The sequence below is a fragment of the Pseudomonas sp. FYR_5 genome (assembly GCF_043106315.1).
In the GTDB taxonomy this organism is placed as follows: Bacteria; Pseudomonadota; Gammaproteobacteria; order Pseudomonadales; family Pseudomonadaceae; genus Aquipseudomonas; species Aquipseudomonas putida_Y.
Map to the genome: position 1 here is coordinate 1 of NZ_JBICMK010000047.1, position 113,423 is coordinate 113,423.

Consider the following 113,423-nt stretch of genomic DNA (forward strand, 5'->3'; position numbering starts at 1 on the left):
CGCGACGCAAGGCCGCTCCCACAGGGATCGCGCCAGCTTTTAGAAATTGAGCAAGACAGTTGCTCCCAAAGGTCGCGTCCTGGTCCAGATTGCGCTTGGCGAACGGCAGCGGCGGGCGGTGGTGGCGCAGTTGCTCAACGCTCGGTACTTGCGCGGTTCCTTGTGGGAGCGGGCGAGCCCGCGAAGCAGGAACCGCGTTGCAGGGCACCGGCATTGCCGGTGTTCGCGGGCATGCCCGCGCCCACAGGGGTCATCTACTGATCCAGCTTGCGCTCGCCGGTTACACCATCGCCAACCGCTGCTTGTGCGTCGGCGCAGGGAACGCCCGGTCGATCGCCCCCAGGTCTTCGCTGGTCAAGGTCAGCGCTCCCGCTGCTGCATTGAGCTGCACGTGCTCGGGCGCCACCGCCTTGGGGATGGCGATCACGCCGTCATCGCGGGTCACCCAGGCCAGGCTGACCTGGGCCGGTGTGGCGCCATGGCGCTCGGCGATTTCCGCCAGTACCGGGTGCTGCAACAAGCGCCCGGCCTGAGCCAGCGGGCAGTAGGCCATGGTCGGCAAGCCACGTTTTTCGCACCACGGTAGCAAGTCGAATTCGATGCCACGCTGGGCCGGGTTGTACAACACCTGGTTGGTTGCGCAATCAGGGTTGTGCAGCTCGCGCAGGTCGTCGACGTCGAAGTTGGACACGCCCCAGCGCTTGATCTTGCCTTGCTCGCGCAAACGCTCGAAGCCTTCGACGGTTTCCTCCAGCGGGTGCTGGCCACGCCAGTGCAGCAGGTACAAGTCGATGCAGTCGGTGTCCAGCCGGGTGAGGCTGCGTTCGCAGGCAGCCGCCATGCCGCGCAGGCTGGCATTGTGCGGGTAGACCTTGCTGACCAGAAATACCTGGTCGCGGCGCCCGGCAATGGCTTGACCTACGACCTCTTCTGCCCCCCCTTCGGCATACATCTCGGCGGTGTCGATCAGGTTCAGGCCCAGCTCGATGCCCTGTTGCAGCGCCGCGACTTCGGCAGCCTTGCGACCTGGGTCTTCGCCCATGTACCAAGTGCCTTGGCCGATGGCTGGAACACTCGTGCCTGCCAGATTTACGTATCGCATGTCACCTCCGGGATCCGGGTATTGGAAAGAAGCACCTCAAGCAGTGCTTGCGCTGCAGTGGAAAGCTTGTGCTCGCTGAGGGCAATCACGCCGATGCGCCGCTCGACAGTGGGCTCGACCAAGGTGACGCAGCGGGCACCCAGTTCCTGCATCTGGTTGATGCACAGCGCCGGCACGGCACTGACCCCCAGGCCGCTGGCAACCATGCGGCCGATGGTCGTCAGCTGGTGGCTTTCGAACGCGACTGCCAGCTTGCCGTGGCGGGCCGCCACATTCTGCTCCATCAGCAGGCGCACCGCCGAAGGGCGCTGCAGGGCCACGAAATCTTCGGCCATCAGCTGTGCCCAGCTGACCTGGGGCAGCAGCGCCAAGGGCGAGTCGGCGGCCACTACGGCAACGAAGCGGTCCATGTACAACGGGTGGAAGTCCAGCCCATCGATGTTATCCGGCTCGAAGCCGATGCCCAGTTCGACGCGGCGATGGCGTACCAGTTCCTGTACCTGTTCGTTGATCACGTCGTGCACCGTGACGTTGACCTTGGGGTAGCGCTGGCGAAACACCTTGAGCGAGTGGGGCAACAGGTTGCCGGCAAAAGCCGGCATGGCCGCCACCGACACACGGCCCAATTGCAGGGTAAAGCGCTGGCGCAGCATCTCTTCGGTGTCGTCCCAGTCGGCCAGCAGGCGGCGTGCCAGTGGCAGCAGCACTTCGCCTTCGGCAGTCAGGCTGACGCTGCGCGTGGTGCGGCTGAGCAGGGCGCCGCCGAGGTTTTCTTCCAGCGCCTTGATGGTCAGGCTCAGTGCCGGTTGCGAAACGTGCAGGTGTTCACCGGCCTGGGCGAAGCTCTGGTACTTGGCCACGGCGACAAAGGCGCGCAGTTGTTTGACGTTCATGTCGGGCCTATCGTTTGTTTTGTAAAAATTATCAATCGATGACGAAAACAAAATTAACAAATCAGTCGCTTGCGGTGAAGATGTCTGCACACGCTCACCGACAGCCTCGTCGGTTAAACAACTACAAAAGGCGGATCAGCATGGCCGGACTGGACAAGCGCGTTGCAACCTATGAACAGGCCCTCGAAGGCCTGAGCGACAACATGACGGTACTGGCCGGTGGTTTCGGCCTGTGCGGCATCCCGGAAAACCTTATCAGCGAAATCAAGCGGCGTGGCGTCAAGGGCCTGACCGTGGTCTCCAACAACTGCGGTGTGGACGGTTTTGGTCTGGGCGTGCTGCTGGAAGACCGGCAAATTCGCAAGATGATCGCCTCCTACGTAGGCGAAAACGCCGAGTTCGAACGCCAGTTGCTCAGTGGCGAGCTGGAAGTGGAACTGACCCCACAGGGCACCCTCGCCGAGAAAATGCGCGCAGGTGGTGCCGGCATCCCGGCGTTCTACACCGCTACCGGCTATGGCACCCCGGTTGCCGACGGCAAGGAAGTCCGCGAGTTCAAGGGCCGCAAGTACATCCTGGAAGAATCCATCACCGGTGACTTCGCCATCGTCAAGGGCTGGAAGGCCGACCACTACGGCAATGTGGTGTACCGCAACACTGCGCAAAACTTCAACCCGCTGGCGGCCACCGCCGGCAAGATCACCGTGGTCGAAGTGGAAGAAATCGTCGAGCCCGGCGTGCTGCTGCCAAGCGAAATCCACACCCCGGGCATCTACGTGGACCGTGTCATCGTCGGCACCTTCGAAAAGCGTATCGAAAAGCGCACCGTCAAGGCCTGAGCGCCATCCACCCGAACAATAAAGAGATCCTGACCATGGCATTGACCCGCGAACAGATGGCGCAACGCGTTGCCCGTGAACTGAAGGATGGTTACTACGTCAATCTGGGCATCGGCATCCCCACCTTGGTGGCCAACTATGTACCCGCCGACATGGATGTGATGCTGCAATCGGAAAACGGCCTGCTCGGCATGGGCGAATTCCCCACCGAAAGCACCCTCGATGCCGACATGATCAACGCCGGCAAGCAAACTGTCACTGCCCGCCGCGGCGCCTCGATCTTCGATTCGGCACAATCGTTCGCCATGATCCGTGGCGGCCACGTCGACCTGACCGTACTGGGTGCTTTCGAGGTGGACGTGCAGGGCAACATCGCCTCGTGGATGATTCCTGGCAAGTTGGTCAAGGGCATGGGTGGGGCCATGGACCTGGTGGCCGGCGCCGACAACATCATCGTCACCATGACCCACGCCTCCAAGGACGGCGAGTCCAAGTTGCTGCCGCAGTGCAGCCTGCCGCTGACCGGTGCGGGCTGCATCCGCAAGGTGCTGACCGACCTGGCCTACCTGGAAATCGAAGACGGCGCCTTCATCCTGCGCGAGACCGCACCCGGGGTCAGCGTCGAGGAAATCATCGAGAAAACCGCCGGCAAGCTGATCGTGCCGGATGATGTGAAGGAAATGACATTCTGATTGCCCGCTACAGACTGCCCCTTGTAGGCACAGCTTTGTGCTGCGAAGGGGCCTGTTATGGGGTGGCCAACTTGCCACCCCTATAGCGCGAAGCTTTGCCTTACTGCCAGTGATGCCTTGATTCAAGGCCTCTGCAGGCTTGGCGTCAGCTTTCAGACGCGTATCATGGCTGCCTCAGCCTGGGAAACCCGCGTCACATGTCTATCCGATTGAAACTGCTGCGTAAGAAACTGGGGATGACCCTGGAAATGCTGGCCGAAAAGACTGGCATGACCAAAAGCTACCTGTCCAAGGTCGAGCGCGGCCTCAACACGCCCTCGATCGCCGCGGCGCTGAAACTGGCGAGAGCGCTGAACGTCAACGTCGAAGAGCTGTTCGCCGAAGAACAGGTTGGGCAGAGCCGCTACAGCCTGGTGCGCCATACCGAGCGCCAGGCTCTGGTTGGCGATGGGCAAGGGCCGGGGTACGCGGCCCTCACCAGTCAGGTTGGTCAGCGCAGCCTGCTGCCGTTTCTGATTCAGCCGCCGTCCGAGTTCAGCGACCCCACGTTCAAGGAACACCAGGGCGAAGAGTTCCTGTTTGTTCACGCAGGCCAGGTGGAAGTGGACTTCATGAGTGAGCGGGTGCTGCTGGAGCAGGGCGACGCCCTTCATTTCAACGCCCAGACGCCGCACCGGCTGCGCTCGGTAGGTGTCTCACCGGCGCAATTACTGGTCGTGGTTCACCACGCAGACGAGTGAAACATCAGGGGGGCAGGTATGCCCCTTGTTCTCAGCTGTGAAACGCCAGATCCATCGCACCAGCCCTCCCTTGCATAATCTGCATGTCGTTTTTTTGACGAATGAACCCATCGCCCATTGAATTTTATTATGGTGTCGGATCATTGACGTAGTGTCATTGTGCCCATAAGCTCAAATCAACAACGAAACAACTCCCGCAACACCGCGCCAATAACTAATTGATTTTCCTGTTTTTAGGAGGGGAGTATGCGCTCGACTCTGATAATCAAATCGATGTTCTTGCTGGTGATGCTAAGTGGTGCTGCCCGCGCGGCAGATTCGTATATAAATCAAAACAGTATCATTCCTGTTTCAACTGCAGGCTGGTTCTTTGCCTTTGCTGTCGTCGGTTTTGTTGCTGTTGCCAACCGCAGAAAGATCTGAACCGGATACCTTGTACCTGAAGTGACTGCCCATTGCCGCGAGTCCACTGGCATGGCTTGTGAATTCTCCAACCGTTGCTATATTCCCAGTAGCCCGTAGGGCCAATGTTTACAGGGCGTTGCAGCCGCGCTTGCAGCGTCAAGGCAAGGGCCTCCAGGAAGGTCGAGGCCATCGCGGCAGCTGTGCGCCGTGAAGCGGAGCGAGAGTTGGTGTGTTGTTCTCATTCAGTGCTCTTTGTCGGGCCATTTGGCCGGAGGGACCCTCATGGTGCGTTCAATGTTTGCCGCTTTGTGCATGCTGACGGTGTGGTCCGGCGCCGCTAACGCCGACCAGAGCAGTGCTCCCTACCTGCTCAGCCCCGGCGATGTGGTGATGGTTTCGGTGTGGCAGGAAGACAGCCTGCGTCAAGAAGCCACCGTACTTCCCGATGGCAGTATCACCTTCCCCCTGGCCGGGCGCATCAATGTGGCCGGGCTGGACGTGACAGCGGTCGAAAAGCAGGTCGCTGCCAAACTCGAAAAATACCTCCCCGACCCTAACGTCAGCGTTGTCGTCAAAAGCATTGCCGGCAACATGGTCTATGTGCAAGGCAAAGTGATCAAGCCCGGGCCGGTGCAAATGGCGGGCCCCACTGCGGTATTGCAGGCGTTGAGCATGTCGGGTGGTCTGGACAAGTTTGCGGATGAAAGCGAAATCAAGGTGGTCCGCGGCACGGGTGCTTCCCAAAAAATCCTGCCCGTGCGATATAAGGACCTGGTGTCTGGGCGGGACATGTCCACCAACATCCAACTTCAGGCTGGCGATACGCTGGTCGTCCCTTGATCTTGCCTTTAATAAGAACATTTAATGCCTCTTCTTAGAACAACTCGCATTGCAACGGCAATCTTGGTCTTGCCGTTTACGGACGCGGTACTGGCGGCAAATTGGCAGTCTACGGTGGTGGTACCGACATCCGTCGAATACGACAGCAACCCATTGCTGCTGACCTCGGGGGAAAAGGGCATAACGCGCACGATCATCGCGCCGGATTACACCCTGATCGGCACTTTTGACCGTGACGAATTGAGGTTGGGGCTTGGCATGCATGTGCTGCGCTCGTCCGATACGGATATCGTCGATGACCGTGAAGACCCTGATATAAGCCTGGGCTGGCAGCGCACTACCGAGCGGGGGCGTTTCGGCCTGGTGGCGCGCTACAACGAAAGCTCGACGTTGTCGGGGACAGTACTGGATACCGGGGTGATTACCACCGACGGTACACAAAAGCTTTACACCTTGACTGGCAACTGGAGCCAGGCGGTGACCGAGCGCAGTACCTTGAGCAACGAAACCACCTACAACCGTGCCCGTTACGACATCAGTACGCTGACGGGCTACGACGAACTGGCGAACGTCTTTACCTGGACTTACGCCTGGAGCGAGCGGGCTGATCTGTATAGCCGTTTTGGTGCCCGGCGCTATGAGCCCGAAGAGGACCTTACCGCGACCGCTTCCAACAGCTACACCCCGGCAGTCGGCATCAAATACCAGCTTGCCGAGGGCTTTAGCGCCGACGCCCATGTTGGCGTCAACCAAGTGTCAGGTGACGATGGCGGCCGACGCGGGGAGGGTGGGGTTGCGTTGCTGTACACCGGCCCGCGTGCCGTTGCCAGCCTCAGCGCCGAGCGCAGCACGGTGGCAAGCGCCGAAGGCGGTTTCGCTGAGCTGGACCAGGTGCGTGGTGTGTGGAGCTATGCGCTGACCGAGTTGTCCCGGGTGGGCGCGGACGCCGCGTGGCAAGACAGCAAGGGGCAGTCGCCCAACACGCTGCAGACTTACAGCGTATGGGCCAGCCGCCAGTTTTCGCCTTACTGGGACCTGCGCCTGTCGCTGATGTACAAGGAGCGGCAGCAGGACCATGTACCGGATGCAACCGCTACGATCGTTGGTTTGACGTTGACGTACAGGTACCCCGACATCTGAACTTCAGGCAGGTGGCCCTATGAAGTCTGACTACGAGCTCTCCCTCAGAGATTACATCGCCATTATCAAGGACAGAGCCCTGGTGTTAGGGGTGAGTGCCGCAGTCATTCTCGCCGCGACCGTGGCCGTCGCGTTGATGGTGCCGCCGATCTACCAGTCGACCGGCACCATTCTGGTTGAGTCACAGCAGATTTCGCCCGAGCTGGTGTCGACCAACAACACCAGTTTTGCCGATGAGCGCATCGAGGTGATCCGTCAACGGGTGATGACCCGCGAAAACCTGTTGCGCATCATTGGCAAGTACGACCTGTTCGCCGACAAGCGCTTCAGCGAAAGCGACAAGATCGACCAGATGCGCAACGCGATCGTGGTCGAAACCCTTACCACCTACGTGCGCGGTCGTGGTGAAGCGACCGTGGCGTTCAATGTGTCGTTCGAGCACAAGCAGGCACAAGTGGCCAAGGAAGTCGCCGACGAACTGGTGACGCTGTTCCTCAACGAAAACCTCAAGCAGCGCACCGAGCGGGCCAATGAAACCACCGAGTTCCTCACCCAGGAAGCCAACAAGCTGGGCGCCGAGCTGGCCAGCCTGGAGAACCAGCTGGCCGATTTCAAGCAGGCTCACGCCAACGCCTTGCCCGAGCACCAGACCCTGCGCATGAACATGTTGTCGCGTGCGGAGCTGGAGTTCCGTGAGGTCGACCGTGACTACAAGGCTGCCCAGGAAGAGCTGCGCTACCTGGAACTGGAGCTGTCTGCGGCCAATGCGGGCCTTGCCACCAAGGTTGCCGAAGGCTCCCGGTCAACCCGTGCTGACCCGCCCGAGGACCTGCCAAGCCTGAAAGCTGAATACGCGCGGCTGATGAGCCGCTACAAGGACGCCCACCCGGATGTGGTGGCGGTCAAACGCAAGATCCAGGCGCTCGAAGCCAGCGGTGGCCGCACTGCTGCAGCTTCTACGGTCAGCCTCGACGTGGCCCGTGTCCGCGCCAAAATGAGCGCCGCCCAGGTACGTATTGCCTCGCTGGCAGAGCAAAAGCGCGAGCTGACCCGGAAAATGGAAGGCTACGAAGCGGAGATCCTCGAGGCACCGCAGGTCGAGCGCGGCCTGGTGACTTTGATGCGTGACCACGACAACGCACGCAAGAAATACGAAGAGATTCGTGCCAAGGAAATGGGCGCAAAGATTACCGAAAGCCTCGAGCAGGAAAACAAGGCTGAACGCTTCGTACTGCTCGAACCCCCCCTGTTGCCTGAGAAGCCGATCAAGCCTAACCGCAAGAAGATCGCTGCGCTGGGCCTGGTGTTGGCACCGGCCGGTGGCGGTGCGCTGGTGATGCTGCTGGAGATGCTCAATCAGCGTGTGCGCGGCGTTGGTGCCCTGGAAAGCCTGCTGGGCAAACGGGTGCTGATGGCACTGCCCTATATCGATACCCGGGCCGACGTGGCCCGACGCAGGCGCTGGCGCAATCGCCTGATCCTGGCGGCACTGGCGCTGGCAGCTATCATGATAGGGCTGGTGCACGTGTTCTACATGCCACTGGATGTGCTGTTGTACAAAGTCATGTCTCGGTTTGTATAGGGAAAGCAGTGATGGACAGGATCAAGCCGGCTGTTGGCAACAATATTCATCAGGTTACCCCGGGTACCCCCCAGGCACTGTCTCCCGCCCCCGGTACGGCGCTGGCAGAAGTGCCGGGGCAGTTCGATTACGTGAACACCAAAGTGGTACCACTGCGTCCAGACCACCTGGAGCGTAACCGCATCGTCGCGTACAACAAGAACTCCAACATGAACGGGCCGATCGACCTGTTGCGTACGCAGGTGCTCAGGGCCATGGACGAGAACGGCTGGCGTACCTTGGCCATCACCTCGCCAACGCCGGAAGCGGGCAAGACAATGTTGGCGATCAACCTGGCCATGAGCATTGCCCACCACACCACTAAGACTGCGTTACTGGTGGACTTCGACCTGCGCCGGCCCAAGGTCGGCAGCTACCTGGGCCTGCCCATGGAGCAGGCACTGAACGAGCTTCTGGCGGACAAGGCCGAGTTGCAGGACTGCCTGGTCAACCCCACCTTGCCGCGCTTTGTGGTGCTGCCGACGCGGGTACCCGTGCCCCTGTCGACCGAGATGCTGTCCTCGCCCAAGGTAAACAACCTGATTGGCGAGTTGCGCAACCGCTACGAGTCGCGCATCTGCATTTTCGATTTGCCACCGCTGCTCAGCTCGGACGATGCGATCACCGTCATGCCCAAGTTCGACTGTGTGTTGCTGGTGGTGGCCAACGGGATGAACAACAAGAAGGAAATCGAGGATTGCCTGCATCACCTGGCCACGGTGAACCTGATCGGGACAGTGTTGAACAAGGCTGACGAACAGCCGCGTACCTATTACTGAGCCTTCTGGCCGTCCGCCTGTAGGTGCGGCCTTGTGCTGCGCCTACAGGGAACGAGCCCACTCAGCGCTCCCAGGGATACTGCAACTCCCACTGCCACGCATGCCGCACAATCTCCTCCAGCGAAGCGAACGCCGGGCGCCAGCCCAGCACGTGCATGGCTTTGCTCGCATCCGCCACCAGCCGTGGCGGGTCGCCGGCGCGGCGCGGTGCGTCAAGGGCATTGATCTGCCGCCCGGTCACTGCCCGGGCCGTATCGATCACCTCCTGCACCGAAAAGCCCAGGCCATTGCCCAGGTTGAACGCGGCACGCTCGCCACCGGCCCGTAAATAATCCACCGCCAGTGCATGGGCCGCCGCCAGGTCTGCAACATGCACGTAGTCGCGAATGCAGGTGCCATCCGGTGTGTCGTAGTCACGACCGAACACTGTCACCGCCTCGCGCCGGCCAGATGCAGCCTGCAGGATCAAGGGGATCAGATGGGTTTCCGGGTCGTGACGTTCCCCGAGCTGACCTTCCGGGTCAGCGCCCGCTGCATTGAAATAGCGTAGGCATACCGACTTCAAACCATAGGCCCGGTCGAAGTCCTCAAGAATCTGCTCGACCATCCATTTGCTCAATCCGTACGGGTTGATCGGCACCTTGGTGTGCGCTTCATCGATCGGCACGTACTGCGGGTTGCCGTAAACGGCGGCGCTCGAAGAAAACACCAGGTGCCTGATGCCGGCATTGACCATGGCCTGCAGCAGGGCAAGGGTGGCTGCGACGTTGTTCTGGTAGTACTTGCCGGGCGCGCTGACCGACTCGCCCACTTGAATGAACGAGGCGAAATGAAACACAGCATCGAAGCGGCACACGCCAAACAGCACGTCCAGTGCGGCTTCGTCGGCGATGTCGAGCCTGGCCCACTGGATACCGGGGCCAGGTGAGACCAGGTCCGCGACCAGCACTTCATGGCCGGCGGCGAGCAGGTGCTTGACCATGTGCGAACCAATGTAGCCCGCACCACCCACAACCAGATATTTCATCCCCACCTCCTGGAATCTGCTGTTTACAGACGCAGTGAACACTCCCTGACACGTGCAGGTGGGATGATCATCTACAGGTGACCTGAGCGTAGATGGCCCTATGCTCTATTTCAAGAATAGCCAGTTGGACATGTAGGTGCCGTCGAAGGTAATGGTGTATTGCCCCTCCTTGTAGGCCACCGGCAGCGGTTTCAACTGCACCTGTGCATCGCGGGCGAACAGTTTCAGGCCGGCGGGTGCCTTGATGTTCAGGCTGCCTTCAAGGGGCTCCACATTGAACGGCGTCTTGTCATCGGCCTTGGGCATCGCACGGGTGCCCAGAGACAGCAGAAGCTCGCGCGACTGACCCAGTGGCTTGCCGTCCAGGCTCTGGACCACCACGCTGGCGTAAGGCGTTTTCGTATGTATCTGAATGGCACCCAGGTTGATCGGGCGGCCGCCCAGCCAGCCGCTGGCGGCCTGGGTCAATGGCGTGTCGATGGTGTAGATGCCTTGTTGCCAGTTGCGCCTGAGTTCGCCAGTGTCGGTCACCGACTCGGTGGCATCGGCGGCCAGCAGCGCTTGCCCCGGGTCGTGCAGCACCTGCGCGTCTGCCGGGATGGGTGCGGGTTTCAGCCAAGGCAATTCCGGCGTGTGTGGCAGGGCGATCTGCAACTGGCCCTTTTCCATGGCCGTGCGCAGCAGCGGTGAGTTACGCGGGGTGATCTCCTGGTTATACAGGGTGGCAGGTGTCGGTGCGAACACGTAGCGAGTGGTGGCTGGTTTTACGTCCGCACGGCGATAGAGCAGGGCAGCGGCGGGCAGGGTGGCGATCATCGCCGGGTCGTTGTACGCGTGCCAGTTGTCCGCCGTGCGCCAGCCTGGGTTGAACGCCTGTTGGCTGTAGGCGTATTGCAGCATGGCGTCCCAGCCTTGGTGGCTGGCGGTGCCGGCGATGTAAATCGGCAGCGAGTGACGGTCAGGCAGCGGGAAGGGCTCGGCGTTCCACTCGGTGACGGTCAGCGGTTTGCCGACGACCTGGGCGGCAGCAATCCAGTCGATCATGCCGTCGCTGGTCAGTGGGTTCTTCTCCAGTTGGCCTGTGTCGCCGTAGCTGTGGGCGTCGATGACATCGCCAACGCTCAGTGCCGGCAGTGCGCTAAGCCCATTGCCGCCCCAGGTGCTGGTGGTAGCAATGGGGACTTTCACGCCCACGCTGCGCAAGTGGGCGATCATGTCGGCATTGAAGCGTTGTTCCAGTTCGTTGAGCAACAGCTTCGACGGCCCATGCTCCCAGGCCCGCCAGGTCAGGTCGGCGGGCAGGTCAAACTGTTTGGCAAAGGCCTTGGCCGCCGTCATGTAGCGTGCGCTGTGGCGCGGTACATCCTTGTTCGGCATCAGGGCGTTGCCGTAATGCTGGGTCAGGTCATTCTCGTTGGTGATCAGCACGGCGGCGATGGCCGGGTCGTCCTTGTAGGCCAGGCCCGTGTATTCGTTCACATGGGTCAGGTACTGCTCGGCGAAGCGTTTCATCGCTTGCCGCATGCTGTCGTTCACGTAGGCGTAGCCCTTCAGGTCGACGCGGCCGTCCTTTTCAGGCAGCTCCCTGATGTCTTCAATATTGTCGTTGGCGGTAAACCCACGCTGCACATGCATGTCCAGCCAGATGTAGATGCCTTCGTCCTTGAGTGACTTGATCCACAGGTCGAGCTTGCGCAGCGATTCGGCGCTGAGCTGCTGGGTATCGCGCACCAAGGTGCCGTCGCCAAATACGTTGGGGCTGACCCAGGGCGAGTCGTGGTGATGCAGACGCACCAGGTTGAAGCCCAGTGCCGAAAGGCGTTTGGCCTGTTGACGTATTTCGTCGTCGGGGCTTTTGAACAGCGAGTAGGCCGACAGGTTGGTGCCCCAGAAGCGTACCGGGGTGTTGTCGGCGAACATCAACTGGTCGCCAACCGCCTTGATGAAGCCACGCTTGCCGGCGGGTTTTTCTGCTGCGTTGAGGAACGACAGGTCCACCGGCGAGGTGCGCCAGTCCAGCTGGTCATCAGGCCAGTTGGCAGGGTCTGCCAGGCCGAAGCGCTCGCTGGGGGTAGGGCCGAGTTCGATGTCGCCAGTCACGTTGAGCACGGCCTTGAGCTGTTGGCGGCCGGCGCTGATCGGGTCCTTGTAGAGGAATGCGCGCAGCTCGGACGGGTTGCCGCGCTCGAAATAGACCTTGGCCAGTGGCGGGTCGAAACGCATTTCGATGCGTCGCCCCTGGTCGGCCTTGCCCCACGTCCAGCCGCGGTTGTCGGGCAGCAACTGCGGGGCTCCCATGTCGCCGGCGATTTGCGCCGGGTCGAACTGGAACACCATGCCGCCTCCCATGACACCGCTCTGGCGGCTGTGGGCGTCGAGGTCGAAGGCCCAGCTCAGGGTTTGCGCTTGTTCCTTACGGATGTCAGCCTGCAGGTCGAAGTCCAGTTCCTTGTTCTTGCCCTGCAGCGTGTAGTGGTATGGGCCATTGACCTTGAAGTCGGTATGGAAACCGGTCCAGCTCCAGTTGGCAGCCCAGAAATCGAATTTGGCCTTCATGACTGGGCCACCGCCGTGTGTCACGATAGGCAAGCCATTTTGCTCATCGACACTGACCTGCCAGTCTGAAGCCCAGCTGGCCAGCGGCAGCAGGGCCAGGCCGGCAATGGCCGAAAGGCGCACATAATGACGCAGGGACAGCCTGTTCATGCACTTTACCTGAGTTGTAGGTCGGGTTCTGCCAGTTCCATGACCTGGCTGTTGTGCAGCCGGCGAACCATCTGGATGTAGGCCACGCCCAGGCCAGCAATAGACCAGTACACCACCGGGATGAAGGTGATGCTGCTGACCGTGAAGATGATGACCAGAATGCCGATCAGCGTTGCCAGCAACACCCGGCCGAGCTGTCGTCGCTCGTCGTCCTTGTCGGCGAAGCTGAGCATGGCTCTACGGATACCCAGCAGCACCACGGCAAAGAACGCCACGAACAGGCCTAGCCCGATCAGGCCGACCCGCAGCGCGAGGTTGATGTAGGTGTTGACAATGTCGATGATGCCATCGCCCTGGATCATCGCCTGCATTTCGGGTGTGTTGCGGAAGTCGAAGGAGCCGAACAACGGATTGCGCTGGATGACGATCCAGGAGTTGTCCATCAGCCGTTCGCGGTAGGTGATGTTCTCTTTCTCGAGGTTGCCGATGAACGGCAGCAGGTCCAGCACCTTGTCGCCACCGGGCACCACGGTCAGCAAGGGCAACGCCAGCATGCCAGCCGCACCTAGTAGCGCCAGGCGCTTGAAGGCACCTTTGCCCAAGGCGATGAACACCACCACGATGACCAAGGTGCCGACCCACGGGCCGCGTGACAATGGCGCGAACAGCCCGGCGGCCAACAGCAGGGCACCCATGGCCCTGTGCAGTGGGCGTTGCACATAGCCCTGCACGAACAGGAACAGGCCGATGGCCACGCTCATCACGTAACCCAATACAATCGCCTGGCCGGTGGTGACGCTCGCCCGCAACGCACCGCCACGGCTGAGGTAGCCGGACATGCTCCAGGGTACGCCCATGGCGTCGACCAGGGCGCTGTACAGCAGCCAGTGGCGCACATACTCGGCCACGGCGATCAGTGCCATGACGAAAGAGGCGAGCACGAAGGCCAGCAGGGTGTCCTTGAAGTCGCTGATCTGGCGCAGGCCACGGCTGGCCACGTAATACGGCAGGAGTACGTCGACATACAGGTACAGCGCCTGGCGCAGCGTGTCGGTAAGGGTGGTTTCGCGCAAATAGAGCACGCTCATCAGCAGCAGGCCGGCCGCCAGCAATTTATCGGCCCAGGTGCGGCCAAAGCGCTGGGTGTCACTTTGCCGGCGCAGGTGCAGCGCGGCCGGCAGCAGCACGCAGAGGGTCAACAGGCGAATATGGTTCAGGTCGACCAGATAGTTGACCACGCCAAACCCGGGCACCTGTACCGAGGCTGGCGGTATCAGGAACAGCAGCATGTAGAACAGCGCCAAGGGGTTGTGCTCGCGGCGCCCGGCTAGCCACAGGACGACCGCGCCCACACCCAGGTACAGCCAGAAGCTGTGCGAGAAAAAAGCCAGCAGCGTCAGCAGGAACCACAGATTGCGCCGGCGCTTGTAGTCGCTGAGCGGAATCAGGTCGGTGGCAGGCCGCCGCGCCATCAGGAAGACCACGCTCGCCAAAAACAGGATGACGATCAACGCACGAAAATGTTCAGGCATTGGCTATGTACACCTTTCCCTTGGTGGGCAACGGCTAGCATCATGGCTAATTGAAACTATAGTGACTTTTAGCCAATCAGTCAGAGATTGAAGTCATGCCGTCGATTGATGTGTCAGCCGCCGCGAGCCTGCGCAAGCGGGCCCTGAGAGCCGGGTCGTGGAACCTGGTCTCGCAGGTGGCTTCACAGGTGATGCGCCTGGGCGGCAATCTGATCATGGCCCGCTTGCTGCTGCCGGAAATGTTCGGGGTGATGGTCATTGCCACCACTGTTTCGATACTGCTGCATTTGCTTTCCGATGTCGGCCTGCGCCAGAACATCATCCAGAGCCACCGTGGTGACGATCCGGATTTTCTCAATACCGCCTGGACCGTGCAGATCATCCGCGGTTTCCTGCTGTTTGCCCTTACCCTGCTGCTGGCCCTGGGGGCTTGGTTGGCGCAACTGGCCGAGCTGTGGCCGGCCGACTCCACCTATGCCGCTCCCGTACTGCCGATGGTGCTGGCAGTAACCGGCTTGTCGGCGGCCATCTGGGGTTTCCAGTCCACCAAGATAGATGTGGCGGTACGAACTTTCCAACAAAAGCGCGTGGTGCTGGTCGACCTTGGCTCGCAGGTGGCCGGCCTGGTGGTCATGCTGGTGCTGGGCTTGCTGACCCATTCGATCTGGGCGCTGGTGTTATCAGGCCTGGTTTCGGCGGTGGTCTGGACCGTGCTGGGGCATACCGCCCTGGAGGGGCCCACCAACCACCTGCGCTGGGACCGTTCGGCGCTGACCGAACTGATCGTGTTTGGCCGCTGGATCCTGTTGTCGTCGATGGTCGGCGTGCTGGCGATGTACGGCGACCGCATGTGGTTTGGTGCCAGCATGTCGGCGGCGCAGCTGGGTGTGTATTCGATCGCCGTGCTGATCCTGGGTGCGGTGCAGACCGCGCTCATGAAAATTGTCGGCGCGGTGGCGCTGCCTGCTTTCAGCGAAGCGGCCCGGGCCGACGACAAGCAGCGCCTGAAAGCGCTGTATTTCCGCTTTCGGCTGCTGGTCGACCTGCTGGTGCTGTTCATTTGTGGCGGGTTCCTGACCGCCAGCCCATTGCTGATTGGCTGGATGTATGACGATCGCTACCGCGAAGCAGGGCCGATGCTGGCGATTCTTTCGCTATCGTTCATCGTATTGCGCTATACCTTGGCTCATCAGGTGTGGATTGCCTTGGGCCTGACCAAGTACCAGGCCATGGACAACATCATCCGCCTGGTCTCGTTGTGGGGACTGTTGCCGCTGCTGCTGGCGATTGGCGGGGTGGAGTGGGCTATCTGGGGGGTTGCCCTGCATGCTGTGCCAACGCTGGTGCTGGTTGTGTACGTGAACTGCAAACTGGATATCTTCAGCCTCAAACGTGAGCTGGTGGTACTGCCGATGTTGCTGGTCGGGGCGCTGTGCGGGGCACTGCTGACGGCCTTTTTCAACTGGCTGTAGCGCAGTTTGCCGGGTGTAACTTTCATGGCTACAGGTCACGGGATCATGGGGAAGCTCACTTTTTGTACTGCGCAGTTGGGTCGTAGAGGCTTTCTCCAGAGCTGTGTCTTGCTCGGCGTGGGGGGCGCAGTGTTCGGCGCCTCGGCGGCCGTTGCTGGCAAGACCGTCGAAAAGCCCGGGTTCGTGGTAATCAACGGCTGGGTATTACCGTCCCGTTACTTCCGGAACGCGTCAGCATGATCAAGGACTTTCAGCAGCAGAAGGCGCTGCGCGACCACTACGATTTCGGCATCATCGGGGCCGGCCCGGCGGGTATAACCCTGGGCTTGCGCCTGGCAGCCGCCGGCTGGAGCGTAATGATCGCCGAAGGCGGGGGCCGCGAATATGCGGCGTACTCGCAAGACTTGTACGCGTGCTCATCCACCGGCCTGGAGCTGTATGCCGAGGAATCCCGCCTGCGTTACCTGGGAGGCACCTCCAATCACTGGGCTGGCCGGTGCCGGCCATTCACGCCTTCGGATTTTGCCGTTGCCCCGCCAGGCGACTTGCCGGGTTGGCCAATTCCCTACTCGGAGATCGAAGGCTTTCTGCCGGCAGCGATGGAGATTGTCGACCTGGTGCCTGGCGCGGAATTTCGCGCGATGAATACCGGCCTCGATGGCGGTGACTTCGAGGCGGACTGCTTTCTGCTCAGCACACCGACCCGTTTTGCGCAAAAGTACGCTACAGCACTGGAACAGACCCCAGGTCTGGACGTATTCATCCACTGTAATTGCGTTGACCTGGAGTTCGACAAGGCTTCCGGCCACTTGGCTGCGGTGGTTTTGTCCGACTATGAGCGCAATCGTCAACGCCTGGTGGCAAGCAACTTCATTCTGGCCGCAGGCGCCATCGAGAATGCTCGGCAACTGTTGAACAGCGAGACCCTGGTGGCCGCAGGCGTGGTGAGCAAGGAAGGGCTGGTCGGCGGGTGTTTCATGGAACACCTGAACATCGAAATGGGCACTTTCATCCTCAAGTCCGGGCAGAGCCCGGAACCGCGCCAGTACTACACCACCGATGCTTTCGTCGACGAGTACAAGGCCGGTAAAGGCAATGTCACCGCCTCCTTGCTGGCTGATGTGCGAACCTATGGCCGCACTGCCGAGGTCAAGTATTTTCTCGAGAGCCTGGCCTGCGACATGGGGTTTGCCAGCAAGGTCGCCTTCGTCGCCAAGTTCAGCTGCCCCGGTGACGGCGTGATCGGCACCATGATCGAGCAGTTCCCCAACCTGCACAGCCGCATCTCGCTGCTGGACGAGAAGGATGCGCTGGGCGTGGCCAAGGTCAATGTCAATTGGGTGCTTAGCGCCGAAGACCGGCACACCATCAAGTGCATTGGCAGCGAACTGGCCAAGCAGTTCGCCGACATGGACCTGGGTTTCGTCAAGCTCAACGATTTCGTCTACGACACCTCGATACCGCTGAGAATGGCACCCCATGCCCATCACATGGGCACCACGCGTATGGCCGCCTCGCCGCAGTTCGGTGTGGTCGATGCCAACTGCAAGGTGTTCGGTACCGAAAACCTGTATGTCGCCGGCAGCAGCATTTTTGCCAAGGGCGGCGCCTCCAACCCGACCATGCCGCTGTTGCAATTTGCCTTGCGGCTGGCCGATCACCTCGATAACAAGATGAAAGCGGCCGGCAGCGCCGCAGCGTGATGCAGGTTGTACACGGGTGAGAGCGATGCGGTCAGCACCTAGAAGAACGAGACCGGAACGCCTCAGGACACTCCAGATTGTTCAGATCGCGAGGCCAGGCAGTATGAAGGGATGGATACGCAAGGCAGTGGCGCATTACGCCCATGCAACCGGGCGAGGTGGCAAATTCTACAGGAGGTTCTGCAACCCCTCTGGTCTTGAATGGGGGGCCTATCTGGCCCGATGGGGCAACTTTCATTCGGTCGGCAGCAATTTCTACGTCAATACAGGCTGCAAGTTTCTCGACCCGTCGCTGGTACGTATCGGTAACAGCGTGGGCTTGTCCGACTGCACGTTGATCGGTCACGACGGGGTGGTATTGCTGATCGAGCATCGCTTTGGCAAGCACCTGGATTCGGTCGGCTTCATCGACATCAAGGACAACTGCTTCATCGGCCATGGTGCGATCGTGATGCCTCGCGTGACCATCGGGCCTGAATCCATCGTGGCCGCAGGGGCGGTGGTGACCAAGGACGTGCCGCCAGGCACTGTCTATGGTGGTAACCCGGCTGTGTTCATCTGTACCACCGAGCAGCTGATCCAACGGGTCGAGGCACGTTGCGAAGCCTACCCATGGATCGATCTGGTGAAGGAGCGCAACGGTGCCTACGACCCGGAAGTGGAACCGCTGCTGATGGCGCAAAGACGTCAGTATTTCTTCGGGGACAGCTGAAATGGCTAGCAAACCTGTGGATGTCATGGTGGTCAACTTCAATACCGCTGGACTGCTGCAGCCGATGTTCGATGCGCTGCGCCGGGCCGACAGCGAGCGGCTGGCCAGTTACCTGGTGGTGGACAATGCCTCGCGCGATGATTCGGTGCAGCGCATGGCCCAGGTGTGCCCCGAGGCACTGCTGCTGAGCAACAAGCAGAACGTGGGTTTCGGCCGGGCCAACAACCAGTTGTTGGCGCACCTCAAGGGCAAGTACGCCTTGCTGCTCAATACCGATGCCTTCGTTGCCACCGACTCGCTGCAGAAAACGCTCGACTACATGGACGCCCACCCGGAGTGCGGCGTACTGGGGGTGCGCCTGGAGGGGCGCGATGGCGACCTGCAGCCCAGTTGTCGCTACTTCCCCACGCCGCTCAATGTGTTCGTCGGGCGCACCGGGCTGGGGCGGTTCTTCCCAGGGCTGAAGATGGTCGACGACATGAACTGGGACCACGCTTCGGTGCGCGAATGTGACTGGTTGCCCGGCTGCTTCTACCTGGTGCGCCGCGAAGTGCTCGACAAGGTGGGGTTGTTCGACCCGCGCTACTTCCTTTATTACGAAGAGGTGGACCACTGCAAGCGGGTGAAGGAGGCGGGCTGGAAAGTGGTGTACTACCCGCATACCACGGTGGTGCACATCGGTGGCGAAAGTTCCAAGTCGGTGGCGGAGCTGGAGGCCGCCAGCCGGCAGATCTCGTCCTACCAGATCGAAAGCGAGCTGCTGTACTTCCGCAAGCATCATGGGGTGGCGGGGCTGGCCCTGCACATGCTGCTGGTCACGCTGGGCGACCTGGTGCTGGCACTCAAGGCGCTGTTGAAACGACGCGGCTGGGGCGCCATCCAAGCCTGCTGGCGTCATTGCCGGGCAACCTGGTCATTGCTGTTCAAGACCCGGTACGCCAGCCAACCGACAAGGTAGGTGGAGCCATGTTCGAGAATATTCGCGCCGACCTGCGTGCCCATGGCGGGGACTGGGGCGCCCAGGGCTTCTGGGTATTGCTGGTGTACCGCTTTGGCCGCTGGCGTTATACGCTGCGCCCGGCACTGCTGCGCAAACTGTGCTCGCTCATCTACAAGGTGCTGTTCAAGTTCGTCCAGATCATCACCGGTATCGAACTGCCTTGCGAGGTGGTGATCGGGCGCAACTTCGTCATCGATCATTTTGGCGGCATCGTTGTCAGCGGCTATGCCCGCTTCGGCGATGACTGCCGTATCCGCAACGGCGTGGTGGTGGGCCTGAAGAATGTCGACGAGCCGATTGCCCCGGTGTTCGGCAATAACGTCGACATTGGTACCGGGGCCAAGGTGCTGGGCAGTATTCGCATCGGCAACAACGTGATCATCGGCGCCAATGCCGTCGTGCTGGTAGATGTGCCTGACAATTCACTGGCAGTGGGGGTGCCGGCCATCATCAAGGCCCGGCAACCGGCCGCCATGGCATCGGTCGAGTGAGGCCTATGGCAACGGTGATCGGCGTGGTGGTGATCGGCCGCAATGAGGGCCAGCGTCTCGAGCGCTGCCTTGTTTCGCTGGCGCAGGGGGCGGACAAGGTCATGTACGTCGACTCGGGGTCCACCGATGGTTCGCTGCAATTGGCCGCCAACCTTGGCGTGGCAGTGCTGGCGCTGGACATGAGTATCCCGTTCACTGCCGCACGCGCCCGCAATGAAGGTTTTGCCGCCTTGCAGCGCCTGTTGCCATCGATGCAACTGGTACAGTTCGTCGATGGCGACTGCGAGGTGAATGCCACCTGGCTGCCCACTGCGCAGGCTTTTCTTGAGCAGCACCCCACAGTGGCAGTGGTGTGTGGTCGCCGGCGTGAGCGCTTCCCGCAGCGCTCGGTGTACAACTTGCTGTGCGACCTGGAATGGGATACCCCGGTCGGTGAGGCCAAGGCCTGTGGCGGCGATGCGCTGATGCGGGCAGACGCCTTTGCTGCCGTGGGTGGCTTCCGTCCTGACCTGATCGCCGGAGAAGAGCCGGAACTGTGCGTGCGTTTGCGGGCCAACGGCTGGAAAGTCTGGCGACTGGCTGCCGAGATGACGCTGCACGATGCCGACATGACCCGTTTCAGCCAGTGGTGGCGGCGTAGCCTGCGCGCTGGGCATGCCTATGCCGAGGGCGCCTACTTGCATGGCCAGCCACCCGAGCGGCACTGGCTGCGCGAGTCACGTCGGGCCTGGTTGTGGGGCCTGGGCATACCTTTGGTGATCGCGCTGGCCTGCCTGCTGCTGGGCGGCTGGGGCCTGCTCTTGCTGTTGATCTACCCACTGCAGGCCGTGCGCCTGGCCCGCCGCGGCGGCAAGTCGACGCGCGAGAACTGGCTGCAGGCTGTGTTCCTGGTGTTGGGCAAGTTTCCGGAAATGCTCGGCCAGCTGAAGTTCCTGCGCCACCGTCTTGCGGCTGGCAAATCGGCTTTGATCGAGTACAAGTGAGAGAAACCCATGAAGCTCGGCACCCTCGTGAAAAGCGTGTTTATCTTGCAACCGGGATACTCGTTGCGGGCGTTGCACAACAAGTACAAGTTGGCGCGGCAGATCGCCAGGCAGTGGCCTGAGCTGAACGGGTTCATGCAGCGCATGACGGCGGCGCTGGGCCCGCATGGTCTGCAGCGTCTGGGTGTGGATTGTATCGGTGTCGTGCAATGGCCTTACATCAGCCGATGCTGGGAGGCGCCACAGCGTCTGGATGTGGTGGCTTCACACTTTGAACGGGTGGCGGGGCAATTCCCGGCGTTGCTATTGCTGGGCCGCGACGAAAACCTGAGGCTGTGTGACCTGTCCAGCCATTCGCCGGGCTGCTGCCTGGTACTGGACCGGCCAATCTGGTTCAAGCGCGAAGGCGAACTGGTGCTTAACTTGTTCCAGGCCGACCTGCGTGTGGCATCCCTGGCCTTCACCCTAGGCCGCAGCCAGGGTGAGACAAGTCTGTTCATCGGTGCGGTGCAGGGCATCCACAAAGGCGTCGACAGCGAAACCTCGCTGGCCATCTACCGTGACCTGACCAAGGACTTCGAAGGGCTGCGGCCACGCAGCCTGTTGCTCGAAGCGTTGAAATGCCTGGGCAGGACCCTGGGTGTGACGCAGCTGTATGCCGTCAGCGACGCCTGCCGGCACCATCGCCATCCCTATTTTGGCAGCGACAAGGGCCAGGACCTGGCGGCCAACTACGACGTGATCTGGCAAGAACACGGTGCCACAGCGTCTGACCGTGAGGATTTTTTCAGCCTGCCATTAGCGCCGGCGCAACGGGCGGAAACTGACATCCCGGCCAAGAAACGGGCGATGTACCGCCGCCGCCAGGCATTGCTCGACGATGTTTTCACCCGTTTGCAGGCAGCATTGCCAAGCAGCAATCACAACCTTGGACTACAAGGAAAACAGGGGGATGCATTTGCTGTGAGTGCATCGGCAGTAGACGGACCGCCCGTAGTCGACAGCCTGAAGTAAAGGTTGCCAGGGAAGGTTGGTCATCAAGCGGGTTTGGATCTGGATTCGTATGCGCATTGCTTACTTCATCAATCAGTACCCGAAAGTCAGCCACAGTTTCATCCGTCGCGAAATTCTGGCGCTGGAGCGCCAAGGGGTCGAGGTGCAACGTATAGCCCTGCGTGGGTGGGACGCCGAAGTGCAGGATGCCGAGGACACAACCGAACGGGGCAAGACCCGCTACGTATTGCAAGGTGGGCTCAAGGGGTTGTTGGCACCGACTTGGCAGGTACTGCGTACGCAGCCGCGGCGGTTTTTCCAGGCGCTGTGGCTGGCCATGCGCCTCGGCTTGCGGGCCGACCGTGCCTGGCCCTACCACCTGGTCTACCTGGCCGAGGCCTGCCAGGTGCTGCAGTGGTTGCAGGCAGGGGAGGCGACACATGTGCACGCGCATTTCGGCACCAACTCTACTGAAGTGGTCATGCTGGCCAACGCCCTGGGCGGGCCGGCATACAGCTTTACCGTGCACGGCCCTGAAGAATTCGACAAACCACAGTTCCTGCACTTGGGTGAGAAAGTACGGCGCGCCGCCTTTGTCGCGGCGGTGAGCTCGTACGGGCGCAGCCAGCTGTACCGTTGGGTGGCGCACGAGCAGTGGGGCAAGGTGAAGGTGGTGCATTGCGGCCTGGAGCGTGGGTTTCATGAGGTGGCGCCGGTCAATGTGCCGCCGGCACCAAGGCTGGTGTGTGTCGGGCGCCTGTGCGAACAGAAGGGCCAGCTGCTGTTGCTGGAAGCGGCGCGCTGTCTCGCTGCCCAGTCGATCGCCTTCGAGCTGGTGCTGGCGGGTGACGGTGAAATGCGCGAGCAGATCGAGGCCTTGATTGCCCGGCACGGCTTGCAGCAGCAAGTGCGTATCACCGGTTGGATCAGCAGTGCGCAGGTACGCGAGGAAATCCTGGCCGCCCGTGCGCTGGTGCTACCCAGCTTCGCCGAGGGCTTGCCCGTGGTCATCATGGAGGCCATGGCCTTGCGCCGGCCCGTGCTGACCACCTACGTAGCGGGTATCCCCGAGCTGGTGCGGCCTGGCGAAAACGGCTGGTTGTTCCCTGCCGGTGCCGTGGACGAGCTGGCAACAGCCATGGCCGACTGCCTGGCGCAACCGGCCGAGGTACTGCAGCGCATGGGCGAGGTGGCCTACCAGCGTGTAGTGCAACGGCATGACATCGACACCGAGGCGGCCAGGCTGGCCGGCTATTTCAAGGCATACGCATGATAAGTGTATTGGGTTGGTTACTGGGCCTGTTGGCGATCATCGTCCTGGTGCCGGTGTTGGTCCTGGTGTTGCAAGTGTTGCTGGCTTGCCTGCCGGCGCGGTCAAGGCCCGAGGGCATTGGCGAGCGCCCGCGAGTGGCGGTGTTGGTGCCCGCCCACGATGAGGCGTTGGTCATTCGTGCGATGCTGGCCAGCGTTACGCCGCAGCTGCTGGACGGCGACCGCTTGCTGGTCGTGGCAGACAACTGTTCGGATGACACGGCCCGGTTGGCACGCGCGTCCGGCGCCGAAGTGGTAGAGCGCCGCGATACGCGCTTGCGCGGCAAAGGTTACGCATTGGATTTCGGCGTGCGCCACCTGGCTCAGCGGCCGCCCGAGGTGGTCATCGTGGTGGATGCCGACTGTCAGGTGGGCGAGGGGGCGATCGACTGCCTGGCGCGCCGCTGCCTCGAACTTGGGCGCCCGGTACAGTCGCTGTACCTGATGCGTGCACCGGCAGGTGCCGGGTTGAGAGTGCAGGTTGCCGAGTTTGCCTGGCGGGTCAAGAACCTGGTGCGGCCACGCGGCTGGGCGCGCCTGGGCCTGCCATGCCAGTTGATGGGCGCGGGCATGGCGTTCGGCTGGCACGATCTGAGCCTGATCAACCTGGCCAATGGTCATCTGGTCGAGGATGTGAAGCTGGGCCTGGACCTTTGCCAGCAGGGTAAGCCCCCGGCTTTCTGCCCCGAGGCACTGGTCACGAGCCAGTTCCCGCTCAGTCAGCAAGGCCTCAACAGCCAACGCACCCGCTGGGAACATGGCCATCTGGGCTTGATGCTCGCCGACGCACCCAAACGGGCGAAGGCTGCAATCACCCAGCGTAACGCTAGCCTGGCGGCCTTGACCCTGGACCTGCTGGTACCGCCCCTGGCGTTGCTGGTGCTGGCCTTGCTCGGGCTTAACCTGGTGACCTGGCTGGCGTACCTGCTGTTCGGCCTGGCGCTGCCCGCGTGGCTCGCCTTGGCCGGTTTGGCCTTGCTGGCCTTTGCCGTGGTGTTGGCCTGGGCGCGCTTCTGTCGTGAAGTGATACCGTTTTCGGTGTTGTTGTACGCGCCGTTCTACGCGGCCAGGAAAATTCCCTTGTACCTGAGCTTCCTGATCAAGCGCCAGGTTGAATGGGTGCGTTCAAAACGGGATGACGACTGATGGCTCAGTGGCAGAATCGCTGGAAGCGAGTGATCGACCAACTGGACGTGATCGCTGATGACGCCGCCGTGCAGCATCTGCTCGACCGCCTGGCCACGCCGGACACGGGCACCGTGCTGGGTTTCGTCAACGCCCATGCGATGAACCTGGTGGTGCGCGATGGTGGCTACAGCCAGGCACTGTCGGCCGCAGATGTGCTGCTGCGCGATGGCGCCGGCATGGCGATCCTGTATCGCGGCCTGGGCCTGGAGCCCGGGCTCAACATGAATGGCACTGACTTCATTCCCAGGCTCATGGCTGCTTACCGAGGGCGCAAGGTCGCCTTCTGGGGCACCCGGCAACCCTACCTGGACCAGGCTGCGCAGCGCTGTAAAGCCGAGTTTGGCATCGTGCCAGTGTCGGTTCACGATGGCTTTGCCAGCGTTGAAACCTATCTGCAGTTGGCCCGCAAGCAGCAGCCCGAGCTGATCGTGCTGGGCATGGGCATGCCCAAGCAGGAGGCGGTGGCAGCGGAGTTGGCAGCCACTGGTGGGGCATGCCTGATCGTGTGCGGTGGGGCGATCCTGGATTTTCTCGGCGGCAAGGTCAGCCGTGCCCCCGAATGGCTGCGGCGTTTGGGGGGCGAGTGGCTGTACCGCCTGCTGCGCGAGCCCAAGCGCCTGTTCATGCGTTATGTGGTGGGCAATCCGCTATTCCTGTTGCGCACCCTGTTGTACCGGAGGGCGGCGGTTTCGGCCAGACGGGCCCTGTGAATCGGTCAAAATTCGCACAAGCCATGATTCCGGATACGCCACTAGCGGGTGGCTGCTACAGTGATATCAATGGCTTGAAGGCTCCACGAACCTGCTGCACTGGCTTTGCATAAGTCTGTTTTCAAGACTTGCTGTTTGATGGAAGGCACTTGCTACGCTCATTTTGATGAGGTCTGAAATGGTTTTCGAACCCAGAAGCAGTCGTTCCTTACTCCAGAGAAGAAGCAGTGTCAGTAACGCCATCCAGGCCGGCCTCGATGGTATTGCCGTCACCGGTATTGCCTGGTACCTGATCTACGACCAGTTCGGCTATATCACATCCGATTACGTGATCATGCTGCTGTTGCTGATTGGCGCACTGGCAGTCATTTATGATCATTACGCGATCTACCGCACCAATGTCGGGCTTTCGATCAAGGCGTTCCGCCTGTTCAAGGCCTGGTCGGCAACGTTTTGCTTCCTGGTCGTCATGGCGTTCCTGACCAAACAGAGCGAAACCTATTCACGGCTATTGGTGGTGCAACTGTTCGTCATTGGTTATTTTGCCCAGTTATTCTTGCATTTTGCCGTGCGCGAACTGCAAAAGCGCTTTAGCGCGCATGCGCGCCTGGACAATGCCCTCATCATCGGCAACGGTGACCTGGCCAACTTCCTGTATCAGAAAATCAGCAACAACCCGTGGTTCGGCGAGCGGGTGCTGGGGTGCGTGCTACTCGACAAAGGCGACGGGCAGGGGCTGGAGAGTGCCGAGGGCAAGCAGCGCCTGCCGGTGCTGGGGCATATTGGCGACCTCGACGAACTGGTGGCCCAGCACGGCATTCGTACGGTGTATCTGGTGACGCCACTGGGTGGCTCCGAGGTCATCAACGACGTGTATTTCAAGTTGCTCGACAAGTGCATTGCGGTGAACTGGGTGCCGGATATCTTCTCGTTGCGCCTGATCAACCACAGCGTGCGGGAAATTGCCGGCATTCCGGTGCTGACCTTGTCGGAGACACCCTTGACGGGCATGAGCCTGTTCTTGAAAAACCTTGAGGACCGGGTGCTGGCCGCGTTGATTTTGCTGTTTGCATCACCCGTGCTGCTGGCTGTTGCGCTGGCCATCAAGATCGATAGCCGCGGGCCGGTGTTCTTCCGCCAGGAACGTACCGGCTGGACAGGCGAATCGTTCCGTATCTGGAAGTTTCGCAGCATGCATGTTCACCAACCGGAAGAAGGGGTGGTCAAGCAGGCGCAGAAGAATGACCCACGGTTGACCCGGGTCGGTGCCTTCATCCGGCGTACAAGCCTTGATGAACTGCCACAATTGTTCAATGTACTGACCGGGGAAATGTCCCTGGTAGGGCCGCGGCCACACGCCTTGCAACATGACACCCTGTATTCGCAGGATATCGTCGACTACTTTGCCCGCCACAATATCAAGCCAGGCATGACGGGTTTGGCGCAGGTGCGCGGGTTCAGGGGGGAGACCAAGGATATCGAGCAAATGATCCAGCGGGTCGACTCGGACATCGAGTACATCAACAACTGGTCGTTGTGGCTGGACTTTGTGATTCTGGTGCGCACGCTTAATGCCTTTACGGGTAAGCAGGCTTATTGAGCAACGCCCGCCCGCATCGACCGTGTACCGCCAGTTAGTCCTTGTTCAACGGATGCAACTCCCTGAACCCCCGCGCTTCTTCCACCAGCCAGTCATGCACTGCCCGCGCACCCGGCTGGTTCAAGCCGCCTGGCGGGTAATGCACCACATAACGCTTGTGGTTGGCGATCGGTACACCAAACGGCACGATCAGTGCCCCGCGTTCCAGTTCATCATTGAGCAGCGTGCGCCGGGCAATCGCCACGCCGATCCCGGCAATCGCCGCCTCGATGGTCAGGTGGTTGCGGTTGAAGGTGTGCCCGCGCCGTACATCCAGGCCGGCGGCGCCGATGCCTTCCAGGTAGAACTCCCACTCGGCATATTCCGAACTGCCACGCCAGGCGGTGATGTCATGCAGCAGCGGGTAGTGCGCCAGGTCAGCCGGGCCGTGCAGCGGCGGGCGCCCGCGCAGCAGGGCAGGTGAGCACACCGGGAAGATCTGCTCGTCCAGCAGCGGCGTCGAGAGCATGCCTGGGTAACTGCCATCGTTCAGGTCGATGGCCAGGTCGAAGTCGCCCGGCGTCAGCGCCTGAGCACTGTCCTCAGCCACCAGGCGCAACTCGATGTCCGGGTAACGTTGTTGAAAACGCGGCAAGCGCGGCGTGAGCCATTTGGCCAGGAACGACGGGATCGAACGCACACGCAACGTGCCGCGGATTTCTCCCGCGTCCAGCCGCAGCAGTTCGGCCTCGATATTGCCGTAGGCCTCGGCCACCGTCTGGGCCAGGCGTTGCCCCTCGGCGCTCAGCTCCACGCCGCGCGCCCGGCGCAGGAACAGCCGGTAGCCCAGGCGCTCTTCCAGTTGGCGCATCTGCTGGCTGACCGCGCCCGGGGTGATATGCAGCTCTTCGGCACAGCGGGTGAAGGACAAGTGCCGGGCTGCGCAGGCAAATACATGCAGCCAGACGAACATCTGACCATTGAGTTGTCGTCGCATCGTTTAGTACCACTAAAGGCTTGCTTAGGAAGTTTCGTTGGTCATCCGTGAGCCATCGCGTCAGTATCGCGCAAAATCGCAACAACGCTCAATTTCTCCAGACAACTCTATCTTGGATGCATATCAGGGTAGGGTCAGGCATTAGCATGGCTATCAGTGTTTTCGACCTTTTCAAAATTGGCATCGGGCCTTCCAGCTCCCACACCGTCGGCCCGATGCGGGCGGCGGCTACCTTTGCCCAGGCCCTGCGTGAGCAGGGGCTGCTGGCCCGGGTAACGCGCGTGGAAGTGCGGCTGTATGGCTCGCTGTCGGCGACCGGGGTTGGCCATGCCACCGACCGCGCGTGCCTGCTAGGCTTGATGGGCCAGTGGCCGGACCGTATCGACCCGGCCACCATCGAGTCGCGCATTGGCCAGGTGCTGCAGGAAGACTGCCTGATGCTCGACGGTAGCCATCCGCTGGCCTTCGACTATGGCCGTGACATGCTGCTGCTCGACGAGAGCCTGCCTTATCACCCCAATGCCATGAGCCTGGAAGCCATGGACGGGCAGCACAGCCTGTTGAGCCAGACCTATTTTTCGGTAGGCGGCGGCTTCATCGTCGAGCAAGCCGAGATCGATGCGCCGGCAAGCGAAGCGAATGCCGTGATGCTGCCTTATGAGTTTGACAGTGGTGCCCAACTGCTGGCGTTGTGCAAGGCCCACAACCTGAGCGTGGCGCAACTGATGATGGCCAACGAATGCGCCTGGCGCCCGGAGGCCGAGGTGCGCGAAGGCTTGTTGCGCATCTGGGCGGCCATGCGTGAGTGCGTGGCGAACGGCCTGCGCAACGAGGGCGTCCTGCCAGGCGGCTTGCACGTCAAGCGCCGCGCTGCGCGGTTGCACCGCAGCCTGCAGGAGTTGGGCAAGCCCAACGTGATCGGCTCAACCCTCAGCGCCATGGAGTGGGTGAACCTGTTCGCCTTGGCGGTCAATGAGGAGAACGCCGCGGGCGGGCGCATGGTTACCGCGCCCACCAACGGTGCCGCTGGCATTATCCCGGCTGTGCTGCATTACTACATGAAGTTCAACCCGACCGTTTGCGATGCCGATGTCGTCGATTTCCTGCTGGCGGCTGCGGCGGTCGGTATTTTGTGCAAGAAAAATGCGTCGATCTCGGGGGCAGAGGTAGGCTGCCAGGGCGAGGTGGGTTCGGCCTGTTCGATGGCTGCCGCCGGCTTGGCCCAGGTGCTGGGGGCGACGCCGCCGCAGCTGGAAAACGCGGCCGAGATTGCCCTGGAGCACAACCTCGGGCTCACTTGCGACCCCGTGGGTGGCCTGGTGCAGGTGCCCTGTATCGAGCGCAATGCAATTGCTGCAGTAAAAGCGATCAATGCCGTGCAGATGGCGCTGCGGGGGGATGGCGAGCACTTCATCTCGCTCGATCGGGTGATCCGCACCATGCGTGATACCGGGGCGGACATGCATGCCAACTACAAGGAAACCTCGCGCGGCGGTTTGGCGGTCGCTTTTGTCGAGTGCTGAGTTTCAACGCGGTCAACTGGAGCGGCCTTGTGTCTCGATGGGCCGCTCCTGAACCAGATTGCGTTGACCGGTTGGGTCAGAACTGAATCAGCGGCCTTTCTGCTTCGCTGCCAGGAAGCTCGCACGCATGTCCTTGGCCCAGCCATCCAGCACCGGCTTGACGTCGTTCAAGGTCAGCTTCTGGGTATCGTTTTCCAGCTCCTGGCCCGCGCCCTTGCGTACCACCTGGGCCAGCACCTTCTGGCTGGCGCCGTCCAGGAACGCTGCCTCCACACCGACATCCACGTCCTGGTCGCGGCCACCCATGGCGGTATTCACTCCCGCCGCGATAAGCGCGATAGGGATCACCTCGTAAGGCCTGAGGCCCTCGTTACTGGTGGACACTGCCGTGATCGCCGGGCGTATCACGATCACGCCCGGGCCAGGCCCCTTGGCCAGAGGCATCACGCTGCTCATTTCCCTGCGCAGGGCCTCGTTGAAGTAGCGGGTGATTTCCTGCAGCGTCTGCTGCGAGATAACCGCTGTTGGCTGCGGTTTGGGGTAGAACTGGCTTGGCTCGACGAACACCTGGCTGTACTGGTTGATATTGACCTTGGGGTCGATCCAGCGCATCACCGGGTCACCCGACGGGCTCTTGGCCTCTTGCAGCCGGCTGTAATCCTTGAGGAAGCCGGAGTAATCCTTGGGGTCCACGCGGTTGCTGGAGCAGGCGGCCACGGCAAGCAGCGCGGCGCACAACAGGGTAATGCGAGTCAATGATTTCATGATGAAAAGGCATCCATGAGAGGTCGGCCTCAACAACGCTAGCAGGTGCGAGGCAGTTGGCCAGTGGACGGGGCAATCCTCTTTGAAAAGTACAGAATGCGTGACCGGGACGCGCTCGCCCTGAGTGGCGCTGCAAACGTTGTTGCCCACTCAACCCAGGGCCTCACGCAAGCGGTACCACAACATGCCCAGCGCCAGCAGGGGGGAGCGCAGGGCCTTGCCGCCGGGGAAGGTCAGGTGCGGCACGGCACTGAACACATCCAGGCCCTGGCTATGGCCGAGGGCGATGCTTTCGGCCAGCAGTTTCGCCGTCCAGTGCGTCACGTTCAGCCCGTGCCCGGAATAGCCTTGGGCGTAATACACGTTGGGGTGCTGGCCAAGGCGCCCGACCTGGGGGAACCGGTTGGCGGTGATGCCGATCATGCCACCCCACTGGTAGTCGATGCGCACGTTGGCCAGTTGCGGGAACACCTTCAATACCTTCGGCCGCATGTACGCGCCGATGTCTTTAGGGTCGCGCCCGGAATAGTGGCAGGCGCCACCGAACAGCAGGCGGCGGTCTGCAGTGAGACGGTAGTAGTCCAGGCCGACCTTCTGGTCGCACAGCGCCATGTTCTGCGGGATCAGGCTGCTGGCCAGCGCTTCGGGCAAGGGTTCGGTGGCCACCACATAGCTGCCGGCCGGGAGCACCTTGCCACTCAGGCGCGGTTCCAGTTCATCGAGGTGAGCGTTGCAGCCCAGCACCAGGCTGTTTGCGCGCACCTTGCCGCGCGCCGTGTGCAGCGTCAACCTGGGCCCGTGCTCAATGCGCAGGACCGGGCTTTGCTCGAAAATGCGCACGCCCAGGCTGTGAGCCGCGCGGGCTTCGCCCTGTACCAGATCCAGCGGGTGCAGGTGGCCCGAGCCCATGTCTACCAGGCCGCCAGCGTACTGGTCGCTGGCGACGATCTCGTTCAACTGCCCGGCGCCGACCAGGCGTGTTTCATGGCGATAGCCCAGGGCGGCCAGGTCGTCCTGTTCATCCTTGAAAGCGGCGAACTGCGCATCGGTGTTGGCCAGTTCGCAGAAGCCCCAGCGCAGATCGCAGTCAATGCCGTAGCGGGCGATACGGTCGGCCACCAGTTCCACTGAATCGATGCCGGCCTGTTTCAGGTAGCGCACACCGTCCTGCCCGACATGCCGGGCAAAGCCGCTGACATCATGGCCGATACCGCGAATCAGTTGGCCGCCATTGCGCCCACTGGCGCCCCAGCCGATGCGCCGGGCCTCCAGCAGCACCACCGAGAGGCCGCGCTCGGCCAGCTCCAGGGCGGTATTGACCCCGGTCAGCCCGCCGCCGATCACGCATACGTCGGCCGTCAGTTCACTGTCCAGGCTGGGGTAGGGTGCCGCGTCGCGCGCTGTGGCGGCGTAGTACGAGGCGGTGTGTTGGGTATTGAAAGACATGAGCGTTCTCGACTCAGCGGTTGGACTTGATCTTGCTCCAGGAGCGGGTCATGACGCGCATGATTTTTGGGCTCGGGGTGCTGGAGATGTACAGCTTGTCCAGCACCTCCTGGGGTGGGTAGATCTCGGGATTGTTCACCAGCGATGCATCCATGTAGGCCTTGGCGTCCGGGTTGGCATTGGCATAGCCGACCGTGGCGCTGACCTTGGCGATCACTTTGGGGTCGAGCAGGTAGTTGATGAACGCCAGGGCCTGCTCGGGGTTGTTGGCGTCCTTGGGGATGGCCAGCAGGTCGAACCACAGGTTGCTGCCTTCCTTGGGAATGCTGTAGGCGACCTTCACGCCGTTCTTCGCTTCTACGGCGCGGTTGGCAGCCTGGAACACGTCGCCGGAGTAGCCGAACGCTACGCAGACATTACCGTTCGCCAGGTCCGAGACGTACTTGGAGGAGTGGAAGTAGGTGATGTAGGGGCGCAGTTCGAGTAGCCGGGCCTCGGCCTTGGCGTAATCGCCCGGTTTTTCGCTGCGCGGGTCCAGGCCCAGGTAGTTGAGCACGGCCGGGAACAGTTCGTCGGGCGAGTCCATGAATGCCACGCCGCACTGCTTGAGCTTTTTCAGGTTCTCGGGCTCGAACAGCACCGCCCACGAGTCGATATGGTCCACACCCAGTGCCGCCTTGACCTTGTCGACGTTGTAGCCGATGCCATTGGTGCCCCACAGGTAAGGCACGGCGTACTGGTTGCCGGGGTCGTTCTGTTCAAGTTGCTTGAGCAGTTTGGGGTCCAGGTGCTGCCAGTTCGGCAACTTGCTGCGGTCCAACGGCAGGAAGGCCCCGGCCTGGGCCTGGCGGGCGAGGAAGTGGTTGGACGGTACCACCACGTCATAACCTGTGCGCCCGGCCAACAGCTTGCCTTCGAGGGTTTCGTTGGAGTCGAACACGTCATAGACCACCTTGATTCCGCTGCTGGCCTGGAAATCGGCCAAGGTGGTGTCACCGATGTAGTCGGTCCAGTTGTACACACTGACCGTGGGCGTGGCCTGGGTGGTGGTGGCGAACAGCAGGGTGAATGCAGCGGGGATCAGGGCTTGCAGATGACGCATGGGAACACCTCGTTGGTCTTGTTCTTCGAGTTCGGAGCAGGCTTGCCTGTGCATGGGGGGCAAAGCACCCCCGCAGTGGATCAGACACTCAGCATCAGGAATTCACGCTCCCACGAGCTGATGACGCGCTTGTAGTTCTCGTGTTCGGCGCGCTTGACCGCCACGTAGCCCTGGACGAATTGCTTGCCCAGGTACTGCTGCACGGTTTCGCAGTCTTCCATGTGCTGCAGCGCATCTTCGATGGTGATCGGCAGGCGCAGGTTGCGTCGTTCATAGGCACGGCCCTGCACTGCTGCGCTAGGGTCGATCTGCTCGACCATGCCCAGGTAGCCGCACAGCAGGCTGGCAGCGATGGCCAGGTACGGGTTGGCATCGGCGCCCGGCAGGCGGTTTTCCACCCGCATCGCCTCCGGGCTGGACGTAGGCACGCGCAAGCCGGCGGTGCGGTTTTCTACACCCCACTCGACGTTGACCGGTGCCGAAGTATCCGGCAGGAAGCGGCGGAACGAGTTGACGTTGGGCGCGAACATCGGCAGCAGCTTGGGGATGTACTTCTGCAAGCCGCCGATGTGATGCAGGAACAGCGGGCTCATGCTGCCGTCTTCGTTGGCGAAGATCGGTTTGCCCGTGGCGATGTCGACCACGCTCTGGTGCAGGTGCATGGCACTGCCGGGTTCGTCGGTGATCGGCTTGGCCATGAACGTGGCGGCCACGTTGTGCTTGAGCGCTGCCTCGCGCATGGTGCGCTTGAACACGGTGATCTGGTCGGCCAGGTCCAGCGCATCGCCGTGGCGGAAGTTGATTTCCATCTGCGCCGGGCCGTCTTCGTGGATCAGCGTATCCAGGTCCAGGCCCTGGATCTCGCACCAGTCGTAGACGTCTTCGAACAGTGGGTCGAATTCGTTGGCGGCATCGATCGAGAACGATTGACGGCCACTTTCAGCACGGCCGGAACGCCCCAGTGGCACCTGCAGTGGCAAGTCCGGGTCTTCGCAGCGCTTGGTCAGGTAGAACTCCATCTCGGGTGCGACGATTGGCTGCCAGCCCTTGTCGGCGTACAGCTTGAGCACCTTCTTCAGCACGTTGCGTGGCGAAAGCTCGATGGGGTTGCCTTGCTTGTCGAAGGTGTCGTGGATCACGATCGCGGTTGGCTCGATCGCCCACGGGATCTGGTAAACGGCAGTGGGGTCAGGGCGGCAGACCATGTCGATGTCGGCGGCGTCGAGCAGGTTGTAATAGATGTCATCATCGACGTAGTCGCCGGTGACCGTCTGCAGCAGCACGCTTTCTGGCAGGCGCATGCCTCGCTCATGGAGGAACTTGGCGGTGGGCGCGATCTTGCCGCGGGCGATGCCGGTCAAGTCGCTGATCACGCATTCGACTTCGGTGATCCGGTGTTCTTTCAGCCAGGTGGACAGCTGATCGAAGGGGGCGTTCATACAGACCTCTTGGTTGGGTTTTGGTGTGGGAGCGTGGACGCCTGCGAAAACCGTTCAACAGTTGCGAAGGCGTTACGCTTCCCAGGTGACGCGCTGGAGACTATCTTGGGCGCAGCCCCCCGGGGCGATCTATCCACTTTCTTCAGTATCGAATGCACCAAAAGAGTGCATACAGGATGATGTGTGACAACCGCCAATGCGTTGAAGGTCCAGGCTTTCCATACCACTGACGTCACCGAGCAAGTGCGCGCCACCCCTGGCTGGCAGCAGCAGTACCGGCAGATGTCACCCGGGTACTTCAGCGGTGAGCTGCGTTGTCTGGGGCTGGATGGCGTGGAGGTGTACGAAGAGCGCCTGAACACCCGTGTGGAGCAGTTTTTTCGCGCGCCAAGCGGCGCGTTGGCGTTTTGCTTCGACCGCAGCGAGAACAGCCTGTACCTGCTGAACGAACAAAGCCGCAATATCTGGATCACGCCGGAGAACTACCACGAGGTGGCGGTCGTGTTCGACCAGGCCTTCCTGGCCCGTCATGGGCTGGACCCGCAGCGCCTGGAGGGGTTGTTCATGGTGCCATTGGGCAGCGGCCAGAATGCCTTGTTCGGCAGTTGGCTGAGCGCCACCCTGACGCGCCTGGCCGAGGCCGGTAGCCCGCTGCAGGGGCCGGCCCTGGCAGAGCAACTGCTGGAGGACTGCCTGTTCATACTCGACAACGCCTGCCAGCGCTTGCAGGGTGTGGCCCTGGGGCGACGTGACGAGGAGCGGGCGATCATGCGCCGGGTCAGCGAATGGGCGGCCGACTGCCCGGAAGAAACGCTGAACCTGGTGGAGTTGGCGGAGGTTGCCGGGGTTTCATTGCGTCAGTTGCAACAGGCGTTCAAAGCGTTCACCGGCATGCCGCCTGCGCACTGGTTACGGCTGCGCCGTTTGAACGGCGCGCGGCGCGATCTTTTGCGGGGAGGAGGGGTGACCGTCGCCGAGGTGGCGATGCGTTGGTCGTTCTGGCATTTGGGAAGGTTTTCAGAGAGTTATCGGCAGTTGTTCAAGGAGTTTCCGAGCGAGACGTTGCGGCGGGGCAGAGGTTGAAGGGGGCACGCCAAAACTGAACCCAGCATCCCGTGCCGAAAGTTGCTATCGTGCCGCCCTGATTTCACCCGAGGTGCCGATGTTCTACCTGCCTTTGCCCAGCGACCAGGCTGACCGCCTCGCCAGCGCGGCTGTAACCGAATTCTTCACCACTGCCAGTGTGCTCGATGCCGCCGCCGTGCTGTTCGTGCAAAACCTGCCACGCCAACCTGCCACCGCCTCGGCCGACGCGCAGGAGCGTCGTTTCGCCGAAATCGTGCGCATCGCCAACCAAGTCGAAGGTGTCGCCCCCGGGCGTTTCCAGGGCCAGGTAGCGCAGCACTTCGATCGCGAAGCGTTCGCCATGGGCCTGGGCATGCTGGGCGAAAATGGCATTGCACTGCTGTCGGCCGAAGTGGAGTACCAGGCGGACGAGTTGCTGGATGACGAAGGCCAGTGGAACTTCCAGTTCGCCGACCGCTACCGCCAACGGGCCACGCCGCTGCACCCTGTGTACCTGCCATCGCTGGCCAGCGACTTGATGCTCAGCGACCAGCAAAACCGCCTGCTGCGTGAATTCCTCAGTGGCGTCGACGAGTCTGTGGCTGTGCAAGGTTTCGCCGGCACCGGCAAGACCTTCCTGATTCACCAGTTCGCCCGGCTGCTGGAGCCACAGCGCACATTGCTGCTGGCCTTGACCGAAGGGCAGTTGCGCGCACTGCAGGCGCGGGTCAAGGACGCTGCCGCCTATACCGCGCTGACCTTCGGCCAACTGGCTGACGAACTGCTCAACCGCGACCTCACCAGCAACGGCTGGCGACTGCGCGATCCGTATCGCACCAAGCTGTCCTGGCGCCCCCAGGAAGCGCAAGTGGTGCGCTGGTTGGCCATCCCTGATATCGGCCCGCTCGCAGCGCGTGACGTGGTTGCCTTGTGCATCCGCGCCGTGCGCACGTTCTGCCACAGTGCCGATACCCAACTTCAGCTGCACCACTTGCCCTGGGCCGGGCCGGGCACTTCGCCGCTGGATCAGGAGGTGCTGCTGGAGAAGGCACGCCTGTACTGGCAAGAGCTGATTCGTCCGTCGGCGCGGGACATTCAGCTGCCTGTGCGTGACTACCACCGGGTCAAGCTGCTGTCGCTGACCGAGCATGTAATCGACAGCCGTTACACCCATGTCATCGTCGACGAGGCCCACGAACTGTCGGCACCGATGCTGGCGGTACTCGATCGCAGTCCACAGTCGATCATTACCCTGGGTGACGAACTGCAAAACCTCAATGGCCTCAGCCCGCACCATGGCAGCTTCATCCGGCAACGCTGCATCGACCATTCACTTCGCGCCGGGCCGGCAATGGACAATGTGCTCAACCCGTTGATCCAGGCGCACCCGGCCACGATCCAGGCGGCCTTCAGTGGCAACGCCGAGCACTACACCCGGGTCAGTTTCTTCGATACGGTGGTGGTGCCGGAACAGCCCACGGCGCTTATCGTCGATGATGAATGGGGGCTGTTTGGCTGGTTCCAGCGCCTGACGCATCAGGGTGTGCCGTTCTTGTTGCTGAAAAGCGCTCGCAAGGACTTTGAACTGTTCGTCGAGGACTGCATCGAGCTGTACCGCTACGGCACGCGGCCGCGCCACCCGATGCTGTTCCGCTATGCCAGCTGGCAGGCGCTGGAGCAGGACAAGGGCGATGACAAAGCGTTCGTCGCCGTGGCCAACATGCTGCGCAAGGGCTACACGCCGGAGCACTTTGCCAAGGCCAAGAGCCGTTACCGCTGGGACAAGGCGCCGAAGTTGTTCCTGGGGCGTGTACGGGATGTGAAGAACATGGAGTTTGCCCGGGTGATGGTGTCGCCGGAGCTGATGGTGGCGCCACAGGTGGCGGGTAACCGCAATGAACGGGCGCGTATGCTGGCGGGGTTGTATACCGCCTGTTCGCGGGCGCGGCATGAACTGATCGTGCCGGGGGGGATGCTGGACTGGGTCAAGGACCAGGTTCGGGATTGACACAGATGGGGCTGCAAAGCAGCCCCAGGGTCATGAATCAGTTACGGTCCAGCCACACCGTCTGGGCATTGGTGAACTCGCGCACCCCAAAGTGCGACAGCTCACGGCCGAAACCGCTCTTCTTCACGCCACCAAACGCAACACGGGGGTCGGAAGCGCAGTAGCCGTTGATGAACACGCCACCGGTATCCAGTGCGGCGGTCATGCGTTCGGCCAGCGCATAGTCGGCTGTGTAGATGGTCGAGGCCAGGCCGAACTCGCTGTCGTTGGCCAGTTCCACGGCATGGTCGGCATCGCGTGCCGTGATGATCGCCGCTACCGGGCCGAACAGCTCCTGCTTGAACGCGGTCATGTCCGGGGTGACATTGGCGAACACGGTCGGCGCGTAGAAGTTGGCCACGCCTTCGACCTTGTTGCCGCCCAGCAGCAACGTGGCGCCTTCGGCCAACGTCGCCTGAACCTGGCCGTCCAACTCGTCGCGCAGGTCGTAGCGGGCCATCGGGCCGATATAGGTGTCGTCCTCCAGCGGGCTGCCGATTTTCAGCTGGCGCGTGGCTTCAACGAACTTGTGGGTGAACGCGTCGACGATGCTGGCTTCCACGATCAGGCGCTTGGCGGCGGCACACACCTGGCCGGTGTTCTGGTAGCGGCCTATCACCGCAGCCTGAACGGCGGCATCCAGGTCGGCGTCAGCCAGCACGATGAACGGGTCGGAGCCACCCAGTTCCAACACGCACTTCTTCAGTGCGGCACCGGCCTGTGCACCAATCGCCATGCCGGCACGCACGCTGCCGGTCAGGGTCACGGCGGCGATGCGCGGATCGTTGATGGCGCGGGTAACGCCATCCGGGGTCACGTTCAGTACTTCGAACACGCCTTCCGGCAGGCCGGCATCCTTGAACAGCTCACCCATCAGGTAGGCGCTGCCCATCACGTTCGGTGCGTGCTTGAGCACGTAGGTGTTACCCGCCAGAATCGCCGGCACGGCGCCGCGCAGCACCTGCCAGACCGGGAAGTTCCACGGCATCACGGCCAGGATCGGGCCTAGCGGGCGGTATTCGATACGGGCTTTTTCGACCTGGGTCGGCTCGGCGGCGAGCATGGCCGGGCCGTGCTCGGCGTACCAGCGGCAAAGGCCCACGCACTTGCTGACTTCGCCGCGAGCCTGGGCGATCGGCTTGCCAATTTCGCGGCTGATCATGTGCGCGAAGGCTTCGGCCTTGGTTTCGAGGGTGCCGGCCAGGGCCAGCAGGTACTCGCTGCGCTGACCCAGCGACACCTGGCGCCACTGGCGGTAGCCAACCTTGGCACGTTGCAGCGCCGCTTCCAGTGCGGCGTCGCTGTCGAACGGGTAGGCGCCGATCTGCTCGCCGCTGTACGGGTCGAGGGAGATGGCGTGGGTCAGGCTGCTGATCGCGCTCATGGCGGGACACTCTCGTTGTTGTTAATCAGTGAGGCCAGACTAGTGGGCTATGGCTTTAATGAAAACTGAATAATAATGAGCGAAACATTCACGTTTGGAGAATGGCTGTGGACCTGGTGCAACTGGAGATCTTCAAGGCCGTGGCAGAGCAGGGCAGCATCAGCGCCGCCGCGCAGCACATCCATCGGGTGCCGTCGAACCTGACCACGCGCATCAAGCAACTGGAGGAGGACTTGGGGGTAGAGCTGTTCATTCGTGAGAAGAGCCGCCTGCGCCTGTCGCCTGCGGGTTGGAACTTCCTCGAATATACCCGGCGCATCCTCGACCTGGTCCATGAGGCGCGGCTGACCGTGGCGGGTGAAGACCCGCAGGGCACCTTTGCCCTAGGATCACTGGAAAGCACGGCGGCGGTGCGCATCCCCGCGTTGCTGGCGGCCTATAACCAGCGCTACCCCAAGGTTGACCTTGACCTGTCCACCGGGCCCTCCGGGACCATGCTCGAAGGCGTGCTGTCTGGCCGCCTGGTGGCCGCGTTCGTCGACGGCCCGGTGCTGCACCCGACGCTGGAGGGCATACCGGTGTTCGAGGAAGAGATGATGGTCATTGCGCCACTCAACCATACACCGGTGACCCGCGCCCAGGACGTGAACGGTGAAAGCATCTATGCCTTCCGCGCCAACTGTTCGTACCGCCATCACTTCGAAAACTGGTTCGTACAGGACCAGGCGGTACCGGGCAAGATCCACGAAATGGAGTCCTATCACGGCATGTTGGCCTGCGTCAGTGCGGGCGCCGGTCTGGCCATGCTGCCGCGCAGCATGCTCGACAATATGCCCGGGTGCAGCACCGTCAGCGCCTGGCCAATGTCAGAGGACTTCCGCTACCTGAAAACCTGGCTGGTATGGCGACGGGGTACGGTCTCGCGCAGTTTGAGCATGTTCGTGAAGTTGCTTGAAGAAGGACGCGCAAGCTGATGTTTTTTCTCGATAACAGTCGATATCCAGAATGCTCAGGGCCAGCCCGTGCTCAGCGTCAGCGATGCCGGGCCACTGCTGTATGTGCAGCTGCCTCCCGGCAAAGCACAGCGTTTCCAAGTGATTTAGCCAATAGTGGCAATACACTTCCAACTTTCTGATTATCTGGACAATAATCAGAAAAGTATTACTTCGTATGACCGGTTTGGATGCACCGGTCAGCGCATAACATCGAGGGGCCCAAGCCCCCGCTTGCCGTGTAGACCATCAGGAGAGTCGTTGATGAAAACCCGTCTAGCAGCTTCGCTGGCCGTTGCAGTGCTGGCCTTTGCCGGAGCCGATCTGGTCCAGGCTGCGCAGATATCAGGCGCCGTGGGCGCCACTGGCCAAGGTGACATGACCTACCGTATCGGCATGTCGTTCGACTGGGACAAGAAATGGCTGCAAAGCAGTGCCGGTCATGTGAGCGGTTACTGGGATGCGGCCTACACCTATTGGGAAGGTGGCGATGCCAGTGGTGCGCATTCGCTGTCGTTCAGCCCGGTGTTCACGTATGAGTTCAGCGGCTTTACCTACACGCCTTACATCGAGGCAGGTATTGGCCTGGCAGCGTTTTCAAAGACCGACGTGGGCGACCAGCGACTGGGGTCGTCGGTCAACTTCGAAGACCGTATCGGCTTTGGCCTGAAGTTGCCGGGAGAACAGAAGGTAGGCATCCGTGCCATGCACTACTCCAACGCCGGGATAAAGCAGCCAAACGACGGCATCGAGTCGTACTCGCTGTTCTATAGCAGAGCTTTCTGACATTACGGGGCCGCTGCGCGGCCCCGGCAATTCAGAACGTATAGGAAACGCCGGCCTGCACCGTGCGCGGTGCGCCGGGGTATACGTAGCTGTTGAACGCCCCCTCGTCATACCCCTTGTTGAACACGTTCTTCACGTCCAGATTCAACCGCACGTGTTCGTTAACCTTGTAGAACGTCAGCAGGTCAACCACGGTGTACTGGTCCATGTTGTAGGTGACCGCCTCGGTCTGGCCATTGCGGTCATCCACATACTTCAACCCAAGCCCTAGCCCCAAACCTTTGGCAAAACCGTCCTGGAACTCATAAGTGTTGAGCAGGCTGAAGCTGTTGCGCGGGATGTTGGCCAGTCGCGTACCCGTCGGCAGGCGGTTGTCCTTGGTAACTTCGGCATCGACATAGGCGTAGCCACCGATTACCCGCCACTCAGGCGTGATATTGCCGGCGATGTTGATATCCAGCCCGCGGCTGCGTACTTCCCCGGCGGCCAAGCTGTAGTTGGTATTCACCGGGTCGCGCGTCAGGACGTTCTCCTTGACGATGTGGTAGATCGCTGCGTCGACACTCAACTGGCGATCAAGTGACTCCCATTTCACACCCAGCTCGTAGGATTTGCCCTTCTCCGGGTCGAAACCACCGCCACTGGCCGGCGTGCCCGTATTGGGTTTGAACGAACGTGCGGTGTTGGCGTAGACCGCCAGGGTATCGGTCAGGTCGTAGATCAAGCCAAGGCGGGGTGTAACGCCGTTTTCGCCCTTGCTGAAATCGCCGGCATTGTTCAGCTTGTTGTCATAGTCATGCTCGAAACGCTCGAAGCGCACACCCGCCAGCGCCTTCAATCGCTCGGTCAGCGCTACCTGGTCCTGAATGAAGAACGCCCACGTCTGCAGGTTTTCCTTGTCCCAGGTGGTGGTGCGGTCCAGTGCCGGGCGCGGCTGGCCCAGTACCGGGTTGTAGATGTCGATCGGGTAGGCTGCCGAGGAACGCTGGATGATCGAGTTGTAGTCGTAGTTCTCGTATTCGACCCCGGTCAACAAGGTATGGCTGAAATTGCCGGTGTCAAAATGACCGGTCAGGTTCAGCTGCCAGTCGCGGTCGGTCCACTCCAGCTTGCGGTAGTTGAAGTTGCGCTGCAGCGTGCGTCCATCTGCCGGTGCGCCGTCGGCTTCGACAGCGTTGCCTTTGAGCGAGCCATCGAGGAACTGGAACCCGCCAGCCAGCGTCCAGTTGTCATTGAGCAGGTGCTCGAAACGCAGCTGCGCCATGTTGTTGTCGTTGTGCAGCAGGTTGTCGCTGCCTTTTTCCCAGATATAGGTATCGCGCGAGGCGCTGCCGGTCTGGGTGGGGTAGCGGGTCAGGCCGCGATCGAGGGGGTGGTTGTTGCGCATGAAATCGCCTTCGAAGGTGATCTTCGTGGCGTCATTGACCTGCCAGCTGATGACCGGGGCGACATCGTAGCGTTCGCTTTCGACATCGTCGCGGAAGCTGTCGCCACCTTCACCCAGTATGTTCAGACGGTAGGCCAGCGAGCCGTCCTGGCTCAGCGGCCCGGTGGCATCAAGGGTGGCACGGTGCATGCCCTGGTCGTCGAACTGGCTGCCAAGGGTGACCTTGGACTCGGGCAACGGCTGCTTGCTGACCACGTTGAACGTACCGCCAGGGTCGCCACGGCCGTACAGGCTGCTGGCCGGGCCACGGATGACCTCCAGGCGCTCGACGGTGTTGGCATCCGGGGCATTGGGGTAGCCGCGGTTGATCGGAAAGCCGTTGCGGTAGAACTCACCGGTCGTGAAGCCACGCACGGTGAAGGTTGTGAGGCCCTGGCCACCGAAGTTGTTGGCGCGGCCGACACCACCGGCGTAGTCCAGGCCATCCTGCAGGCGCGTGGCGCCCGTGTCTACCAGCACATCCTTGGGTACCACGCTGACCGATTGCGGGGTTTCGTGCAGCGCCGTGTCGGTGCGGGTGGCACTGGCCGAGCGGGTGGCCTTGTAGCCTTCGACCGGGCCGTCGGCGCGTTCGCTGTCGGCAGTACTGGTGATGCTCAGGGCCTGGAGTTCGATCTGGTTAGGGTCGCTGAGCGGTTCAGGCTCGGCAAAGGCCAGCGGGGAGACAGCATGAAGCACACAAAGCGAAACGAACGTGCGGCGCATCGACGGTACGGTCCTTGAATAGGGCGCTAAGAGGCTGGGTCGGGAGATGCCGCGAACATACTACGAATCATTATCAAATGCATTAGTTTTGAGTGGCACTGGTGTACCAGAAACCAAGGGGGAAGAAGTTACGGTCACAGTAGTGCCTGCAGGAGCAACCTTGTGCTGCGAAGGGACCGATAGGTCAGGAGCTGCTCTGTGGGTGGAATTGCCTCTTCGCAGTACAAGGTCGTCCTAGCCTGGCCCCTGGTCAGGCTGATGAAGCTCAGCGAATCGCCTTGATCGCCAACACATTGCACAGCGGGTGTTCCAGCACATGCGCCGTTGTCCCGCCCAGGAATGTCTGCATGGCGTCATGCCGATGGCTGCCCATGACTATCACGTCCACCCGGTTGTGGCCGACGAACTGGGCAATTGCCCTGGTCGCAGCCCCTTCGAGGAAGTGCCGGCGCTCCAGCGGAATCTGGTGATGGTCGCCCAGGCGGTTGAACGCCGCCCGCTGCGCGGTACGCACGCTGCCATCGAAGCCGGGCATGGTGACCGCACCGGCACCGAAGTCGGCGATGTGGGTCTTGGCCGCATCGCACACATGCAGCAGGTGCAGCTCGGCGTTGCACTGCAGGGCCAGGTCATGGGCGCAGTGGATGACTTGCTCGTCCAGGTGTTCACCAGCGCCGTGGCTGTTCAGGTCCACCGCGGCAGCGATCTGCCGTGGCAGGGGCAGGCGAATGTCGCTGACCAGATGCACGGCGACCGGGCTGTCCTTGAGCAATTGCCAGTCCAGCGGCGTGACCAGCAGGCGTTTGAGTACGGGTTCGTGCTGTACGTCCTTGACCAGCAGATCGCAGCCCAGCCGTTCGACCCGCTCTAGTACGCTGCCCAGCGGGTCGCGGGTCAACAACAGCTCGGTGGACACGTCCAGGCCGGCATCGCTCAGCTGTTCGGCCTCATCCGCCAGCCATTGGCGGTTGTCGCTGAGCAGCCGCTCACGCTCACGGCCATCGCTCATCAAGCCAAAGGTGTCGACGTCGTCGACGAACACATTGATATCCAGCAGGGCACCGCTGGATTCCGCCAACGCCGCAGCGCGTTGCAGCGCAGGCGTATGACGCATTTGCGGGCCGAGCATGACGAACAGACGTTTGAACTGGCTCATCGCACACCTCCACGTGTGGCAGCCCCCCGGTGATCTGGTCATGTTCAGTCTAGACTGCCGCAACGTACACCGGGGCGATGTGTCGGGTATGATGCGTGCCCCATCATTGTCACGAGGCCCGCCCCATGTCCCTGAGTGCTGAACAGATCGTTGAGTATCGCGCCTTTGCCGAGCAATTGGCCGATGCTGCCGCTGCAGCGATCGCGCCGTACTTCCGCGCCAGCCTGGATGTCGAGGACAAGGGCGGGCGCCTGTACGACCCGGTGACCGTGGCCGACAAGGCCGCCGAGGATGCCATGCGTGAGTTGATCCAGGCTCGGTATCCCGAACATGGCATTCTCGGTGAAGAGGCTGGCGTTGCAGTGGGCAGCAGCCCGCTGACCTGGGTGCTGGACCCGATCGACGGCACCCGGGCGTTCATTACGGGCCTGCCACTGTGGGGCACCCTGATTGCCCTGAATGACGGCACCCGCCCGGTGCTGGGCGTGATGAACCAGCCGTTCACCGGCGAACGTTTCGTGGGTACCCCGGCAGGCGCCTGGCGCAGTGGCACGCCGCTGAAGACGCGTGCCTGCACCGACCTGGCTGCCGCCACGCTGATGTGCACCACGCCGGACATGTTCGACACCGCCGAGCGCAAGGCGGCATTCGAAGCGGTCGCCGGCAAGGCGCGGTTGATGCGTTATGGCGGTGATTGCTATGCCTACTGCATGCTGGCGTCGGGTTTTGTTGACGTGATTGTCGAAGCGAGCCTTCAGCCGTATGACGTACAGGCGCTGATGCCGATCATCGAAGGGGCGGGTGGCGTCATCACGGCGTGGGATGGCAGTTCGGCGCAGGATGGCGGCTGCGTGGTGGCCTGTGGGGACCCTGCGCTGCATGCGCAGGTGGTGGAGATGTTGCGCCACGCCATGTGATCCGGGTTCGTCGCGCCTAGCCTCTTCGCGGGCGAGTCCCTTCTTGTGGGAGCGGGTTCACCCGCGAAGAGGCCGCCACAGGTTTCCATTCTCTCCAGCCACCGCACTTTTTCCCATTTTCGGGCTCTATGCTTGGCCAGGCCGCGCTGACTCCCGGCGCAGCCGCCGAATATCGACCCGGTGCCGATGGTTGCAAGCTACCCGAATTTCCTCCCCCGCCTGCTACTGACAGGTGCCCTGGCATGCCTGTGCGCCTGCACGCAGCAGCAGGGCCGTGACATGGTCAACCAGCTCGGCAACGGCAAACCCAGCGAGCTGTTCCAGACCAGCGTCGACCGCCTGGCCACGCTGTCGATGCGCGACAACCTGCAAAGCCTGTACCTGCTGATGAACAAGCTGTACCTGCGCAACCCCAGCCAGTGGAAAGTGTCTGGCTACCTTGACGCCGCCACCGCCGAGCGACAGATCCGCATCGCCATCGAACAGCGCCGGCCGCTGCCGCAACTGGGCAACCGCCGTGACCTTGCAGCCTTGAGCTACGCCCTGAGCCCCGAGTTTCGCGGGGACCGCGTCGGAGCCTTCATCTACGCCATTGGCAGCATGCTGATCACCGCGCACGGTGGGCGTACCGAGTTCTACATGACCGATACCATCGACCCGCTGTTCGTCAACAACGCCGCGCGCAATATCGAGAAGGCAACATGGATGCTCAGCCAGCGGCAAGATGCCAATGGGGTGTTGCTGCTGTTCTCGAACGAGATCTCGGAGGAGGGCACCAACCTGAGTTTTGCCGTGGAGTTCGGCAAGATCGTCGCGCGGCTGGACTTGCTGGCCGAGTTGCTGGATGAGCGTTATCGGCGCATAGGCTTGAATTACGCGCAGAGCCTGTTGCTGATGAACTTCCTGCCGGTGCAGTGAATGACGGTCGTTGCAGGAGCGCTTTGGACGGACGCCATGTGCAGGCCACGCGAGTACCTAAAGTACTGTTCGATAAACGAACACGCATGGCGCCGGACCTGTCCGCTATCCGCCCAGCCAATCCCATCGTTGCATTGCCCAACCCCCGCCTTTTTGCTGTAGTGTCCCCTATCCGCCGGCTGTCGCCTGCCCCTGCGACGCGCTGCCAGCCCGATAGAATGACCGTGATGACCGCAACCACAGCCGACAAGGCGGTAGGGCGCGGCGACCAGAACAATAACGATACCGAGTGCCTTGCCTATGGAAAGCCGCCTGCTGAGCGAGCGCAGTAGCGTGTTTCACCACGCCGACCCTTATGCTGTGTCCGATTATGTGAACCAGCATGTAGGCCAGCATTGCATCGGTCTGTCCCGCACCACCCACCCCCAGGCCAGCCTCAGCCATCGCAAGTTCGCCGAGCTCGACCTGTGCCGTATCAGCTATGGCGGCAGTGTTCGCGTGACGTCGCCCGCGCTGGAAACCATCTACCACCTGCAAGTCTTGCTCAATGGCAACTGCCTGTGGCGCGGGCACAAGCGCGAGCAGCACCTGGTGCCGGGCGAGCTGCTGCTGATCAACCCGGACGACCCGGTTGACCTCACCTATTCAGAAGACTGCGAGAAGTTCATCCTCAAGGTGCCAACCCGGCTGCTGGATTCGATCTGCGATGAACAGCGCTGGCAGCGGCCTGATGGGGGCGTGCGGTTCTTGCGCAATCATTACCGGCTGGATGAGCTGGATGGCTTCGTGAACCTGCTGGCCATGGTTTGTCATGAGGCGGAAGTCAGCGATTCGCTGCCCAGGGTGCAAGGCCATTACAGCCAGATTGTCGCCAGCAAGCTGCTGACCCTGATGAGCACCAACATCCGCCGCGAGAGCCTCAGCTCAGCGGGTGCAAGCCTGGAGCGGATCATCGACTACATCGACCGCAACCTTAAGTCCGAGCTGACAGCGGAGACGCTGGCGGAGCAGGCATGCATGAGCCTGCGCTCGTTGTATGCGTTGTTCGATCGGCACCTGCAGACCACACCCAAGCAGTACGTGCGACAACGCAAGCTGGAACAGGTGCGTGCCTGCCTGGGCGATGTCAGTTGCTCGGTACGCAGCGTGACCGAACTGGCCATGGATTATGGCTTTCTGCACCTCGGGCGTTTTTCCGAGGTGTATCGGCAGCAGTTTGGCGAATTGCCGTCCGAAACCTTGCGCAACCGGCGATGAACCGTACTGGTCTCTCGCGGGTACGCCCGCGAAGAGACGCTTGAACCTGTTACCTCAACCTGCACAAAACGGATAGCACCCCGCACAAACCGGATATTGCGACCCAATCCCAGCCTCTAACCTGACCAGGTCTAAACAATAACAAGGGAGACCCTGGCCATGTCCCTGGGATTCGACTACCTCGATGCCATGCTCGAGGACGACCGTGAAAAGGGCATCTACCGCTGCAAGCGGGAGATGTTCACCGACCCACGCCTGTTCGACCTGGAGATGAAGCACATCTTCGAGGGCAACTGGATCTACCTGGCCCACGAAAGCCAGATCCCCGAGAAGAATGACTTCCTCACCCTGACCATGGGGCGCCAGCCGATTTTCATCGCGCGCAACAAGGACGGTGAGCTCAATGCCTTCCTCAACGCCTGCAGCCACCGCGGTGCCATGCTGTGCCGGCACAAGCGCGGCAACCGTTCCAGCTATACCTGCCCGTTCCACGGCTGGACGTTCAACAACAGCGGCAAACTGCTGAAGGTGAAAGACCCCAGCAACGCCGGCTACCCCGACAGCTTCAACTGCGACGGCTCCCACGACCTGACCAAGGTGGCACGCTTCGAGTCGTACCGGGGCTTCTTGTTCGGCAGCCTGAACGCCGATGTGAAGCCGCTGGTCGAGCACTTGGGCGAGTCGGCGAAGATCATCGACATGATCGTCGATCAGTCGCCTGAAGGCCTGGAAGTGCTGCGCGGTGCCAGCTCGTACATCTACGAAGGCAACTGGAAACTCACCGCCGAAAACGGTGCTGACGGCTACCACGTAAGCTCCGTGCACTGGAACTACGCTGCCACCCAGAACCAGCGCAAGCAGCGCGAGGCGGGTGACGAGATCAAGACCATGAGCGCTGGTGCCTGGGCCAAACAGGGCGGCGGTTTCTATTCCTTCGACCACGGCCACCTGCTGCTGTGGACGCGCTGGGCCAACCCCGAAGACCGCCCGGCCTACGAGCGCCGCTTGCAGCTGGCGGCCGATTTCGGCCAGGCGCGCGCCGACTGGATGATCGAAAATTCGCGCAACCTGTGCCTGTACCCCAACGTGTACCTGATGGACCAGTTCAGCTCGCAGATCCGCGTCGCCCGGCCGATTTCGGTGAACAAGACCGAAATCACCATCTACTGCATCGCGCCGAAAGGCGAGAGCGCCGATGCCCGTGCCAAGCGTATTCGCCAGTACGAAGACTTCTTCAACGTCAGCGGCATGGCCACCCCGGACGACCTGGAAGAATTCCGCTCGTGCCAGACCGGCTACGGCGGCGGTACCGGCTGGAACGACATGTCTCGCGGCGCCAAACACTGGGTCGAAGGTGCCGATGAGGCGGCCAGGGAGATTGAACTCGAACCCCTGCTGTCGGGCGTGCGCACCGAGGACGAAGGCCTGTTCGTGCTGCAGCACAAGTACTGGCAGGACACCATGATTCAGGCCCTCAAGGACGAACAGCAGCTGATCCCCGTGGAGGCCGTGCAATGAGCCTGTATGAAACCGTGCGCGACTTTCTCTACCGCGAAGCGCGCTATCTGGACGATGCCCAGTGGGACCAGTGGCTGGAACTGTACGCCAGCGATGCCAGCTTCTGGATGCCGAGCTGGGACGATGACGATACCCTCACCGAAGACCCACAAAGCGAAATCTCGCTGATCTGGTACGGCAACCGTGGCGGCCTGGAAGACCGCGTGTTCCGCATCAAGACTGAGCGCTCCAGTGCGACCGTGCCCGACACCCGCACTTCGCACAACATCAGCAACATCGAGATCGTCGAGCAGGGCGAGGGCAGCTGCCAGGTGCGCTTCAACTGGCACACCCTGAGCTTTCGCTACAAGACCACCGACAGTTACTTCGGCACCAGCTTCTACACCCTCGACCTGCGCGGCGAGCAGCCGCTGATCAAGGCCAAGAAGGTGGTGCTGAAAAACGACTACGTCCGCCAGGTCATCGACATCTACCACATCTGATACTGGGTTTTGCGAGCATTGCCCGGTGCGTCTTGTGACGCGCCGTGGCCTGGCTCGCCCGCGAGGTGCAACATGAGCTACCAGATCGCACTGAATTTCGAAGACGGGGTTACCCGTTTCATTGAAGCCACCGGTCAGGAAACCGTGGCCGACGCCGCTTACCGCCAGGGTATGAACATCCCTCTGGACTGCCGCGACGGTGCTTGCGGTACCTGCAAGTGCAAGGCTGAGTCCGGTCGTTATGACCTTGGCGACAACTTCATCGAAGACGCCTTGAGCGAAGATGAAATCGCCGAAGGCTACGTGCTGACGTGCCAGATGCGCGCCGAAAGCGACTGCGTCATCCGCATCCCGGCTTCGTCGCAGCTGTGCAAGACCGAGCAGGCCACTTTCGAGGCCGCCATCAGCGATGTGCGCCAACTCTCGGTCAGCACCATTGCCCTGTCGATCAAGGGTGAGGCCCTGAGCCGTCTGGCCTTCCTGCCGGGGCAGTACGTCAACCTCAAGGTGCCAGGCAGCGAGCAGAGCCGGGCCTACTCGTTCAGCTCGCTGCAGAAGGACGGTGAAGTCAGCTTCCTGATCCGCAACGTACCGGGTGGGCTGATGAGCAGCTTCCTGACCAACCTTGCCAAAGCCGGCGACAGCCTGAGCCTGGCCGGGCCGTTGGGCAGCTTCTACCTGCGGCCGATCCAGCGCCCGCTGTTGCTGTTGGCCGGTGGTACCGGGCTGGCGCCGTTCACTGCGATGCTGGAGAAGATCGCCGAGCAGGGCAGTGAGCATCCGCTGCACCTGATCTATGGCGTGACCAACGACTTCGACCTGGTCGAACTCGACCGCCTGCAAGCGCTGGCGGCACGCATCCCCAACTTCACCTACAGCGCCTGCGTCGCCAACCCGGACAGCCAGTACCCGCAGAAGGGCTATGTCACCCAGCACATCGAGCCACGCCACCTCAATGACGGCGATGTGGACGTATACCTGTGCGGCCCGCCACCCATGGTGGAAGCGGTCAGCCAGTACGTGCGCGAACAAGGCATTACCCCGGCCAACTTCTACTACGAGAAGTTTGCGGCTGCGGCCTGACAGCCCCTCTGATTCAAAGCAATACGCCGACCCTGTGGGAGCGGGCGAGCCCGCGAAGCAGGTTGCGCGGTGGATGGCACGGGCTTCGCCCGTGTTCGCGGGCAAGCCCGCTCCCACAGTGATCGCGCAGCCTTTCAGGCTTTGAGCAAGACAGTTGCAGCCACAGGGTCTCTCGCGAACTGGAGATTTGCATATGAACAACAGATTCCAAGGCAAGGTCGCCCTGGTCACCGGCGCTGCACAAGGCATCGGCCGTGGCGTGTGCTGGCGGCTGAAGGCCGAAGGTGCGCAAGTGGTGGCCGTAGACCGTTCCGAACTGGTCCACGAGCTGGCGGGTGAAGGCATGCTTACCCTCACCGCCGATCTGGAGCAACACACCGACTGCGCCCGGGTCATGGCCAGCGCGGTGGACGCCTTTGGGCGCCTCGACATTCTGGTCAACAACGTAGGTGGGACCATTTGGGCCAAGCCCTTCGAGCACTACGATGTCGAGCAGATCGAGGCCGAAGTGCGCCGTTCGCTGTTCCCCACCCTGTGGTGCTGCCACGCCGCGCTGCCGTACATGCTCGAACGTGGCAGTGGCGCCATCGTCAATGTCTCCTCCATCGCTACCCGCGGCGTCAACCGTGTGCCTTACGGCGCAGCCAAGGGAGGCGTCAACGCGCTCACTGCCTGCCTGGCCTTCGAAACCGCCGGCCGGGGCATCCGTGTCAACGCCACCGCGCCAGGCGGCACTGAAGCGCCGCCCCGGCGGGTACCGCGCAACAGTGCCGAGCAAACCGAGCAGGAGAAGCGCTGGTACCAGCAGATCGTCGACCAGACCCTGGGCAGCAGCCTGATGCACCGTTACGGCAGCATCGACGAGCAGGTGGGGGCCATTCTGTTCCTCGCTTCCGACGAAGCCTCGTACATCACCGGCGTGACCCTCCCGGTAGGGGGCGGCGACCTCGGCTGAACTGCAACCTCAAGGCAAAAGCTTTCTTCCACAACAAAAACAAGAGCGACAGATGCCATGCGAACACTTGACGTACACCCGATCATCGACAATGCGCGCTTTACCTCGTTTCACTGGATGGTCATGGCCTGGTGCGGCCTGCTGCTGATTTTCGACGGCTATGACCTGTTCATCTACGGTGTGGTACTGCCGGTCATCATGAAAGAGTGGGGCCTGACCCCGTTGCAGGCCGGCGCGTTGGGCAGCTATGCGCTGTTCGGCATGATGTTCGGCGCCCTGGTCTTCGGCAGCCTGGCCGACCGCATCGGGCGCAAGAAGGGCATTGCCATCTGTTTTGCCTTGTTCTCGGGGGCGACCATCCTCAATGGCTTCGCCAGCAGCCCGAGCGAGTTTGGCATCTACCGCTTCATCGCCGGCCTGGGCTGTGGCGGCCTGATGCCCAACGCCGTGGCACTGATGAACGAATACGCGCCCAAGCGCCTGCGCAGCACGCTGGTGGCGATCATGTTCAGTGGCTATTCGCTGGGCGGCATGCTGTCGGCAGGTGTCGGCATCTTCATGCTGCCGCGTTTTGGCTGGGAGTCGATGTTCTTCGCCGCAGCGGTGCCACTGCTGCTGTTACCGGTGATTCTCTACTACCTGCCTGAATCCATCGGCTTCCTGGTGCGCCAAGGCCGTGTCGAGGAAGCACGCACGCTGCTCAAACGGCTGGACCCGGACTGCGATGTCCAGGCCGATGACATGCTTCAGGCAACCGACCGCAAAGGCAGCGGCGCTTCGGTGCTGGAACTGTTCCGCAATGGCCTGGCGATTCGCACCCTGGCACTGTGGGTTGCGTTCTTCTGCTGCCTGCTGATGGTCTACGCACTGAGTTCCTGGCTGCCAAAACTGATGGCCAACGCCGGCTACAGCCTGGGCTCAAGCCTGTCTTTCCTGCTGGCACTGAACTTTGGCGGCATGGCCGGGGCGATCCTCGGCGGCTGGCTGGGTGACCGCTACAACCTGGTCAAGGTGAAGGTGGCGTTCTTCATTGCCGCCGCACTGTCGATCAGCCTGCTGGGGGTGAACAGCCCGATGCCGGTGCTGTACCTGCTGATCTTCATCGCCGGCGCCACCACCATTGGTACGCAGATTCTGCTGTATGCCGGCGCTGCCCAGATGTACGGCCTGTCGGTGCGCTCTACCGGCCTGGGCTGGGCCTCGGGCGTCGGCCGTAATGGCGCCATCGTCGGCCCGCTGCTGGGTGGTGCGCTGATGGGCATCAACCTGCCACTTCAACTCAATTTCATCGCCTTCGCCATTCCTGGCGCTATCGCCGCGCTGGCCATGGCCGTGCACCTGGCCAGTGGTCGGCGCCACGCCCAGACCCTTGCCGCGCAGGCCTGAACCGAACAGAACAAGACGAGGTAACCCCCATGACGGTGAACATTTCCCATACTGCCGAGGTACAGCAGTTCTTCGAGGAGGCTGCAGGTTTTGGTAATGCGGCCGGCAACCCACGCCTCAAACGCATTGTGCAGCGCCTGCTACAGGATACCGCGCGACTGATCGAAGACCTGGACATCAGCGAAGACGAGTTCTGGCACGCCGTCGATTACCTCAACCGCCTGGGCGGTCGCGGCGAAGCCGGGCTGCTGGTGGCGGGGCTGGGCATCGAGCACTTCCTCGACCTGCTGCAGGATGCCAAGGACCAGGCGGCAGGACGCGTTGGCGGTACCCCACGCACCATCGAAGGCCCGTTGTACGTGGCTGGCGCACCGATTGCCCAAGGTGAAGTGCGCATGGACGACGGCAGCGAGGAGGGCGTCGCCACGGTGATGTTCCTGGAAGGCCAGGTGCTGGACCCGCACGGACACCCGCTGGCGGGTGCCACGGTCGACCTGTGGCATGCCAATACCCGTGGTACCTATTCGTTCTTCGACCAAAGCCAGTCGGCGTACAACCTGCGTCGGCGCATCGTTACCGATGCCCAGGGGCGCTACCGCGCGCGCTCCATCGTGCCATCGGGCTATGGCTGCGACCCGCAGGGGCCAACCCAGGAATGCCTGGACCTGCTGGGCCGTCATGGCCAGCGCCCGGCGCATGTGCACTTCTTTATCTCGGCGCCAGGGTACCGGCATCTGACCACGCAGATAAACCTGTCGGGGGACAAGTACCTGTGGGATGACTTTGCCTATGCCACACGGGACGGGTTGGTCGGGGAGGTGGTGTTCGTCGAAGGGCCGGATGGTCGGCATGCCGAATTGACCTTCGACTTCCGGTTGCAGCAGGCCCAGGGCGGTACCGATGAGCAGCGCAGCGGGCGGCCGCGGGCTTTGCAGGAGGCCTGATCCACCGCGTGGGCTGTTTCGCGGGCATGCCCGCTCCCACAGGTGAAGCCTGTGCAGTCGTTGTTGGAGCGGGCATGCCCGCGAAGCAGACAACCCCCAAACAAGAGCCCGCCACAAAGGCCGGCCGCTGCCTTGCGAGACGCTTCATGAAAACGCTGATCAAGGACTGCTCTGTGTCGGCCATTGTCGCCGGCTGCATTGCCACGACGATCTCCTACGCCGGCCCGTTGGTGATCATTTTCCACGCCGCCGAAGCGGCCGGCCTGTCGCACCAGCAGTTGTCGTCCTGGGTTTGGGCCGTGTCCATGGGCGGTGCGGTGCTCGGTGCGCTGCTCAGCCTGCGCTACCGCGTGCCGGTAGTGATCGCCTGGTCGATCCCGGGGTCGGCGCTGTTGGTCACTGCCTTGCCGCAACTGGGCCTGGAGCAGGCCGTGGGTGCCTACCTGGTGGCCAACCTGGTTCTGCTGCTGATCGGCATCAGCGGGGCCTTCGACCGCATCATCGCGCGCCTGCCGGGCTCTATCGCTGCCGGCATGCAGGCCGGGATCCTGTTCAGCTTTGGCATCGAGGTGTTCCGCGCCTTGCCTGTGCAACCGCTGCTGGTACTGGCGATGTTCGTCACCTACGTGCTGATGCGCCGGGTGCAGCCGCGCTATGCAGTGGCTGCGGTGCTGGGCGTGGGCATGCTGGTGACCGTGGCCAGCGGTACGTTGCGCAGCGAGGCACTGGTGCTGGAACTGGCCTCACCCCAGTGGATCACCCCCCAGTTCAGCCTGCCGGCAGTGTTCAGCCTGGCGTTGCCGATGGTGCTGGTGGCGCTGACCGGGCAGTTCATGCCGGGTATGGCAGTACTGCGCAACGCTGGCTACGTCACGCCGGCCAGCCCGCTGATCAGCGCCAGTGCCCTGGCTGGGGCGCTACTGGCGCCGTTCGGTTGCCACGGGCTGAACCTGGCGGCGGTTACCGCCAGCCTGTGCACCGGCCAGGAAGCCCATGAAAACCCGCAACGGCGTTATGTGGCAGCGGTGGCTGGCAGTGTGTTGTACCTGCTACTGGGCATTGCCGGGGCCACCTTGATGTCGCTGTTCGCCGCCTTTCCCGCCGTACTGATCGCTGCCCTGGCCGGTTTGGCCCTGTATGGCGCCATCAGCGAAGCCTTGGTCCGCAGCCTGGCAGAGCCGGCCGAGCGCGATGCCGGGCTGTTCACCTTCCTGGTCACCGCTTCGGGGGTGGCTTTCCTGGGCCTGTCGGCAGCGTTCTGGGGGCTGCTGTTCGGCCTGCTGGCCCACGCGCTGCTGAGGCTGCGCCAACCAAGTGCCCGGGAGGTGCTGCGCCGTACACCATGAACTGTCGTGTTTCCAACGCTTTACCCATAAAAACAAGATCAAGAGAGCTTCGAAATGAACCACACCCCTTGCGTTGCCCTGGGCCTGACATTGCTCAGCCAGCCACTGCTGGCTGCCGAAGGCGGCTTCTTCGAGGATTCGAAGGCCAGCCTGAGTGCCCGTAACTACTACTTCAGCCGCGATTTTTCCGACATTGTGGGGGCCAACAAACAGTCCAAGGCCGAGGAGTGGGCCCAGGGTTTCATCCTCGACTTCAAAAGTGGCTACACCCCGGGCCCGGTCGGCTTTGGCGTAGACGCCCTGGGCTTGCTGGGGATCAAGCTGGACAGCAGTCCAGACCGCGCCAATACCGGCCTGTTGCCGGTGCATGGCGACGGCCGTGCTGCCGATGAGTACAGCCGCCTGGCGCCGACCTTCAAGGCCCGGATATCAAAAACCGAACTGCGTGCAGGTGAACTGCAACCGAACCTGCCGGTGCTGACCTTCAGTGATATTCGCCTGTTGCCACCCACCTATCAGGGCGTGAGTTTGAGTTCGTCGGAAATCGACGGGCTGACCGTGCAGGCCGGGCACTTGAAAAGCACCCATCTGCGCAACGAAGGCGGCGACGGCAAGATGAACGCGATGCTCGGCCATGTGCCGATGCGGCAGGCCGAAAGCGGCGCGTTCAACTATGTGGGTGGGGACTATGCGTTCAATGCCAACCAGAGCAGCCTCAGCCTTTGGTACGGCCAGCTGGAGGACATCTACCAACAGGGCTTTGTTGGCCTGAAACACAGCAAACCGGTCGGGGACTGGGTACTCAGCGCCAACCTGGGTTATTTCACCGCGCGCGAGGAAGGCGATGCGCTGCTGGGCAACATCGACAACCAGGCGTTCTTCTCGCTGTTCACTGCCCGGCATGGCGGGCACAGCTTCCATGCCGGCTACCAGGGCATTTATGGCGATAGCCCGTTCCCACGGGTATTCGCCAACATCTCGCCGCTGGGCAACGAAGTGCCGACCTATGAGTTTGCCTACACCGACGAACGCTCGTACCAGGTGCGTTACGACTACAACTTCGCCGCCATGGGCGTGCCGGGCCTGACAGCGACCGTGCGCTACATAACCGGTAACAATGTCGATACCGGGCTGGGTTACGAAGGGCGTGATCGCGAGCGTGATCTGGATATCGGCTATGCGGTGCAGAGCGGGGCACTGAAAGGCTTGGGGATACGGGTGAGAAACGCCATGGCGCGCTCCAACTACCGCAGTGATATCGACGAGAACCGCCTGACGCTGGTGTACACCTGGCAGCTGTTCTAAGCCATCCAGGAGAATTGCGCACCGGGGGTGTATGAGGGTAGCTTGCGGAAACGACTCTTTCAGGAATCCCCCCTTGGACTCCATCACCCAAGCCGTACTCGGCGCGGCGCTGCAAGGGACCGTGCTCGGGCGCATCCAGGGCCGCCGCTCGCTGCTGTATGGTGCAGCACTGGGCACGTTGCCGGACCTGGATGTGATCATTCGCTACGCCGACCCGGTGTCGCAGATGACCTACCACCGTGGTTTTTCCCACTCGCTGTTCGTGCTAACGGGGCTGGCCTTGCTGCTGGCCTGGCTGGTCAACAAATGCTGGCCTGGCAAGGGCTATACCTTGCCACGGCTGTTCCTCGCATTCTGGCTGGTACTGGTTACCCACCCGCTGCTGGACGCCTTTACGGTCTACGGCACGCAGCTGTTCTGGCCACTGCAAGGCACCCCGCAAAGCTGGGCGGCGGTGTTCATCATCGACCCGGTCTATACCGTGCCACTGCTGCTGGCGGTCATCTACGGCATCGCCAAGGGCGTGACTGCCAGGGCTAAACGCCTATTGACCCTGGCGCTGGTATTCAGTACCGCTTACCTGGGGTTTGGCCTTGCCGGGCGCATGGCGGCCGAGCAGCGCTTCGAGGCGGCGCTGCACCAGCGCGGTATCGCTACCAACGAGGTCCGCGCCGTGCCGATCGCGTTCAACAGCCTGGTCTGGCGGGTGCTGGCCAAGACTGCGGAAGGGGATTACTACGAAGGCATCAGCAGTGCATTCGACCGGCAAGCGCCCGAGATGCAACGCTTGTCACGTAACCTGCAGCTTGCCCAAGCGCTGAGCGATGATCCCCTGCACCAGCGGTTGCGCTGGTTCACCGATGACTGGCTGCGATACGACCAGATCGGTGATGCGCTGGTGGTCACCGACCTGCGTATGGGTATTCCAGGCAACTACACCTTCCGTTTCAACATGGCCCACCGTGACAACCAGGGGCGCTGGATTGTCGATGTGCCTTCGATGTTCCAGGGCGCTGGCCCAGGTTCGATGTTCAGTGGTGCAGACCTGGCGTTGATCTGGCGGCGCATTATCGAACAGCAACCACCCTTGCCTCTGGCAGTGTGGACCGAACGCTACCTGGGCGTCAGCCCCGTAGAGCGCGAGCACTAGCGCTTGCGCTCGGCCGGGCTGGATCTGGTCAAATGGACGGCGATGTTGACCATGGTCGTCGATCACTTGCGTTTTCTGTGGCCCGAGGCCGATAGCCTGTTCGTGTTGGGGCGGCTGGCGTTTCCGCTGTTCTGCCTGGCGATTGCAGTGAATGTGGAACGAGCCCGTGCGGGGGCGTTGTATACCCGTGGCAACCTGCGCTACCTGGCGCTGATGCTGATGTTCGCGGTGCTGTCCGAGCCTGCGTATCGTTGGCTGGACAGTGGCTCGCAGACATTCAGCGTGATGCCGACCTTGTTATTGGGGTTGGTGGTTGCCTGGGGTGTGCATCACCCCTTGATATCGGCACGCGTGCTCGGCATCGCCGGCCTGCTGGCGGGTTGGTTGTTGCGTGAGCAGCTGATGTATGGGTTGCCGGGGGTGTTGCTGCCGGGCGCCTGGTTGATGGCGCGCAGGCAAGGTGGGGTTGCCGGGTTGTTGCCTTGCCTGTTGGCTGCGGGCGGCAATCTGACCAATAGCTGGTTGCGCGAGCACCTGTTGGCGCCGTTCACGGTGCTGACACTGACTGCTGCAATTCTGGCGATTCCGCTCGGGGTGCTGTTGTTACGGCATGATGAATGGCGGGTGCCCGTAGTGGGGCGCTGGGGTTACCTGTTCTATCCGCTGCATTTGCTGGTCATCAAGGTCCTGTCATGAGCCAGGCATCGGGCCGCGGTGATCAAGGGGGGCGGGAGCCCGGCGTCGGGCCCCCATTGCCCGCGAAGAGGCCAGTACAGCAAGACGCTCAGCTGCGTGCCAACCGCCCACTCACATAATGCGCGACATCATTGAACCCTGGGGTCGACGCATGCCCCGGCGTCACCAGTGAGTCAATGAACGCCTCGTCCTCTGCGGTGATCTTCACCGCCAGCGCACCGCCATAGGTCTCCCACTGTTCCTCGGTGCGAGGCCCTACGATAGCGGAACTCACCAGCTGGTTGTTCAATACCCAGGCAATGGCAAACTCGACGATCCCCACACCTTTGGCCTCGACATAGGCCTGGATCTGCCGGGCAATCGCCAGCGATTCCTGGCGCCACTCCACCTCCATGATGCGCTTGTCCTGGCGCCCGGCACGGCTGCCAGCGTCCGGCACCGCCCCGGGCGCGTACTTGCCACTGAGCACGCCTCGCGCCAGCGGGCTGAACGGCACCACGCCCAGACCGTGCGCGGCCGCAGCAGTGAGTTGCTCTGGCTCGGCCTGGCGGTTGACGATGTTGTACAGTGGCTGGCTGACTACCGGCTTGGGTACGCCAAGGCGCTCGGCAATATGACAGACCTCGGCAATGCGCCAGCCACGGAAATTGGACACCCCCCAGTAGCGGATCTTGCCTTGGCGCAACAAGTCGCCAATGGCCTGCACGGTCTCTTCCAGCGGTACCTTGTGGTCTTCGCGGTGCAGGTAGTAGATGTCCAGGTAGTCCATGCCCATGCGGGTCAGCGTGGCATCCACGGCATTGAAGATGTGCTTGCGCGACAACCCGCTGCGGTTGGGCAGGCCGTCGGCCGGGCCGAAGCCGACCTTGCTGGCGACCACCCAGTCATGGCGATGGCGCGCCACGGCTTCACCGACGATTTCTTCCGAGCGCCCGGCGTTGTACACGTCGGCGGTGTCGATGAAGTTGATGCCTTGGTCCCAGGCCTTGTCGATGATGCGCAGGGCATCATCGGTACTGGTCTGCTCGCCGAACATCATGCTGCCCAGGGTAAGGGCGGAAACCTGCAGGCCACTGTGGCCGAGGGGGCGGTAGATCATGCGCGTGGGTCCTTGTGCAGTCGGCTGACCTGCCTGTTTTACACACAACCGGGAAGCATTGAAAGGCACCGCTCAGCCAATGAGCGCCAAAGCCTCCTGCAGGCTTAACGGGCGCTTCAGGCGTTGCGACAGTGTCGCCATGGCATCGGAATAACCTTTGGCGATAACGGCCTCGACGCGCTCATCCACACACTGCAGGGCAACGAAATCGCCTTTTTCCGGCTCCCCGACGAATTCGATCCGGTTCCAGTCCCTGGCATGACCCAGCACTTCATAGGTACGGCCGTGCTGGTAGGTCCAGAAGAAGGGTACATCGGCATAACGGCGCTGTTCGCCAAGCATGTTCGCGGCGGCGATAACCCCGTGTTGCTGGGCCAGGCGCCAGTGTTCGATGCGCACCGGGCGCCCCGTGAGCGGGAACGTGGCAATGTCACCTGCGGCCCACAAACCGTCAGCTGCGCGCATTTCTGCGTCGACCCTCACCGATTTGTCTTCGCCAAGCGGCACACCTTGAAGGAACGCGGTGGCGGGTTTTACCCCGGTGCCGAGCAGGACCAAGGGGGTCTGCAGCCGTTCACCATTGGCCAGTTTCACCGCTTCGGCCTTGTCCTGGCCTTCGATCCGCTCGACCTCGGTAGGGCCGTGGAAGGTGATCCCTTTTCGTTCATGCAGCGCGCGAATGCAGCGCCCGATCCGCTCACCCAACTGTCGGGCCAGAGGGACTTCGTGGCGTGTGACCACGTGCACCTGCAAGCCATATTTGCGCAATGCCGAGGCTGCCTCCAGGCCGATGAAGCCGTCACCGACGATGACCACCGGCTGGCCAGGCTCGGCTGCATCGAGCAGCTGTGCAGCATCTTCCAGTGAGCGGAGGGTGAACACCCCGGGCAAGTCGGCACCGGGAATGTCTGGGCGCAGTGCTTTACCGCCGGTTGCCAGCAGGCAGGCGTGGTAATCGATCTGCTGACCATCGGCGAGGGTGACCTGGCGCTTCTGGCTGTTCAGGGTGCGCACCTTGCCGCACTTGCGTTCCAGCTGGCCCTTGCGCAGGGCGTCGGCTTCGAGCAGCGGGGGGACCTCATCGGGCGGCATCTGCCCGGCAATCACGAATTTGCTCAGTGCTGTGCGGTCGTAGGCCGGCTGGCGTTCCTGATCGATCCATACCAACCGGCCAGCGAAGCCATGAGCCAACAGGGTGGCGACGGCGGCGCTGCCGGCGGCACCGGCGCCGACTACCACGAAACAGCGGGCATCGCTGTGCCTGGGCGGTTCGGTTACCGGCAGGGGCTGGTCATCGACCCAGATTTCATCGCCCTTGATCCATGCCTTGTAGCGGCGCAGGTCGGCCAGCGCAGGTGGCTCACAGACCACCCCGTCGTCAACCGCGAAGGCAGCTTTGTGCCAAGGACAGACCAGCAGGCCACTGCAAACCACGCCTTCATCAAGGGGGGCGCCTGCGTGGGGGCAGTTGCCCTGGTAGGCATGTACCTGATCGCCTTGGCGGATGAGGATGAGTTCTTCGTTGCCGGCCTGCACGCGCAGGGGGCGGTGTTCGTCGAGCTGAGCCAAGCGTGCCACGGCGTATTGGGTCATCGAGGTTTCTCCAAAGGGGCCTTTGGAACCATTTGACGCCTGGGGCGCGGAGGGGATGCGTTGAGCTGACGATCGGTGGAGGGTTTGAATTTCGTATGGCTTGGGTGGGCCTCTTCGCGGGCTTGCCCGCCCACAGGCTTGAAACTTGTGGGAGTGGGCAAGCCCGCGAATGCCTCAACTCGCCCGCGCAGTGCTCAGCGAACCCGCTCGCGTTACACGCAAGGCCACCAGGCTACCCACTACGATCAACGCCGCGAGCGAATACAGTGCGGCATCGGTTGAGCCGGTCTGGTCCTTGATGAACCCGACCAGGTACGGGCTGAGGAACCCTGCCATCTGGCCTACCGAATTGATGATCGCCAGACCTGCCACGGCAGCTCCGGCACTGAGCAGCGCGGTGGGCATTGGCCAGAACATCGGCAGGCCGGTAAGCGCGCCCATGGTGGCGATCGACAAGCCAAGAATGGCAATGCTCGGGGTACCGGCGAAGTTCACCGCAATCAGCAGGCCGACGGCGCCCATCAGCATTGGCACCACAAGGTGCCAGCGGCGCTCGCTGTGCAGGTCGGCCGAGCGCCCGCAAAGGATCATGAACACACCCGCCAGCAAGTACGGGATGGCGCTGAGCCAGCCGATCAGCAGCGGGTTGTCGAAGCCCATGCTCTTGATGATCGAGGGTAGCCAGAAGTTGATCGCGTACACACCGCTCTGGATGCAGAAGTAGACGAAGCCGAAGGTCCAGATCAGCGGGTTGGTCAATACGGCCAGCACGCTGTCGCTGGTGGTGTTCGGTTTGCTTGCGGCATCGGCCTGCAGGTCGGCAGCGATCAGTTGACGTTCAGCCGGGCTCAGCCAGGCGGCTTTCTGGTAGCCGTCACTGAGCAGGAACACCGCCAGTACGCCCAAGGCCACGGTTGGCAGGCCCTGGATCAGGAACATCCACTGCCAGCCGGCCAGGCCGTGCTGGCCGGCGGCAAAATGTTCGAGGATCCAGCCGGAGAACGGCCCGCCAAGCAGACCCGATACCGGGATCGCCGACATGAAAAGGGCCATGATGCGGCCGCGCCGGGCCGCCGGGAACCAGCGCGAGAGGTACAGCACCACACCCGGGAAGAAGCCGGCTTCGGCAGCGCCGGTGAGCAGGCGCAGGGTGTAGAACTCGGTAGGGGAGGTGACGAACAGCAGGCAGGTGGACAGGCTGCCCCAGGCGATCATCATCAGGGCGATCCAGCGCCGTGGGCCGAAGCGATTGAGGGCCAGGTTGCTTGGCAGGCCGCACAGTACGTAGCCGATGAAGAAGATGCCGGCGCCAAGGCCGTACACCGTTTCGCTGAATTTCAGAGCGTCGAGCATTTGCAGCTTGGCAAAGCCGACGTTGACGCGGTCCAGATAGTTGAACAGGTAGCAGATGAAAATGAACGGAATCAGCCGCAGGGTGATACGCCGGTACAGCGCGTTACGGGTGGTGTCCGTGCCTTGGTCAGGGGCGGGGCTGTGTGCCATGATCGGGTTCTCTGTTGTTATGGTTTTCGCCGCGTCGCCTGTTTCGGCGCTCGCCCTGACGAGTCTCGGGGACTGCGGCTAGCCTGTCTTTGTGCTTTTGCACAGCGCTTGGCCCAGGCTGCTGTGCCCGAGCCCAAAAGCCAAACACCTAAAGGACCACGCAATGTTCGAACTCGACCATGACCTGGCACAGGATATCGTTGACCGGGCAATGGCCATCTTGCCTTGCAACGTCAATGTCATGGACAGCCAGGGGTTGATCCTGGGCAGTGGTGAACCGGAGCGCATCAACACCCGTCACGAGGGGGCGCAGCTGGTTTTGGCCAATGGCCGGATCGTGGAGCTGGATACCGACGCGGCCAAGTGCCTGAAGGGCGTGCAGCCTGGGGTGAACCTGCCATTGATGCTTGATGGGCGACTGATGGGTGTGTTGGGCCTGACCGGTGACCCGCAGCAGGTGCGCACCTATGGCGAGCTGGTACGCATGACCGCCGAAATGCTGCTGGCCCAACGCAATTTACAGGCTGACCAGCAATGGCGAAGGCAGCGCTGTGACGACCTGCTGGCGCTGTTGCTCGGCGGCAGCGGTAACGCCCCGCGCTTGCTGGACGAAGCCCGTCAGTTGGGTTTGAAACCTCAGCTGCCGCGGATTCCGTGCCTGTTTGAAATTACCTCGGGGGCACCTGCCGAGGCGCTGGCCGCATGGTTGATGAGCCGTTATCCGGATAGCTGGTGTGTCAGCCCGGCCCGCCAGTCGTTGCTGTGGTGCCGCCCGGCCGGCGTGGCACTGGATGAACTGCGCCTGCTGGAACGCCTGCAACGCCACGGCTGGGACATTGAGCGACTGGCCCTGGGTAGTGCAGCGCAGAGTCTGGAGCAGTTACGCCGTGGTTACCGCCGGGTGCGTGACTTGCTGGCCTATGGCCGCGAGGTATTGCCCACCGAACGATTGCTCAGCCTGCAGCGCTACCGGCTGCCGGCGCTGCTGTGGCGCCACCGTAACGACGACGCGCTGGACGAGTTGATGGAGCCGTTGCAGCGCATCCGCGCCAAGGACAGCAGTGGTCAGTTACTCGTCACTCTGCGCGCCTGGTGTGCCCATGACGGCCAGAGCCAGTCCTGTGCCGATGCCCTGGGCATCCACCGCAACAGCCTGCGCTATCGACTGGAGCGGATAGCCGAGCTGGGAGAGGTCGACCCGTTGCGCCTGGAAGGGATGCTTAGCTTGTACTTGGGGTTGCAGCTGTTGCCAGCTGACTGAAGGGTTCACTTGCCGGCGATTGGGCGAGAACAGGCAAAAAGGCATCTGCCCAAACAACCCGGCCAGCGATTTGTGCATTTGACCGAGGTCACCTTGGCTGCCACCTGTCAGCATGCTGCTCATCAGGACAGGAGAAACCCCATGAAGATCGTCATTGCCCCCGACTCGTTCAAGGACAGCCTCGACGCTGCCGGTGTCGCCCGCGCCATCGCTGCAGGCCTGAACGAAGCGTGGCCGGAGGCTGAACTGGTCGAGTGCCCGATGGCCGACGGTGGCGAAGGCACCATGGAAGCGATCCTGGCCGCCAGCCACGGTGAACTGCGCCGCCAGGCCGTGCGCGGGCCATTAGGGCAAAGCGTCGAGGCCAGCTGGGGCTGGTTGCCGCAAGATCGCACCGCAATCATTGAAATGGCCCAGGCCAGTGGCCTGCAACGGGTGCCAACCGGCCAGCGCGATGCTTGCCGCAGCAGCACCTGGGGTACCGGTGAACTGATTGCCGCAGCCCTCGCCGCCGGAGCCCTGCGTGTGGTGCTGGCGATTGGCGGCAGCGCCACCAACGATGCCGGCAGTGGTATGTTGCGAGCGCTTGGGCTACGCCTGCTGGATGCTGACGGGCAAGCACTGGAAGAGGGCGGCCTGGCCTTGTCCAAGCTGGCCCGTATCGACGCCAGCGGCCTCGACCCGCGCCTGGCCGAGGTGCAGTTTGAAGTCGCGGCGGATGTCGACAACCCATTGTGTGGCGCCAACGGCGCATCGGCCATCTTCGGCCCGCAAAAAGGTGCCAACCCGCAGCAAGTGGAGGCGCTGGACCACGCGCTGAAGCACTTTGCCGACCATTGTGCGCTGCTGTTGGGCGAGGATGTGCGCGATTACCCTGGTTGTGGCGCGGCCGGTGGCATGGGCTTCGCTGCCCGGGCATTCATGGATGCGCAGTTCCGTCCAGGGGTGGAAGTCGTGGCTGAGCTGGCTGGCCTTGCCGCCCTGGTGCAGGGGGCAGATCTGGTGGTGACTGGCGAGGGGCGTTTCGATGCCCAGACATTGCGTGGCAAGACGCCTATGGGTGTGGCACGGGTTGCCAAGCGCCATGGCGTGCCGGTGGTGGTGCTGGCCGGTACCTTGGGGGAGGGGTATCAACAGTTGTATGCCCATGGGGTCGATGCTGCGTTTGCACTGGCCAGTGGGCCGATGACCCTGGAGCAGGCATGTGCAAATGCTGCCGAGCTGTTGCAGGCCAGGGCTTGTGATATTGGTCGGTTGTGGCGCTGCGCGAAGCGAGGCTGAACACCACTGTTCAAGTGGCCTTAGGGCTGCGTCTGGAACATGGCAATGAAGTTGGCCAGCGCTGGCGAAGCATTCTGGGCGCTCCATTTCATGTACAACCCAAGCCCTGGGGCAGGCTGGTCATCGATAGGCTGGATCGGGCAAAACTGCACGCGTTCGCGCGGGGTCGAGCGGACGAACGACTCCGGCACCAGGGCCACGCCAAAGCCGCAGGCCACCAGGCCAAGCAGGGTGTGGATCTGCGCCGCCTCCTGCACGATCCTGGGGTAGAACCCGGCCGATTCGCACAGCGCAACCAACTGCGCGTGGTAGCCCCCGCCCAGCGCTTGCGGGGTGAACACGAAGTCCTCATCGGCAAACTCGCGCAAGTCGACAACTTCGTGCCGTGCCTTGGGATGGCTGGCGGGCAACGCCATGACGATCTGCTCGTCAAGCAGCAAGCGTGCCTCCAGGGTGCCGACTGGTAGCGGAAGCCTGCGCATGAAGCCAATATCCGCCTCACCGGCCAGCAAGGCCTTGGCCTGAGCGGCGGATGGCATCTCGCGGATGGTCAGTTGCACGTTCGGATAGGTTTCCCGAAAGCGGCGCAAGCGGTTGAGCAGCGAGTCGTAATAGGCGATGGAAATGGCCGTGATGGTCAATTTGCCGCTGACCCCCGCAGAAACGTTGCGCGCGTACTCGATCCCTTGTTCCAGTTCGGCAAGCGTGCGGTAAGCGGTGTCGAGAAACGCTGCACCCGCTGCGGTCAGACGCACCTCGCGCTTGTTACGCAGAAACAGGCCAAAGCCGAGCTTTTCCTCAAGCCGGTTGATCGCCTGGCTCAGCGGTGGCTGCGCCATGTGCAGGCGCTGGGCGGCCTTGTGAAAGTGCAGCTCTTCGGCCACGGCGATGAACTGCCTGAGCAAACGTGTTTCGATCATCCAGCATTCCTGCAGCGCGGCGACACGGCGGTGATATCCATGGGATATCAAAGTTGCATGCTTTTAATATTAAGTCATTGATTTTTTTGTTGATATCGTAAAAAAGGAGAATTGAAGGTAGCCAGAAATGCCCGTTACTCACCTGGCCGGTGCGCTGTGCCATCACACTAATGACAGCGATGGCCAGTACACCGCCACGCGCTTCAACAAAGACAGCGGCGTCAGCTATCGTCTTGACCTCGGCCGTGTGCAGGCCAGCGACCTGGCGCAGGTGGCCGAGCGTAGGAGAGGCATCAAGGAATGCAACTACGTGCCAGTCAAAGTTGCCAACGCACGCGCGGACCTTGGTGAAAGCCTGGTCTGGGATGAAGGCAGTGGCGTGCTGTACTTTGTCGATATCTCCGGCGGGCGCATCAACTGCCTGGCACCTGATGGCGAAGTCGATTGCCTTTACGAGTCTGCCGCGCGCATTGGCGCCCTGGCGCTGACCGACCGAGGCAACCTGATTTTCACCGAGGATGCCAGCGTGGCCATCTTCGATGTGCCAACGCGCAAGGTGCGCCAGCATTCGGCATCGGTTCATCCGCGCTCGACTTTCCGCTTCAACGATGGCGCCTGCGACCCGCAGGGACGCTTCGTCACCGGCCTGATGGACGAGGCCCCCAGTGGCAATACCGGGGCGCTTTTTCGCTTTGACTGGCAATTGAGCGACCAGGTGATTCACGATGACATGGCCTTGCCCACCGGCCTTGCCTGGTCGCAGGACGGCCACACGGTGTATTTCGTCGATTCGGCGGCGCGTGCGATCTACCGCGCCGAGTACCTCATCGAAGGCCGGCTGGGCGCTGTTACGCTGTTTGCCGAAACTCCCGCCGAACTGGGCCGGCCGGATGGCCTGGCGCTGGACCGCGAAGGCGGGCTGTGGGTGTGCCAGTACCATGGCAGTTGCCTGCTGCGCTACGACCGCCACGGGCACCTGACCGACCAGGTGTTGATGCCAGTACCGTGCCCCACCAGCTGCTGCTTTGGCGGGCCCGGGATGAACACCTTGTACATCAGCACCGCGCGTTACGACATGATGCCAGAAGACCTGCACCATTATCCGGACGCTGGCGACCTGTATGCCATCCGCCCGGAAACGGGCGGCGTCGCCAGGCACAGCTTCAAGGAATAAGCGGTTGCACCTGACTGGCCGGTAGCACGGCCAGTTCGCCAAAGCGTTGCGCCGAGTCGATGTAGCGCAGCGCCGACTTGGCATCTTTCCAGCCCACATAGCTCATCAGCGATTTCAGTTCCCAACCATTGGCGGTTGCCCAGGTGGCGAAGCCACGCCGTAGCGAGTGGCCGGTATACAGCGCCGCCGGCACCCCGGCGCGTTCCAGCATGCGCCGCAGCAGGCCGACCAGGCTGTTGCTGTTGAGCGCGCTGTCGCCAAGGTTGCCCCAGCGGTCGAGTTTGCGGAACACTGGCCCATGGGCAATACCGGCGACTTCAAGCCATTGCAGGTAGGCAGTGACAGGGCACAAGGCCTTGAGGGCAGGGGTGCGGTGCTGCACGCCCAAGGCTTCGCGGTCGCCCTTGCTGCGTGGCAGGAAAAGCGTAATGCCGACACCGGCTTCAGCCTGGATGTGTTCGATGCGCAGGCGTGCCAACTCATCGCCGCGAAAACCACGCCAGAAACCCAGCAACAGCAAGGCGCTGTCACGGCGAGCCCGGCGCAGGGCTGCCAAATCATGGTGCTCGCGGGCTTGTCGGGCTTCTTCTTCAAAACACGTCACAGCAGTTTGCAGGTGTTGCAGCAACAGCGGGGCGGCCTGTTTGGGTGGCGTCGGGTGCAGGGTGCGGATGCCGCGCAGCACCTGACGCACCAAGGGTGCCTTGGTCGGGTCGGGGAAACCTTGGGCGACGTGCCATTGGCTGAGCGCGGCCAGGCGTTGACGCAGGGTGCTGACGGCATGCTGGTCGGCATGATCGGCCAGGTAGCGGGCGATACTCTCGGCAGTGGCCGGGAGAAAACCGCCCCAGTGGCTTTCGAAATGTTCGATGGCGGCCTGGTAGCTGCGCCGGGTGTTGTCACGGGTGGCGGCGCGAAGGTAGCGCTCGATATCGGTCATGGTGCGGGTGTCGGTGTGTGATCGGTACACGATAAACCGAAATGCGTTGCCTGTCCTTGCCCAACGCCATCGGCAAGCCTGCCGTTGCGCTCAGTACACGCATGCCTTGTCCTCGATACCGTTGAAGGGCGGGTAAACCCACAGCTGCGGCAGCGACAGTGGCCGGCTGAAGTGGTAGCCCTGGGCGATATCGCAGCCGGCAAGCTTCAGATACACCACCTGTTCACGGGTTTCCACCCCCTCGGCCACCACTTCCAGGCCCAGGCGCTTGGCCAGGATGATGGTGGAGGACACGATAGGGCTGTCGTCATGGCTGTTGGACAGCGCCGCGATCAGCGAACGATCGATCTTCAGCTTGCTCAGGGGCAGTGAATGCAGGTGGGCAAAGCCGGCGTAGCCACGGCCAAAATCGTCCAGACTGATACCCAGACCTGCGCCGCGCAACGTATGCAGGTGCGCCACCGCCGTGCCTTCGGGGTCGAGAATGGTGGTTTCGGTAATTTCCAGCTCCAGCTGCTGGGGCGCGATGCCATGATGCTGCAACTTGCTCAGCAGCCGGTCAGCGAAGTCGGCTTGACGCAGTTGCAGGGCGGAGACATTGACGGCCAGCCGTGTCTTGCGGCCTTGGGCATTCCAGCTCGACAAGGCTTCACAGGCCAGCTGCAGTACTTCCCAACCCAGCTCGACAATGAAACCACTGCGCTCGGCCAGGCCGATGAAGCGGTCCGGGTACAGCAGGCCGAACTCGGGGTGGTCCCAGCGCACCAGCGCCTCGTAGCCCAGCACCTGGTGGGTGTCAAGGCGCATCTGCGGCTGGTAGTGCAGCACGAACTGGCGTTCGGCCAAGGCACTGCCGAACGCCTGTTCAAGGGTAAACGCCTGGATATCGGCCAGGTTCAGCGAGGGGTCGAAAAAGCGATACTGCGCGCGCCCTGCCTGCTTGGCCGAGTACATTGCCGCATCGGCGCTGCGTATCAGGCTGTCGATGTCCTGGCCATCACGCGGACAGATGCTCACCCCTACGCTGGGGCTGGTGTTGACCTCTTGGCCATCCAGGGCGTAGGTGGCCGACAGTTTCTGCACCAGTTCGTGGACCCAGGCGTTGATCTGCTCCTCGCTGCGCTCGCCGGCCAGCAGCACCACGAATTCGTCGCCGCCAAAGCGCGAAGCCTCGTCGCCGGGCTCCAGCAGGCGCTGGATACGCCCGGCCACGGCCTGTAGCAGCAGGTCACCAATCTTGTGTCCAAGCGAATCGTTGATCGACTTGAAACGGTCCATGTCGATGAACAGGATCGCCATCAGTCGGCGCTTGCCACGTTGCCGAGTCAGCACCTGGCTGGCCACTTCGACGAACTGGCGACGGTTGTGCAGGCCGCTGAGGTGGTCGGTGGCGGCGGCGTGGCTGCTGCGCCGGTGTTCGTCCTCCAGGCGCACGATCAGCTGCTGATTGACCTGCTGGGCATGTTCCAGCGCATCGAATGCCTCCTGGCGCTTGCGTAGCAGGCGCAAGGTCCATAGCAGGCTGGCCAGGATCATCAGGGTCATGCTCAGGTTCAACCAGAATTGCCGGGAATAGGCCAGCGTCGAGGGTGTGAGGATTTCTGCCTGGCGCTGGCTGACCACCACGCTGAAGCCTTGCTCGGGTACATGGCGGTACACGCTTTGGTAGGCATCACCCGCTACGTACTGGGTCAGCATGCCCGCTTCGGTGTTTAGCGCCGGCAGCGGGGGCTGCAATAGGTCGCCGGCAGTCACCGTGCCGCTGTTGTCGATGCGCAGCCGCTCCAGGCCGTCATCCTGCAGCAGACGCACCAGGCCACTGTTGCCCAGGTCGATAGGCTGGAACAGCACCGCCAGGTAGCCGACGTCCAGTTGCACCATCAAAATGTTGTCGATTTCCCGGCCGGTCGAATTGGTCAACGGCAGCAGGAAGGGCAGGCGCCAAGTGGGCAGGGTAGCGGTTTGGTTGACAGGCTGAATGCTTGGCAGGAAAGGTTTGAAACCGTAGCGGTCAATGTGCCGTTGCAGTTGGCGCAACCAGTCTGCCGGCAACTCGGCGGCCTCATCGGTATGGCTGGCCGACAGCAGCCGGCCTTGTCGGTCGTACAGGCTCAAGCGCTTGAAAACTGGGTCTGCTACCAGGCTGGGTGCCAGGCGGAAGTTGCCCTGACGCAGCGCTTTCATATCGTCCTGGGTAACACGACCCACCGCCTGGGCGCGGTCGACAAGCTGTCGCAGGCTTTCGCCCAAGATGTTGGCCAGGTTCAGGTGCTCGATGGCCTTGGCCGACAGTGCATCCTGTCGGGCGGCGGCTTTTTGCGTGACGTGCAGCCCCCAGAGAAAGGCCAGGGTCGCTGCACAGAGTATCAGGATCAGCAGTCGCAGAAGGCTGGATGAGGAAAGCGAACGGCGAATCACTGCTGATAGTTCCCGACCCTGGGTGATGCTCGAAAAATACGACAGCGAGATGACAGCCTGATGACTGATGGCTAATCGCCTTTAGGGGATTCCCTTATTTGCAACGGGTGTCTGCAGGCGTGCCGTTTCTTCTTCGAGGTAGCTTATCAATGCGCTGACTTCGGCATCGCCCAGGCGCATGTTGGGCATGGCCAGGCGGTTGTATTGTTCGAACAGCAGCATGGCCAAGGGGTCTTTTTCGGCCAGCATCTGGTCGGGCACCTTCAGCCAGCGGACCAGCCAGTTGGCGTCACGCTGGCGGGTCACGCCCAGCAGGTCGGGACCTATGCCTGGTTGGCCTGGCTCGGTGTTGCCCACGGTGTGGCAGGAAGAGCAACGGGTGCGGAAGATCTGCTCGCCGCTGCTGGGTGTGCGCATCTGCGGCGCTTGAGCGTAGTCATTGGTCATGGCGCTGGCCTGCTTCCAGTTGTGCAAGCTGTTGCCGAGGCGGTCGGCGAGGATGTACGGGCTTTCGAAAGGCGAGGCTTTCATCCAGCGGCCGGTGGCCTGGTTGCCGATGATGAGGCTCAGGTTGTGGTCTTTGGAGCGGCCGTTTTCCAGGCCATCGATCCACAGCCCCAGGCTGCGGCGTAGTTGCTCGATATCGTCAGGTTCGCCGGTCAGCAAGGTCCAGCCTGGGCCGATGCTGAACTTTTCGGCATAGCGCTTGAGGGTGGCGGGGGTGTCGTTATAGGGGTCGATGCTGATGGAGTAGAGGAAGATATCCTTGCCGACCCGGTCACCGAGGATTTTCTGTACCTGGCGCAGGCGTGCGGTTTCCACTGGGCAGGAATCGGAGCAGCCGGTAAAGATGAAGTTGATGGCAACCACCTTGTCCTTGATAAGGTCGTCGAAGAAATGCACTTCTTCGCCATCCTGGGTGAGCAGGGGGATGTTGGGGAAGTAGTTGGCCCCCCAGGGAGTGGCAGCTGCTTCGGCCACCGTTTGTTGCGGGTGCAGTGGCCAGAACGGAATGCTGGCGGCGAACAACGCAAGTACCAGCAGGAAACGCCATGAGCCGGGCATGATGCGGTCCTCGTGGGTTGGCTGAGCGGGGCCGCATAGGGGTCCCCGCTTTGCACTCACTTGTATTTGACTGGCGCTGTCACCGTCTGGCCCAGTGCCGATTTCACCGTGACCGTCGCTGGCGTGGCCGGGCCAAAGCCGGTGGTGGTCACCGCTACCCGCCAACGGGCCCCCGTAGTCGTGGCAGTCAGCGTCGCGTTCCCCAGGCTTACCGGACCACCGGTGGTTGCTGCAGTCACACTGATGCTGTTGCCCGTGGCCACCGTGGTAGTCCCCTGCACATCCCAGGTGAAACGGTTGCCGCTGCGTTCCTGCACCGTGGCACTGGTGACCTTGAGTTCGTCGGCCGCTGCTGCTGCGGTTACGGCGATGCTGACCGTGGCCGGGGCCACCGACTCGGCACCCTTGGTATCACGCGCCGTGTAATTGAAGCTGGCCGTGAATGGCGTGGCGACCGTAGCGGGCGGGCTGTACGTTACGGTGGTGCCGTCAGTGCTGACGGCACCCTGGCCGGAGTCCGGCTGGCTGAGGCCGGTTACCGTGAGCGGTACATTGCCGTCCGGGTCACTGTCGTTGGCCAGCACGTTCAGGGTGATCGGTGTGCCAGCCGTCGTTGCGGCACTGTCATTGGCCGCGACGGGTGGTTTGTTGGCCGGGTCGTCATTGTCGTCGTGGGTTTTGGTGCGGAACGTTGGCAGGCCCACCGAGGCCATGTAATGCACGCCATCCCATCCCGGCAGCGGGGTCGGCATCACCTGGAACTGCCCCGGGTGTTCAATGTCCCAGCGCAGCAGCATCGAAGAGTCCTCGTGCTGTGTGTTGTGGCAGTGCTCCATGTAGGTGCCGGCAAACTCGCGGAAGCGGATGGCCATTTCCACCTCGATGGACGAATCAGTATCCGGCCCGATTCGGTACACATCCTTGCGCGCCCATTTTTCCCATTCTGGCGGGGCCTTGCCGTCGCGGCTAAGAATCACGCCTTCCTCGAAGTGCACGTGTACCGGGTGGCTCCAGCCATTGCCGGCGTTGACGATTTTCCACACTTCCAGGGTGCCGTCGCCGCTGAAACCAGCGTCGGTAGACTGGTTGGCCAGTTGCGGTGCGGCACTGATGCGGCGTGGGTCCATGCTGTAGCCAAAGCCGCCGTCGGTCTTGATGGTCCACGGGGTGGTGTCCGTACCGTCAGAGCGGCCAAAGATGAACTCGCGGTGGCGGGCATCCTTGAGTTTGGCCTGGTCGGCTGCGGCGTCGCGGTCAATTGGCAGGGGCAGCATTTTCAGGCCGGCAGCCTTGCCTGGCTTGGCCGGCTCATAGGCTACCGGGTCCATGCTCAGGTCCTGGCCGGTGTACGGTTGCACCCACAGTTGCAGAAACTTGCCGACTGCCGGATCGCCCTTGTCCCACTGCGGGCCTTTGCTGGTCTGCTTTATCACCGCCTTGTATTTTTCCGACAGCACGTCGGCCAACGGGATAGCTTGCTTCGGACCTTTGCCGGAGTCGTGCTCCATCAGGTTGACGAAGTACAGCTTGTCGCCTGCCTTGATGCCATTCCTGGCGAAGTTGATGATGATGTCGTAGCGCTCGGCAATGCCCTGCAGTGGCAGGATGCCGTTGTTGTCTTGCAGGTTGCCGTCACCATTGAGGTCCATCGTGCCGTCGAATGGCACCGCGTGTTCCATGATGTTGCCGTCGTTGGCGATCATGTGGAACGGCACCCGCGCATACGACACGTTGGAGCCGGACGGGCCTTTGAACTCGCCACTGTTACCGGCAATTTCCCGCACCACGGCGAACTTGAAGTAGCGTGAAACCGAACCGTTGAGGATACGGAAACGGTAACTGCGCGCACGCACCTTGAGCCTGGGCTGGTACTGCCAGTTGACCAGGATCTGGTCACCGAGGAAGCCGTCAGTGTTGAACGGGTTGAACCACAGCTGGCCGTTTGCATCCCAGGCCTTGTCGGCTATCACCAGGTTGACGTCATAGTCACGGTTACCCCAAGGCATGGCTGAGCCACTTGGGAAGCGCAGGTTGACACCGTCCTGCAGGGCCTCGTTGCCGCGGTCCAGGGCGCTGTAGTAGTTCATCATCACGGCGTTGCCTTTGTAGACGTTCTGCGCCGTGAAATCCATCATGTGGCCGTGGAACCAGTGGGTACTCATGGTTTCGCGCCAGTCACCACGAATCTTGATGCTGCCGTTCTCGCAGGTTTTCAGGCCCGGTGTGCCATCGTTGACGAACAAGGTTTCACCCGGCGAGCAGGGGAAAGCTGCTCGCGGGTCCTGGGCACGGGTGTTGATGGTGTCGTAGCCGGCCAGCTGCACCGGCCAGCGGTAGTCGTAGTACTGGCCGGGGAAGAAGTACGCGTTGGCAAAGCCGTCGCTTTCGGCCGGGGAGTGGCCGTTGTGCTCGTGGGTCGAGATGGTATGCAGGCCAAAGCCGCCGTTGGCCGACGGGTCAATCGGCAGGGCGTTGTAATGGCGCATCAGGATTGGCTGGCCGTAGCGCACCATCAGCAGCTTGGGCGGGAAAGTGCCGTCGAAGGTCCACAACGATTTGTGGTTTTGCAGCGGCATGTTTGGGTGGAAGCGTATGTCGATACCCTTGGTGGTGCCCAGCGTGGTCGGAATGTCCGACGTCTGGTAGTACAGGCCTCCTGGGGCAAATTCACCGACGGCATAGTTGTGCAGTTGCTTGCGGTCGCGCAGGCCGAGGTTGATGCGCGCACCGGCCTGGGCGGTCTTGAACGCTGCCTGCGGGTAGAACTCGTTCCAGCGCTGGTGCGACCAGCCTTTTCCTGGTGGCCGGCCTTCAGCGGGCGAGCCGACCGGCTGGCGGTTGAGGAACATCTCGATCTGCGCCTTCCATGGGTTGCGGTCCAGCACGTTGGCGTACTGGGTCGGGAACGGGTACAGGCCGGGTTGCTTGAGGAACGCTTCCAGTGCGCTGCCACTGGGTCCGCTGCGTGCCACCACGTTGGGGTCTTGCGCGGGGGCCGCGCCGAGGGTGGGGACCGGAAAGGTCAGATCGGGCGCCGGCGTGGTCGGGTCGAGCTTCTCTGGCCCGAACTCTTCGAACAGCAACAGTTGCTGGGTGAAAGGTTGCGCACCGAACAACGGGCTGGGTTTGCCGTTGGTAGGGTACTTGTCCGACGTTTGCAGGGCAGGCGGCAGCACGTTGTCGGTGCGTACCGTGCTGCGGTCGCCATATACGCCATCGGTCAGCTCCAGCGCGCCCTCGTTGGCCTCGGGCAAGGTTTTCAGCTCAAGCAAGGCAGCGGTCGGGTCGTCCGGCTGGTCAGTGTAGGCCGACGGGTCGGTCGGCGGTGGCGGGCTGTTGTCGTCGAGGGGGGCTGCCATGGCCGTGATCAACCCCAGGCTGATCATCAGCGCAGTGACGGAGGACAGATGGAACGCGCGCCTGGACGCGTGGCTCATGGCGGATGTTTTCATTGGCTTAAGCCTCTGTTGCGGCCTTACGGCCTTAAGCCATCAATGGCGTTTTGCCCGTTAAATGGCCATGAGCAACAGCTATGCCAACAGATATTTCAGTAATGCTTTGACATACAAAACCTTGCAGCGCCTGGCGTGCACTAAACGATGGCGCGTCAAGAATGGGGGCAGATACCCATTAGCGGGTCACCATTGCCCACAGTTCGGGGAGTTGGAGAGTAGTGACAGGCGCGGCGCCCTCGGGTATACCTGAACGCCACCAAGGGGAGCCCGGCAATGGGCTGAGAAACCGCTGAACGCTACAGCGCGGTGACCCTTCGAACCTGATCCGGATCATGCCGGCGAAGGGATGGGGCTTGTAACCTGCCTTTTTGCCGGCCTCACTGCGAGGCCAGTCCATGCCAACTTTCAAGGTCTCGCTGTCACCCTCATCAAGGACAGCAACATGACCGAACGTTTCAGCCAGTCCCTGCGCCGCCAGTGCGAGCCGACCTGGTCGGCGGCCGTTGGCCACCGTTTCGTGACCCAATTGTGCGACGGCAGCCTGCCTGACCCGATCATGGTCAGCTACCTGGTTCAGGACCACCGTTTTCTCGACAGCTTCCTGACCCTGCTGGGCGCGGCGATCGCCACCGCTGACACGTTTGAAGCCCGCCTGCGCTTCGGCCGCTTTGCCGGGATGATCTCCAGTGACGAGAACACCTATTTCCTGCGTGCCTTCGAGGCCCTGGGTGTCAGCCCGGCGCAACGCAGTGAACCGGCCGATACCGCGCCTACCGCAGGTTTCAAGGCGATCATGCGCGAAGCGGCAGCCACCCGTTCCTATGCAGCGGCACTGGCGGTGCTGAACGTTGCCGAAGGCCTGTACCTGGACTGGGCGCTCAAGGCGCCGAAACCGATGCCGGACAACTTCGTCCATGCCGAGTGGATTACCCTGCACGACAACCCGGCGTTCCAGGCATTCGTCGCTTTCCTGCAGGCCGAACTGGACCGCGTCGGCCCGCAGGAGGCCGCATTGGCCAGTGACTTCTACCAGCGCACCGTGGCGCTGGAGCTGGCTTTCTTCGATGCAGTGTACCCGGAGGGCAAATGAGCATGGATATCTTCGAGCGCCTCAAGGCCGCCGCCACGCCACAATGGAACAGCTACGTAGACCATGACTTCGTGCGTCAGATGGGCGAGGGCACGCTGAGCGAGGAAGCGTTCCGAACCTACCTTGTGCAGGATTACCTGTTCCTGATCCAGTTCGCCCGCGCCTGGGCGCTGGCCGCCTACAAGAGCCGTCGCCCGACCGACATTCGCGCGGCGCAGGCCGGGCTGGCGGCGATCCTGGATGAAACAGAGCTGCACTTGCGCCTGTGCGCGCGCTGGGGCTTGACCCAGGCAGACATCGAAGCCGCGCCAGAGCACCAGGCCACGGTGGCATACACCCGTTACGTGCTGGACTGCGGCGCTGCCGGCGACCTGCTGGAGCTGCATGTGGCACTGGCACCTTGCGTGATCGGCTATGCCGAAATCGGCCGGACCCTGGCCGAGCGCATTGGCGACTTGAGCAATCACCCCTACCGCGAGTGGATTGGCGAGTATGCCGGGGAGGGCTACCAAGGGGTGGCCGCAGCAGCGCGCAAGCACCTGGACGAACTGGCAGCGCGCAGCATGACCGAACAGCGGTTCGCCGAACTGGCAGGGATTTTTGGCCAGGCCTCCAGCCTGGAGGCTGATTTCTGGCAGATGGGGCTGGACGGGATCGTGTAAACCGCCGTGGGCTGGGTGATTACTACCCAGCCTGAGCCCGCTTTGGTGCATGAACGCCTCAAAATAAGTCGTCCCGCACACTTCAAATCGTCAGATCGCGGCTTTAATGTGCACAGTGCATATGGATTTCTGGGCGACCAGCCCGATTTTTCCGGGTGGCGGCGCAGTAAAAAAAGCGGCCCGCATATTGCTCTTTCTGCTCCCGACTACACACCCGGAGCACCCGTGCAATGAGCTCACCCAACGAATTCCCCCTCAGCGAAGCCCCGCAGTCCGCCCGTAGGGGCCTGCTGCCGATCGCGATGGTCTTGTTCAGCTTCACCTTCTTTACCGGCACGATGTTCGCCGGCGGCAAGCTGGGCATGGCATTCAGTTTTGTCGACATGCTGTGGGTGGCTACCCTTGGCAACAGCCTGCTTGCCTTGTATGCCGCAGTGCTGGCCTTCATCGCCTCGCGCAGCGGGCTGAACACCGTGCTGATGGGGCGCTTCTGTTTCGGTGAAGCGGGGAGCCGGCTCTCGGATTTTCTGCTGGGTTTTGCCGAACTGGGCTGGTATGCCTGGGGCACGGCTACGGTGGCCATCGTGCTGGTCAAGCTGCTGGGGCTGGCGGATGGCTTCGGCATGCCTTTGATGGTGCTGTTCGGGCTGGGTTTCAGCATTACGGCCATCATCGGTTTCAAGGGGCTGGATGTGTTGTCGCGGGTGTCGGTGCCATTGATGTTCGTGCTGCTGTTGGTGTCCATGTACATCGCCACCCGTGATGCCGGTGGCTTTGCCGGCCTGGCTGCAGTCGTCCCGCATGAAACCATGACCTTTTCGGCGGCAGTCACCATGGTCTTCGGCACCTTCGCCAGCGGCGCCACCCAGGCCACCAACTGGACACGGCTGGCACGCAGTGGCCGGGTAGCGGTGACCGCCAGCGTGGTGGCATTCCTCCTTGGCAACGGCCTGATGGTGGTGGCCGGCGCGTGGTGCGCGATGGTTTACCAGCAGGCCGATATCGTCGACGTGATGATGCTGCAGGGTCTGTCGTTCGCAGCGGTGGTGATGCTGTGCCTGAACCTGTGGACCATTCAGGGGCCGACCATCTACAACGTGTCGGCCGCCGCCTGCCATTTGTTGCGCAGTGAGCGCCGGCGCACGGCAACCCTGGTGGCGGCCGGAGTTGGGATTGTGCTGGCGATGGGTGGCATGTACGAAATGCTGATCCCGTTCCTGGTGCTGCTGGGGTCGATCATTCCGCCGGTGGGTGGGGTGATCATGGCTGACTTCTGGTATCGCCACCGCGGCAAATACCCGGCGCTGGGTGCGGCAAACCTGCCACGCTACAACCTCACCGGGCTGCTTGCCTATGCCGTGGGCGCTGTACTGGCCTATGCCTCACCGTGGGTCGCGCCGCTGGTGGGCATCGCCGCCTCGGCAGTGTGCTACATCGTCATTCTGGAGCTGGGCGCACGCCGCCGGGCGCCACGCCAGGCGGGTGTCGAGCCGTGAGCCTGGCGCTGGACGAGATCCTGCGTTTGCCCGGCCTGCACGAAATGCATGTGCGGGCCGGGGCGCGCAACCTGCAACGGCGGGTACGCTGGCCTTACGTGGCGGAGAACGAGGGTATCGCCGAATGGGTGATGGGCGGCGAACTGGTGTTCGTCACCGGCATCAACCACCCGCGCGGCGAAGCCAACCTGCTGAGCCTGGTGGAGGATGGCGACGCCGTGGGCATTGCCGGCATGGTGATTCTCACCGGCGGCAGTTTCATCCAGAGCATCCCGGCGCCCGTGATCGCGCGCGCCGAGCAACTGGGCTTGCCGCTGATCGAACAGCCCTACGCGCTGAAGATGGTGGTGGTCACCCACCTGATCGGCACTGCACTGGTGCAGATGAGCCAGGTGCGCCGCTCGCGCAACGACATCCTTGGCCAACTGCTGACGGGCGACTACCCGAGCCTGGCGATTGCCCGGCAGCGTGCAGCGCACCTGCAACTGGCGCTGGACAAGCCGCGGCGCCTGCTGGCGTTGCGCCTGACGGGCGTGGACGCCTTGTTCGAGCGCCAAGGGCTGGCCCACGGCGAGCGTACCTGGCAAGCCACCCGGCAGGCCCTGGAAGACCAGCTGGAAGCCTGGTGCCGCCAGCGGCCTGACAGTGTGACAGCGCAACTGCCGGGCGACCTGTTCGTGGTGCTGCTGGCCGATACGCACGACTTACCCGAGACGTTGGGTGCGCTGTACCGGCAGTTGCAAGCCGCGACAGGTGAACTGGGCCTTTACATGGGCCTGTCGAGCCTCGCTGACGATTGCGCGCATTACCGCCAGGCCCTCAACGAGGCACGCCAGGCGCTGGATGTAGCGCAGCATCTGCGCCCGGTCAACGGCTATTGCAACTTCAGCGAGCTTGGCGTCCTGCGCCTGCTGCAAGGTATTGTCGACCGCTCGCTGATCGACGATTTCGTCAGCCGCACCCTCGGCCCGCTGATCGCCCCCGGGCGCAAACACGCCAATGCCCTGGTGCATACCCTCGACGCCTTGCTAATGGAAAATGGCAACGGGCTCAAGGCCGCACAACGCCTGGGGCTGCACCGCAACACCATCAATCAGCGCATCCAGCGCATCGAACAACTGAGCGGGCAGTCGCTGGACGACCCGCTTTTTCGCATGAATGCTTCGGTCGCCATGCTGGTATGGCGCATGAGCGAAGCCCACGGCAAGGAGTAACAGCATGAACATTATCAACGCACGCCTGCGCGGCAAGCCTGGCCTGTTCCGCGTCGAACTGAACGGCGAGCGCATTGCCGCCATCGTGCCCCAGACCGACGCCGTGGCGCCCGCTACGGTCAATGACCTGGACGCCGGGCAAAACCTGGTGGTCGCGCCCTTTGTCGAGCCGCACATTCATCTGGATGCCACGCTGACCGCTGGTGAGCCGAAGTGGAACATGAGCGGCACGTTGTTCGAAGGCATTGAGCGCTGGTCCGAGCGCAAGGAAATCACCACCCACGACGACATCAAGACCCGTGCGAAAAAAACCATCGGCATGCTGGTGGACCACGGTATCCAGCATGTGCGCACCCACGTCGATGTGACCGACCCGAAACTCACCGCGCTCAAGGCCATGGTCGAGGTGCGTGACGAAGTGCGTGAGCTGATCGACCTGCAGATTGTCGCCTTCCCGCAGGAGGGTATCGAGTCGTACGCCAACGGCCGGGCGCTGATGACTGAGGCCGTGGCAATTGGCGCCGACGTCGTCGGCGGCATTCCGCATTTCGAAAATACCCGCGACCAGGGGGTATCGTCGGTGAAGTTCCTGATGGACCTGGCCGAGCGTACCGGCTGCCTGGTGGACGTGCACTGCGACGAGACCGACGACCCGCAATCGCGCTTCCTCGAAGTGTTGGCCGAAGAAGCGCGGGTACGCGGCATGGGGGCCCGGGTCACGGCCAGCCACACCGTGGCCATGGGCTCGTATGACAATGCGTATTGCTACAAGCTGTTCCGCCTGCTCAAGCTGTCGGGCATCAACTTTGTGTCGTGCCCGACCGAGAGCATTCACCTGCAAGGGCGCTTCGACAACTACCCGAAACGTCGTGGCGTTACCCGCGTCGCCGAGATTGACCGCGCCGGCATGAACGTGTGCTTCGGCCAGGATTCCATCGTCGACCCGTGGTACCCGCTGGGCAATGGCAACATCCTGCGCATTCTCGAAGCAGGCCTGCACATCTGCCACATGCTCGGCTATGAAGACCTGCAGCGCTGCCTGGACCTGATTACCGAGAACAGCGCCCGCACCCTGAACCTGGGCGAGCGCTATGGCATCGAGGTGGGGCGGCCGGCGAACCTGTTGCTGCTGTCGGCGCCGGATGATTACGAGATGGTGCGCAGCCAGGGGCACGCTTTGGTATCGGTACGCAATGGCAAGGTACTGATGCAGCGCACGCCAGCGCAGGTGCAACGTTTGCGCTGACGCTGTTGTCGCCTCAGGTGCACAGGGCTGCCAGGGCGTAGCTTGCGACTTGCGCATCCTGCACTGCCACACCGGTCAGGTCCGCCAGGGTAATCTGGCTGTCGTGCTCACGCCCCTTGGCGCGGCCAGCCAGCAGCGTACCCAGCTCGATCAGCTGGTTAGCGTCGATCCGGCCGCTGCCGAGGGCATGGGCCACTTCGCCGTACTGGCTGCACTGGGCGATGGCGTCGACGATGATACGGTCTGCCCTGGCCACCAGTGCCGGATCCAGCTCCTGCTTGCCGGGCGCATCGGCACCGACGGCGGTGATATGCGTACCCGGCTGGACCCAATCGCTGTGCAACAGCGCCTGGCGAGAAGGCGTGGTGCAGACGATCAGGTTTGCAGCGCCCGCAACCTCGGCAGCATCCTGCGTGCTGTGCACTGCGAAGCCCAGCTCGCGGGCAAATGCCGTATAGGCCGCAAGCCCGCGTTCATGCCGGCCCCAGACAATCACCTGGCGGCAGTCGGTCACAGCGCGAAGCTGCTCAAGCTGCATCTGCGCCTGCATGCCGGTGCCGAGGATGCCAATGGCCTTGACCTGGGATGGCGCCAGCAGCCGGGCGGCGATACGCCCGGCCAACGCGGTGCGCATGGCAGTCAGCCAGCCTTGGTCCTGCAGCAGTGCCAGCGGCTGACCGGTGTGTGCAGACAGCACAAGCATCAGGCCGTCATTGCTCGGCAGGCCCTTGGACGGATTGTCGTAGAAGCCTGTCGAAAGCTTGACGGTGAAGGTCGGGCTGCCTTCGATGTAGGCCGACTTCACGCAACAGTCACCGTTCCCGCCCTTGAATGCGAAGCCCTGCACGGGCGGTACCTGCACCTTGCCTTCGGAGTAGGCGATGAAGCCTTCCTCCAGTTGGCTTACTGCCAGCTCCGGGTTGAAGCGGGCGATGATCTGCGCCTTGCTGAAGACCTTCATTGAATGGCCTCGAGGAACTTTTCCAGCAGGATGTTACGGCCACACAGGATCACCGCGACACGCTTGCCCTGATAGCGCTCGGCGAGCTTTTGCATGCCGGCGACCGCCACCGCTGCAGCGCCTTCGATGATCCAGCGCTCACTGCTGGCGATCTCGCGCATGGCACAGCGGATTTCGTCCTCGCTGACCAGCACGGTATCGGTGAGCAGTGCCTGGCAAAGCGGGAAGGTGACCGAACCTGGCTCTACGCCGCCAGCCGTGCCATCGGACAGCGTTTCGCAGGCATCCACTTCGATGATTTCACCGGCCTTGAGCGATTGCTGCAACGTCGGGTCATTCGCCGGCCAGCAGCCGATGATCTCGATGCCCGGCTTGAGTACGCGCAAGGCGGCGCCGATGCCGGAAATCATCCCGCCACCGCCCACGGCAACGAACACCGCGTCCAGGTCTGGCGCCTGCTCGAACAGCTCCATGCCGATGGTGCCCTGGCCGGCAATGACTTGCAGGTCGTTGTAGGGTGACACGAAGGGGACGCCCTGGGCCTTGGCTTGCCTGGCTGCTTCCAGCTCTGCACTCAGCGGGTCGGTGGGCAGGCAGACCACTTCGGCGCCCAGCGCGCGCATTGCCTCTGTTTTGTATGCCGACGCGCCCGTGGTGGTGTAGACCTTCACTGGCACGCCAGCCATCTTGCCGGCGAGGGCCAGGGCCTGCCCATGGTTACCGGAAGAGGCGGCTATCACCCCCTGCTTGCGCGCCTCGGCCGGCAACAGGCGCACCTTGTTGCTGGCACCGCGAAACTTGAATGAACCGGTGTGCTGCAGGTGTTCGCATTTGAGCAGCACTTCACAGCCGGTCAGTGCCGACAAACGAGGGCTGTGCAAGAGCGGGGTAATGCTGACGGCCGGGCGGAGCGCCGCATGGGCCTCCTGAATGTTTTGGTGCAATGTATCAAGGAACTGGGCATCAACGGACGGGGTGGCTGGCATGACGGGTCCTTGCAGGCATATGGATAATTTGTCCACAATAGAATTATATTCCACCAATAGCAAGAGCGTGTGCCTACAGCCAGGCAATACCGCCTAGGCCCTGACTTCCTTCAGGTATTTGTACACGGTGGCCCGCCCCATGCTGAGGACGTTGGCAACGTAATCGGCGCCGCTGCGCCCCTCGAATGCACCCTCGGCATGCAAGGCCAGGACAAGGTTGCGTTTGTCCTTCATCTTCAAGGTCTGCAGCGACAGGTTATGCGCTTGCAGCCACGCTTGCAGGAAGGTGTTGATGCGCTCCTGCCAATCGTTGCGGAACAACGCATCCGGTTGCGGCTCCAGCCGACTCATCTGGAAGAACGCATCCAATGCCACACGCGCCTGCTCCAGCACCGACACGTTCAGATTGATGCACATCAGATACTCGGCTTCGCCTTGCGGATTGTGCAGCACAGCACTGATCGAGCGGACCTTCTGACCGTTCCAGTTGAGCTTCTCGTAAGGACCAAGGTTGGTACCCTTCAAAAGGTCCCCCAGTTCTGGACCGAGTGCCGAATCATCGCCGAGCTTGCGATGTGAGAAATTATTGGCGATATGAACGATTGTCTGGCTGCGTATCTCATGAATGACGACTTCCGCGTGGGGGTACAGCAGCAGGGCAATGCTTTCAGCGATTGCCTGGTAATTTTCCAGTGTCATGCATTAGCCAATGATCTATTGAAGATCGCCTATGGTGGCCCTAGAGAATCCTGGGCACAAGACGGAGCTTTACCGGGTCAGGATCAAGTCCTGGCTGCGAGCCGTTCGCCTCGGCCATTGCTGCGTCAGCAGCATCCCAAGTCCTCCAGTGGGATCCGCAGCCGGCGAGCGACCTCGCCTTGGCCTGGCTCCGCCAATTGCTGGTGGAACAGGCCAAGGCGTTGGCTCAGGGCTGAAGATCGCCGCTGTCGCCGATCAGCCCGAGCGCTTCGATGGCCAGCAGCGCGCACCGCTCATCGTTGTCCGAGGTATCGCCACTGACGCCGATCGCGCCCAGTAGGCGGCCTTCTGCATCGCGCAGAAGAACGCCGCCTGCAACCGGAATCACCTCGCCACCGGTGAGGCTGTTGATGGCATCGAAGAACGCCGGCATGGTCTGGGCGCGGCGCGCCAGTTCGCGGCCGCCGAAGCCCAGGCCCAGGCAGCCGCGGGCCTTGCCGGTGGCGATCTGCGGCCGCAGGTAGCTGGCCTGCTCATCGCGCAGCACCGCCAACGGGTGGCCGGCGCTGTCGAGCACCGCTGCGGCCATAGGCTTCAGGTTCAAAGTGCGTGCCTGGTGCAGGGTCGCGACGGCCAGTTGCACTGCCAGCTCGAAGTTGAGCGTTGTCATGTTCACAGCCTCCATTTGCCGAGTTCGGACACGCGGTCGCGGGTGTAGAGGTCGGTCCATTTCAGCGAATTGAAGTCCGACACCTGCTTGGGGTTGTAGGCGGTGCGTTGCAGCCGTACCGGCTCGCCGGCCTTGTACACCGCTTGCAGGCGATCGCGGTCTTGAAGGATGCGGATGTCGTCCAGGGGCGAACCGTCGAGCACCAGCAGGTCGGCCTGTTTGCCCGGTTCCAGGGTGCCGAGCGTCTCGCCGCGCGGCATCAAGCGTGCGCCGACATGGGTTGCGGCGAATAACGCTTCGGCCGGGGTGAAGTCCAGGTGCCGTACCAGCAGCTCCAGTTCACGCGCGTGCCATTCGCCATAGGGCGTCACTGCAAAGCCGCTGTCGCTGCCGCAGGCGAAGGGTACGCCGGCGGCCTTGGCGCGCTTGAGTACCGGCGCGCCGAGCTCGAGGGTACGGGCGCAATAGGCGGCGTAGCCGGTGCTGACCGCGGGGTCATGGGGCTGGCAGAAGTCCACGGTGTTCTGCGGGAAGGTCATGGTCGGAGCGAGCACGCTGCCAGCCTCAAGCAGCGCTTCGATGCAGGCGTCATCCATGTAGAAGGCGTGGAACACCAGGTCGACGCCAGCCTTGGCCGCGTACATCACCGCTTCTCGGCCATAGGCGTGGGTAGCCACCCGGCAGCCGAGGCGATGAGCTTCGTAGACCATCTCACGGGTCTCGTCGGCGGTGAAAGCGGCGATGATTTCGCCGTTGGGGCGACGGTGAGTGCCGTCCATGGCGATCTTGATCAGGTCCACGCCGTCCTTGGCCTGCTTGCGGATCTGGGCAATGGCATCGTCACGGCTGGTGACCAGCGCGGCGGTGAAGTACTCAGGGGCGCCGACGCGGCTGGGGAACCAGTCGTTCAGGCTCTGTCGATTGGTGATGACTCGGCTGCTTGCAGCGATACGGGGGCCTTCGAACAGTCCGGCGTTGACCGTATTGCGCACGGCAATGCTGAGTTGGCCACTATCGCCAGGGCAGACCATGGACGTCACGCCGGCAGCCAGAACGTGCTGAGCGAAGAACAGCCCCCGCAGGGCGCGAAACTCGTCGCTGGTCCAGATGTCGATGTCTTCCTCGCTCTGGGAATTGCCAAACGCCAGGTGGGTGTGCACGTCCACCAGCCCGGGCATGACGAACTGGCCGTGGGCTTCACGGTCGCCGGGTTGCGGACGGGGTGCCTCGGCGGAAGGCCCGACATGGCGGATCACGCCGCCTTCGATGATCAATGTCTGACGTTGGCGGGTGTGCAGGCCAGTGCCGTCGAACAGGGTGGAGCAGTGCAGGTGCAGGGCACTCATTGGTGAGCTCTCTCATCTAGAGGGGTGGTGCAAGGCTAGGCCGTGGTGACTGCCCGGCACCAACAGATGCTATTGATGGCCAGGTATCGATGGCATCGATACCTAGCGCTCTCTGGCGCAGAAACAAGTACTGCGCCAATCGGCGCCGTCGAAGCCAGGGCCGGCAGCGCCGATCAGGCCGTGTGGCCGCCAAGGGTTTCGGCGATCCAGTCGGCGATGTAGTGCCCGGCATTGATGCTGTTGTCGAAGCTCGAGTGCTGCACGCCGCCTTCACGGCCAGTGAAAATCTTCAGTTCGCGTTTCGGACTGTTGACCAGTTGCTCGTAGGTGCGGTGTGCCCATTTAAGCGGGATCTGCGAGTCTTTCTCGCCGTGGGTGACCAGAAACGGTACGTGGATACGGTCGAGTACACCGTCGAGGTGTACGTTTTCGGCGATGCGCATGAAGTCGTCCAGGTCCTTCGCCCCCCAGACCCATTGCACATGCGCCCAGTAGTGTGGCACCGGGAAGTTGCCTTCCTTCTCCAGGCGACGTTTCTGCACGTCGCGCCAGTCGTGGTTGGCGCCCCACACCACGCCGCAAGCAAAGCGCGGTTCGAACGCCACTGCGCGCGGACAGTAGTAGCCGCCCAGGGAAACGCCTTCCAGGCCGATGCGCTTGGCATCGACATCAGCGCGGGTTTCCAGCCAGTCCACTATGCGGCTGGCCCAGTGTTCGCTGTCATGGCGCGCAGTCATGCCGTGGAGGCGAAGCGCTTCGCCGGTGCCGGGCTGGTCGACAACCAGCGAAGACACGCCTCGCCTGGCCAGCCAAGCAGGCAGGCCGACGCGGTATTTCATTTCCTTGGTCGAATCCAGCCCGTTGACTTGCACCAGCAGCGGTGCCGGGCCACTCACTCCCTCTGCGCGCACCAGCAGTCCCGAGAGGTGCTTGCCTTCATACGGGATCTCTACGCGCTCACAGTTCTCCTTGGCCAAATCGATGCCGCGGGCGAAGGTGTCGAGGAAGCGCTGATACAAGGCTGCACGACCCGGCGCGCCGTGGGCCTGCAAGCGTTCGCAGGTGAGGTAGTAGGTGGCCGCGCGGTTGTATTTTTCGCCGGCGGACAAGCGTCGGCCGGCGGTTTCGTCTTCTTCGGCCAAGCCGCACAGCTTGTCGGCCATGGTCGACCATATTTCCCGGAAGGCCTGGGTGCCGGCGGCGTCGGGCTGTTTGGCGGCTTCCTGCAGCGGTGCGCACATTTCCTCGATTTCACCCATGCGGGCACCCATTTCAATGGCCAGGTCCACCGAGAGGTTCCAGACGTAATTGGTGGGGAAGTAACGGAACATTCTTGTTGTCCTTCTGCGGTCGTGGAGTCCGGCGCCCACTTGAGCGACAGGCAGGGCGCGGTTTGAAGGCAAGGTACGCAGGCAGGGCAGGGTGGGGCCAATCGTGATCAGGGATGCGAGGTATTGCGAAACGCGATGCCCCAGCACCGTCGCGGTGTCTGGGGCGATGGTCACAGCTCAGGCGGTGGCGCGCAGAGCATCTGGCTGCGTGCTGGCGCACTGAATGACATCGCTGATGCGCTCGCGCAGCCATCTGTGCATGGGGTCGCCGTCCATGCTGCGGTGCCACAGCATGAATTCGCGCATAACCGGGATCTTCACTGGCGGTGGCAACAGGCGCAACGGCAGGTAGCCGGCATAGAGTTCGGCCAGTCGGCGGTGCATGGTGGCGATCCGCACGGTGCCCACCAACAACTGGGGCAGGGTGTTGAAGTCGTTGGTGATGACTTCCAGCCGCCGATTGAAGCCGTACTGGTTCATGAACCAGTCCTCGATGCTCAAGTGGCGGTTGCGGCCAAAGCCTACCGAGATGTGGCCCATCTGCATGTACTGCTCAAGTGTCAGATGCTCGCCCACCTCGGGGTTGTCGCGCCACACCACGCAGACATGATCTTCCTCGAACAGCAGCTGCGCCGGATGGCCCTCGATGAGATAGCGCTCGGGCACGATCATCATGTCGACCTCGCCTCGCATCAGCAATTCGGCGCTACTGTCGCCTGGGCCGATCATCTCGAAGGTAATGTGCGGCGCCTCCTGATGGATTTTCTGGATGACCTGAGCGAATACCACACTGATCAGGTAGTCCGAGGCCACCAGGCGGAAGTGTCGCTTGCTGGCGGCCGGATCGAACACCGGCTTGGCCGTTATCGAGGCGCGAATGGTCAGCAGCACCTCGCGTACCGGCTTGGCCAGTTCCAGAGCATAGGGGGTGGGCTGCATCTTGCGGCCGACCTGCACCAGCAACTCATCCTCGAAAAACGTTCGCAAACGCCCCAGCACCCCACTGGTGGCCGATTGAGTCATGTGCAGGCGCTCAGCGGCGCGTGTGATGTTTTGCTCCTCGAGCAGGATGTCCAGGGCAACCAGCAAGTTCAAGTCCAGGTGGTGAAAGCGCATGGTGATAGCTCTCGGTTCTTGTAGTTATTTTCGCGATACCTTCCCGCTGCATTGCCGCTACGTCAAGACCTTCAAGCCACGATACCTAGCCAACGCCACAGTACATGGGCTGTGGCCCAGGTATCGCGATTGCCGATGCCTCGCATTCTGACTCGCGATTGGTCACGCCACCCCGCCACCGAGCAACCTGCACGCCAGTCGTACGGCCGATGTGCCGCCGCGACCCACTACCGGTGACCTGCCTCGCCGAATAACAATTTCAATGGAGTGGTAGCCATGAATATTCTTGGTCTCGACGCGCTGGTGTTTGGCGTCGACGATATCCAGGCCTGTGCCGATTGCCTGCGTGACTATGGCCTCGATGCCGTTCAACTGGACGGCGACGGTGGCCGTTTCGAGGCGCTGGACGGCACCTCGATCATTATCCGTCGCGGCGACGACCCTGGCCTGCCGCCAGCGTTCGGGCCGACCCCATCGCTGCGCGAGACCGTTTACGGCGTCGCGTCGAGCACCGATCTGGCGGCCATCGCCGACGAGCTGGGCCGTGACCGCGAGGTGCGGCGCGACGCCAGCGGCGCGTTGCACACCTTCGACGACCTGGGCTTTGCCATTGCCTTCCAGGTGACCTGCCGTCGCCCCTTCGACGCGCCGGCCGACCTTACCAACGCCCCCGGTAGCGCACCGCAGCGCCCGATCAACCAGCTGGGCATTGCCCCGGACATGCCGGCGTTGCCGCGCACCTTGTCCCACGTGGTGTACTTCGTACCCGATGCGGCCAAGGGCGAAGCGTTCTACCGCGATCGCCTGGGCTTCGTCACCACTGACAGCTTCATAGGCGTCGGCCCGTTCATGCGCACCGCCGCCATGGACGATCACCACTGCCTGTTCATGATCCAGACCCCACCGCACATGCAGGGTTGCGAGCACTTCACCTTCCATATGGGCAGCGGCACCGAGGTCCTGCTGGCCGGTACGCGTTTCCAGCAGCAGGGCTGGACCAGCTTCTGGGGCCCGGGCCGACACCTGCTGGGTTCCAACTGGTTCTGGTACTTCAACAGCCCGCTGGGCTGCCACATCGAGTACGACGCCGACATGGACAAGCACGATGACGCGTGGGCGGCGCGTCAGGCACCGATGTCGGCCGACAACTCGCAGCTGTTCCTGTTCGCCTCGCGGGAGAAATGGGCACCCAGCGGCCCACCTGCGAAGCAGGGTTGAAACATGGCGTGGGTGGAGCTGTGCCGGCTCGATGAGCTGGGCGAGGGTCACGCGCGCGGTTTCGACCCACAGGGCAGGGGCGCGGACAGCCTGTTCGCCCTGCGGTACCTGGGCCAGGTACGCGTCTACCGCAACCTCTGCCCGCATTTGATGGTGCCCCTGGAGTACCGCAAGAACCGCTTTTTGAGCGCCGATGGCCAGTGGATCGTCTGCTACGCCCACGGTGCGCGCTTCATGCCCGAAGACGGCACTTGCGTTCACGGCCCCTGCCGAGGCGAAGCCTTGGAGGCACTCGATCACAAGGAAGCGGACGGCTGGCTGCTATTGCCGCTGGAGCAGCTCGATCGCTGACCTATCGCGCCGCGCGATAGGTCGCATCCCGCGACGCGATTGGTCATGGACCGGCGCAGGCGGGAAGCTGTGCATAGGCACAGGAAACGGCCGCCCCGCATGACGGGGCGCACAACAAGAACAAAACGTGAGACATGCCATGAATACTGTGAACAACGTGTTGATCGTGGGCGGCGGAATTGGCGGGCTGTGTGCCGCCATCGCCTTGCGCCGCAAGGGCGTCGCCGTCGATCTGGTCGAGCTGAAAACCGAGTGGACCGTCTACGGCGTCGGCATCATTCAACAGAGCAATGTGGTGCGCGAGATGCACCGGCTGGGCCTGCTCGAAGCCTACCTTGATGCGGCCTACGCCTTCGAGGACGTGGCCATCTATACCACCGAAGGGCAGCAACTGGCGCGCATCCCTGGCCAGCGTCTGGCCGGTCCGCAGTATCCGGCCAATGTGGGTATCTCGCGTCGCGCCCTGCACAAGGTGTTGAGCGAAACTGCCATCGAACTGGGCACCCAGGTGCGCCTGGGCACCTCGGTGGAAAGTTTCGAGCAAGACGACAGCGCAGTGGACGTGCTGTTCACCGATGGCAGCCAGGGGCGCTACGGTCTCATGGTCGGCGCCGACGGGTTGTTCTCGAAAGTCCGCAGCCTGCTGTTCGGTGATCGTTATCAGCCGCGTTTCACCGGGCAGTCGGTGTGGCGCTACAACTTCCCGCGTGCGGCAGGTATCGATCACCTTGCCAACTACCAAGGGCCCTCTGGCAACGCGGGTCTGGTGCCGCTGGCCGATGACCTGATGTACCTCTTCACCACTTCCCACGAGCCGGGCAACCCCTGGATGGAACCGGCTGCTTTGGCTGATGGCCTTCGCCAGCGCCTGGCCGGTTTCGGCGGGCTGATCGGCGAATTGCGCGAGCAGATCGTCGACAACGCCGGGGTCGTTTACAAGCCGCTTGAAGCGGTGTTTGTCGACGAACCCTGGTACTGCGGTCGAGTGCTGCTGATCGGGGATGCCGCCCATGCCACCACGCCACACCTGGGGCAGGGTGCAGGCATGGCCATTGAGGACGCCGTGGTGCTCGCCGAGGAGCTCACCGCGGGTGGCAGCCTGGACGCGCAATTGCAGCGTTTCATGGACCGGCGTTTCGAGCGCTGCAAGTTCATCAGCGAAATGTCCCTGCTGGCAGGTGTGAAGGAGATCCAGCGCGATCCTTCCTTCGACCGCATCGGCCTGGTCAAGCGCATGCTGGAGGTCACCGCGCAGCCGATTTGACTCCCCGTACCCGGCACGCCCTGCCTTGTCGGCGCGCCGGCCCTATGCCAACACCGACGCACAATAAAAAGAAAGAGGAAACCCCGATGTTGACTCGCAAAGGTGCATTCACACGGCCGTTACCGGCGCTCAAGCCCCTCAGCCTGGCGCTTGTCGCGCTGGCCGCAAGCCAGGCGCAGGCCTTCGAATTCGATACCGGCAACCCCGACCTGCGGGTGCGCTGGGACAATACCCTGAAATACAGCGCCGCCTGGCGTACACAGGACGCGAGCAGCAAGCTCACCGAAGGGCAGACCGCGCTGAACCTGGACGACGGTGACCGCAACTTCGACAAGGGCCTGATCTCCAACCGCCTCGACCTGCTGTCGGAACTGGACATTACCTACGACAACGTCGGCGCACGGGTCAGCGGCGCGGCCTGGTACGACGATGTCTACAACCAAGGGACTGACAACAACGATCCTGGCCGTGCCAACAGTTATTCGGTCGACTACGACGCGTTCACCGACGACACGCGCAAGCTGCATGGACGCAAGGGCGAGCTGCTCGACGCCTTTATCTTCGGCAAGACCGAGATCGGCGACATGCCTCTGTCCGGCCGTTTGGGTCAATACGCCATGCAGTGGGGCGAGAGCCTGTTCTTTGGCATGAACGGCATTGCCGGCGGCATGGCTCCGGTGGACGTGGTCAAGGGGCTGTCGGTACCCAACACGCAGTTCAAGGAACTGATCCGTCCGGTACAGCAGATTTCCGGACAACTCCAACTGACGCCGGATGTGTCGGTGGGGGCCTATTACCAGTTCGAGTGGGAGGCCAACCGCCTGCCGGCAGCGGGCAGCTATTTCTCCACAGACGACTTCTTCGGTGATGGCGCCGAGCGCATGTTCGTCGGCGCGCCGGTGTTCCCCGGTGGCCAACCTCTGGCGTTCTTCCACGGCAACGACAAGCAAGCCAAGGACTCAGGGCAGGGCGGCGTGCAGGTGCGCTGGCGCACCGAGACTGTCGACTGGGGCCTATACGCCATCCGCTTCCACGACAAGTCGCCGCAACTCAACGTACGCCCGGACTTCGCCAACCTCGACCCGGTCAGCGGCAAGGCCGGCGAGTTCTACTGGGTGTATCCCGAGGGTATCGAGGCGTTCGGTGCGAGCTTCTCCACCACCGTTGGCAACTTCAACCTCGCCGGTGAGTTGTCAACGCGCTGGAACCAGCCGTTGGCCTCGACCAACCAGCATGCGTTGGCCGTGGGCGAGGCGATCGACAATGACGATAACCCGGTTTACGCCACCGGCCGCACGTTGCACGCCAACTTCTCCTGGCTTGCCAGCCTGGAGCCGAACTTCATCGCTGCCGAGTCGAGCTTCCTCGGCGAAATCGCCTGGAACCGGGTGATGAGCGTGAGCAAGAACGCCGATGCCGTTGACCCTAACGCCGACCGTGACGCCACCAGCCTGCGCCTGGTGTTCGAACCGATGTACCGGCAGATCTTACCGGGTCTCGACCTGTCGGTGCCGATCGGCGCGAGCTACACCAACGGCGCGTCCATGGCGCTGGGCACCGGTTTTGGTACCGATCATGGCGGTGACCTGAACATCGGCCTGAAAGGCAACTACCTCAACACCTGGAGTTTGGGTCTGACCTACACGCACTACTACGGCCCGGAGAACACCTTCCTCGACGCCGATAACCACTACACCTTCGAACAGTCGCTCAAAGACCGCGACTTCATCGCCTTCACTGTCAGCCGCACCTTCTGACCGAGGACCACCCGATGAAACACAATAATAAAGTCGTTTCCCTGCTCATTGCCCAGAGTGCCTCGCTGCTATTGGCCCACGGCGCCGTTGCCGCAGTGCCCGCCGAGCAGGCGGCCATGCTCAAGACCAGCCTGACCCCGCTCGGTGGCGAGCGGGCCGGCAATGCGGATGGCAGCATTCCTGCCTGGACCGGTGGCTACATCAAGGCCGACCCGGCCTATAAGGAAGGCGGCAGGCGTGGCGATCCGTTCGCCAACGACAAGCGGCTGTTGAGCATCACCGCGCAGAACATGGCGCAGTATGCCGACAAGCTGACGCCGGGCATCCAGGCCATGCTGAAGAAGTACCCGGACAGCTATCGTCTCGACGTCTACCCGACACGCCGCAGTGCTGCCGCTCCGCAGTCGGTGTACGACGCTACCCTCGCCAACGCCACCAGCGGCAAGCTGGTGGACGGCCCCGCCGGCCCCATGCCCGAAGGCGCATCCGGCGGCATCCCGTTCCCGATCCCGGCCAATGGCGTGGAAGCCATGTGGAACCACCTGCTGCGTTGGCGGGGTGCGTCCTGGCACGCCAGCTTCAATCAGTACCTGACCACCGCCAACGGCAAGCACGTGCTCACCAATGACTCGCGGGCCGATTTGCAGATGCCCTGGTACCTGCCCGGTGGCAGTGGCGACAAGGGTGTGTTCTGGTCCATCCGCATGACCAACGACGGCCCGCCCCTGCGTGCCGGGGAGGCCATTACCGGCCTTGAGAACCTCAACGCCGAAAAGCTGCGGTCTGGACCTACCTGCCTGGTCAGCGCCGTGTGCGTCGCCTGCCCAACGCCTGTTGCGACACGCCGACCCCGGCCACCGCCGGCGTCATGAGCTTCGATGAGCTGTACGTGTTCAACGGTCGTCTCGACCGCTTCGACTGGAAGCTGGTGGGCAAGAAGGAGATGTACATCCCCTACAACGCCAACAAGGTGTTCACCGCCAGCAACGCCGAGGCGCTGCTGGCCCCCCATCACCTGAACGCCGACGCCATCCGATGGGAGCTGCACCGTGTGTGGGTGGTGGAGGCGACGCTGAAGAATGGCCAGCGCCATGTGATGCCGCGTAGCACCTACTACCTCGACGAAGACACCTGGGCTGCCGTGCTGGGCGAGCGCTATGACGCCCGCAACCAGTTGGCCAAGGTGGTCTGGACCTCGCCGGTGGTGCTGCCTGACCTGCCGGGCGTGGTGACCTTGACCAACGGCTTCTACGACATGCTCTCCGGTGCCTGGTTCGCCGGTGACCTGTTCGCTGGCAAGAACGAACAGTACCGCATCGTGCCGCCCTACAAGGACTCGGTGTTCACCGCCGACGCCATGGCCGGCGAGGGTGTGCGCTGAGCAGGCGCGCTGCGCGGGTGCTGTACCGACTCTAAGAACAAAAGGTTGCGTGCGATGAACAAGATGCTCTACGGCTGGCTACTGGCAGCCTGTTGCGGGCTGCCGCCGGCGTTCGCCGGTGACAGCGTGGATGTGCTCGCGCAGCCCGCGCTGCACGGCCCCCAGGCCCTGCGTGCGGTGTTGCAGGATGTGGCCCGGGCCGATGCACGCCTGGTCGCGGTGGGTGAACGTGGCGTGGTACTGCTGTCCGATGACAATGGTGCCACCTGGCGCCAGGCCACTGCCGTGCCGGTGGGTGTCAGCCTGACCGCCGTGCAGTTCATCGACGCCCGCAACGGCTGGGCGGTCGGACATGCCGGCGTGGTCTTGCACAGCCAGGACGGTGGTGAGCACTGGAGCGTGCAGCTCGACGGCAAGCGCGCCGCCGCCCTGGAGGTGCAGGCAGCCGAGGCTGCCTCAGACGAGCGTCGCCTGGCGGCGGCGCAACGGCTGCTGGCCGACGGCGCGGACAAGCCGTTGTTGGCCCTGAATTTCACCGATGCCCGCAACGGCCTGGTCGTGGGTGCCTACGGGGTGGCCATGCGCACCGCCGACGGCGGGCGCAGCTGGCAGTCGGAGATCGGCCGACTGCCGAACGGGCGTGGACTGCACCTGTATGCCCTGGCGCGCCAAGGCAACCAGGTGTACATCGCCGGCGAGCAGGGCCTGCTGCTTCGCTCGCGTGATGGCGGTGAGCATTACGAGGCGCTGCACGGGCCCTACGATGGCAGCTACCTCGCCGCCACCGTGTTGCCTGATGGCCGTCTGCTGCTCGGCGGCCTGCGCGGTTCGCTGTTCGCCTCTGACGACGGTGGCGATAGTTTCCAGGCGCTAGCCAACCCGATCCCGGCATCGATCAACGGCCTGCGCGTCGCCGGTGGCCAGTTGTTGCTCGCCAACCAGGCAGGGATGCTCCTGCGCAGCGGCCTCGGCGCCTTTGTCGCCCAGCCCGTGGCGGTCTCCAATGGCCTGCCACTGACCGCCGCCACCACCGCCGCCGATGGCTCCATCGTCGCCGTCGGCATGGCCGGTGCGCGCCGCCTGGAACCTTCCTCTCTTTCCACCACGACGGACTGAACCATGCACGTCATGAATTCATCTGCGCCTTCCAGCGGCCATCTCGACGACTTCGACAGCGCGTCCGGCTCGCTGCTGGAACGTGCGCTCTTCAACCACCGTGTGCTGGTGTTGCTGCTGTGCCTGGCGGCGACCTTGCTGCTCGGCTGGCAGGCCTCGCGCCTGACCCTCAATGCCAGCTTCGAGAAGATGATCCCGCGCGATCATCCGTTCATTCACAACTACCTGGAGCACCGCCAGGAACTCGACGGCCTGGGCAACGCGGTGCGCATCGCCGTGGCCAATCCGCGCGGTAGCATCTACGACAAGGACTACCTGCACAGCCTGCAGCAGCTCAACGACGCGGTATACCTGCTGCCTGGCGTCGACCGCGCGGCGATGAAGTCGCTGTGGACGCCGTCCACCCGCTGGACCGGAGTCACCGAGGAGGGCCTGGAAGGTGGCCCGGTGGTGCCCGACGGCTACGATGGCGCTGCCGCTAGCCTGGAAGCGCTCAAGCGCAACGTGGAACGCTCCAACGAGATTGGTCAACTGGTGGCTTTCGACCAGCGTTCGAGCATTGTCTACGTGCCGCTGCTGGAGAAGACCCCGGACGGCCAGGCCCTCGACTACACGGCCTTCGCCCATGAGCTGGAAACCCTGCGCGAGCGCTTCCAGGCGCAGGGGGTGGAGATCCACATCACCGGTTTCGCCAAGGTCGTCGGCGACCTCATGGACGGCCTGCGGCAGATCCTGCTGTTCTTTGCCGCCGCCATTGCCATCACCGCCGCCGTGCTGTACTGGTACACCCGCTGTGTGCGCAGCACCGCGCTGGTGGTGGTGTGTTCGCTGGTGGCAGTAATCTGGCAGCTCGGCCTGCTGCCACTGCTGGGTTACGAGCTCGACCCCTATTCGGTGCTGGTACCGTTCCTGGTGTTCGCCATTGGCATGAGCCATGGCGCCCAGAAGATGAACGGCATCATGCAGGACATCGGCCGCGGTATGCATCGCCTTGTGGCAGCGCGGTTCACCTTCCGCCGGTTATTTCTGGCCGGGCTCACCGCGCTGCTATGCGATGCGGTCGGTTTTGCCGTACTCATGATCATTCAGATACAGGTGATCCAGGACCTGGCCGTTATCGCCAGCCTGGGCGTGGCGGTGCTGATCTTCACCAACCTGATTCTGCTGCCGGTGCTGCTCTCCTACGTGGGCGTCAGTGCCCGTGCGGCGCGGCGCAGCCTGCGCGCTGAAGAGGCCGAGGCCCGCGGAGCGGGCAAGCATGCGGTGTGGCGCTTTCTCGACCTGTTCACCCGCCGGCGCTGGGCGGCGGCGTGCATCGCCGTCGCTGCGCTGATGGCTGCCGGGGGCTACGCCGTGAGTCTGCACCTGAAGGTCGGCGACCTCGACGCCGGCGCTCCCGAGCTGCGCGCCGATTCGCGCTACAACCGCGACAATGCCTTCGTCACCCGGCACTACGGCGCCAGCAGCGATGTGTTCGCGGTGATGGTGCGCACCGCCCCCGGTGGCTGTTCGGCCTACGGCACCTTGAAACACGTGGATGACCTCGACTGGCAACTGCGTGGCCTGCAGGGCGTGGACTCGACAAACTCGTTGGCGCTGCTCAACCGCCGGGTGCTGGTCGGCCTCTCCGAAGGCAGCCCGAAGTGGTATGACCTGGTCAACAACCAGGCGACCCTGAACATGGTCACCGCCGGTGCCCCGCGCGGGCTGTACAACGACGACTGCAGCCTGCTGACGCTCTATGCCTACCTGACCGATCACAAGGCCGACACCCTGGCGCGGGTGGTCGACAGCGTCCAGGCGTTTGCCCAGGCCAACGACAGCGAGCAGGCCAGCTTCCTCATGGCTGCCGGCAGTGCAGGCATCGAGGCTGCCACCAACCAGGTGGTCAAGCAGGCCAACCGCGACATGCTCTGGTGGGTCTACGGCGCGGTGATCGTGCTCTGCCTGGTGACCTTCCGCTCCTGGCGCGCGGTGCTCTGCGCGGTGCTGCCACTGGTACTCACCTCGATCCTCTGCGAAGCGCTGATGGTGGCGCTGGGTATTGGCGTGAAGGTGGCGACCCTGCCGGTGATCGCCCTTGGGGTCGGCATCGGCGTGGACTACGCGCTGTATGTGATGAGCATCGTGCTGGCCCAGCTGCGCCAAGGCGCGAGCCTGTCCCAGGCGTACTACCGCGCGCTGCTGTTCACCGGCAAGGTGGTCATGCTCACCGGTATCACCCTGGCCATCGGCGTTGGTACCTGGATCTTCTCGCCGATCAAGTTCCAGGCCGACATGGGCGTGCTGCTGGCATTCATGTTCGTCTGGAACATGGTCGGCGCATTGATCCTGCTGCCGGCGTTGGCCTACTTCCTGTTGCCGCACCGCAAGGCCTGTACCGAGCAGCTGGCATTGCCGGCGCATGAGCACACAAGGCGCGAGCACAGCAGCGGGATGCTGGAGCAGGGCGCCAGTTTTCGCCCACTGGAGGAGGTGAGCCATGGCCGCTGAACGCACCGCCGGAAACGCCCAGGCTGCCTTGTTGCTGTTCGGCAGTTGCCTGCCCGTCCTGGGGGCGGTGCTTATCGCACCGGTGCTACCCCGCATGCACGCGCATTTTGCCGAGACGCCGGGCGTGGCCGTGCTGGTGCCGGTGGCCCTGACGTTGCCGGCACTGATCATAGCCTTGTTGGCGCCGCTGGCCGGGGTAATGGCAGACCGAGTGGGGCGGCGAGCACTGCTGCTGGCGAGCATGTTGCTCTACAGCCTGTGCGGTTTGTTGCCGTTGTGGCTGGATTCGCTGGTGCTGATTGTCGCCAGCCGCGCCGGCATCGGCTTGGCCGAAGCCGGCATCATGACCTGTTGCACCACGCTGATGGGTGACTACTTCGACGGCCAGCGCCGGGCGCGGTTGTTCGCTTTGCAGATGGTGGTCACCTCATTGGCGGCGGCATTGTTCATGGGCGTGGGCGGTGCGCTGGGGGAAAGCGACTGGCGGACACCGTTCACCCTCTATGCGGTGGGTGCGCTGTGCCTGCCCTTGATGGCCCTTCTGTTGTGGGAGCCGCGTGCCTGCCAGACCGCCAGCGAAGCCACCGTCGATTCGCGTTTCCCATGGGCGGCCCTGACGCTGTTATACCTGCTCACCGTGCTGGCTGGCGTCAGCCTGTTCATCGTCCCGGTGCAGGCCGGTTACGTGCTGCAGTTACTGCACATAGATGCGCCCCGTCAGGTCGGCCTGGCCATGGGCGCCAACCAGCTCGGCGTGTTGGCCGGCGCACTGGCTTTTCGCTTACTGGCGCGCTTGCCGGCTGGGCGGTTGCTGGCCTTGGGCTTTGCCACGGCGGGGCTCGGTGGGGGCCTGATGGCGCTGGCGAGCAGCCACGCGCCAGTGGTGCTGGCGGTGCTGATCAACGGCCTGGGTGTTGGGCTGTTGCTGCCGACGCTGATCACTCTGGTGATGCAGCAGGTTGGCTTCGATCAGCGCGGCCGTGCTACGGGTGGGTTCACTTCGGCGATTTTCGCGGGTGAGTTCGTCAGTCCATTGATCGTCCTGGCATTGACCGCTGGTGTGGCTACGCAACTGCCGCATGCACTGCTGCTGGTCGCCATCGGACAACTGCTACTGGCGCCTGTGTGCCTGTCCTTGATGCGCCACCGGCGGCCGGTGATGGTGGCAGGTGCACGATGAACGAAATTTTCCTTGGCGGGCGAGCCAATGCCAGTCGCTCTCTGCGCAGCGCCATGTGGCTGACCAGCACGCAGCTACCGGCCATGGCTAAAGGCGCAGCGTTCATCAGCGAACAGAATCTTATTGTCGACGGTGGCTCGACCATCGGCGACGGCAATTGAAAGGAGACAGCATGCAATCGCTTCCTGCATTCAAACGTGTAGTCACCGGCCACGATGCCGAGGGCCAGGCGGTCGTCGCCAGTTGCGGCCCGACACCGAACAACTTCCCACTCAAGGCGGTGCCTGGCACCCTCTTCTACGAAGTCTGGAACAGTGTCGGCAGCCCGGCGACACTGGACAACGGCAATGATCCGACAGCGCAGCCGCTGCAATTGAGCCCTGGGCCGCTGGGCAGCGTGATTCGCGTGGTGGACATACCGCCCGACAGCGTGCAGAACCAGGTCAGTGCCGAAGATGCTGCCGCTGCCTTCGCCGAGATCGGCGAGGCGAGTGCCGGCACGGGCAAAGCCGATTCGAAGCACAAGCTGATGCACCGCACCGAAACCCTGGACTACGGCATCGTTACCGAGGGCGAGGTCTGGCTGGTGCTGGACGATGGCGAAGTCCACCTCAAACGGGGCGATATCGTGGTCCAGCGCGGTACCAACCACGCCTGGAGCAACCGCAGCGAACAGATGGCCCGGATGGTCTTCATCCTGCTCGATGGGCGGTATGCCGAGACGCTCAAGGAGCTGCTGCCATGAAGCTCGCCACGTTCGACGACGGCAGCCGCGATGGTCGCCTGCTGGTGGTGGCCCGTGACCTCGGGCATGCGGTCGATGCCAGCGACATCGCCACCAGCTTGCAGGTCGCGCTGGAAAACTGGCCCCAGGTCGAAGCCCGCTTGCAGGCGCTGTATCAGCAGCTCAACGACGATGCGGTTGCGGGTGCCTTCGCGCTCGACCTCGCTCGACTGGCTGCGCCCCTGCCGCGTGCCAGCCAATGGCTGGATGGCTCGTGCTTCCTCAGCCATGGCGCGTTGATGCAGAAGGCCTTCAACCTGGACCCGATCGAAGGCGTCGAGCACACACCACTGATTTACCAGGGTGCCAGCGACGACTTTCTCGGGCCTCTCGCGGACGTTCCCTTGCCCAGCGAGGCCCACGGCATCGACTTCGAGGGCGAGTTCGCGGTGTTGCTCGACGACGTACCCATGGGATGCCCGGCGGAGCAGGCCTTGCAGCATGTTCGCCTGATCCTGCAACTCAACGATGTCAGCCTGCGGGCCCTGGCACCGCGGGAAATGAAGACCGGCTTCGGCTTTCTCCAGGCCAAGCCCGCCAGCAGTTTCGCGCCCGTCGCGGTCACCCCGGACGAACTCGGCGAGGCCTGGCGCGACGGCCGGGTGCACTTGCCGCTGCACGTGCACTGGAACGGCGAGTGGTTCGGCCATCCCCATGGCGGCGCCATGCACTTCGGTTTCCACCAGTTGATTGCCCATGCGGCGCTGACGCGACGCTTGAGTGCGGGCACGCTACTCGGCTCCGGCACCGTGTCCAACGCCGACCGCAGCGTGGGCTCGGCGTGCATCGCCGAGCGCCGCGCCATCGAAACCATCGCCTGCGGTGCGCCGCGCACGGCCTTCATGCGCTTTGGCGACCGGGTGCGCATGGAGGCTCGCGGGCCCGAGGGCGAGGTGCTGTTCGGGGCCATCGACCAGCGCGTGGTGCGGGGAGGCTGGCCATGCGAGTGATGGTCACCGGGGCCAATGGCTTCGTCGGGCGCCAGTTGGTGCAGCGCCTGCTGGACCTGGGCGAGCTGCGCGGGCGGCGAATCGAGGCACTGCTGGCGCTGGATCAGGCACTGGATGGCCTGCCCGAAGACGCGCGCCTGCGTCGTCATCACGGTAGCGTCACCGACGCGGCCTTGCTGCGTCGGGTGCTGGCTGATGGTGTCGACGTGGTCTTCCATCTCGTCAGCGTGCCTGGCGGCGCTGCCGAGGCGCAGTACGAACGGGGTTACCAGGTAAACCTGCAAGCAAGCCTGGAGTTGCTCGACCAACTGCGTAATCCCCTCTGTCCACCGGTGCTGGTGTACGCCAGCAGCGTCGCGGTGTACGGCGGCAAGTTGCCGACGCGCATGGACGAAGGCCAGCCAGCGTCGCCGCAGCTGTCCTATGCGGCGCACAAACGCATGGTGGAGATCGCGTTGCAGGACCTTGCCCGCCGTGGCGAGGTTGACGGTCGCGCCTTGCGCTTGCCCGGTATCGTTGCTCGCCCGCGCGAGCCGAATGGTCTGCGCTCGGCGTTCATGAGCGACCTGTTGCACGCCTATGTGGCCGGGGAGGCCTACACCTGCCCGGTGTCACCCGAAGCGAGCGCCTGGTGGATGTCGGTCCGTTGTTGCGTGGACAACCTGCTGCACGCCGCCGAGCTGGAAGACCCGGGCAGCCAGCGGGTTTGGCAACTGCCCGTGCTGCATTTGACCATCGCCCAGGTGCTGAACGGGCTGGCGGCTGTTGTTGGCGAGGCCAACCGTGAGCGCATCGCCTTCGCCCCCGATCCCCAGCTCGAAAGCCTGTTTGGCCGCTACCCACCGTTGCGTACCTCGTTTGCCCGCGAACTGGGCTTCTGCCACGACGGTTCAGTGGCCGGGCTGCTGCGTAATGCCCTCGACTTGCCGCCGCGCCACACCCGTCGCGCGGCCATCCGCAAAGGAATCCTCGTATGAGCTTGAACACACGTCGCTTACTGGACCTGTCTGTCACCCTGGACAACAACCCTTACACTGATCCGCCACCTTTGCTGCCGAAGATCGATTATATGGATCATCAGCAGGGTTGGCCGGAGATGGCCGCGATGTTTCCCGGGCTGCGCAAGGAGGACCTGCCGGGCGACGAGTCCTGGGCGGCGGAGCGCCTGCAGATCACCACTCACAGCGGTACTCACATGGACGCGCCCTGGCACTACGCATCCACCACCGACGGTGGCAAGCCGGCCTTCGGCATCGACGAACTGCCGCTGGAGTGGTGCCTGCAGCCGGGGGTGAAGCTGGATTTTCGTCATATGCCGGATGGCCACGTGGTCACTGCGGCGCAGGTCGAGGCGGAGCTTGCGCGTATTGGTCATGAGCTGCAGCCGCTGGAGATCGTGCTTGTCAACACCCGCGCGGGCAGCTTGTTCGGCCAGCCAGGCTATCTCGAAGCCGGAGTGGGGATGGGCCGCGAGGCGACCTTGTACCTGCTGGAGCGCGGGGTGAGGGTGGTCGGTACCGATGCCTGGAGTTGGGATGCGCCATTCAAGTTCACCCGCGAACGCTTCAGCGAAACGGGCGACGCCTCGATCATTTGGGAGGGCCATAAGGCCGGGCGTGATATCGGCTATGGGCAGATGGAGAAGCTGGCCAATCTGGAGCGGCTACCGGCGGATGGGTTTCTGGTAAGTTGCTTTCCTTACAAGATCCGGCATGCCTCAGCCGGCTTCGTCCGGGCGGTAGCGATCTTCGATTAGGGACAAAGCCATGGGCCGAAAGGAGCGGGCGTGCGCAGCTGCCGTCAGCCGTTGGCCCTCGGGCAGCTGCGGGCGATGGTCAAACGTCCAGCACCAACCGGGCGCTGTGGCAGCCCGATACGCAGGGCGTTATCCATTCTCCGCTGTTGCGCTGGGCATCGCTGAGGTACTCGTCGCGGTGATCAGGCGCCCCCTCGATGACCCGGCTGACACAGGCGCCGCAGATACCCATTCCACATGACACGGGTAGCTCCACGCCCGCCCGCGATGCCGCCTGTACCAAACTTTCGCCCGGTTGCACCTCGACCTGAAGACGACTGCGCTGTAGCACCAGCGTGCAGTGACGCTCGACGTGCAAGGTGGGCGCTGCAGCCTGGAAATGTTCGCGGTGAAGCGCCGTGGTTGGCCAGCCGCTTGCCAGCGCGACGTGTTCGACACACGCCATGAAACCGGCAGGGCCACAGCAATAGAGGCTTGCGCTGCCGTCCCAGGCCGGCAAGTGTTCTTCCAGGTACCCGGCGATCATCGGGGCGCGCAAGCCTGCATGAACCTCGGTATTCGCATCGAGGTACTGGACAAAAGGCACCTGTTTGGCATCGCGGGTGAAAAACAGCAAGCGCACCGACCGACCTTGAGCTTGGCATTGCCGGTACATGGCGAGCAGTGGCGTGATTCCTATGCCTGCGGCCACCAAGACGACCTGTCCTGTGCCAGGTTGCAGGCTAAAGAGGTTGCGCGGCACGCCCACCTCCACCCGGGCACCCAGCCGCAGGTGCTCGTGCAGCCATTGCGAGCCGCCGCGGGAGGCTTTTTCGCGCTTGATGCCCAGGTATACATGACCGTCCTCGGGCAGGCTGACCACTGAGTATTGGCGTACCACGCCATTGCCTAGGCGCAGGTCCACATGAGCACCGGGTGCCCAGTCGAAGGGCAGGGGAGCAGGACTCGGCGGGGCCAGTTCCACACCTAGCACGTCGTCGGCTTCAAGGCGCAGGGCCCGCACCTGCAGAGGCGTCCAGCTCATGCGCGTACCCCCGCGGCCTGTTGCAGACGAAGTACAGCTTGGCGTGCCTGGCTGCCCAGTTCGGCGAGGTCCAAGCCAGGAAGCGCATCGTTTTCCACGCTCAGGCGGCCGCCCACCAGCAATGCCCGCAGCGTCGGACGGCCACCGCCAACCACTGGCGCGATGCCCAGATCATGCAGACCGAAGTAGCGGGGTTGATCGAGGCGGTAGATCGCCAAGTCCGCCGCCATGCCGACCTGCAGCGTGCCGATGGCGTCCAGGCCCAGCACCTGGGCGCCACCTGCTGTGCCCCAGCGCACAACGTCCTCCACGCTGGCGACATGGGCACCGCCCTCCAGATCGCCGCCGGCATGGCGGGCCATGGCGCGTTCGCCGGCCTTGGCCCTTTGCATCAGCCAGGCGGCGTGGGTTTCGCTGATCATGTCGCAGGCTTCGTTGGAGGCAGCGCCATCCACGCCGATCGAAACCGACATGCCTGCAGCCTCCATGGCAACGATATCTGCGATACCACTGCCAAGCCGGCCATTGCTTTGTGGGCAGTGGGCGATGCCGGTGCCGGTGGCGCCCAGCAGCTGGATTTCTTCGGCGCTCAGCTTGACCAGGTGCGCGAACCACACGTCAGGCCCGAGCCATTCCTGCTCCGCGCAGAACACCACGGGCGAGAGGCCGTGGCGATCATGGACTTCGTTCTGGTACTCCACGGTTTCGCTCAAATGGCTGTGCAGGCGGATGCCCAGGCGGCGCGCGGCGCGGGCGGTCTCGCGCAGGTGCTCGGGCGGCATGGAGTAGGGCGGACTGGTCGGCGCCATTACCACACGGCGCCAGGCATCGTCGGCGGGATCATGGTAGACCTGTACCAAGCGCTGAACATCGTCCAGGTACTGCGTGAGGGTCTCAGGTCCGGCTGTCGCGGGGCCTTCCGCCTGACGTACCTGGGTTGCGCCGCCCCGGCAAAGGACGAAGCGCAGCCCCAGACGCTCGGCTTCTTCGAAGAGGATCTGTGCGCTGTCGAAGGCCATGCCTGGCAAGTACAGGTAATGATGGTCGGCCACCGTGCTGCAGCCGGAACGGGCCAGTTCCACCAGCCCGACCCGGGCGGCCAAGCGGAAACTGTGCTCATCGAACAGCCCGCGATAGCGATAGGGCACGGCCCCCAACCAGGCACCGAGGCTCTGGTCGATGCCAGCGGGAATGCCCTTGAGCAAGGACTGGAACAGATGGTGATGGGTGTTCACCCAGCCTGGATACACCACGCAATCGGTGGCATCGAGCACTTGCTCACCTGGTAACGGTTGCAGCGAGCCCAGGGCGGCGATACGCCCCTGGGTGATACGGATGTCCGGCCCCACATGGCGCGCGGCGCCGCCGCGCAGGCCAGTGAGGATGGCGCTGGCGTTACGGATCAGCCAGCTGTTGGTGTGTTTCATGTTCGTCTCCATAGCCAGTACAGCGTTTCGCAGGGAAGTCAGCCCAGTTCGCTTTCGTGCCAGTGGCGCAGGCTCAACCGAGCCAGCAAAGCCATCAGGCTGAACAGCGCCACGCCGGTCAGGGCGATCAACACCAGGGCGGCGAATAGGCGGGGAATGTTGAGCTGGAATCCCGCTTGCAGGATCTGATACGCCAGGCCCGCGCCCGTGCCACCCGTACCGGCGACGAACTCGGCCACCACCGCGCCGATCAATGCCAAGCCGCTGGCGATGCGCAGGCCAGCGAAAAAGCACGGTAAGGCGCTGGGAATGCGCAGGCGCAACAGCACTTGCCAGCGGCTGGCGCGGTTCAGGTGGAACAGGTTGAGCAGGCCAGGGTTGACGCTGCGCAGGCCCAGGACGGTGTTGGCGATGATCGGGAAGATCGCCACCAGCGTGGCGCAGATCACCAACGCCAAGGTCGTGTCGCTGCACCAGATGATGATCAGCGGCGCGATGGCCACGACCGGCGTGACCTGCAGCAGAATCGCGTAGGGAAACAGACTGGCCTCCACGACGCGGCTCTGCACGAACACGAACGCCGCCAGCGTGCCGATGACCACGGCGAGGGCGAATGACAGGAAGGTGATCTTCAGGGTCATCCACAGTGCCCCCAGCAGCATCGGGCCATCGGCGACCAGGGTGCGGCCGATATCGGCCGGTGACGGTACCAGGTACACCGGGACTTTCCAGGCGATGCATGCCAGTTGCCAGACGCCGAGCAGCAAGGCGCCAACCAGTAGCGGTGAAGCGATGCGTAGTACAGAAGGGTGGCGTAGCCAGGGAGTAGAGGGTCGGCTCATGATGATGCTCTCAGGAAGGGTCGCCATTGGCCTGGGCCAGGAGTCGGGACAGGTGCGCGCATTGCTCGATGAAAGCCGGCGAAGTACGGTATGCCTCGTCGCGTTCCCGTGGGCCGTCGATTATTACATCAGCGATCACTCGACCGGGACGCGCGCCCATCACGACCACCCGCGAAGACAGGTACACCGCCTCGAAGATGCTGTGGGTCACGAATACCACCGTCAGGTCGCGCTGGAGCCAGAGCTGGCGCAGGTCGCTATCGAGCTTGTTGCGGGTGAACTCGTCCAGGGCGCCGAAGGGTTCGTCCATCAGCAGCAGATTGGGTTCGGTGGCTAATGCCCGGGCAATGGAGGCGCGCATCTGCATACCGCCGGAGAGCTCCCGCGGGTAAACGTCGCCGAACTTGCCCAACCCCACCAGTTCCAGGGCGGCTTGCACCTTGGGCTGGCTCTGGGCCTTGGGGGCGCCGGCCAAGTCCAGGGGCAAGCGCACGTTGTCGTGCACTTTGGCCCATGGCATCAGGGTGGCTTCCTGGAACACCATGGCCAGGCTGCGCCCCGGTGTGCCTGCGTGGTGGTCCGTACCCGGGGCATCCTTGCCCCACCAGCGCACATGGCCGGCGGAGGGCTGTTCGAGCCCGGCGAACATTTTCAGCAGGGTGCTTTTGCCACACCCCGACGGGCCCAAGAGCGAGACGAACTCGCCGCGTTCGATCGCCAGTTTCACGCGGCTCAAGGCATGGGTGCCATTGCTGTAGGTTTTTTCCACCTGATTGGCGAACAAAGGGGTGTCCACACCGATGGTGTTCGGCAGGGCCTGCGGCTGGACGTCGGCTTTGGATAGGGTCTGCATCAACATAGCGCTCTCCCCGTGGGTCATGAGCGGTGGTGAATGCCCCGGCGCACCGGGGCGTTGGGCAAGTGTCAGTGGCTGAGGAACACTTCGCTCTCGCCATGGGCTTCAAGCAGACCCAATAGTTGCCGACGGATAACCAACCCAGGCTTGTCCGATGGCATGTGCAGTTCCACCCTGCGGCGGGTGTCGACACAGGCGTCAGGATCGGTGGCCTCCAGGATGTCGCGGTCTTCGGCTGTGATCGCCGCGTCCCAGTCGATCAGTTCCTGGGTCGAGCATTGCTCTTCGCTGTCGTTGCGATACAACCACTGCACGAGCATCAGTCGGTTGTCGTCGATGGGCGTGGCGCAGTTGTAGATGATGTGATGGATGCCACTGTCCGGATACATGCAGCCAAAGCGCCGAGAGAAGGGCAGGTAATAGCGGTTGAGCAGGTGCCGCTGGGTGATTGGCTCGGTGGTACCGGTGATACGGAAGCTTGCCTCGGGGTTGCGGATCGGCACGCGGGTCTCGGCTTCGAAGCCATAATCGGTTTCGCGAAATTCGTAACTGGCCGGTTGCGGCTGGTCGAACAAGCCGAAATTGGCCTTGTGCACGAAGGAAAAGTGCGAGTTGTCGAAGGAGTTCTCCATGACCCGCAGCGGGCTGGTCTTCCACTCTTCGTAAAACTGGAAGATGCGTCGGTAACCGGGGGTGCCGTCTTCCGGGAACTCAGGGATCGGTTGTAGCGGGTCGTCCAGGCTGACCCAGGCATAGCCGTACTTCTCCTGGCAGTGATAAGCCTTCACCGCGGCACCCGGAGGAATAGCGCCGGTGGGATTCTGCGGGATCTTCACGCATGTGCCGGTGCAGTCGTATTCCCAGCCGTGGTACCCGCAGGCGATATTGCCCTCAGCACTGACGAAGCCTTTGGACAGTTTGGCGGTGCGGTGGCAGCAGCGGTCCTGCATTGCCACCGGGGTACCATCGGGACGCTTCCACAACACCAGCGCTTCACCCAGCAGGGTGAATGGCTTGGGGCCGTCTTCGAGGGCTGTCATAGGTAGCAGGGCATACCAGAAACGGCGCAATACAGGTTGTTTGGTAACCAACATAATCAGGATTCCTCACAGCGTTGAGCTTGTTATGGTGTTCAGCGGCTGCCGACCTGCTCGGCCTCAGGGAGTACCTTCAGGTCTTGCACAAAGCGCGTGGTGTAAGCGTTGCGCCAAGGTGCGTCGGGACCGAGCAGACCCGCCTCGACCATGAAGTCGCGGGTCGCTTGCCAGCGGCTGTCAGTCATGGTGCCGATCCCCTGGGTTGCGGCCTCTCCACCGGTGACCAGGCGGTACTGCTTGAGGGTCGAGACGCCCCAGGCCAGCAGTTCATCGGTCATGTTGGGGTTGTCGCGCTTGATCAGTGCATTGCCGGCGCTGGGGTCATCCAGATAGCGCTTCCAACCCTCCATGGAGGCGCGCACGAAACCTGCTACCCGCTCCGGGTGCTGAGCGATGATGTCTTGACGGGTGACCACGGTGGATCCGTAGGGTGGATAACCGGCATCTGCGAAGAGGAAAAAGTTAGGCGTCACGCCTGCCTTTATCGCCTGGAACAGTTCCGAGCTGGCATACGCCTGTTGTGTGGTTTGCGGGTCGGCTAGAAAGGGTTGCAGGTTGAAGGTGTAAGGCCGCGCCTGGTTGTCAGCCAATTGATATTTACCCTTCAGCCAAGGCCACCAGGTTTGCTGGCCCGAGGTGGACACCAGCACAGGCTTGCCGCCGAGAGCATCAAGTCCGCTGACGTCCGCGTGGGTCATCAACCCTTGCGGGTCTCCCTGGAAGGGCGCAGCCACTGCGACCACTGGCAGGCCTTGCTCGACACTTTTTAGAATCTGCAGGTCATAGTTGACGATGAAATCAGCTTGCTTGCTGACCAGCAGTTGCATGCCATTGACCTGTGGTCCACCCATTCGGATGGACACATCCAGGCCTTCCTTTTCGTACAACCCATCGGCCAGTGCCTGGTAGAAGCCGCCCTGTTCGGCCTGAGCATACCAAGAGGTCAGCAACACCACTTTGTCGCCAGCGATCGCCAGCGGAGCGATGGTCAGCGTGGTGGGGAGCAACGCTGCTGCCAACAGCGAGCGTAGCGGGCGAGCCAAGGCAAAACGCGTTTTCATCATGTGTTCTTCACCCCGATTCAAAAAACCGCCGTGCGCCGGATAGCGCGACAGCGAAGGAGCCGGGCGGAGAGAACGTGGGAAGAGAATGGCGTCGCGAAGCAAAAGGGCGTGAACTGGCGACTGACATTGCTCTCTTGCCCGGGGCTGCCATAGCCTCGTTCAAACATCCGCTCGGATGTACGCCCCGAAGGACGCAAGAGCAATGCCCCATGCCATGCCTGGCACTGACCGCTTCTACTCGCTGATACAAGAAGCCAGAAGCATGCCAATTTCATGAAGCCGCTGACTTTGCGGTGTAGCGACCCGCATCCGAGGGGGCCGGGACTGACGCGTGAGTTGAGAAGGTGCAGAACGTACCGATTGAGCACTAATAAAGTGCGCAATACTCTGCGCATATGGTGTTCATTGGTGATGAAGATTGCGCACAATAAGCAATCTACGTGTATCCGATTAGTTGGCACGACCCCTGCTTTACGCTAACTCGAGTAGAAGCGGTCAGTGCCAAAAGTTGGCATGGGACATTGCTCTGGCGGCCTCGCGCCGCTCCCCCCGGCAAGGGTGGCGCCTCGGCATGAGCCGGGGCCAGAGGAGAGGTCGTCCGCTGCTGCATACCCTTGCTGGCGAAAACCAACAATCACGACCCAAGGGATGCAAATGAAACCGAACGCTCTTTCCTGGCTGCTTCACAGCGTCGTCCCACTCTGCGCGCTGGCCACGGGCAGTGCCCAGGCGAACCCGCTGATGTGGAGCAACAACAGCCTCAGCTACCTCTACGGGCATGGTTATAAAGTCGATGGCACCGGCAACGATATCCAGCAAACCATCACCTTCGAGCACGCCAGTGGCTGGACGTGGGGCGACATGTTCTTGTTCGTCGATAACAAGTGGTCCAACGGCTTGTCCGGCAACGATGGCTACACCTATTACGGTGAGTTTTCACCGCGACTGTCGCTCGGCAAAATCAGTGGCCACCGTCTCAGCTATGGCATCGTCAAGGATGTGTTGATCGCTGCCACCTATGAGCGCGGAGAAGGGCGCAATCGAAAGTACCTGCTTGGGCCCGCTGTTGACCTGAACCTGCCTGGATTTGATCGTTTTTCACTGAACACTTACTACCGCAAGCCCGATGGGATCACCGGTAAAGCGTCTGGACAGTGGCAGATCAACCCGACCTGGGCGATGACGATACCGCTCGGGCGCTCCGACATTTTGTTCGACGGTTATCTGGAGTGGTACGTCAATGATGTGGGGACGAAGGGTACCTCGAACTATGTAGCCAAGAGTTTCCACTTCAACCCCCAGATCAAGTACGACGTCGGTAAGGCGATGGGGCAAGCGCCAGCGCGTTTCTATGCGGGGATCGAGTGGGACTATTGGTCCGACAAATATGGCATCGAAGACAGCCACGGTTTTCCGACCGATCAGAACGCGTTGAGTGCATTGATCAAGGTGCATTTCTAGGCTCTGTACGAATGCAGATGTCGCAAACACCGCATGGACAAGCCAGCGAGACAATTGCGGCATAGCTTTTCGTAAGCCTGTCGAAGGGTGTCACGACCCGGCGGTTCCCTTCAGTCAACCAGACATGCGCTCGATGATGTTGTGCTGTTGGTACTTGGGCCGATCAAACAGTCTGGGTAAACCACGCGTTGGATTGCACTTCATTGAGCGCATGCGGGTGCCCATGTTGGCTTGACTTAACGCTGAACTCGTCCAGCAGTGGCCGGGTATCGCTGATCGGTTACGCGAGAAGTATCCCAAGATCGCGATGCTCATGGACGGCTGCGAGGATGAAGTGCTGGCGCGTACGGCGTTTCCCAAGGCGCGCCGGCGGCAGTTGCGCGATACCAATCCGCTTGAGCGGCTCAACGCAGAAATCAAACGCCGGACCGATGCAGGCCTTCGAGGCGGTCACGACTGTGAAGCTCTCTGGGCCAGCCACTACCCCACGCGAGATGCCTGGCGGCTCAGTCTTACCAAAACGCCTGCTCGCCTGTATCACAGCCTTCAGCTCGCGATTTTCAACAGATTTAGTCATGAGCGCTGCTGCGTCAGCTGAATCCAAGCGATTTTTAGGCTCACATGCGATAAGCCGTGATTATTCTACCTAAGGAAATGTTTGCAGGGGTGGTTTGATATCGCCATAATTGGTACGTAATTACATGTTACATAACACAGTACAAAATCGTAGGAGCAAGCATGGCCCGTGGCGGTATCAACAAGGTGGTAGTGCAGCAGGCGCGTCAGGCGCTGATTGCCCGGGGCGAAAACCCCAGCATCGATGCCATACGTATCGAGTTGGGCAATACCGGCTCCAAAACCACGATTCACCGCTACCTGAAGGAATTGAACGGCCAGCAGCCGGTGGCTTCCGAAGGAGGGGTCGCGCTGAGCGATGTGCTGAGCCGCCTGGTTGGGCAACTGGCAACCCAGTTGCAGGACGAGGCCGACCTGAAGATCGAGCAGGCCGAGAGCACCTTCACACAACAGCGCGAGACGCTTGAGGCGCAGCTGGAAATTGCCCAGCAGGCACTGGCTGCAGCGCATCAGCAGCACAAGATCGATGCCGCGGCATTGGCGGCCGAGACAGAAAAACTGCTGTCCACACAAAGCACGCTGCAGGCCGAACAGCTGCGCAGTGCCAGCCTCAACCAGGCGCTGGGTGAGTTGCAGGTGCGCCTGGCTGACAAGGACGAGCAGGTCAAGTCCCTGGAAGACAAGCACCGCCATGCCCGCGACGCCCTGGAGCACTACCGCAATGCCAGCCGTGAACAGCGCGAACAGGAACAGCGCCGCCATGAAGCGCAGTTGCAGCAGATGCAGGTGGAGTTGCGCCAGTTGCAGCAGGGCATGATCGTCAAGCAGGACGAACTTACCCGTTTGCACCGCGACAATGAGCGTTTACTGGGAGAGCACCGTCAGGCGGCCAGTGAATGCCGGGCACAGGATGAGTTGCTGGAGCAGCGCGATGCGCAGATCCAGGGCCTGCGCACGATCCTGGCCCAGGCACAAGGTGCCAGCGAAGAGATGCGCCGCCAGCTGGATGTGCAAGCCCAAAGCCTGGAAGCCAGGCGCGACCTGTGCGCCGAGCAGGCGCGGCAGCTGCAGCGGCTTGAGGAGCAACTGCAGGCGCGTGATGAGGCGTTGGCACAGTGTCGGGCGCAGTTGGCCCCGGGCGCAGATTAATCAAACTTTTCCTGGCGGGTGGTTTCTTCCCTAGACACTCACCGGAGACAACGCCATGCCTGGATCTCAACCACCACGCAAAGAGGGGCCTCACTCGACCGAGCAGGCCGATAAAAAGACGGACCTTGGTTTCGACCCCGATTCCCCGGATGTCGAAGACCCTCAAGTCGACCCACAGGGGCCGGCCAAGCCGCCTGGAGACATTGAGAAAAAGGAGTGAGCCACGGCCTTGATGACTGGCCTCATCGCCGGCAAGCCATGCGCTATCCCTCGGGGCGGGCTTGCTGGCGACAAGACCAGACCAGACCAGACCAGGCAAGTGTCAGCCCTCGGCGCGCCTGGCGGCCTCTACGCCCGCCGCCGACAGCTTGATCGGATAGTGCACGCTGATCTGGTGATCACTGCTTACTGCCACGCTCCCGTCGTGAATCAAACCGGCTTCCTGCAGCGTCTTGAGCATGCCGGCCACCGCCTTTTCGCCGCGGTAGTTGTCCAGCACTTCCTTGCCCAGCCCTTCGGGGTGCGCATGCAACAGGCGGGTAAGTACTTCGGTCTTCAATGCATCGTTACTCATGTGCGGCCTCACTTGCCGTGCTTGGACTGAAGGGCTTTTGCCTGCTCCAGGTGCTGTTCGAGTTTGGGCAGCGTTTCGCTGGCAAAGGCCTTCAGCTCGGCCTTGTCGGACGATGCAGCCTCTTTCTTGAACAGCTCCACCGCTTTTTCGTGAGCGTCGACCTGGTTGTTGAGGTACGCCTTGTCGAAGGATTCGTCGCGCCATTCCAGGATCATTTTCTTGACCTTGTCGGTCATTGCGGCCTCATCCGGCACGGAAATGTCCAGTTTGCGGGCAATGTCGCCGAGTTTCTGGTTGGCCTGGGTGTGGTCGGTGACCATTTGCCGGGCGAAGGTCTTGATCTCGGCGTTCTGGCTTTTCTCCTGAGCCAGCTTGCCAGTCACCACTTCGGCAATACCGGCCTCGGTGGCCGCATCTACGAAATCATCGGAAGTCGCCGCCATTGCGTGCACCGATGCCAAGCCCAGCACCATGGAAAAACCAACGCGTCTGATGAAGAGACTATTCATGCTTCACTCCTTAAACCGTGGCGCGACCGCAGTGTCGCGTACGGTTGAGGGTGAAGCCGTGGCAAAGGTTTAATCTTTTTCGCTGCCGGTTTCGACCGCGCCACACTGAACTATAGGGTGAGAGGCGGCGAAACGCGCAGACGCATTACACAACGCCCGCTGAGGCCGTGAGCATGCTCGCTGGCCAGGATGCCCCGGAGCCGATCGCAAAGCCGGCTTTCCTCAAGCATCTCAAAACCGAAACGTGCATAGAACGGCGCATTCCAAGGCACATCCACGAAGGTGGTCAGCGTCAGCTCGCGTACACCGGCGCAGCGCCCTGCATCGACCACTTGCTGCAGCAACCGGCGCCCGACACCTTGCCCTTGGGCCTCCTGGCGCACCGATATTTCATGAAGGTGCAATGCCTGATCCGCCAGCCGGGCGCATGCAAAACCCACAATGCGCCCAGCCGCGTCCTGCGCCACCCAACTACCACCTGCCTCGACGAAAGCCCTGTGCGCCGCGCCATCCATGACTTCGCCTTGCGCCAGCCAGGCCAGTGCCGGCCAGTTGACAAAAGCCTGGGCTGCCGAACGCTCGACGTCCGGCAGCCATTCAATGTCCTGTTCAAGGGTAGGGCGGATAAGCATGAATCACTCCTGTCGTTCTAATCCGTCGCCAGCACCTGCGGCTGTAATTGCCAGCGCACCGAGCTTACACCTTTCTCCAAGCTGACCCTGCTGACCAGGCGCTCCAGCTGCGCCGGTGCCTGCGCGGTGCCCAACAGCTCGGCGCGCACTTCCAGGCGCGCAGGGTTGTCCAGGTCCTGGCTCTGCAACGACTGCAGGCGCAGCTGTGGATCGCCCAGGCTGTGCAGCATCAGGCTACGCACCTGGATCTCGTCCTCGCCGCGGCAGACGATACGGACTTCGAAGTGCTGTTCCACCTCGCTGGCCGGCACCACGTCCTGACGGTCGAGGCGCTGGGCGATGTCACGCAACAAGATGTTGGCGCAGAGCACCACCAGGCTGCCCAGTGCCGCCTCCATCATCAGCCCAAGGCTGCACAGCACGCCGACCGCAGCCGTGCACCACAAGGTGGCCGCGGTGTTCAGGCCACGTACATTGAAACCATCGCGCATGATGACGCCACCGCCGAGAAAGCCGATGCCCGACACCACATAGGCTGCGACGCGCGACGCATCTGCAGGCGCCATGCCTGGCACCGCCTGGGTCATCAATACGAACAGGCAGGCACCGGTACTGACCAGCGCATTGGTGCGCAGGCCGGTCAGGCGCTGGCGCAATTGCCGCTCGGCACCGATCAGCGCACCCAGCACCAAAGCAATGCTGACGCGCAGCAGAAATACTTTCCAATCCATAGCAAACCTCTTCCGCAGGCACACGCCTGCATGAACGCCATCAGTTGGCGCGGTTGAAAAACCAGAAAATTGCGCAGGACCACGAGGAGGGAAGGAGAAGCGGGGTTACAGGAAACCACCGTCTTGCCAGCGCGGCCAGACAGTGCAGAACATTGCCGGGCTAGCGCGCCACGCGGGCCTGTCGCAAGCGACTGGGGCTACTGTCCAAGGCAGGTCTCCTGTTGAGGAAGGCAAAATTGCGTCGCGGACCATACGCCGCAGGGCAGAGCAGGTCAAGGGCAAAATCATGACAATGGCTTCATCCGGGAACGGCCTGCTGCCGGTCACGCCCACATGGAAAAAACCCTGGGCAGCCGGTAACCTTGCGCCTTCCTTTGCCATCACCCGGACCGTTCCATGCTGTTCAATCTCGCCATATTGTTCGGCACCCTGGTGG

General features: G+C 62.6%; 99 protein-coding genes, 2 pseudogenes and 1 riboswitch (1 of these 102 running past the window's edge). Of the genes and pseudogenes, 63 read left to right on the forward strand and 38 right to left on the reverse strand.

Translation table 11 applies throughout. The features are described 5' to 3' along the window. Positions 1-280 precede the first annotated feature (280 nt). Both ACF8RA_RS06040 and ACF8RA_RS06045 read right to left on the reverse strand, forming a co-directional pair. On the reverse strand, positions 281-1,102 hold the full coding sequence (locus tag ACF8RA_RS06040; protein ID WP_209966228.1) for an aldo/keto reductase: 822 nt from the start codon (positions 1,100-1,102) through the stop codon (positions 281-283). Then, the gene (locus ACF8RA_RS06045) at positions 1,090-1,995 is read right to left on the reverse strand and encodes a LysR family transcriptional regulator (protein WP_021785058.1); all 906 of its coding nucleotides are present in this window, start codon (positions 1,993-1,995) and stop codon (positions 1,090-1,092) included. The genes ACF8RA_RS06040 and ACF8RA_RS06045 overlap by 13 nt, the downstream gene beginning before the upstream one ends. 140 nt (positions 1,996-2,135) lie before the next feature. Between ACF8RA_RS06045 and ACF8RA_RS06050 the strand changes: the two genes are divergently transcribed. From ACF8RA_RS06050 to ACF8RA_RS06085, 8 genes are all read left to right on the forward strand, one after another. Continuing rightward, positions 2,136-2,834, forward strand: a complete 699-nt coding sequence (locus ACF8RA_RS06050) for a CoA transferase subunit A (RefSeq protein WP_020192902.1) — start codon at positions 2,136-2,138, stop codon at positions 2,832-2,834. Between the two features lie 35 nt (positions 2,835-2,869). After that, positions 2,870-3,526 carry a CoA transferase subunit B gene (locus ACF8RA_RS06055; protein ID WP_004576290.1) on the forward strand — a complete coding sequence of 219 codons (657 nt, stop codon included), beginning with the start codon at positions 2,870-2,872 and terminating at the stop codon, positions 3,524-3,526. Positions 3,527-3,723: 197 nt separating this feature from the next. Beyond that, positions 3,724-4,266, forward strand: coding sequence for a helix-turn-helix domain-containing protein (locus ACF8RA_RS06060; RefSeq protein WP_176684303.1), 543 nt, complete (start codon positions 3,724-3,726; stop codon positions 4,264-4,266). Positions 4,267-4,512: 246 nt separating this feature from the next. After that, entirely contained in the window at positions 4,513-4,689 is a 177-nt protein-coding gene (eppA, locus tag ACF8RA_RS06065) for an EPS-associated small membrane protein EppA (RefSeq protein ID WP_021785062.1), read from the forward strand. 264 nt (positions 4,690-4,953) lie between these two features. Further along, positions 4,954-5,511, forward strand: a complete 558-nt coding sequence (locus ACF8RA_RS06070) for a polysaccharide biosynthesis/export family protein (protein WP_176684302.1) — start codon at positions 4,954-4,956, stop codon at positions 5,509-5,511. 24 nt (positions 5,512-5,535) lie between these two features. Beyond that, positions 5,536-6,651, forward strand: coding sequence for a hypothetical protein (locus ACF8RA_RS06075; protein WP_392518922.1), 1,116 nt, complete (start codon positions 5,536-5,538; stop codon positions 6,649-6,651). A 19-nt stretch (positions 6,652-6,670) separates the two neighbouring features. Beyond that, a complete protein-coding gene (locus ACF8RA_RS06080) occupies positions 6,671-8,233 on the forward strand; it encodes a GumC family protein (protein WP_392518923.1) in 1,563 nt (520 codons plus the stop codon). Between the two features lie 11 nt (positions 8,234-8,244). Further along, on the forward strand, positions 8,245-9,051 hold the full coding sequence (locus tag ACF8RA_RS06085) for a CpsD/CapB family tyrosine-protein kinase (RefSeq protein WP_176684299.1): 807 nt from the start codon (positions 8,245-8,247) through the stop codon (positions 9,049-9,051). A 61-nt stretch (positions 9,052-9,112) separates the two neighbouring features. On the opposite strand, the gene galE is transcribed toward ACF8RA_RS06085, so the two are convergent. From galE to ACF8RA_RS06100, 3 genes are all read right to left on the reverse strand, one after another. Further along, positions 9,113-10,078, reverse strand: coding sequence for a UDP-glucose 4-epimerase GalE (gene galE / locus ACF8RA_RS06090; RefSeq protein ID WP_176684298.1), 966 nt, complete (start codon positions 10,076-10,078; stop codon positions 9,113-9,115). A gap of 105 nt (positions 10,079-10,183) precedes the next feature. Next, positions 10,184-12,784 (reverse strand): glycosyl hydrolase family 5, encoded by a 2,601-nt coding sequence (locus ACF8RA_RS06095; RefSeq protein WP_392518924.1) that lies wholly within the window; start codon positions 12,782-12,784, stop codon positions 10,184-10,186. Between the two features lie 5 nt (positions 12,785-12,789). Further along, on the reverse strand, positions 12,790-14,316 hold the full coding sequence (locus tag ACF8RA_RS06100; RefSeq protein WP_209966222.1) for an O-antigen ligase: 1,527 nt from the start codon (positions 14,314-14,316) through the stop codon (positions 12,790-12,792). Between the two features lie 95 nt (positions 14,317-14,411). Here ACF8RA_RS06100 and ACF8RA_RS06105 point away from each other — a divergent pair, with 95 nt between their 5' ends. The 11 genes from ACF8RA_RS06105 to ACF8RA_RS06155 all read left to right on the forward strand — a co-directional run bounded on the left by ACF8RA_RS06105 (position 14,412) and on the right by ACF8RA_RS06155 (position 26,479). Beyond that, positions 14,412-15,788, forward strand: coding sequence for an oligosaccharide flippase family protein (locus ACF8RA_RS06105; protein WP_176684295.1), 1,377 nt, complete (start codon positions 14,412-14,414; stop codon positions 15,786-15,788). Positions 15,789-16,024: 236 nt separating this feature from the next. After that, on the forward strand, positions 16,025-17,491 hold the full coding sequence (locus tag ACF8RA_RS06110; protein WP_176684294.1) for a GMC oxidoreductase: 1,467 nt from the start codon (positions 16,025-16,027) through the stop codon (positions 17,489-17,491). 103 nt (positions 17,492-17,594) lie between these two features. After that, a complete protein-coding gene (locus tag ACF8RA_RS06115) occupies positions 17,595-18,203 on the forward strand; it encodes an acyltransferase (RefSeq protein ID WP_176684293.1) in 609 nt (202 codons plus the stop codon). A gap of 1 nt (position 18,204) precedes the next feature. Next, entirely contained in the window at positions 18,205-19,161 is a 957-nt protein-coding gene (locus ACF8RA_RS06120) for a glycosyltransferase family 2 protein (protein ID WP_176684292.1), read from the forward strand. Positions 19,162-19,169: 8 nt separating this feature from the next. After that, on the forward strand, positions 19,170-19,694 hold the full coding sequence (locus tag ACF8RA_RS06125) for a serine O-acetyltransferase (RefSeq protein ID WP_392518925.1): 525 nt from the start codon (positions 19,170-19,172) through the stop codon (positions 19,692-19,694). Between the two features lie 5 nt (positions 19,695-19,699). After that, the gene (locus ACF8RA_RS06130) at positions 19,700-20,677 is read left to right on the forward strand and encodes a glycosyltransferase family 2 protein (RefSeq protein ID WP_209966219.1); all 978 of its coding nucleotides are present in this window, start codon (positions 19,700-19,702) and stop codon (positions 20,675-20,677) included. A 9-nt stretch (positions 20,678-20,686) separates the two neighbouring features. Next, entirely contained in the window at positions 20,687-21,691 is a 1,005-nt protein-coding gene (locus ACF8RA_RS06135; RefSeq protein ID WP_176684290.1) for a VirK/YbjX family protein, read from the forward strand. 49 nt (positions 21,692-21,740) lie between these two features. Next, positions 21,741-22,943, forward strand: coding sequence for a glycosyltransferase (locus ACF8RA_RS06140; protein ID WP_176684289.1), 1,203 nt, complete (start codon positions 21,741-21,743; stop codon positions 22,941-22,943). Continuing rightward, positions 22,940-24,127, forward strand: a complete 1,188-nt coding sequence (locus tag ACF8RA_RS06145; protein WP_176684288.1) for a glycosyltransferase family 2 protein — start codon at positions 22,940-22,942, stop codon at positions 24,125-24,127. Before ACF8RA_RS06140 ends, ACF8RA_RS06145 begins: the two co-directional genes overlap by 4 nt. Continuing rightward, positions 24,127-24,879 carry a WecB/TagA/CpsF family glycosyltransferase gene (locus ACF8RA_RS06150; protein ID WP_392461272.1) on the forward strand — a complete coding sequence of 251 codons (753 nt, stop codon included), beginning with the start codon at positions 24,127-24,129 and terminating at the stop codon, positions 24,877-24,879. Before ACF8RA_RS06145 ends, ACF8RA_RS06150 begins: the two co-directional genes overlap by 1 nt. Positions 24,880-25,057: 178 nt before the next feature. Beyond that, complete coding sequence (locus ACF8RA_RS06155; protein WP_339443221.1) at positions 25,058-26,479, forward strand: undecaprenyl-phosphate glucose phosphotransferase; 1,422 nt, start codon at positions 25,058-25,060, stop codon at positions 26,477-26,479. Between the two features lie 34 nt (positions 26,480-26,513). Here ACF8RA_RS06155 and ACF8RA_RS06160 read toward each other — a convergent pair whose 3' ends face one another. Beyond that, positions 26,514-27,455 carry a LysR substrate-binding domain-containing protein gene (locus ACF8RA_RS06160; RefSeq protein WP_176684285.1) on the reverse strand — a complete coding sequence of 314 codons (942 nt, stop codon included), beginning with the start codon at positions 27,453-27,455 and terminating at the stop codon, positions 26,514-26,516. A 146-nt stretch (positions 27,456-27,601) separates the two neighbouring features. Between ACF8RA_RS06160 and ACF8RA_RS06165 the strand changes: the two genes are divergently transcribed. Beyond that, on the forward strand, positions 27,602-28,978 hold the full coding sequence (locus ACF8RA_RS06165) for an L-serine ammonia-lyase (RefSeq protein ID WP_339443222.1): 1,377 nt from the start codon (positions 27,602-27,604) through the stop codon (positions 28,976-28,978). Positions 28,979-29,065: 87 nt separating this feature from the next. Here the strand turns inward: ACF8RA_RS06165 and ACF8RA_RS06170 are convergent, their stop codons facing one another. The 4 genes from ACF8RA_RS06170 to ACF8RA_RS06185 form a co-directional block, all read right to left on the reverse strand. Beyond that, positions 29,066-29,743 carry a DUF3313 domain-containing protein gene (locus tag ACF8RA_RS06170; protein ID WP_392518926.1) on the reverse strand — a complete coding sequence of 226 codons (678 nt, stop codon included), beginning with the start codon at positions 29,741-29,743 and terminating at the stop codon, positions 29,066-29,068. Between the two features lie 150 nt (positions 29,744-29,893). Then, the gene (locus ACF8RA_RS06175; protein WP_392518927.1) at positions 29,894-31,189 is read right to left on the reverse strand and encodes an NAD(P)/FAD-dependent oxidoreductase; all 1,296 of its coding nucleotides are present in this window, start codon (positions 31,187-31,189) and stop codon (positions 29,894-29,896) included. 13 nt (positions 31,190-31,202) lie between these two features. Beyond that, positions 31,203-32,291, reverse strand: a complete 1,089-nt coding sequence (locus tag ACF8RA_RS06180) for a polyamine ABC transporter substrate-binding protein (RefSeq protein ID WP_209966209.1) — start codon at positions 32,289-32,291, stop codon at positions 31,203-31,205. An 80-nt stretch (positions 32,292-32,371) separates the two neighbouring features. Next, entirely contained in the window at positions 32,372-33,730 is a 1,359-nt protein-coding gene (locus ACF8RA_RS06185; RefSeq protein WP_021785086.1) for a glutamine synthetase family protein, read from the reverse strand. A gap of 183 nt (positions 33,731-33,913) precedes the next feature. On the opposite strand from ACF8RA_RS06185, the gene ACF8RA_RS06190 reads away from it, so the two are divergent. Both ACF8RA_RS06190 and ACF8RA_RS06195 read left to right on the forward strand, forming a co-directional pair. Next, positions 33,914-34,813 carry a helix-turn-helix domain-containing protein gene (locus ACF8RA_RS06190; RefSeq protein ID WP_392515116.1) on the forward strand — a complete coding sequence of 300 codons (900 nt, stop codon included), beginning with the start codon at positions 33,914-33,916 and terminating at the stop codon, positions 34,811-34,813. 79 nt (positions 34,814-34,892) lie between these two features. Further along, positions 34,893-36,803, forward strand: a complete 1,911-nt coding sequence (locus tag ACF8RA_RS06195) for an AAA family ATPase (protein ID WP_392518928.1) — start codon at positions 34,893-34,895, stop codon at positions 36,801-36,803. A gap of 37 nt (positions 36,804-36,840) precedes the next feature. Here the strand turns inward: ACF8RA_RS06195 and ACF8RA_RS06200 are convergent, their stop codons facing one another. Next, positions 36,841-38,226: an aldehyde dehydrogenase family protein gene (locus ACF8RA_RS06200; protein WP_392461273.1), complete on the reverse strand. Its 1,386-nt coding sequence runs from the start codon at positions 38,224-38,226 to the stop codon at positions 36,841-36,843. 107 nt (positions 38,227-38,333) lie between these two features. Here ACF8RA_RS06200 and ACF8RA_RS06205 point away from each other — a divergent pair, with 107 nt between their 5' ends. Next, a complete protein-coding gene (locus ACF8RA_RS06205; RefSeq protein ID WP_004374302.1) occupies positions 38,334-39,200 on the forward strand; it encodes a LysR family transcriptional regulator in 867 nt (288 codons plus the stop codon). Positions 39,201-39,482: 282 nt separating this feature from the next. Further along, positions 39,483-40,004 carry an acyloxyacyl hydrolase gene (locus tag ACF8RA_RS06210; RefSeq protein WP_176684277.1) on the forward strand — a complete coding sequence of 174 codons (522 nt, stop codon included), beginning with the start codon at positions 39,483-39,485 and terminating at the stop codon, positions 40,002-40,004. A gap of 31 nt (positions 40,005-40,035) precedes the next feature. Here ACF8RA_RS06210 and ACF8RA_RS06215 read toward each other — a convergent pair whose 3' ends face one another. Then, the gene (locus tag ACF8RA_RS06215; protein ID WP_392461274.1) at positions 40,036-42,156 is read right to left on the reverse strand and encodes a TonB-dependent siderophore receptor; all 2,121 of its coding nucleotides are present in this window, start codon (positions 42,154-42,156) and stop codon (positions 40,036-40,038) included. A gap of 265 nt (positions 42,157-42,421) precedes the next feature. Beyond that, positions 42,422-43,312, reverse strand: a complete 891-nt coding sequence (locus tag ACF8RA_RS06220; protein ID WP_176684275.1) for a universal stress protein — start codon at positions 43,310-43,312, stop codon at positions 42,422-42,424. A 125-nt stretch (positions 43,313-43,437) separates the two neighbouring features. On the opposite strand from ACF8RA_RS06220, the gene hisN reads away from it, so the two are divergent. From hisN to ACF8RA_RS06285, 13 genes are all read left to right on the forward strand, one after another. Then, on the forward strand, positions 43,438-44,229 hold the full coding sequence (hisN, locus tag ACF8RA_RS06225) for a histidinol-phosphatase (RefSeq protein WP_176684274.1): 792 nt from the start codon (positions 43,438-43,440) through the stop codon (positions 44,227-44,229). 186 nt (positions 44,230-44,415) lie between these two features. Further along, on the forward strand, positions 44,416-45,147 hold the full coding sequence (locus ACF8RA_RS06230) for a hypothetical protein (protein ID WP_176684273.1): 732 nt from the start codon (positions 44,416-44,418) through the stop codon (positions 45,145-45,147). A 300-nt stretch (positions 45,148-45,447) separates the two neighbouring features. Beyond that, positions 45,448-46,404 carry an AraC family transcriptional regulator gene (locus tag ACF8RA_RS06235; RefSeq protein ID WP_392461275.1) on the forward strand — a complete coding sequence of 319 codons (957 nt, stop codon included), beginning with the start codon at positions 45,448-45,450 and terminating at the stop codon, positions 46,402-46,404. Positions 46,405-46,563: 159 nt separating this feature from the next. Further along, positions 46,564-47,922, forward strand: a complete 1,359-nt coding sequence (benA, locus tag ACF8RA_RS06240) for a benzoate 1,2-dioxygenase large subunit (protein ID WP_392518929.1) — start codon at positions 46,564-46,566, stop codon at positions 47,920-47,922. After that, positions 47,919-48,404 (forward strand): benzoate 1,2-dioxygenase small subunit, encoded by a 486-nt coding sequence (gene benB / locus ACF8RA_RS06245; RefSeq protein ID WP_004374327.1) that lies wholly within the window; start codon positions 47,919-47,921, stop codon positions 48,402-48,404. Before benA ends, benB begins: the two co-directional genes overlap by 4 nt. Before the next feature lie 72 nt (positions 48,405-48,476). Further along, positions 48,477-49,487 (forward strand): benzoate 1,2-dioxygenase electron transfer component BenC, encoded by a 1,011-nt coding sequence (gene benC / locus ACF8RA_RS06250; RefSeq protein WP_010954050.1) that lies wholly within the window; start codon positions 48,477-48,479, stop codon positions 49,485-49,487. 193 nt (positions 49,488-49,680) lie between these two features. Beyond that, on the forward strand, positions 49,681-50,442 hold the full coding sequence (locus ACF8RA_RS06255; protein ID WP_392488572.1) for a 1,6-dihydroxycyclohexa-2,4-diene-1-carboxylate dehydrogenase: 762 nt from the start codon (positions 49,681-49,683) through the stop codon (positions 50,440-50,442). Between the two features lie 57 nt (positions 50,443-50,499). Beyond that, positions 50,500-51,828 carry an MFS transporter gene (locus tag ACF8RA_RS06260; protein ID WP_392518930.1) on the forward strand — a complete coding sequence of 443 codons (1,329 nt, stop codon included), beginning with the start codon at positions 50,500-50,502 and terminating at the stop codon, positions 51,826-51,828. Positions 51,829-51,857: 29 nt separating this feature from the next. Next, positions 51,858-52,772, forward strand: a complete 915-nt coding sequence (gene catA, locus ACF8RA_RS06265; RefSeq protein ID WP_392518931.1) for a catechol 1,2-dioxygenase — start codon at positions 51,858-51,860, stop codon at positions 52,770-52,772. A 146-nt stretch (positions 52,773-52,918) separates the two neighbouring features. Then, on the forward strand, positions 52,919-54,118 hold the full coding sequence (locus tag ACF8RA_RS06270; protein ID WP_392518932.1) for a benzoate/H(+) symporter BenE family transporter: 1,200 nt from the start codon (positions 52,919-52,921) through the stop codon (positions 54,116-54,118). Positions 54,119-54,172: 54 nt separating this feature from the next. Next, a complete protein-coding gene (locus tag ACF8RA_RS06275; RefSeq protein ID WP_392461280.1) occupies positions 54,173-55,423 on the forward strand; it encodes an OprD family porin in 1,251 nt (416 codons plus the stop codon). Positions 55,424-55,496: 73 nt separating this feature from the next. Continuing rightward, positions 55,497-56,573: a metal-dependent hydrolase gene (locus tag ACF8RA_RS06280; protein WP_392461281.1), complete on the forward strand. Its 1,077-nt coding sequence runs from the start codon at positions 55,497-55,499 to the stop codon at positions 56,571-56,573. A 3-nt stretch (positions 56,574-56,576) separates the two neighbouring features. Beyond that, positions 56,577-57,269 carry a TraX family protein gene (locus tag ACF8RA_RS06285; RefSeq protein WP_392461282.1) on the forward strand — a complete coding sequence of 231 codons (693 nt, stop codon included), beginning with the start codon at positions 56,577-56,579 and terminating at the stop codon, positions 57,267-57,269. Positions 57,270-57,357: 88 nt separating this feature from the next. On the opposite strand, the gene ACF8RA_RS06290 is transcribed toward ACF8RA_RS06285, so the two are convergent. From ACF8RA_RS06290 to ACF8RA_RS06300, 3 genes are all read right to left on the reverse strand, one after another. Next, positions 57,358-58,368 (reverse strand): aldo/keto reductase, encoded by a 1,011-nt coding sequence (locus ACF8RA_RS06290; RefSeq protein WP_176684263.1) that lies wholly within the window; start codon positions 58,366-58,368, stop codon positions 57,358-57,360. A gap of 72 nt (positions 58,369-58,440) precedes the next feature. Continuing rightward, entirely contained in the window at positions 58,441-59,961 is a 1,521-nt protein-coding gene (locus tag ACF8RA_RS06295) for an FAD-dependent oxidoreductase (protein ID WP_392461283.1), read from the reverse strand. 174 nt (positions 59,962-60,135) lie between these two features. Then, on the reverse strand, positions 60,136-61,464 hold the full coding sequence (locus ACF8RA_RS06300) for an MFS transporter (protein ID WP_392461285.1): 1,329 nt from the start codon (positions 61,462-61,464) through the stop codon (positions 60,136-60,138). 163 nt (positions 61,465-61,627) lie between these two features. Between ACF8RA_RS06300 and ACF8RA_RS06305 the strand changes: the two genes are divergently transcribed. Both ACF8RA_RS06305 and ACF8RA_RS06310 read left to right on the forward strand, forming a co-directional pair. Beyond that, positions 61,628-62,725 (forward strand): sugar diacid recognition domain-containing protein, encoded by a 1,098-nt coding sequence (locus tag ACF8RA_RS06305; protein ID WP_392461286.1) that lies wholly within the window; start codon positions 61,628-61,630, stop codon positions 62,723-62,725. Positions 62,726-62,866: 141 nt separating this feature from the next. Then, the gene (locus ACF8RA_RS06310) at positions 62,867-64,006 is read left to right on the forward strand and encodes a glycerate kinase (protein ID WP_252461330.1); all 1,140 of its coding nucleotides are present in this window, start codon (positions 62,867-62,869) and stop codon (positions 64,004-64,006) included. 20 nt (positions 64,007-64,026) lie between these two features. Here the strand turns inward: ACF8RA_RS06310 and ACF8RA_RS06315 are convergent, their stop codons facing one another. After that, a complete protein-coding gene (locus tag ACF8RA_RS06315; RefSeq protein WP_392461287.1) occupies positions 64,027-64,926 on the reverse strand; it encodes a LysR substrate-binding domain-containing protein in 900 nt (299 codons plus the stop codon). Positions 64,927-65,053: 127 nt separating this feature from the next. Here ACF8RA_RS06315 and ACF8RA_RS06320 point away from each other — a divergent pair, with 127 nt between their 5' ends. Then, positions 65,054-66,100 (forward strand): SMP-30/gluconolactonase/LRE family protein, encoded by a 1,047-nt coding sequence (locus ACF8RA_RS06320; RefSeq protein WP_392518934.1) that lies wholly within the window; start codon positions 65,054-65,056, stop codon positions 66,098-66,100. On the opposite strand, the gene ACF8RA_RS06325 is transcribed toward ACF8RA_RS06320, so the two are convergent. The 4 genes from ACF8RA_RS06325 to ACF8RA_RS06340 form a co-directional block, all read right to left on the reverse strand. Next, a complete protein-coding gene (locus ACF8RA_RS06325) occupies positions 66,090-67,070 on the reverse strand; it encodes a site-specific integrase (RefSeq protein WP_176686031.1) in 981 nt (326 codons plus the stop codon). The two genes, ACF8RA_RS06320 and ACF8RA_RS06325, sit on opposite strands and share 11 nt — an antisense overlap. Before the next feature lie 60 nt (positions 67,071-67,130). After that, complete coding sequence (locus ACF8RA_RS06330; protein ID WP_392518935.1) at positions 67,131-69,458, reverse strand: putative bifunctional diguanylate cyclase/phosphodiesterase; 2,328 nt, start codon at positions 69,456-69,458, stop codon at positions 67,131-67,133. An 81-nt stretch (positions 69,459-69,539) separates the two neighbouring features. Further along, the gene (locus ACF8RA_RS06335) at positions 69,540-70,523 is read right to left on the reverse strand and encodes an SCO family protein (RefSeq protein WP_392461293.1); all 984 of its coding nucleotides are present in this window, start codon (positions 70,521-70,523) and stop codon (positions 69,540-69,542) included. A 56-nt stretch (positions 70,524-70,579) separates the two neighbouring features. Further along, positions 70,580-73,975, reverse strand: a complete 3,396-nt coding sequence (locus ACF8RA_RS06340; RefSeq protein WP_392518936.1) for an Ig-like domain-containing protein — start codon at positions 73,973-73,975, stop codon at positions 70,580-70,582. Between the two features lie 252 nt (positions 73,976-74,227). Then, positions 74,228-74,342, forward strand: a riboswitch (TPP riboswitch). Positions 74,343-74,420: 78 nt separating this feature from the next. On the opposite strand from ACF8RA_RS06340, the gene ACF8RA_RS06345 reads away from it, so the two are divergent. From ACF8RA_RS06345 to codA, 5 genes are all read left to right on the forward strand, one after another. Beyond that, the gene (locus ACF8RA_RS06345; RefSeq protein WP_176684255.1) at positions 74,421-75,068 is read left to right on the forward strand and encodes a TenA family protein; all 648 of its coding nucleotides are present in this window, start codon (positions 74,421-74,423) and stop codon (positions 75,066-75,068) included. After that, the gene (gene tenA, locus ACF8RA_RS06350; protein WP_176684254.1) at positions 75,065-75,730 is read left to right on the forward strand and encodes a thiaminase II; all 666 of its coding nucleotides are present in this window, start codon (positions 75,065-75,067) and stop codon (positions 75,728-75,730) included. The genes ACF8RA_RS06345 and tenA overlap by 4 nt, the downstream gene beginning before the upstream one ends. A gap of 230 nt (positions 75,731-75,960) precedes the next feature. Beyond that, the gene (gene codB, locus ACF8RA_RS06355) at positions 75,961-77,226 is read left to right on the forward strand and encodes a cytosine permease (protein ID WP_176684253.1); all 1,266 of its coding nucleotides are present in this window, start codon (positions 75,961-75,963) and stop codon (positions 77,224-77,226) included. Beyond that, positions 77,223-78,440: a PucR family transcriptional regulator gene (locus ACF8RA_RS06360; RefSeq protein WP_392461297.1), complete on the forward strand. Its 1,218-nt coding sequence runs from the start codon at positions 77,223-77,225 to the stop codon at positions 78,438-78,440. Before codB ends, ACF8RA_RS06360 begins: the two co-directional genes overlap by 4 nt. Before the next feature lie 4 nt (positions 78,441-78,444). Next, entirely contained in the window at positions 78,445-79,686 is a 1,242-nt protein-coding gene (gene codA / locus ACF8RA_RS06365; RefSeq protein ID WP_176684251.1) for a cytosine deaminase, read from the forward strand. 13 nt (positions 79,687-79,699) lie between these two features. Here codA and ACF8RA_RS06370 read toward each other — a convergent pair whose 3' ends face one another. From ACF8RA_RS06370 to ACF8RA_RS06400, 7 genes are all read right to left on the reverse strand, one after another. Next, a complete protein-coding gene (locus ACF8RA_RS06370; RefSeq protein ID WP_392518937.1) occupies positions 79,700-80,647 on the reverse strand; it encodes an ornithine cyclodeaminase family protein in 948 nt (315 codons plus the stop codon). Continuing rightward, complete coding sequence (locus ACF8RA_RS06375) at positions 80,644-81,633, reverse strand: threonine/serine dehydratase (protein ID WP_392518938.1); 990 nt, start codon at positions 81,631-81,633, stop codon at positions 80,644-80,646. The genes ACF8RA_RS06370 and ACF8RA_RS06375 overlap by 4 nt, the downstream gene beginning before the upstream one ends. Before the next feature lie 93 nt (positions 81,634-81,726). Next, positions 81,727-82,332, reverse strand: coding sequence for a transcriptional regulator (locus ACF8RA_RS06380; protein ID WP_010954077.1), 606 nt, complete (start codon positions 82,330-82,332; stop codon positions 81,727-81,729). A 226-nt stretch (positions 82,333-82,558) separates the two neighbouring features. Beyond that, the gene (locus ACF8RA_RS06385; protein WP_392461302.1) at positions 82,559-83,002 is read right to left on the reverse strand and encodes a heme-binding protein; all 444 of its coding nucleotides are present in this window, start codon (positions 83,000-83,002) and stop codon (positions 82,559-82,561) included. Between the two features lie 2 nt (positions 83,003-83,004). Next, positions 83,005-84,348, reverse strand: coding sequence for an amidohydrolase family protein (locus ACF8RA_RS06390; RefSeq protein WP_392461304.1), 1,344 nt, complete (start codon positions 84,346-84,348; stop codon positions 83,005-83,007). A gap of 173 nt (positions 84,349-84,521) precedes the next feature. After that, positions 84,522-85,679, reverse strand: coding sequence for an alpha/beta hydrolase family protein (locus tag ACF8RA_RS06395; protein ID WP_392461306.1), 1,158 nt, complete (start codon positions 85,677-85,679; stop codon positions 84,522-84,524). A gap of 177 nt (positions 85,680-85,856) precedes the next feature. Further along, complete coding sequence (locus tag ACF8RA_RS06400; protein WP_020191687.1) at positions 85,857-86,795, reverse strand: LysR family transcriptional regulator; 939 nt, start codon at positions 86,793-86,795, stop codon at positions 85,857-85,859. A 276-nt stretch (positions 86,796-87,071) separates the two neighbouring features. On the opposite strand from ACF8RA_RS06400, the gene ACF8RA_RS06405 reads away from it, so the two are divergent. From ACF8RA_RS06405 to ACF8RA_RS06465, 13 genes and pseudogenes are all read left to right on the forward strand, one after another. Then, on the forward strand, positions 87,072-88,013 hold the full coding sequence (locus ACF8RA_RS06405) for a VOC family protein (protein WP_392461307.1): 942 nt from the start codon (positions 87,072-87,074) through the stop codon (positions 88,011-88,013). 3 nt (positions 88,014-88,016) lie between these two features. Then, positions 88,017-88,364 (forward strand): Rieske 2Fe-2S domain-containing protein, encoded by a 348-nt coding sequence (locus ACF8RA_RS06410; protein ID WP_128573762.1) that lies wholly within the window; start codon positions 88,017-88,019, stop codon positions 88,362-88,364. Between the two features lie 139 nt (positions 88,365-88,503). Then, complete coding sequence (locus tag ACF8RA_RS06415) at positions 88,504-89,628, forward strand: FAD-dependent oxidoreductase (RefSeq protein WP_392461308.1); 1,125 nt, start codon at positions 88,504-88,506, stop codon at positions 89,626-89,628. Between the two features lie 86 nt (positions 89,629-89,714). Continuing rightward, complete coding sequence (locus tag ACF8RA_RS06420) at positions 89,715-91,385, forward strand: DUF1302 domain-containing protein (RefSeq protein ID WP_392461311.1); 1,671 nt, start codon at positions 89,715-89,717, stop codon at positions 91,383-91,385. Between the two features lie 14 nt (positions 91,386-91,399). After that, positions 91,400-92,766: pseudogene (locus ACF8RA_RS06425) on the forward strand (DUF1329 domain-containing protein). Positions 92,767-92,820: 54 nt separating this feature from the next. Continuing rightward, complete coding sequence (locus ACF8RA_RS06430) at positions 92,821-93,882, forward strand: WD40/YVTN/BNR-like repeat-containing protein (protein ID WP_392515160.1); 1,062 nt, start codon at positions 92,821-92,823, stop codon at positions 93,880-93,882. 3 nt (positions 93,883-93,885) lie between these two features. Next, positions 93,886-96,375, forward strand: coding sequence for an RND family transporter (locus ACF8RA_RS06435; protein ID WP_392461316.1), 2,490 nt, complete (start codon positions 93,886-93,888; stop codon positions 96,373-96,375). After that, the gene (locus ACF8RA_RS06440) at positions 96,365-97,555 is read left to right on the forward strand and encodes an MFS transporter (RefSeq protein WP_392461317.1); all 1,191 of its coding nucleotides are present in this window, start codon (positions 96,365-96,367) and stop codon (positions 97,553-97,555) included. The genes ACF8RA_RS06435 and ACF8RA_RS06440 overlap by 11 nt, the downstream gene beginning before the upstream one ends. Further along, positions 97,552-97,716 (forward strand): hypothetical protein, encoded by a 165-nt coding sequence (locus ACF8RA_RS06445; protein ID WP_177429896.1) that lies wholly within the window; start codon positions 97,552-97,554, stop codon positions 97,714-97,716. The genes ACF8RA_RS06440 and ACF8RA_RS06445 overlap by 4 nt, the downstream gene beginning before the upstream one ends. Before the next feature lie 11 nt (positions 97,717-97,727). After that, entirely contained in the window at positions 97,728-98,300 is a 573-nt protein-coding gene (locus tag ACF8RA_RS06450) for a cupin domain-containing protein (RefSeq protein WP_014862035.1), read from the forward strand. Then, positions 98,297-99,289: a fumarylacetoacetate hydrolase family protein gene (locus ACF8RA_RS06455; RefSeq protein WP_392461319.1), complete on the forward strand. Its 993-nt coding sequence runs from the start codon at positions 98,297-98,299 to the stop codon at positions 99,287-99,289. The genes ACF8RA_RS06450 and ACF8RA_RS06455 overlap by 4 nt, the downstream gene beginning before the upstream one ends. After that, positions 99,280-100,266 carry an NAD-dependent epimerase/dehydratase family protein gene (locus tag ACF8RA_RS06460; protein ID WP_392461321.1) on the forward strand — a complete coding sequence of 329 codons (987 nt, stop codon included), beginning with the start codon at positions 99,280-99,282 and terminating at the stop codon, positions 100,264-100,266. Before ACF8RA_RS06455 ends, ACF8RA_RS06460 begins: the two co-directional genes overlap by 10 nt. Further along, on the forward strand, positions 100,263-101,045 hold the full coding sequence (locus tag ACF8RA_RS06465) for a cyclase family protein (protein WP_392461323.1): 783 nt from the start codon (positions 100,263-100,265) through the stop codon (positions 101,043-101,045). Before ACF8RA_RS06460 ends, ACF8RA_RS06465 begins: the two co-directional genes overlap by 4 nt. A gap of 79 nt (positions 101,046-101,124) precedes the next feature. Here ACF8RA_RS06465 and ACF8RA_RS06470 read toward each other — a convergent pair whose 3' ends face one another. From ACF8RA_RS06470 to ACF8RA_RS06495, 6 genes are all read right to left on the reverse strand, one after another. Further along, a complete protein-coding gene (locus tag ACF8RA_RS06470; protein WP_392515166.1) occupies positions 101,125-102,069 on the reverse strand; it encodes a PDR/VanB family oxidoreductase in 945 nt (314 codons plus the stop codon). Further along, positions 102,066-103,496: an amidohydrolase family protein gene (locus ACF8RA_RS06475; RefSeq protein ID WP_108190845.1), complete on the reverse strand. Its 1,431-nt coding sequence runs from the start codon at positions 103,494-103,496 to the stop codon at positions 102,066-102,068. The genes ACF8RA_RS06470 and ACF8RA_RS06475 overlap by 4 nt, the downstream gene beginning before the upstream one ends. A 38-nt stretch (positions 103,497-103,534) precedes the next feature. Continuing rightward, the gene (locus ACF8RA_RS06480) at positions 103,535-104,263 is read right to left on the reverse strand and encodes an ABC transporter permease (RefSeq protein WP_014862030.1); all 729 of its coding nucleotides are present in this window, start codon (positions 104,261-104,263) and stop codon (positions 103,535-103,537) included. Between the two features lie 85 nt (positions 104,264-104,348). Then, positions 104,349-105,197: an ABC transporter ATP-binding protein gene (locus ACF8RA_RS06485; RefSeq protein WP_014862029.1), complete on the reverse strand. Its 849-nt coding sequence runs from the start codon at positions 105,195-105,197 to the stop codon at positions 104,349-104,351. A 65-nt stretch (positions 105,198-105,262) separates the two neighbouring features. Next, on the reverse strand, positions 105,263-106,288 hold the full coding sequence (locus tag ACF8RA_RS06490; RefSeq protein ID WP_070095452.1) for an aromatic ring-hydroxylating dioxygenase subunit alpha: 1,026 nt from the start codon (positions 106,286-106,288) through the stop codon (positions 105,263-105,265). A gap of 38 nt (positions 106,289-106,326) precedes the next feature. Continuing rightward, on the reverse strand, positions 106,327-107,352 hold the full coding sequence (locus ACF8RA_RS06495) for an ABC transporter substrate-binding protein (RefSeq protein ID WP_144000104.1): 1,026 nt from the start codon (positions 107,350-107,352) through the stop codon (positions 106,327-106,329). Between the two features lie 657 nt (positions 107,353-108,009). On the opposite strand from ACF8RA_RS06495, the gene ACF8RA_RS06500 reads away from it, so the two are divergent. The 4 genes and pseudogenes from ACF8RA_RS06500 to ACF8RA_RS06515 all read left to right on the forward strand — a co-directional run bounded on the left by ACF8RA_RS06500 (position 108,010) and on the right by ACF8RA_RS06515 (position 110,761). Next, the gene (locus tag ACF8RA_RS06500) at positions 108,010-108,816 is read left to right on the forward strand and encodes a membrane protein (RefSeq protein WP_019751605.1); all 807 of its coding nucleotides are present in this window, start codon (positions 108,010-108,012) and stop codon (positions 108,814-108,816) included. 253 nt (positions 108,817-109,069) lie between these two features. Continuing rightward, positions 109,070-109,249, forward strand: a pseudogene (locus tag ACF8RA_RS06505) (transposase); the annotation flags it as partial. A gap of 305 nt (positions 109,250-109,554) precedes the next feature. Beyond that, positions 109,555-110,541 (forward strand): DNA-binding protein, encoded by a 987-nt coding sequence (locus ACF8RA_RS06510; RefSeq protein ID WP_209966151.1) that lies wholly within the window; start codon positions 109,555-109,557, stop codon positions 110,539-110,541. A gap of 55 nt (positions 110,542-110,596) precedes the next feature. Next, positions 110,597-110,761 (forward strand): DUF6021 family protein, encoded by a 165-nt coding sequence (locus ACF8RA_RS06515; protein WP_256122357.1) that lies wholly within the window; start codon positions 110,597-110,599, stop codon positions 110,759-110,761. Between the two features lie 102 nt (positions 110,762-110,863). Here ACF8RA_RS06515 and ACF8RA_RS06520 read toward each other — a convergent pair whose 3' ends face one another. From ACF8RA_RS06520 to ACF8RA_RS06535, 4 genes are all read right to left on the reverse strand, one after another. Continuing rightward, entirely contained in the window at positions 110,864-111,115 is a 252-nt protein-coding gene (locus ACF8RA_RS06520) for a hypothetical protein (RefSeq protein ID WP_004374436.1), read from the reverse strand. Positions 111,116-111,123: 8 nt separating this feature from the next. Further along, the gene (locus ACF8RA_RS06525) at positions 111,124-111,624 is read right to left on the reverse strand and encodes a DUF4142 domain-containing protein (RefSeq protein ID WP_392515170.1); all 501 of its coding nucleotides are present in this window, start codon (positions 111,622-111,624) and stop codon (positions 111,124-111,126) included. Between the two features lie 110 nt (positions 111,625-111,734). Beyond that, complete coding sequence (locus ACF8RA_RS06530; protein ID WP_392461330.1) at positions 111,735-112,256, reverse strand: GNAT family N-acetyltransferase; 522 nt, start codon at positions 112,254-112,256, stop codon at positions 111,735-111,737. Positions 112,257-112,273: 17 nt separating this feature from the next. Then, positions 112,274-112,987, reverse strand: a complete 714-nt coding sequence (locus ACF8RA_RS06535; RefSeq protein WP_004374444.1) for an MgtC/SapB family protein — start codon at positions 112,985-112,987, stop codon at positions 112,274-112,276. Between the two features lie 396 nt (positions 112,988-113,383). Here ACF8RA_RS06535 and ACF8RA_RS06540 point away from each other — a divergent pair, with 396 nt between their 5' ends. Then, on the forward strand, positions 113,384-113,423 hold the start of the coding sequence (locus tag ACF8RA_RS06540) for a sterol desaturase family protein (RefSeq protein ID WP_004374446.1). The gene runs 428 nt beyond the window's last position; only the first 40 of its 468 coding nucleotides appear in the window; its start codon is at positions 113,384-113,386; its stop codon lies off the right edge, out of view.

What these genes read in the sequence shown, in the direction of transcription:
- ACF8RA_RS06040 (WP_209966228.1), bottom strand. Translation starts at nt 1,102, where the DNA reads ATGCGATACGTAAATCTGGCAGGCACGAGTGTTCCAGCCATCGGCCAA.
- ACF8RA_RS06045 (WP_021785058.1), bottom strand. Translation starts at nt 1,995, where the DNA reads ATGAACGTCAAACAACTGCGCGCCTTTGTCGCCGTGGCCAAGTACCAG.
- ACF8RA_RS06050 (WP_020192902.1), top strand. Translation starts at nt 2,136, where the DNA reads ATGGCCGGACTGGACAAGCGCGTTGCAACCTATGAACAGGCCCTCGAA.
- ACF8RA_RS06055 (WP_004576290.1), top strand. Translation starts at nt 2,870, where the DNA reads ATGGCATTGACCCGCGAACAGATGGCGCAACGCGTTGCCCGTGAACTG.
- ACF8RA_RS06060 (WP_176684303.1), top strand. Translation starts at nt 3,724, where the DNA reads ATGTCTATCCGATTGAAACTGCTGCGTAAGAAACTGGGGATGACCCTG.
- eppA (WP_021785062.1), top strand. Translation starts at nt 4,513, where the DNA reads ATGCGCTCGACTCTGATAATCAAATCGATGTTCTTGCTGGTGATGCTA.
- ACF8RA_RS06070 (WP_176684302.1), top strand. Translation starts at nt 4,954, where the DNA reads ATGGTGCGTTCAATGTTTGCCGCTTTGTGCATGCTGACGGTGTGGTCC.
- ACF8RA_RS06075 (WP_392518922.1), top strand. Translation starts at nt 5,536, where the DNA reads ATGCCTCTTCTTAGAACAACTCGCATTGCAACGGCAATCTTGGTCTTG.
- ACF8RA_RS06080 (WP_392518923.1), top strand. Translation starts at nt 6,671, where the DNA reads ATGAAGTCTGACTACGAGCTCTCCCTCAGAGATTACATCGCCATTATC.
- ACF8RA_RS06085 (WP_176684299.1), top strand. Translation starts at nt 8,245, where the DNA reads ATGGACAGGATCAAGCCGGCTGTTGGCAACAATATTCATCAGGTTACC.
- galE (WP_176684298.1), bottom strand. Translation starts at nt 10,078, where the DNA reads ATGAAATATCTGGTTGTGGGTGGTGCGGGCTACATTGGTTCGCACATG.
- ACF8RA_RS06095 (WP_392518924.1), bottom strand. Translation starts at nt 12,784, where the DNA reads ATGAACAGGCTGTCCCTGCGTCATTATGTGCGCCTTTCGGCCATTGCC.
- ACF8RA_RS06100 (WP_209966222.1), bottom strand. Translation starts at nt 14,316, where the DNA reads ATGCCTGAACATTTTCGTGCGTTGATCGTCATCCTGTTTTTGGCGAGC.
- ACF8RA_RS06105 (WP_176684295.1), top strand. Translation starts at nt 14,412, where the DNA reads ATGCCGTCGATTGATGTGTCAGCCGCCGCGAGCCTGCGCAAGCGGGCC.
- ACF8RA_RS06110 (WP_176684294.1), top strand. Translation starts at nt 16,025, where the DNA reads ATGATCAAGGACTTTCAGCAGCAGAAGGCGCTGCGCGACCACTACGAT.
- ACF8RA_RS06115 (WP_176684293.1), top strand. Translation starts at nt 17,595, where the DNA reads ATGAAGGGATGGATACGCAAGGCAGTGGCGCATTACGCCCATGCAACC.
- ACF8RA_RS06120 (WP_176684292.1), top strand. Translation starts at nt 18,205, where the DNA reads ATGGCTAGCAAACCTGTGGATGTCATGGTGGTCAACTTCAATACCGCT.
- ACF8RA_RS06125 (WP_392518925.1), top strand. Translation starts at nt 19,170, where the DNA reads ATGTTCGAGAATATTCGCGCCGACCTGCGTGCCCATGGCGGGGACTGG.
- ACF8RA_RS06130 (WP_209966219.1), top strand. Translation starts at nt 19,700, where the DNA reads ATGGCAACGGTGATCGGCGTGGTGGTGATCGGCCGCAATGAGGGCCAG.
- ACF8RA_RS06135 (WP_176684290.1), top strand. Translation starts at nt 20,687, where the DNA reads ATGAAGCTCGGCACCCTCGTGAAAAGCGTGTTTATCTTGCAACCGGGA.
- ACF8RA_RS06140 (WP_176684289.1), top strand. Translation starts at nt 21,741, where the DNA reads ATGCGCATTGCTTACTTCATCAATCAGTACCCGAAAGTCAGCCACAGT.
- ACF8RA_RS06145 (WP_176684288.1), top strand. Translation starts at nt 22,940, where the DNA reads ATGATAAGTGTATTGGGTTGGTTACTGGGCCTGTTGGCGATCATCGTC.
- ACF8RA_RS06150 (WP_392461272.1), top strand. Translation starts at nt 24,127, where the DNA reads ATGGCTCAGTGGCAGAATCGCTGGAAGCGAGTGATCGACCAACTGGAC.
- ACF8RA_RS06155 (WP_339443221.1), top strand. Translation starts at nt 25,058, where the DNA reads ATGGTTTTCGAACCCAGAAGCAGTCGTTCCTTACTCCAGAGAAGAAGC.
- ACF8RA_RS06160 (WP_176684285.1), bottom strand. Translation starts at nt 27,455, where the DNA reads ATGCGACGACAACTCAATGGTCAGATGTTCGTCTGGCTGCATGTATTT.
- ACF8RA_RS06165 (WP_339443222.1), top strand. Translation starts at nt 27,602, where the DNA reads ATGGCTATCAGTGTTTTCGACCTTTTCAAAATTGGCATCGGGCCTTCC.
- ACF8RA_RS06170 (WP_392518926.1), bottom strand. Translation starts at nt 29,743, where the DNA reads ATGAAATCATTGACTCGCATTACCCTGTTGTGCGCCGCGCTGCTTGCC.
- ACF8RA_RS06175 (WP_392518927.1), bottom strand. Translation starts at nt 31,189, where the DNA reads ATGTCTTTCAATACCCAACACACCGCCTCGTACTACGCCGCCACAGCG.
- ACF8RA_RS06180 (WP_209966209.1), bottom strand. Translation starts at nt 32,291, where the DNA reads ATGCGTCATCTGCAAGCCCTGATCCCCGCTGCATTCACCCTGCTGTTC.
- ACF8RA_RS06185 (WP_021785086.1), bottom strand. Translation starts at nt 33,730, where the DNA reads ATGAACGCCCCCTTCGATCAGCTGTCCACCTGGCTGAAAGAACACCGG.
- ACF8RA_RS06195 (WP_392518928.1), top strand. Translation starts at nt 34,893, where the DNA reads ATGTTCTACCTGCCTTTGCCCAGCGACCAGGCTGACCGCCTCGCCAGC.
- ACF8RA_RS06200 (WP_392461273.1), bottom strand. Translation starts at nt 38,226, where the DNA reads ATGAGCGCGATCAGCAGCCTGACCCACGCCATCTCCCTCGACCCGTAC.
- ACF8RA_RS06210 (WP_176684277.1), top strand. Translation starts at nt 39,483, where the DNA reads ATGAAAACCCGTCTAGCAGCTTCGCTGGCCGTTGCAGTGCTGGCCTTT.
- ACF8RA_RS06215 (WP_392461274.1), bottom strand. Translation starts at nt 42,156, where the DNA reads ATGCGCCGCACGTTCGTTTCGCTTTGTGTGCTTCATGCTGTCTCCCCG.
- ACF8RA_RS06220 (WP_176684275.1), bottom strand. Translation starts at nt 43,312, where the DNA reads ATGAGCCAGTTCAAACGTCTGTTCGTCATGCTCGGCCCGCAAATGCGT.
- hisN (WP_176684274.1), top strand. Translation starts at nt 43,438, where the DNA reads ATGTCCCTGAGTGCTGAACAGATCGTTGAGTATCGCGCCTTTGCCGAG.
- ACF8RA_RS06230 (WP_176684273.1), top strand. Translation starts at nt 44,416, where the DNA reads ATGGTTGCAAGCTACCCGAATTTCCTCCCCCGCCTGCTACTGACAGGT.
- ACF8RA_RS06235 (WP_392461275.1), top strand. Translation starts at nt 45,448, where the DNA reads ATGGAAAGCCGCCTGCTGAGCGAGCGCAGTAGCGTGTTTCACCACGCC.
- benA (WP_392518929.1), top strand. Translation starts at nt 46,564, where the DNA reads ATGTCCCTGGGATTCGACTACCTCGATGCCATGCTCGAGGACGACCGT.
- benB (WP_004374327.1), top strand. Translation starts at nt 47,919, where the DNA reads ATGAGCCTGTATGAAACCGTGCGCGACTTTCTCTACCGCGAAGCGCGC.
- benC (WP_010954050.1), top strand. Translation starts at nt 48,477, where the DNA reads ATGAGCTACCAGATCGCACTGAATTTCGAAGACGGGGTTACCCGTTTC.
- ACF8RA_RS06255 (WP_392488572.1), top strand. Translation starts at nt 49,681, where the DNA reads ATGAACAACAGATTCCAAGGCAAGGTCGCCCTGGTCACCGGCGCTGCA.
- ACF8RA_RS06260 (WP_392518930.1), top strand. Translation starts at nt 50,500, where the DNA reads ATGCGAACACTTGACGTACACCCGATCATCGACAATGCGCGCTTTACC.
- catA (WP_392518931.1), top strand. Translation starts at nt 51,858, where the DNA reads ATGACGGTGAACATTTCCCATACTGCCGAGGTACAGCAGTTCTTCGAG.
- ACF8RA_RS06270 (WP_392518932.1), top strand. Translation starts at nt 52,919, where the DNA reads ATGAAAACGCTGATCAAGGACTGCTCTGTGTCGGCCATTGTCGCCGGC.
- ACF8RA_RS06275 (WP_392461280.1), top strand. Translation starts at nt 54,173, where the DNA reads ATGAACCACACCCCTTGCGTTGCCCTGGGCCTGACATTGCTCAGCCAG.
- ACF8RA_RS06290 (WP_176684263.1), bottom strand. Translation starts at nt 58,368, where the DNA reads ATGATCTACCGCCCCCTCGGCCACAGTGGCCTGCAGGTTTCCGCCCTT.
- ACF8RA_RS06295 (WP_392461283.1), bottom strand. Translation starts at nt 59,961, where the DNA reads ATGACCCAATACGCCGTGGCACGCTTGGCTCAGCTCGACGAACACCGC.
- ACF8RA_RS06300 (WP_392461285.1), bottom strand. Translation starts at nt 61,464, where the DNA reads ATGGCACACAGCCCCGCCCCTGACCAAGGCACGGACACCACCCGTAAC.
- ACF8RA_RS06305 (WP_392461286.1), top strand. Translation starts at nt 61,628, where the DNA reads ATGTTCGAACTCGACCATGACCTGGCACAGGATATCGTTGACCGGGCA.
- ACF8RA_RS06310 (WP_252461330.1), top strand. Translation starts at nt 62,867, where the DNA reads ATGAAGATCGTCATTGCCCCCGACTCGTTCAAGGACAGCCTCGACGCT.
- ACF8RA_RS06315 (WP_392461287.1), bottom strand. Translation starts at nt 64,926, where the DNA reads ATGATCGAAACACGTTTGCTCAGGCAGTTCATCGCCGTGGCCGAAGAG.
- ACF8RA_RS06320 (WP_392518934.1), top strand. Translation starts at nt 65,054, where the DNA reads ATGCCCGTTACTCACCTGGCCGGTGCGCTGTGCCATCACACTAATGAC.
- ACF8RA_RS06335 (WP_392461293.1), bottom strand. Translation starts at nt 70,523, where the DNA reads ATGCCCGGCTCATGGCGTTTCCTGCTGGTACTTGCGTTGTTCGCCGCC.
- ACF8RA_RS06340 (WP_392518936.1), bottom strand. Translation starts at nt 73,975, where the DNA reads ATGAAAACATCCGCCATGAGCCACGCGTCCAGGCGCGCGTTCCATCTG.
- ACF8RA_RS06345 (WP_176684255.1), top strand. Translation starts at nt 74,421, where the DNA reads ATGACCGAACGTTTCAGCCAGTCCCTGCGCCGCCAGTGCGAGCCGACC.
- tenA (WP_176684254.1), top strand. Translation starts at nt 75,065, where the DNA reads ATGAGCATGGATATCTTCGAGCGCCTCAAGGCCGCCGCCACGCCACAA.
- codB (WP_176684253.1), top strand. Translation starts at nt 75,961, where the DNA reads ATGAGCTCACCCAACGAATTCCCCCTCAGCGAAGCCCCGCAGTCCGCC.
- codA (WP_176684251.1), top strand. Translation starts at nt 78,445, where the DNA reads ATGAACATTATCAACGCACGCCTGCGCGGCAAGCCTGGCCTGTTCCGC.
- ACF8RA_RS06370 (WP_392518937.1), bottom strand. Translation starts at nt 80,647, where the DNA reads ATGAAGGTCTTCAGCAAGGCGCAGATCATCGCCCGCTTCAACCCGGAG.
- ACF8RA_RS06375 (WP_392518938.1), bottom strand. Translation starts at nt 81,633, where the DNA reads ATGCCAGCCACCCCGTCCGTTGATGCCCAGTTCCTTGATACATTGCAC.
- ACF8RA_RS06380 (WP_010954077.1), bottom strand. Translation starts at nt 82,332, where the DNA reads ATGACACTGGAAAATTACCAGGCAATCGCTGAAAGCATTGCCCTGCTG.
- ACF8RA_RS06385 (WP_392461302.1), bottom strand. Translation starts at nt 83,002, where the DNA reads ATGACAACGCTCAACTTCGAGCTGGCAGTGCAACTGGCCGTCGCGACC.
- ACF8RA_RS06390 (WP_392461304.1), bottom strand. Translation starts at nt 84,348, where the DNA reads ATGAGTGCCCTGCACCTGCACTGCTCCACCCTGTTCGACGGCACTGGC.
- ACF8RA_RS06395 (WP_392461306.1), bottom strand. Translation starts at nt 85,679, where the DNA reads ATGTTCCGTTACTTCCCCACCAATTACGTCTGGAACCTCTCGGTGGAC.
- ACF8RA_RS06400 (WP_020191687.1), bottom strand. Translation starts at nt 86,795, where the DNA reads ATGCGCTTTCACCACCTGGACTTGAACTTGCTGGTTGCCCTGGACATC.
- ACF8RA_RS06405 (WP_392461307.1), top strand. Translation starts at nt 87,072, where the DNA reads ATGAATATTCTTGGTCTCGACGCGCTGGTGTTTGGCGTCGACGATATC.
- ACF8RA_RS06410 (WP_128573762.1), top strand. Translation starts at nt 88,017, where the DNA reads ATGGCGTGGGTGGAGCTGTGCCGGCTCGATGAGCTGGGCGAGGGTCAC.
- ACF8RA_RS06415 (WP_392461308.1), top strand. Translation starts at nt 88,504, where the DNA reads ATGAATACTGTGAACAACGTGTTGATCGTGGGCGGCGGAATTGGCGGG.
- ACF8RA_RS06420 (WP_392461311.1), top strand. Translation starts at nt 89,715, where the DNA reads ATGTTGACTCGCAAAGGTGCATTCACACGGCCGTTACCGGCGCTCAAG.
- ACF8RA_RS06430 (WP_392515160.1), top strand. Translation starts at nt 92,821, where the DNA reads ATGAACAAGATGCTCTACGGCTGGCTACTGGCAGCCTGTTGCGGGCTG.
- ACF8RA_RS06435 (WP_392461316.1), top strand. Translation starts at nt 93,886, where the DNA reads ATGCACGTCATGAATTCATCTGCGCCTTCCAGCGGCCATCTCGACGAC.
- ACF8RA_RS06440 (WP_392461317.1), top strand. Translation starts at nt 96,365, where the DNA reads ATGGCCGCTGAACGCACCGCCGGAAACGCCCAGGCTGCCTTGTTGCTG.
- ACF8RA_RS06445 (WP_177429896.1), top strand. Translation starts at nt 97,552, where the DNA reads ATGAACGAAATTTTCCTTGGCGGGCGAGCCAATGCCAGTCGCTCTCTG.
- ACF8RA_RS06450 (WP_014862035.1), top strand. Translation starts at nt 97,728, where the DNA reads ATGCAATCGCTTCCTGCATTCAAACGTGTAGTCACCGGCCACGATGCC.
- ACF8RA_RS06455 (WP_392461319.1), top strand. Translation starts at nt 98,297, where the DNA reads ATGAAGCTCGCCACGTTCGACGACGGCAGCCGCGATGGTCGCCTGCTG.
- ACF8RA_RS06460 (WP_392461321.1), top strand. Translation starts at nt 99,280, where the DNA reads ATGCGAGTGATGGTCACCGGGGCCAATGGCTTCGTCGGGCGCCAGTTG.
- ACF8RA_RS06465 (WP_392461323.1), top strand. Translation starts at nt 100,263, where the DNA reads ATGAGCTTGAACACACGTCGCTTACTGGACCTGTCTGTCACCCTGGAC.
- ACF8RA_RS06470 (WP_392515166.1), bottom strand. Translation starts at nt 102,069, where the DNA reads ATGAGCTGGACGCCTCTGCAGGTGCGGGCCCTGCGCCTTGAAGCCGAC.
- ACF8RA_RS06475 (WP_108190845.1), bottom strand. Translation starts at nt 103,496, where the DNA reads ATGAAACACACCAACAGCTGGCTGATCCGTAACGCCAGCGCCATCCTC.
- ACF8RA_RS06485 (WP_014862029.1), bottom strand. Translation starts at nt 105,197, where the DNA reads ATGTTGATGCAGACCCTATCCAAAGCCGACGTCCAGCCGCAGGCCCTG.
- ACF8RA_RS06490 (WP_070095452.1), bottom strand. Translation starts at nt 106,288, where the DNA reads ATGTTGGTTACCAAACAACCTGTATTGCGCCGTTTCTGGTATGCCCTG.
- ACF8RA_RS06495 (WP_144000104.1), bottom strand. Translation starts at nt 107,352, where the DNA reads ATGAAAACGCGTTTTGCCTTGGCTCGCCCGCTACGCTCGCTGTTGGCA.
- ACF8RA_RS06500 (WP_019751605.1), top strand. Translation starts at nt 108,010, where the DNA reads ATGAAACCGAACGCTCTTTCCTGGCTGCTTCACAGCGTCGTCCCACTC.
- ACF8RA_RS06510 (WP_209966151.1), top strand. Translation starts at nt 109,555, where the DNA reads ATGGCCCGTGGCGGTATCAACAAGGTGGTAGTGCAGCAGGCGCGTCAG.
- ACF8RA_RS06515 (WP_256122357.1), top strand. Translation starts at nt 110,597, where the DNA reads ATGCCTGGATCTCAACCACCACGCAAAGAGGGGCCTCACTCGACCGAG.
- ACF8RA_RS06520 (WP_004374436.1), bottom strand. Translation starts at nt 111,115, where the DNA reads ATGAGTAACGATGCATTGAAGACCGAAGTACTTACCCGCCTGTTGCAT.
- ACF8RA_RS06525 (WP_392515170.1), bottom strand. Translation starts at nt 111,624, where the DNA reads ATGAATAGTCTCTTCATCAGACGCGTTGGTTTTTCCATGGTGCTGGGC.
- ACF8RA_RS06530 (WP_392461330.1), bottom strand. Translation starts at nt 112,256, where the DNA reads ATGCTTATCCGCCCTACCCTTGAACAGGACATTGAATGGCTGCCGGAC.
- ACF8RA_RS06535 (WP_004374444.1), bottom strand. Translation starts at nt 112,987, where the DNA reads ATGGATTGGAAAGTATTTCTGCTGCGCGTCAGCATTGCTTTGGTGCTG.